This is a genomic window from Streptomyces sp. NPDC048461, from assembly GCF_055587105.1.
In genome coordinates this window covers 561840-676329 of the sequence record NZ_JBVJGW010000001.1, presented here as the reverse complement: position 1 = coordinate 676329, position 114490 = coordinate 561840, and the positions used below count along the sequence as shown (strand labels likewise).

Below are 114490 nucleotides of genomic sequence, written 5' to 3'. Positions count from 1 at the left end.
GGCGGAGGAGCCCCCCGCACGCCCGGGACTTGGGGGGCGCCGGCCGCGACGTCCCGTCCGTTTTCAAGGGATTGATGCCCCGGTGAGCCAGATCGTCGTCAAACGCCCGCCACGGTCCCTGCCGGCCGAAGTGCCGTCGGAGGAGCTGCGGCTGGAGGCTCCGCCCGAGCTTCCGCGCGGGCAGCAGGAGGGCATGATGATGCAGCTCCTGCCGATGCTCGGCATGGGCTCGTCCGCGGTGTTCTTCTTCATGCCGGGCGCGATGCCCATGATGAGGATCATGGGCGCCCTGATGCTGGTGTCGACGCTCGCGATGGTGATCGCGCAGATCCTCCGGTTCCGCAGGGGTACGCAGGGGCAAATGGCGGACGTGCGCCGGGACTACCTCAAGTACCTGTCGCAGACGCGTCGTCAGGTACGGCGGACCGCGCGGGCGCAGCGCGACGCGCAGCTGTACCTGCACCCGGCGCCCGAGCAGCTGTGGTCGGTGGTGGCGGAGGGTTCGCGGCTGTGGGAGCGGCGGGTCGGCGACCGGGACTTCGGGCAGGCCCGGCTGGGGCTGGGCGCGCAGCGGCTGTCCACTCCGCTGGTGGCGCCGGACACGGCGCCGGTCGACGAGCTGGAGCCGCTGACGGCGGGAGCGATGCAGCGGTTCCTGAAGGTGCACTCCTCGCTGGACGGGCTGCCGGTGGCGGTGTCGATCCGGGCGTTCTACCACGTGACGGTGTCCGGGGAGCCGGACTCGGCGCGGGGTACGGCGCGCGCGCTGGTGGCGCAGCTGGCGACGCTGCACTCCCCCGAGGACCTGATGGTGGCGGTGGTGGCGGCGCCTGGGGCGGTGGCGGCGTGGGACTGGACGAAGTGGCTGCCGCACGCGCAGGTGCCGGGGCAGGTCGACGGGGCCGGTACGAAGCGGCTGTTCGGCGACGACCTGGGCGAGCTGGAGGGGCTGCTGGCCTCCCGGCTGGAGGGGCGGCCGCGGTTCAGCCGGGAGGTGTCCCCCGTACTGGACCAGCCGCACCTGGTGCTGGTGCTGGACGGCGGGTCGGTGCCGCCGGACTCGGTGTTCGCGGCGGCCGAGGGGTTGCAGGGCGTCACCATCGTCGAGGTGGTCGCGGGCGAGCTGGACGAGCCCCGGGGCGGACTGTCGGTCGTGGTGCGACCGGGGCGGCTGCGGCTGGAGTCGGGCGCGGGGGTGGCGTACGAGGGCGTGCCGGACACCCTGTCCCTGCCCGCGGCGGAGGCCCTCGGCCGGCAGCTGGCGCCGCTGCGCACGGGCGGCGGGGACGACGACGAGCCGCTGCTGGCGAACCTGGACTTCACGGACCTGCTGAACCTGGGCGACGCGGCCGCGGTGGACGTGGCGCGGACCTGGCGGCCGCGGTCGGCGGGCGAGCGGCTGCGCGTGCCGATCGGGGTCGGCGAGGACGGCGGTCCGGTGATGCTGGACCTGAAGGAGGCCGCCCAGGAGGGCATGGGGCCGCACGGCCTGTGCGTGGGCGCGACCGGTTCGGGCAAGTCGGAGCTGCTGCGCACGCTGGTGCTGGGGCTGGCGGTGACGCACACCTCGGAGACGCTGAACTTCGTGCTCGCCGACTTCAAGGGCGGTGCGACCTTCACCGGCATGGGGCAGATGCCGCACGTGGCGGCGGTCATCACCAACCTGGCGGACGACCTGACGCTCGTGGACCGCATGGGCGACTCGATCCGCGGTGAGCTCCAGCGCCGGCAGGAGCTGCTGCGCTCGGCGGGCAACTACGCCAACATCCACGACTACGAGAAGGCGCGCGCGGCCGGCGCGCCGCTGGAGCCGCTCGCGTCGCTGGTGCTGGTGATCGACGAGTTCAGCGAGCTGCTGACGGCGAAGCCGGACTTCATCGACATGTTCATCCAGATCGGCCGGATCGGCCGCTCGCTGGGCGTGCACCTGCTGCTGGCCTCGCAGCGGCTGGAGGAGGGCAAGCTGCGCGGGCTCGACACGTACCTGTCGTACCGGATCGGTCTGCGGACCTTCTCGGCGGCGGAGTCGCGGACCGCGATCGGCGTGCCGGACGCCTACCACCTGCCGTCGGTGCCCGGTTCGGGCTACCTGAAGTTCGGTACGGACGAGATGACGCGCTTCAAGGCGGCGTACGTGTCGGGCACCTACCGTTCGGGCGGGCCCGACCTGTCGGTGGGGCTGTTCCCGGTGGAGCGGCGGCCCGCGCTGTTCACGGCGGCGCCGGTGCCGGTGGTGTACGCGGCGCCGGACCCGGCGTACCTGGCGGCGCAGTCCTCCCGGGGGGACGACGCGCTGGCCGACACGGTGCTGGACGTGATCGTGGGCCGGCTGGAGGGGCAGGGCGTGCCGGCGCACCAGGTGTGGCTGCCGCCGCTCGACCAGGCGCCGCCGCTCGACCAGCTGCTGCCGGCGCTGGCCCCGAGCACGGAGCGCGGGCTGCACGCGGAGGGGTACACGCGGCCCGGCGGGCTGGTCGTGCCGCTCGGCCTGATCGACAAGCCCTTCGAGCAGCGGCGCGAGGTGCTGTACCGGGACTTCTCCGGTGCGGCCGGCCACATGATGGTGGTCGGCGGTCCGCAGTCGGGCAAGTCGACGCTGATGCGGACGCTCATCTCCTCCTTCGCCCTGACGCACACCCCCCGCGAGGTGCAGTTCTACGGGCTGGACTTCGGCGGCGGCAGCCTGTCGTCGGTGGCGGAGCTCCCGCACGTGGGCGGCATCGCCTCCCGCCTCGACCCCGAGCGGGTGCGGCGCACGGTCGCGGAGGTCGGGGGCATCCTGAACCGCCGCGAGGAGTTCTTCCGCTCGAACAACATCGACTCGATCGGCACCTACCGGCGCCGCCGGGCGGCGGGCGAGCTGCCCGGCGAGCCGTGGGGCGACGTGTTCCTCGTCGTCGACGGCTGGGGCAACTTCCGCGGCGAGTACGACGGCCTGGAGCAGGTCGTCACCGACATCGCGTCCCGCGGCCTGGGCTACGGCATCCACGTGGTGATCACCGCGGCCCGGTACATGGAGGTGCGGGCCGCACTGAAGGACCAGATGCTCAGCCGGCTGGAGCTGCGGCTCGGCGACGTCATGGACTCCGAGTTCGACCGCAAGGTCGCGGCGAACGTCCCGGCGGGGATGCCGGGGCGCGGCCAGGTGGCGGAGAAGCTGCACTTCCTGGGCGCGCTCCCGCGGATCGACGGCTCCCACGAGGCCGGGGACCTCTCGGAGGCCACGGCCGCCTTCGTGGACGTGGTGAAGCGGAGCTGGGCGGGTCAGGCGGCTCCGGGCGTCCGGCTGCTGCCGCGCCTGCTCCACAGCGACCAGCTGCCCAAGGGCGGCGAGCACCCCGGCCGCGGGATCGCGATCGGCATCGACGAGACCGAACTGGAGCCGGTCTTCGTCGACTTCGAGTCCGACCCGTTCCTGCTGGTCTTCGGCGAGAGCGAGTCGGGCAAGACGAACCTGCTGCGGCTCATCGCCCGGCAGATCGCCGAGCGGTACACGCCCGACCAGGCGCGCCTGGTCGTGGGCGACTACCGGCGGAGCCTGCTCGGGGCGCTGCCGGAGGAGCACCTGCTGGAGTACGCGCCGATGGCGAGCTCCCTGCAGATGCACATGGAGGCACTGGGCGGGGTCTTCTCGCGCCGTCAGCCGCCGCCGGACGTCACCCCGCAGCAGTTGCGGGACCGCAGCTGGTGGACCGGTCCGGACGTGTTCATCATCATCGACGACTTCGACCTGGTGGCCACGAGCCAGGGCAACCCGCTGGCCCTGCTGGTGGAGTTCCTGCCCTTCGCCCGGGACACGGGCGTCCGCTTCGTCATCGCCCGCAACTCGGCGGGGGCCTCGCGCTCGATGTACGAGCCGTTCATGCAGCGGATCAAGGAGCTGGGCGCGCAGGGCGTCGTGCTGTCCGGCGACCCGTCCGAGGGCGACCTCGTGGGCAACGTGCGGCCGCGTCCGATGCCGCCGGGCCGCGCGTACTTCTCCACGCGCCGGCGGGGCACGTCGCTGGTGCAGCTGGGGCGGATGCCCGGGATGTGAGGCCCCGATCGGGGGAAAGCCGCGCCGCAGGGCGGCGCGGCACCGATAATCGGCGGTGAAGACCGCTCCACCGAAGGAAGGGCCGCACATGGGCACCCAGCAGGAGAAGGACGAGCTGTACGCGCTCGACATCAGCGGCGTCGCGTGGGAGGGCCCGCCCGGGACCAGCCCCGACGAGGAGCGCGTGGAGATCGCCCGGCTGCCCGAGGGCGCGGTGGCGATGCGTTCCTCCCTGGACCGCGAGACGGTGCTGCGCTACACGGCGGCCGAGTGGGAGGCGTTCGTCCTGGGCGCCAGGGACGGCGAGTTCGACCTGGAGCGGCACCGGCCGTGAGCGGCCGGCGTCCCGTGCGGCGCCGGCCGACGCCGAAGGGGCGCGCCCGGTGCGGGCGCGCCCCTTCGGCACGTGCGGACGACGTCGCCTGGGCCTAGTAGGCCTCGGTGAACAGGCGCGAGGCCTTCTGGTCCGTGGAGCGGTAGTCGTCCTTGCCGCGCTCGATGAGCTGGGCGACCTGCTCCAGCGTGGACTTCATGTGCTCGGCCTTGCCCTTGTACTTGCTCTGGAGCTGGATGTAGGCGGCGTGCGCCTCACCGTCCCAGGTGTCCGTGACGACCTTCAGGGCCTGGTCCATGGCGGTCAGGTCGTCGACGATCTTCTTGGAGACCGTGCGGATGCGGTTGGCCATCTGCTGGACGCTCTCGTACTGGACCTTCGTGTGGCCGTCGGTGGCAGCCATGTTCATCTCCTTCGGGCTGAGCGGGCTGTTCGGTGAACGGGACGGACCGAACGGTCAGATGCCGTTGAGGCCGGAGGTGTTGCCGCTGGACTGGACGGCCTTGAACGCGGTGCGCACGTCGTCGTCCTGCGCGTTGCTCAGGTTCTTGGTCTGGGCGACCGCGTTGTGCAGGATCCCCAGCAGCCGGCGGATCTGGTCGTGGTCCTCGTTGACGACCGTCTGCGCGCTGATGAACCCCGAGGCACCCACACCGGTCCAGCCGGCGCTCACGGTGGCCAGGATGTCGGCCAGCTCGCGCGCCTGGGTGGTGACGGCATCGCCCGTTTCGGAGATCTTGTTCTTCGCCTGGACGACGGGATCGTCCGCAAGTCCGAAAGTGTTGCTCATCCGAAGCTCCTCACTTCTCAATTCGCCGGCAGAACCGGCGGATCGCGTGGCGGAGCGGACAGTTCCCGGCGCGGTGTTCAGCCACGCGCCCCGGACGTCCCCCTCCGCTCCACGCGAATCCCCCGATCACAGTCGTGAAGCCTGTTGTCACTCTAGCCAGTTCATCGGCCCTGCCCAACACCGGTGGGTCGCTTGCGTCGACGACCCGCGGCCGTTCACTGCAAACGGCCCCGGCGGTTCCGGGCATCCCGGACGACCGTCGCGGTGCCCGCGATGACGGCGATCAGGACCGCGCCGATCCCGAGAGCGTACGTTCCGAGGCGTTCCTCGCGCTCCTGCGGGGTCTCCGCGGCCGGGAGCACCGCCGCCTCCGGGGCGACGGCCGGCGGCGGTCCGGGGTCCGGGACCGGGGCCTTCGGCGGCTCGTGGTCCTGGCCGAGGGCGCGCACCGGGTCGATGACGCCCCAACCCACGTAGTCGTCACGGCCGTTGACGGCGCGCTCGGCCGTGTTCTGGATCTGCCAGACGATCTGCTCGACGCTCCAGTCGGGGTGCTCGGCGCGCAGCAGGGCGGCGACTCCGGCGACGTACGGGGCGGAGAAGCTGGTGCCGTTGTCGATGCACTGGCCGAAGCCGGGGACGGTGGAGACCATGTCGACGCCGGGCGCCGCGATGCCGATGAAGTCGCCGGGCTGGGAGAACGCCGCACGTTCGTTGTTGCGGTCCGAGGAGGCCACGGCGAGCACGCCGGGGAAGGCCGCCGGGTAGGTCCTGCGCTTCTCGCCGCTCATGCCGTCGTTGCCGGCCGAGGCGACGACGACGACCTTGGCCTCGATGGCCTTGCGCACCGCCGTGCCGAGGGCGGAGTCGGCCGAGAGCGGCACGTCGGTGTCCTGGGAGATGTTGATGACCTGGGCGCCCTTGGCGACCGCGTGGTCGATCGCGGCGGCGAGGGAGGCGGCGTCGCCCTGGCCGCGCCCGTCGTTCTGCCGGATCGGGATGATCGTGGCCTCCGGCGCCAGGCCGACGAAGCCGGTGCCGGCCTGGGGGCGGGCGGCGATGAGCCCGGCGACCTTCGTCCCGTGGCCGACGGTGTCGTCGGTGCCGTCGCCGGCGGGTTTGCCGCCGCCCTTGCCGTCGCCGGCGGGTGCGCCGCCGGCTCCCCCGGTCCCGACGAAGTCCCGGCCGGCACTGACGTCGATGGCAGCGCTGAGCTGCGGGTTCGTCCGGTCGACTCCGGTGTCGATGACGGCGACGCGGATGCTCCTGCCCTTCGCGTCCTTGCCTTTGGTCTGCGCCCAGAGCTCGTCCAGGAGCAGCCGCTGGAGGGCCCAGGGGCGGTCCTCGATCTGCTTCTTCATGGGGAAGGTGCACTCGCCCGCGCCGTCGGGCCGGAGGGCGTACGGGGCCTGCGGCGCGGGCCCGCCGGGGGCGGGCGCCGCGCCGGCCGCCGCACCGGACAGCACGACGAGGCCGAAGGAGACGGCGAGGAGCGCGCACCGCGTCGCGGGGGCCACGGGGAGCGCACGGGCCGCGGGCGGCCGGAGGGTCTGCGGCGGGGACACCGGAGGTCGGGGCATCGGCGGCTTCCTCACGAACCCTGGGACTGACGGGCGGAGTTGGTGTCCAGGCGGGGCCCCTTGGAGAGGAACTCCGACCACGCGATGGGCACCATGGCCGGGGCGACGGTGCCGTAGCCGAGCCGGATCTGCGCCGCGCTGGCCTCGGGGCGGGCGTCCGCGCCGTCCTTCGCCTGTTGCTCGGGCGCGCCGATCTTCGACTTCTCGCTGTCGCTGTCGCCGTTGGCCTGGACGGCGTACCGCAGGCCCGTGTCGGTGACCAGGAAGAGCGAGCCGCCGGCCGTGGTCTGCTTGCCCTGTACCTGCGTGTAGAGCAGTCCCGAGCCCGGGGTGACGTACGCGCTGGTGCCGCTGGCCGTGATGTCGATGGGGAAGGCGGCGCCGGCCCAGGTGCTCAGGGTCGCGTTGCCCTGGCCGTCCACCGCGCGCAGCACGGTGCACACGGTGTCGCGGTGGGCCGCGCCGTCCGGCTGGGCCGCGGCGTTCGGCCCCGCGCCGGCGGGTGCGGTCTGGTTGACGCGCTCCGGCTTGCGCTGCGGCCACCGGACGTTCCCGGCGAAGGGGGCGGCGTCCGGGGCGAGGGCCTGGAGGTCGATCTCGCGGGCCTTGCCGTTCATGTTCAGGCCGTCGGTCTCGGGCGCGGAGATCAGCAGCCAGGCGGCGAACTCCGAGACGGGGGCGACCTTTCCGGGCAGGACCACGTAGAACTGCGTGCCGGAGCCGGTCTGGGCGGTGAGCACCATGCCGACCTTGTTGTCCGCGGTGGCCAGGCCCGTGACGTTCGCGTCGGCGCCGGCCCTCGCGGGCAGTTGGGGGAAGGAGAGGTCGTCGCCGGGGGCGAGGGTCCCCAGCCACTCCTCGGTGACCTGCTGCGGGGCCGCGCCGGTGCCGACCAGGGCGGTGGTCATCGTGCCGGCGGCCGCGGTGCCCTCGGGGAACTTGTACTTCGTGCCCGCCGCGTCGACCAGGTAGCGCTCCTTGCCCGGCCCGGTGCTCTGCACGTACAGCGACTGGGCCTCGCCGACCCGGCGCTGGTCGTCGAGGACGCGCGCCTCGCGGTCGGCGAGGACGAAGGTGGCCGTCTGGACGCCCCGGCCGTTGCCGCCGGGCTGCTGGCAGACCGCCCAGCGCTTGGCCCGGCCGGCGTCCTCCTTCGCGGGGAGCCGGTCGGGGGCGTACGGGATGCCGATGATGGGACCGCGCGGCGGCTTCCCCTGGTCCAGGACCTTGTCCTCGACCTGGACCACCTTGGACTTCGACCCGTTGAGCAGCAGGCGGGCGGAGGCGAGGTTCAACACCGGGTGCAGCCGGGGCTGGTCCTTGCCGTTGACCTTGGTCGTCAGGACCACGTAGCGGGTCGTCGACTGCTTGCCGACGATGACCTGGGTGCCGGGCTCGGCCCAGCCCTTGGGCGCGGTCGGTTTGAACATGCCCCAGGCGCCGAACCCGGCGACGATGAGCGCGCCGATGACCAGCCCGGGGACGACCGCGCGCAGCGGGCGCGGGGCGCCCTCCTCGGTCCCCGTCGCGGAGGGCTGGAGGAACGCTGCCACCGTGCGCCGCTTCGCAAAGGTGTACGCGTTGAGCTCATCACGTCGTGAGGCCATGCCTGCCTGATTCCCCCCGCACGGCCCGGTCCGTGACGACGGTCCCCGGGCCTCGATGGTCGGACCGGGGTCCTACTATGCCTCCTGACGGGCCGTGCGGAGGGGCCGGGTAGGGTGGGGCTGCCGTCCAGCGCCTTCCGGAGCGGTGCGATCAGGGCTTGCCGGGGCGGATCGGGGAGGTTCCGGAGCGTGCGGCGGGTGTCGCGCAGCGCCGGAATGCACGGGGCGCTGCCCCGGAAAGGGGAGGTGCGCGAGTGATGGCCACCGTGACGCAACCGCAGACCGCCGCGGCCGCACCCGCACGCGGCGGGGTGACGCCGCATCCGGAATCGAGCCCCGGCCGTTTCGGCCCGTTCCGACTGCAACAGCTCGTACTCCTCCAGCTGGCCGCCGCGGGCCTGTTGACGGCGTGGGTGGTCGAACCGCTGCTGCTGGTTCCCGCCGGTGTGCCGGCGCTGGTCCTGGTGGTCCTCGCCCTCGTACGCCGCCACCGGCGCTCCCTGCCCGAATGGATCGGCGGCGCGCTCGCCCTGCGCGCCCGCCGCCGCGCCGCGTCCCTGGCCGTGCCGGCGGGCACCGAGCCGGGGCTGGCGCCGCTCGTCGAGGCCGATCCGGCGCTGCGCACGCTGACGTTCAGCGACCGCGAACGGCGCCCGGTCGGGATGATCGGCGACGGGACCTTCCTGACCGCGGTCGTCCAGGTGGACACGGACGCCACCGCGCTGCGCCCCGACCGGGCGGCCCGGCCGCTTCCGTTGGGCGTCGTACGGGACATCCTCGACGTGGACGGGATCCGGCTGGAGTCCGCGCAACTGGTGCAGCACACCCAGCCGGCGCCGGCGCCGCACCTGCCGGCCCGGTCGATGGCCGCCCGCAACTACGCGCCGCTGCAGGCCCGGACGGGCACTCCGGCGGTCCGGCTGACGTGGATCGCGCTCAAGCTCGACCCGGAACTGTGCCCCGAGGCGGTCACGGCGCGCGGCGGCGGGCTCGCGGGGGCGCAGCGCTGCGTGGTGCGGGCGGCGGACCAGCTGGCGAGCCGGCTGGCCGGGGCCGGGTTCGCGGCCACCGTGCTGACCGAGCAGGAGCTGACGGCCGCGCTGGCCACGTCCTCCTGCGCGAACCCGATGGCGATCACCCAGGCGGGCCGTTCCGCCAGTGCGGGGCGGCGCACGGAGGAGACCTCGCGGACCTGGCGGTGCGACGACCGCCGGCACACCACGTACTGGATCGGCCGCTGGCCGCAGCTGGGCGGGGCCGGGGCGGCGGCGCTGCCGCAGTTCGTGGCGCTGCTGACCTCGCTGCCCGCGCTCGCGACGAACTTCAGCCTGACGATGGCCGCGGCCGGCCGGCAGGGCGTGACCCTCACCGGCCACGTCCGGGTGACGGGCCGCAGTGACGAGGAACTGATCACCGCACGGCGCGAGTTGGAGCGGACGGCGCGGGGCGTGAAGGCGGGTCTGGTCCGGCTGGACCGGGAGCAGGTGCCGGGGCTGCTGGCTTCGCTGCCGCTGGGAGGGGCGCGATGAGGGGCGGTTTCGGACTGGTCGGGCCGCGTCGGGCCCGGCACGTGGTGCCGGCCGCGGACCTGGACGCGCTGGCCCTGCCCGTCGGCGACGACGGGGTGGTGATCGGCGTGGACGCCGAGGGGCGGCCGGCGGTGCTCGGCATCAACCGGCCGACCCCGTACGAGGTGACGCTCATCGGCGGCCTCTGGACGGCGCAGGTGCTGGCGCTGCGCGCGGCGGCCACGGGCGCCCGGGTGGCGGTGGAGACCGGACGCGGCCAGGTGTGGTCCGGGCTGGCCCGGGAGGCGGGCGGCGGGCAGCAGTGCGTGACCCTGCACGAGGTGGGGCGGGTCCCGCCGCAGGGCGCCTCGGCGGGCAGCCCGGTGCTGGTGATCCGCGACTGCGGGATGCGCCCGCCGCGCGGCCGGGTGGTGGCCGGGCCGTGGCAGTCGGTGCTGACGCTGCTGCCCTACCTGAGCCCGACGGCCCCGCGGCTGCTCCAGCAGTCCGCTCTGGCGGGCGTGCAGCGGGTGTCGCCGGACGAGGCGGAGCAGATCGGCCGGCTGATGAACCTGCCGCGGCCCGCGGTGGATTCGCTGCCGACCCTGGGCGACGGGGTGACGCTGTGGTGCACGCCGCGCGACCGGCAGTTCGTGATGACCCAGGGCACGGACGCGGAGACGGGCCTGCTGGGCGGCGCGCGGCGGATCGACTAGGGCGGATCCGGAGGGGACGCCCTGGATCCGCCCGGGTCGGAGCAGCGGGAGAGAGGGATCCCGGCCCGGGGCGGGTACGGGCGGCGGACATGCGTGTCGGGGCGCGATTAGGCTGGGCGCGGCCGCGGCGTCGAGGTGGACGCCGGACCGTGTGCGACAGATCAGGAGGACCAGTGAGCGGCGATCGGAACGAGAGGCGCGGCGGGACGTGGGACGTCCCGACGGACGATCAGTCCGACGCGGAGCCCGAGCTGACGGGCGAGTTCACCATCGACTACACCCCGCCGGCCTGGTACACGCAGGACGCGGCTCCGGCCGTCTCGGTGCCGGGCCTGCCCGAGGGGAGCGGCTTCGAGCCGCACCGTCCCCCGGACGCGTCCCCGACCCCGCCGGCGCGGACCGCTCCGCCGGCCCCCAGGACCCCGTCGGACGGCGCGGGCCTGCCGTCGGACGGCGCGGGTACGCCATCGGCTCCGGCGGCTTCGGCTCCGGCGGCGTCCACTCCGGCGGCTCCGGCGACGGGGCCGGTGCAGGTGCCCGCCGCCGCGCCGGCTCCCGTACCGGCTCCCGAGGCTCCGGCCGCGGTCGAGCCGCAGGACCCGTACCGGGCGCCGGCGCCCGAGGTGCCGGTTCCGGCGCCGCTCGGGGACGAGGCGCCCGCGCCCGCCCCGGCCGGGGAGCCGCACGCGCCCCGGAACACGGCGCCCGAACTGCCCGAGCCGCCCGGCCCGTACGGGGCCGCCGCGCCGTTCGCGACCGCTTCCCCGGAACACGGCCCGTACGGCGCCCCGGCCGCCGGTCCCGCGCCGCAGGCCCCGGCGCCGGCCGCGGCGGCGCCCCGCGAGGACGCGCCGGTCCAAGACGCGCCCCACGGGGACGCCCCGCTGCCGCCCGCGCCGTACCGGGACGCCCCGTCCCAGGGCGGGCCCCACCCGGACGCGGCGCCGCGCCACGCGGCCCCGGTCGACGCCGCGGGAGCCGGTGGCCCCGAGCCCGGCCCGTACCGCGACCCCGCCCCGGCTCCGGTCGAGCCGCCGGTGGTATACCCGGCTCCGGCGCCGGTCGAGCCGCCCGCCCCGTACCCGGCTCCCGGTCCGGCGCACGCCGCCGGGGCCCCCGCGCCCGGTCCCTACGGCGACGCGGCCCCCGCCCCCGCCGACGCCGTCCCCGCGTACGGGGCGCCGGCTCCCGCCGACGCACCCGTGCCCGGCCCGTACCGCGACGCCGGCCCGGCTCCGGTGCCCGCGCCCGCGCCCGGGGAGACCCCGTTCGGGGGACCGGGTGGAGAGCTGCCGTCGCTGCCGCCGACGTTCGCGGCGCAGGACGCGTACCCGTATCCGTATCCCCCGCAGGCCCAGGCGCAGGCGCCGCAGCCGGATCCCCGGGCTTCCGGCGAGTGGTCCCCCGGGCCGCAGCCGCAGTCCGAGCACGACCCGCGCTACTCCGGCGGGCAGGCGGGCGGCGGGGCGCCGCTCGGCTACACGGCCGCCGTCGAGCTGTCCTCCGACCGCCTGCTGCGCAACAAGCAGAAGTCGAGGAACAACAGCGGCGGCGCCGGAAGCCGCTTCCGTTTCGGCGGCAAGGCGGCCGAAGCGGAGCGCCAGCGCAAGCTGGAGCTGATCCGCACCCCGGTCATGTCCTGCTACCGCATCGCCGTCATCAGCCTCAAGGGCGGCGTCGGCAAGACCACGACCACCACGGCGCTCGGCGCCACCCTCGCCACCGAGCGCCAGGACAAGATCCTCGCGATCGACGCGAACCCCGACGCCGGCACCCTCGGCCGGCGCGTGCGCCGCGAGACCGGCGCGACGATCCGGGACCTGGTCCAGGCGATCCCGTACCTGAACTCGTACATGGACATCCGCCGGTTCACCTCGCAGGCGCCCTCCGGGCTGGAGATCATCGCCAACGACGTGGACCCGGCCGTCTCGACGACCTTCAACGACGAGGACTACCGCCGCGTCATAGAGACGCTCGGGCGCCAGTACCCGATCATCCTCACGGACTCGGGCACCGGGCTCCTCTACTCCGCCATGCGCGGCGTCCTGGACCTGGCCGACCAGCTGATCATCATCTCGACGCCGTCCGTGGACGGCGCGAGCAGCGCCAGCACCACCCTCGACTGGCTCTCGGCCCACGGCTACGCCGACCTGGTCTCGCGTTCCCTCACCGTCATCTCGGGTGTCCGCGAGACCAGCAAGATGATCAAGGTCGAGGACATCGTGCAGCACTTCGAGACGCGCTGCCGCGGTGTGGTCGTGGTGCCCTTCGACGAGCACCTCGCGGCCGGCGCCGAGGTCGACCTCGACATGCTGCGGCCCAAGACCCGCGAGGCGTACTTCCACCTCTCCGCCCTGGTGGCCGAGGACTTCTCCCGGGCGCAGCAGCAGGCCGCGCAGAACCACTGGGGCGCCCCCCAGCAGCCCCACCAGCACCAGCCCCAGCCCCACCCGCAGGGTCCAGCCCAGCCGTCTCCGTACGGGCCGCCCCAGGGCCGGCCCCCGTACCAGCAGCCCCCGCAGCCCTACGGACAGCCCTACCCGCAGCCCGGCGGGCCCTGGCAGCAGCCCCCGGCCCCGCAGCAGCACCCCCAGCAGCCGCCCCCGCCCTCCCAGCCCCCGCGCGACCCGCGCCTCGGCTGAGCGGGGACGCGGCACGCGCCCGGCAACGGCGAAGGGCCGGTACCACCCCCGGGGGGTGGTACCGGCCCTTCGCCGTTGCGGCGCCCCGCCGTCCGGCGCGGCGACGGGAGGGCGCGTCAGCGCTCCGTGTCGTACGCCTCGGTCAGCACCCGCGCCCGCTTCACGTCGTCCGCGATCGCCTCCAGCAGCCCGTCGAGCGACTCGAACTTCGCCATCCCGCGCACGTAGGCGAGGAAGTCGACGGCCACGTGCATGCCGTACAGGTCCAGGCCGACGCGGTCGATGGCGTACGCCTCCACGGTCCGCTCGGTGGCGTCGAACTGCACGTTCGTGCCGACCGAGATCGCCGCGGGCATCCGCTCGCCGTCCGCGGTCAGCCAGCCCGCGTACACCCCGTCCGCCGGGATCGCGGTGTGCGGCTGCGTCTCGACGTTGGCCGTCGGGTAGCCGAGCTCGCGTCCGCGCTGCGCACCGCGCACCACCACGCCCTCGACGCGGTGCGGGCGGCCCAGGATCTCGGCCGCGCCGTCCATGTCGCCCTCGGCGACGAGCCGGCGCGCCAGCGTGGAGGAGAAGGGCACTCCGCCGCCCGCCTCGCCGCGCTCGACCAGGTCCACGACCTCGACCTCGTAGTCGTAGGTGGCGCCCAGCTCGCGCAGGAAGTCGACGTTCCCCGCGGCCCGGTGGCCGAAGCGGAAGTTCGGGCCCTCGATGACGGCGCGCGCGTGCAGCTTGTCGACCAGCACCTTCACGATGAAGTCGGCCGGGGACAGCTGCGAGAACTCCGCCGTGAACGGCAGGATCAGCAGCGCGTCCACGCCCAGCCCGGCCATCAGTTCGGCGCGCCGGTCGTAGGGGGCCAGGATCGGCGGATGGCTGCCGGGGCGGACGACCTCGCTGGGGTGCGGGCTGAAGGTGACGACGACGGACGGGACGCCCAGCGCGCGCGCCTTCGCCACCGCCCGTCCGATGATGAGCTGATGACCGCGGTGCACACCGTCGTAGGAGCCGATGGTGACGACGCTGCGTCCCCAGTCCTGGGGGATGTCCTCCAAGCCACGCCAGCGCTGCACTGTGACCGCTCCTCGCCCGAACCCGTGTGGACCCTGTACCGATTGCCGATTGCAGGTCTAAGACTGCCATGCCGGTGGCCGGTGCCCCGCATCGGCATCGGAGTCGGAGACCTCCCGTGTCAGGTCGTCACGTCCCGTCCGCGGCCGCCCTGCCGAGCATCTCCACCGTCCGCCGCGCGCTCGGCCCCAGCAGGGCGGCCGCCTCCGCCTGTGCCTGTGCCAGCCAGCCGGCCACGAGCACCCCGAAGGCCGGGTCGCTGCGGGCCAGCTCGACCGTCCGCCGCTCGAACACGGCCGGCCCGCCGGGGACCCGCAGCAGCTGCCGTCCGGTGCGGCGCAGCAGCTCCCGCGTACGGATCTCCGGGCGGCCGCCGACCCCCGCCGCGACCCCTCCGAGGAAGGCGTCGAGGACCTGCGGATCGGTCTCCTCGCGCAGCAGTACGGCGGCCAGCTCGCCCCGCAGCACCTGCGGGGGCTCCCCGCCCGGCGCGGCCAGCACGGCGGCCAGTTCGGCCCGTACCGCCACCGGGGCGGTGCGCAGCAGGTCCAGCACCAGGGGGCGCAGCACCGGCTCGGCGGCCGGGCCGTGTTCGAGCCGCCGGTCCACGAACGCGGCGGCGTGCGGAGCGTCCTCGGGGCACCGCGCGAGGTGTTCCCGCACGAGGTCGGCCGCGCGCCGGGCCAGACCGGGGGTGGTCAGCGCGGCCAGCGCCCGGAGCACCTCCCCGTCGGCGCGGGCGCGCAGCGCGGCGAACACCGCGTCGGGGTCCGGGAGTACGGGCAGCGCCGCGACCAGGGCTTCGGCGGGCAGCCGGGAGCCGCGGCCGGGGTCGGCGAAGCAGGCGAGGGCGTCGGGGAGGCAGTGGCCGCGCGCGTGGGGGTCGCGCAGCAGCACGGCCAGGGCGCTGCCGTGCAGCGGGGCGTCGGCGGGCCGGGCGAGCAGGGCCCGGGCGGCGCCGCGCAGCAGCTCGCGGTCGGCGGGGGTGCGCACGTGCGGGGCGGTGGCGAGCCCGTAGGCGGCGGCCGCGACCCGGCGGCCGGGCCGTTCGTCGTGGGCCCAGCGGTGCACGGCCCGGGACAGGGCGGAGGGCTCCTCCTCGGCCAGGACGGCGAGCAGCTCGTCGGCGCGGGGGTGCGCGGCGGTCACGAGCGCCTCGGCGAGGTCGTCCACGGCGAGGCGGCGGTGGGCGTACAGCAGGGCCTGGGCGGCGGTGGCGACGGTGGCACCGGGGCGGCCGCGCAGCCGGCGCTCGTCGTCGAACCAGGCGCAGAGCAGGGGCTGCGCGCGCCGCGGGTCGCGGGCGAGCCGGCGGGCGGCGGCGTCGAGGCAGCGGTCGCCGGGGAGCGCGTCGGCGGGGTCGGCCGGCAGCAGGCGGCGCAGCAGGTCGAGCCGGTCGGGCTCCGGCAGGCGCAGCCGGTTCCAGAACCGGCCGTCGAAGCCGCCCGGCCCGGCGCGGGCCACGTGCTCGGCGAGGGCGTGCAGCACGGGCAGGTGGGCGCGGGCGTCGGGGGCCCGCAGCAGGGTCTCGCGGAGCAGCCGGGCGGCCCACCAGACGCGGTCGGGCCCGGCGGTCGCGTCCTCGGCCAGCTGGTGGAGCCGTCGTACGAGGCCCGTGAGCTCCCTGCCGAGGTCGTCGGGGGGCAGCCGGCTCAGGGCTTCCAGGACGGGGCCGATGCGGTGCCGGGGCACGGGCAGCCCGGGCGCGGCGGGACCGTGCACGAGACGGGTGAGGGCGGTGGGGACGTCGAGGTGGGCGGCCTGGAGCCAGTCGGACAGTTCCTCGTGGGCGAAGCGGTAGCCGGTCCCGGCGGGCACGAGCAGCCCCTCGGCGAGTACGGCCTCGGCCCAGCCGGTGCGCCGCGGGAACAGTTCCTCGAAGGAGTCCCGGGGCAGCGAGCCCCGCCCGGGCCCGAGGCAGCGGCGGGCGGCCTCGTGGACCCGGCCGGCCACGCGCGCGGCGAGCCGGCCGACGCCGGGGCCGTGGACCGCTGCTCCGGCGGTGGGGGCGGGGGTTTCGGGGGCCGTGGTGGCGCGGGCGGCCGCGATGCGGAGGGCCGCGCGCAGGCAGAGCAGGTCGAGGTGGGCGGCGAAGACCTCGTCGCGGCCCGGGCACCCCGCGGTGACCCCGGCGGCGCGGATCCCGGCGAGCAGGCGCAGGGTGAGCGGGTGGCGGGCGTCGGCCTCCCGTACGGAGCCGGCCGGGATCCCGAGCCGGGTGCGCAGGCGCGCCGCCTCGGCGGGGGCGAGGTCGCCGACCGGCAGCGCCGGCGGCAGCCGCCGGGCGGGCCGGGCGGGGGTGTGGAGCGCCCCGGGCGGGTAGAGGGCGCCGGCCCGCTCCCAGTACTCGGGGCGGGCCGCGAGCACGAGCCGCACCCCGCTCCCGCGCAGCCACCCGACGGTGGCGTCGGTCCAGGGGCCGAGGCGCCGCGCGAGCTCGGGCGGCATCTCCTCGGGGGCATCGAGCACGACGACCACCTCCCGCCCGGCCCGGGCCACCACCTCCACGACCGCCCGCACCAGGTCCCGGCCCCGGCTCCCCGGACCGCCGCCGTCGACTCCCCCGGCACCAGCGTCCCCCCGCCCCCGACGCTTGCCGGCACCCCCCGCAAGCCCGGCCCCCGGCACCACCCCGCTACAACTCCCGTCCCACGCCCCGGCGCCGGCCACCTCACCGACCCCGGCGCCGGCCACCTCACCGACCCCGGCGGCGCCCTCCGGCCCCGGCCCGGACCGCGCCACCGCCCTGGCTCCCGCGACCACCCCGCCGTGACAGGTGTCCCCGTCGACGGCCCCGGCTCCGGCCCCTGCCCACGCACTGGCCGCCCCCCGAGCCCCGCCCGCCCACGTTCCGGCACCGGCCCACCCCGCGGCCGCGGCAGCGGCCACCTCACCGACCCCCACCCCACCGTCATCGCCGACACCGGTCCTCGGCCCGGCTCCGGCCACGTCACCAGGCCCCGCGCCTACCCCGCCAGCACCGCCACCGGCCCGCACTCCGGCTCCCGCCGTCTCACCGGCCCCGGGAGCCGCACCCGGGCCGGAACTTGACCCGAGCCGCGCCACCGGCCCGGGCGCCGCAACCGACCCGCCACGCCACCCGGCACCGGCTTCGCTCCCTGCCCAAGCCCCAGCCCCGGCCGTCTCACCAGCCCCGGCACCCGCCCACGGTGCGGCACCATCCGCGTCCCGGACCCCGGCCCCGTCGCCACCGCGGGCAACGGCCCACGCCCCGGTGCCCGCCGTCTCTGCGGCACCGGCACGGTCTCCGATACCAGCGCCGTCACCGGCCCCGTCGCCTGCGCCGAGCCGCGCTCCCGTTCCCGCTCCGGCAACCCCGCCCGCCCCGGCACGATCTCCCCCGCCGACCCCGTCACCGGCGCCGACCCACCCTCCCGTACCGGCTTCGGCGTCGTCCCCGTCGACCGCACCGGCCCGTACGCCGGCACCGGCCACCGCACCGGCCGCCGTACGGGCCCCGGCACCCGTTCCCTCAGCGCCCGCCCCCGCGGCGGAGTGCCCGGCCCCGTCCGGCGCCGGAGGCACCCGGTCGCCCGGGCCGTACTCCACCGGTGCGGGGATGGCGGCGGCATCCCAGCGCGCGCCGGGGCTCCGGTCACCCGCACCCCGCACCACGAGCGGCGCGGCATACGCATACGCGGACGCGGCACCGGCCGCGCCGACCCGGTCGCACCCCGCAGAACCCGCAGAACCGGCAGAACCGTACGGTCCCGCCGGTCGGCCGTCCCCCCGCTGCACGGGCGCGCGATCCCCCTCGGGGTCCGCCAACAGCCCCTCGGCGGCGAGGCGTTCGGCCACCGCGCCGAAAGCGGCAAGGGGCACCGGAGCGGCGCAGGCCGGGGACGTCGCACGGGCCGCGGAAACCGGCCGGGCCGCGGAATCCGGCGCCGGCACGGCAGCCGCGACGGCGTCGGCGGCGGCGTCCAGCGCCCGGGCCACCGCGTCCGCGAGCGAGGCGTCCCCGGCCCGGAGGTCCGCGCCCCGCAGCCACAGCGTCGGCGCGGGCGGCTCCCCTGCGGCCCGGCGCACGGTCAGTGCGGCGAGGGCGGTGGTACGGCCGGTGCCCGGCGTTCCGACGACGGCCAGGACGGGGTGGTTCCCCGCCGTGAACGCGGCCAGTTCGGCGGCGACCCCCGGCCGGTCCACCAGTGCGGCGGGGTCCGGGAGGCCGGCTGCGGCGAGGGTGGTGCCGGCGAGTTCCAGCGCTCCGGCGAGGTTCAGGTCCGGGCCGTACGCCGGCACGGTCGTCGCGTTGCGCGCCAGCAGCGCGGCAAGCGGGCCGCCCGGATCGGCCGCGGCCGCAGCCCGGAGCGCCACCGCGAAGCAGCCTGAGCGGTGCTCCGCCCGCAGAGCAGTGCTCACCACCGCAAGCACCGCTCCGGTTGCGGGGTCCAGGACGGGCCCCCCGCAGACGTCGCCGCCCAGCCGGAGCGCGTCCCGTCCGTCCGTGCCGATCGCCAGCTCCACGGCCGGCCCCGCACGCCCCGGATCCCCTGCGCGCCCCGACGCCCTCTCGGGTCCCGCTGCCCCCAGTCCTCCCGACGGCCCCGCCGTCAGCACGTACCGCCGCCCGTCCGCCGCCAGGTACGAGACCTCGACGCCACCGAGCACCCGCGCCTGCCGCCATCCCCGCGCGAGCAGGCGTACGTACGTCCCCGGCGCGAGCACCCCGCGCGCCGCCACCGGCAGTGGCCGCACCCCGAGCCCGTCGGTCCGTACGAGTGCCAGCGCGAGGTCCGGCAGCACGGTGACGTCCTGCGGGCGCGCCACCCAGACGCGCCCCGCCGGTCCCGGCCCGTGCAGCACCACCCGGGTCAGGCCGTCGACGGCCTCGTGGCTGGTGACCACCGTCCCGCGGTCGTCGGCGACGAACCCGCTGCCGCGCGTCAGCCCGGCGGAGTCGCAGATCCTGACGAGCTCCGGGTCCCCGGCCCCCGCCCTCATCCCGGCACCGGCACCGGTATCGGTATCGGTATCGGTATCGGTATCGGCAACCCCGCCCGCCCCGTCCGCAACTTCCGTCATGGCCGCACCACTCCCCGCAACGCCGCGTACGCACGACGGTAGGCAGGTGAAGATCAGCACGAACAGCACGCGAGGCGAACGCGCCCCCTTACGCTCCCTCCATTCACTCCGAGCGCCTGCTCGGACGGGTGAATACAGGGACTCGGATGGATAGAGACCTACCCGAGGGGGGTCGTGGAGCGGTGAGCAGCAAGCGATGTGCGCTCACCGCTCCACGTCAACACCAGCCGACTCCGACGCGGTACGGGCCGCGCGGCCCGGCCCACCCGGCCAGGCCGACCACAGACGAACGGAGCGCCACCGCCCCGGACAGGACGTCGACGCTCCGCAGACCGGATCAGCGTGACCCGGCTCGATCAACTCGGCCCGGCTCGTCAACTCGGCCGGGCTCGACAGCTCGACCCGGCCCGGACAACCGGACCCGGCCGTCAGACGAAGACCGCGAGGGACTTCGCCTTCCCGCCCTTGCTCTCCACGAGCCCGAGCAGCGCGCCCTCCGGTCCGTAGACCGCGACCGTCCGCCCGTCCCCGTAGACCTCCGGCATCTCGATCCGCACGCCGTTGGCGAGCAGCGAGGCCCGCCGGGCGTCCAGGTCCCAGCGCGGGAAGGCCGCCGCGGCCGCCTCGCTGATCGGCATGACGGTCAGCTCCTCCTGGAGCTGGTCCAGCGTCCGCGCCCGGTCGATCTTGTACGGGCCCACCCGGGTGCGCCGCAGCGCCGTCAGGTGGCCGCCCACGCCGAGGTCGGCGCCGAGGTCGCGGGCGAGGGCGCGGATGTACGTACCGCTGGAGCAGACGACGGAGACGACGAGGTCGACGACCTTGGTGCCGTCCTCGGCCTCCGCCTCGCGCATGTCGTACACCTGGAACGACGAGACGGTCACCGGCCGGGCCGGGATCTCGAAGTCCTCGCCGTCGCGGGCGCGCTTGTAGGAGCGCACCCCCTTGATCTTGATGGCGCTGACCTTCGACGGGACCTGCATGATCTCGCCGGACAGCTTGGCGATGCCCGCGTCCACGGCGTCCCGGGTGACCCCGGTGGCGTCCGTGGAGGAGGTCAGCTCGCCTTCGGCGTCGTCCGTCAGGGTGTTCTGGCCCAGCCGGATCGTGCCGAGGTACTCCTTCTCCGTGAGCGCGAGGTGGCCGAGGAGCTTGGTGGCCTTCTCGACGCCCAGGACCAGCACGCCCGTCGCCATCGGGTCGAGCGTGCCGGCGTGGCCGACGCGGCGGGTCCTGGCGATCCCGCGCATCTTGGCGACCACGTCGTGCGACGTGAAACCGGACGGCTTGTCGACGATGACAAGGCCGTCCGGAGTCTTCCCTGCTTCGGTGCTCATTCCGCGGCTGCGTCCTCGTCGGAGTCGTCGTCCTCGTCGGGCTTCTTGTACGGGTCGGCATCGCCGGCGTACTTCGCACCGGAGGAGACCTCGCGCACCTGGGCGTCGGAGGTCCGCGCCTTCTCCAGGAGGTCCTCGATGGTCTTGGCGTTCTCCGGGAGGGCGTCCGCGACGAAGGTCAGGGTGGGCGTGAACTTGGTTCCCGCCGCCCGGCCGACCGCGGAGCGCAGAACGCCCTTGGCGCTCTCCAGGCCCGCTGCCGCGCTGGCCCGGTCCTCGTCGTCCCCGTAGACCGTGTAGAAGACCGTGGCCTCCCGAAGGTCGCCGGTGACCCGGGTGTCCGTGATGGTCACGTGCGTACCGAGGCGGGGGTCCTTGACACCGCGCTGCAGCTTCTCGGCCACCACCTCCCGGATGAGGTCCGCCAGCTTCTTCGCCCGCGCATTGTCGGCCACTGGTCCGTCTCCTTCTTTCTTGCAGACAAGCAATCAGTCTTCATCACCGTGGAGGCGCCGTCGTACGGACAGCAGCTCCACTTCCGGACGTGCCGCGACCAGCCGCTCGCAGCGGTCCAGTACGTCCGACAGGAACCCCGCGTCCCCACTCACCAGAGCGACCCCGAGTCGGGCCCTGCGGTGCAGGTCCTGGTCGCCCACTTCAGCCGCGCTCACGGAGAACTTGCGGTGGAGCTCGGCCACGATGGGCCGGACGACGGAGCGTTTCTCCTTCAGCGAGTGAACGTCGCCGAGGAGCAGATCGAAGGACAGAGTCCCCACGTACATGCAGTTCCGGATGTCCCGCCGGTGCGGGTTCGGTGGCCTGCCGGGCCCTCGCCCGGCAGGATCACCCGGCCGCCGTGCGGCCGGGTCACCAGAACCGTACACGCAACGGCCGGGGCCGATCGACGGATATTCCGCCGACCGGCCCCGGTGTTACGACACGGTGCGAACCGCCTCGCGCTTACGCGCGGGGCTTCTCGCGCATCTCGTACGTCGCGATGACGTCGTCGATCTTGATGTCGTTGAAGTTACCGAGGTTGATACCGCCCTCGAAGCCTTCGCGGATCTCGGTGACGTCGTCCTTGAAGCGGCGCAGACCGGAGATGGTGAGGCTCTCGGCGATGACCTTGCCATCGCGCAGGAGCCGCGCCTTGGTGTTGCGCTTGACCTCGCCGGACCGGATGAGGACACCGGCGATGTTGCCCAGCTTGGACGAGCGGAAGACCTCGCGGACCTCCGCCGTACCGAGCTCGACCTCTTCGTACTCCGGCTTGAGGAGACCCTTCAGGGCCGCCTCGATCTCCTCGATGGCCTGGTAGATCACCGAGTAGTAGCGGACGTCGACACCCTCGCGCTCCGCCATCTGCGCGGCACGGCCGGCCGCACGGACGTTGTAGCCGATGACGATGGCGTCGGAGCCCATCGCCAGGTTGATGTCGGACTCGGTGACCGCACCCACACCACGGTGCAGGATGCGGATGTCGACCTCTTCGCCGACGTCGAGCTGGAGCAGCGAGGACTCGAGGGCCTCCACCGCACCGGACGCGTCGCCCTTGATGATGAGGTTGAGTTCCTGGACCAGACCGGCCTTGAGGACCGAGTCGAGGTCTTCCAGGGACACCCGGCGGACGCGCTTGGCGAAGTTGGCGTTGCGCTCTCGCGCAGCACGCTTCTCGGCGATCTGACGGGCGGTGCGGTCCTCGTCGACGACGAGGAAGTTGTCGCCGGCACCGGGGACGTTGGTGAGACCCAGGACCAGGACGGGGGTCGCGGGACCCGCTTCCTCGACGTTGTTGCCCTTGTCGTCGAGCATGGCGCGCACTCGGCCGTAGGCGTCGCCCACGACCATCGTGTCGCCGACGCGGAGGGTACCGCGCTGGACGAGGACGGTGGCGACGGCACCGCGGCCGCGGTCGAGGTGGGACTCGATCGCAATACCCTGAGCGTCCTGCTCCGGGTTGGCGCGCAGGTCGAGCGAGGCGTCGGCGGTGAGGACGACGGCCTCCAGCAGGGAGTCGATGTGCAGACCCTGCTTGGCGGAGATGTCGACGAACATCGTGTCGCCGCCGTACTCCTCGGCGACCAGACCGAACTCGGTGAGCTGACCGCGCACCTTGACCGGGTCGGCACCCTCGACGTCGATCTTGTTGACCGCGACGACGATCGGGACGCCGGCGGCCTGGGCGTGGTTGAGCGCCTCGATCGTCTGCGGCATGACGCCGTCGTTGGCCGCGACCACGAGGATCGCGATGTCGGTCGACTTGGCACCACGGGCACGCATGGCGGTGAACGCCTCGTGACCCGGGGTGTCGATGAAGGTGATCTTGCGCTCTTCACCGTTGACCTCGGTACCGACCTGGTACGCACCGATGTGCTGCGTGATGCCACCGGCCTCGCCCGCAACGACGTTCGTCTTGCGGATGGCGTCGAGCAGTCGGGTCTTACCGTGGTCGACGTGACCCATGACGGTCACGACCGGCGGACGCGGCATGAGGAATTCCTCGCCGCCCTCGTCCTCGCCGAACTCGATGTCGAAGCCCTCGAGGAGCTCGCGGTCCTCTTCCTCCGGGCTGACGATCTGAACGACGTAGTTCATCTCGCCGGCCAGCATTTCGAGGGTCTCGTCGGAGACGGACTGCGTGGCAGTGACCATCTCGCCGAGGTTCATCATCACGGCGACGAGCGACGCCGGGTTGGCGTTGATCTTCTCCGCGAAGTCGGTGAGGGAGGCACCGCGCGACAGGCGAACGGTCTCGCCGTGACCACGCGGCAGCATGACGCCGCCGACCGACGGGGCCTGCATGGCCTCGTATTCCTGGCGACGCTGGCGCTTGGACTTGCGACCACGACGCGCCGGACCGCCGGGACGGCCGAAGGCACCCTGCGTGCCACCACGGGCATTGGGACCACCGGGACGACCGCCGAAGCCGGGACGACCGCCGCCACCGGCACCGGCCGGACCGCCGCCGAAGCCGCCGCCACCGGGACGGGGACCGCCGAAGCCGCCACCGCCGCCGGGACGCGAGCCCGGACCGGCCGGACGGCCGGCGAAGCCGCCGCCACCGGGACGGGCGCCGCCGCCACCGGGGCGACCTGCGCCGCCCGCACCGGGACCACGGCCACCGGGGCCGCCGCCGGGACGGGGACCGGGACCACCGGCAGCGGGACGCTGCGGCATCATGCCCGGGTTGGGACGGTTACCACCGGGGGCACCACCGGGACGCGGGGCGCCGCCCTGCGGGCGCGGCATGCCGCCCGGGGTCGGACGGCCCGCACCCTGACCCTGCGGACGCGGAGCGCCGCCGGGGCCGCCCTGCGGGCGGGGGGCACCCTGGCCGCCGCCGGCGCCGGGGGCACCGGGACGGGGGGCGCCGGCCGGACGGGGCGCCTGCGGGCGCGCCATGCCGGTGGAGCCACCAGAGGTGAAGGGGTTGTTGCCCGGACGGGGACCGGCCGGACGGGCGCCCTGGGGACGCGGGGCCTGCGAGCCGGGGCCCGCGGGACGCTGCGACGGGGCGCCGGGGGCGGAACCGGCCGGGCGCGGGGCGCCGGGACGGGCGCCGGACTGGCCGCCCTGACCCTGGGCCGGACGCTGCTGCGCCGGACGGGGGCCGGGAGCCGCGGCGGCGGGCCGTTCGGTGCGCGCCGGGGCGGCCGGGGCCGCCGCCGGGGGCGCGGAGAACTCGGTCGCCACGGGAGCCGCCGGAGCGGGCTTCGGGGCGGCCGGAGCCTTCGGGCCGGGACGCGGGCCGGAACCGGCCGGGGTCACCGGTGCGGGCGCTGCGGCGGCCGGGGCCTCCGCGACGACCGGCTTGGGGGCCGGGGCGCCGGGCTTCGGCGCTCCCGGACGTGCCGGGGCGGGAGCCCCGGGCTTGGCGGGCGCGGCCTTGCGGGGCGCACCCGGCTTCGCGGCGGACTTGCCGGCGTTGCCGCCGGGACCCTGCAGCGCGTCGGTCAACTTGCGTACAACCGGCGCCTCGATCGTCGAGGACGCCGAACGGACGAACTCACCGAGTTCCTGGAGCTTGGCCATGACGACCTTGCTCTCAACTCCGAACTCCTTGGCGAGTTCATATACCCGGACCTTAGCCACTTCGCTCCTTTTAGGTCCGGGTTACGCCGGACCGTTGCTACTTCATGGGCGTACTCATCGCGTACTCATCGAGTGGTGCTCATCGCAATCTCGACCTACTTCCAACTCGCGAGGTACCTGACCGCACGGTTCGTCCGTGCCGTTCTGTGTCTTACGGTGTCGCCTCGGCCTGAACGGCCACCGCTGTGCGCAGTTCCGCGGTGTCGAGCGCTCCGGTGGACCGAAGGGCCCGGGGGAACGCGCGGCGGCGGACCGCCTGGTCGAGGCAGACCACGGCGGGGTGCACGTAGGCACCCCGGCCGGGCAGCGTACCGCGAGGATCGGGGACGCATTCGTCACCGACCGCCACGATGCGCAGCAGATCGTTCTTGGCCGCTCGCTCCCGACACCCCACACAGGTGCGTTCGGGGCATGCGCGGGCTTGCGTCCGGCCAGACACGCCTAAGTCTACCTCCCCGTACCGACCTCACCCCTTCAGGTGAAAAATCGAACGGATGTTGTCGTGATCCGATGTCCCACGATCCGCTGTCGAAACCCCCGGAACCTCGCATGAGGTTCCGGCGCGCGGTGTCGTGATCCTGTGTACCGCCCGGGAAGCCCCGACCGGTACCGGTTTATTCCCGGTCGGCGCCCCGGTCCGCGTTCCGGTCCCGGTCTGTGTCCGAGGACACCTCGGTGTCGGGACGGATGTCGATGCGCCAGCCCGTGAGCCGTGCGGCGAGGCGGGCGTTCTGGCCCTCCTTGCCGATGGCCAGCGACAGCTGGTAGTCGGGGACGGTCACCCGTGCGGAGCGGGTGTCCCAGTCGACGACCTCGACCTCGCTCACCCGGGCGGGGGACAGCGCGTTCGCGACCATCTCCGCCGGGTCGTCCGACCAGTCGACGATGTCGATCTTCTCGCCGTGCAGCTCGGCCATCACGTTGCGCACGCGGCTGCCCATCGGGCCGATGCAGGCGCCCTTCGGGTTCAGGCCCGAGCGGGTGGACCGGACGGCGATCTTGGTGCGGTGGCCGGCCTCGCGGGCGATCGCGGAGATCTCGACGCTGCCGTCGGCGATCTCCGGGACCTCCAGGGAGAAGAGCTTCTTCACCAGGTTGGGGTGGGTGCGCGACAGGGTCACGGACGGACCGCGGACACCCTTCGCCACGCGCACGACGTACGCCTTCAGGCGCAGCCCGTGCGTGTAGTCCTCACCGGGGACCTGCTCCTGCACCGGCAGGATGGCCTCCAGCTTGCCGATGTCGACGAGGACGTTCTTCGGGTCCTTGCCCTGCTGGACGACGCCGGTGATGACGTCGCCCTCGCGGCCCGCGAACTCGCCGAAGGTCAGGTCGTCCTCGGCGTCGCGCAGACGCTGCAGGATCACCTGCTTGGCGGTCGTCGCGGCGATCCGGCCGAAGTCCGACGGGGTGTCGTCGAACTCCTTGGGCTCCTGTCCCTCTTCGAGGTCCCTCGGGTCTTCCGTCGCCCACACGACCACGTGACCGTTGGTGCGGTCCAGCTCGACGCGTGCGCGGCGGAAGCTCCCGTCGGTCCGGTGGTACGCGATGAGGAGGGCCGACTCGATCGCCTCGACGAGCAGGTCGAAGGAGATCTCCTTCTCCCGGACCAGACCCCGCAGGGCACTCATGTCGATGTCCACGACTACGCCTCCTCTTCCTTCTTGTCCTTGCGGTTGAACTCGATCTCGACACGCGCCTTGGCGATGTCGGAAAACGCGATGCGGCGGGCGGTCGCCTTGCGGCCCTTCACGCCCGGTACTTCGAGGTCCAGCCCCTCGTCGTCGACGTCGAGGATGCGGGCGACCAGTTCCCCGGCACCCTTCTCACCTTCGGTGGTCAGCTGAAACTTGACGAGGCGGCCGATCGCCCGAACGTAGTGACGGTGCTCGCTCAGCGGGCGGTCCGCGCCCGGGGAGCTGACTTCGAGGACGTACTCGTCCTCGCCCATCACGTCGGACGCGTCGAGCTGGTCGGAGACCTCACGGCTCAGCTCGGCGCACACGTCCAGCTCCACGCCCTCGTCGGAGTCCACGATGATGCGCAGCATCCGGCGCTTGCCCGCCTTGGACAGCTCGATGTCCTCGAGGTCCAGGCCCTTGGCGGCGACGAGCGGCTCCAGCAATGCGCGCAGCCTGTCGCTCTGGGTGGTGCTCATCCGGGTGACTCCTCGGCCGCGTGTGCTGTTGTGGTTTCCGTCGTGCGTCAGGTCAAAGGGTATCCGGTCGCGGGGGGTGTTGCCGTCCGCCCTGTGGACAGGGCCCCGGGTACCGTGATCACACCCTGCCCCGCCGCACCCCCGAGGACGCCGCCGTGCCCTGGACCCCGTCTTTGAGACCCTCGCGAAGAAGCGTGCTGGCCGGCGCGGCCGGTGCGGCCGGCGCCGTACTGCTGTCCGGGTGCGACGGGGGCCCGTCCGGCGGCGACTCCGTGGTTCCACTCGAACGGCGGATGCGGGAGACGGCCGTTCGTGACAGCGGGCACCTGCTGGAACGTTACGACGCCACGACCGCCGCCCATCCGGCCCTGGCGGAGCGGCTCGCGCCGCTGCGCGCCGCCGTCGCGGCGCACACCGCGGCCCTGTCCCCCGCCGCCACCGGTTCCCCGTCCGCCGCCGCGTCCGCTCCCCCGTCCGGCGGTACGGGGGCGGCCGCGCCCGGGACGGGGCGCGGCGGGCCGGTGCCCGCGAAGCCCGCCGACGCGCTGACCGCCCTCGCGGACGCCGAGCGGTCCCTGTCCGAGTCCCGGACCATCGACCTGGCCGCGGCCCCCGGGGAGCTGGCCCGGCTGCTGGCCTCGGTGGCCGCCTGCGGCGCCGTGCACGCGTACCTGCTGACCTCGAACCCCGGAGCCGCGTCGTGAAGCCCGAGCCCTCCCCCGCCGGCCGGGCGCTGACCGCCGCGCAGGCCGCCCTGGCCGCCGAGCACGCGGCCGCGTACGGCTACGGGGTGATCGGCGCCCGGGCCGCCGCGGCCCGCGCGAACGAGGCCCGCGAGGCGTTCGGGGGCCACCTCGCCCGCCGCGACGCGCTCACCCGGACGGTGCGGGAGCTGGGCGGCTCGCCCCGGCCCTCGGAGGCGGCGTACGCGCTGCCGTTCGCGGTGCGCACGCCCGCCGACGCCGAGCGGCTGGCCGCCGAGATCGAGGACCGGGTGGCGGGCGCCTACTCCGATCTGGTGCGGGCCGCGGAGGGTCCGCTGCGCCGCGAGGCGGCCGACGCGCTGAGCGCCGCGGCCGTGCGCGCGGCACGCTGGCGTGGTGGCGGCGTAGCCTTCCCTGGGCTCGCGGAACGCTCGGAACGAGCCCGGACCAGCTGAAAGGGACCACGCACGCATGGCTTTCGAACCGCCGCAGCGGCTTGTACGGGCGCTCGGCGAACTGCCGGAGACGGCGCGGGACGCGGACTGGCTGGGGCGGTTGCCCGGTCTCGCCGAGGCCGCGCTGACCCGGCGCGGGGTGCAGGCCCAGCGGGTGCAGGCCCCGGGCGGGCGCAGCAGTCTGGTGGTCCTCGTCCGGTACGACGACGGAACCCCCGCCGCCCTGAAGCTCGCTCCCCCGCAGGCCAGGCCGGACCGGGAGCTGACGGCGCTCGCCCACTGGGGCGGCTTCGGTGCCGTACGGGTCCTCGACACCCGGTACCGCGAGGAGGACGGGGCGCTGCTGCTGGAGCGGCTGCACCCGGAGGTGTCGCTGCGCTCGCTGCCGGAGACGAAGGCGCTGCTGGAGGCCTGCGGCACGCTGCGCAGGCTCTGGGTGGCGCCGCCGGCGGAACACGGGCTGGAGTCGGTGGCGGAGCGCACGGAGCAGCAGGCGGCGGCCCTGCGCGCGGCCCCGTCGGAGGCCCGGCCGCTGGCCGAGGCGGCCCTGGCGGCGCGCGAGGAGCTGACGGCCGTGCCCGGGGAGGAGCTGGTGCTCCACGGGAACTTCCGGCAGGGCAAGGTGCTCGCGGGCGAGCGGGCCCCGTGGCTGGCGGTGGGTCCGGATCCGCTGGTCGGGGAGCGGGCGTACGACCTGGCGCGGCTGGTCCGGGACCGGCTGGAGGACCAGGTGGCCACCTCGGCGGGGGCGGCCGGCGCGCGGCGCCGGATGAACCGGCTGGCCGACGCCCTGGAGGTGGACCGGGACCGGTTGCGGGGCTGGACGCTGTTCCGGGCGGTGGAGTCGGGGAACCGGGCGCTGGCCGCGGGGAGGCGCCGGGATGCGGAGCTGCTGCTGGAGTTCGCGGCCTGGTTGTAGGGCATACCGTACATAGGTAGGTATGTCTGGCAGGGGGCCGTCATGGTCGAGGAACTGCTGACAGCGGCGATCGCCGCCGGTGCGGGCGTCGCGGTCTACGTGGGCTTCGCCGCCCGGGTGGTGAAGCAGTACGAGCGGGGTCTGGTGTTCCGCTTCGGCCGGCTGCGCGAGGAGGTCCGGGGTCCCGGATTCACCACGGTCGTGCCGGTCGTGGACCGGCTGCGCAAGGTCAACATGCAGATCGTGACGCTGCCGGTGCCGGCCCAGGAGGGCATCACCCGGGACAACGTCACGGTGCGGGTGGACGCCGTCGTGTACTTCAAGGTCGTCGATCCGGCCAGCGCCGTCGTGGCGGTGGAGGACTACCGCTTCGCGGTCTCGCAGATGGCGCAGACCTCCCTGCGGTCGATCATCGGCAAGTCGGACCTGGACGACCTGCTCTCCAACCGGGAGATGCTCAACCAGGGCCTGGAGCTGATGATCGACAGCCCTGCGGTGGGCTGGGGCGTCCAGATCGACCGGGTCGAGATCAAGGACGTGTCCCTGCCGGAGACGATGAAGCGGTCGATGGCCCGGCAGGCGGAGGCCGACCGTGAGCGCCGCGCCCGCGTGATCAACGCGGACGCGGAACTCCAGGCCTCGCACAAGCTGGCCGAGGCGGCGGAGGTCATGTCGGAGCAGCCCGCGGCGCTCCAGCTGCGGCTGCTGCAGACGGTGGTGGCGGTGGCGGCGGAGAAGAACTCCACCCTGGTGCTGCCGTTCCCGGTGGAGCTCCTGCGCTTCCTGGAGCGCGCCGCCCCGGCCCCCGCGCCCCCCGCGCCCGCGGCGGCGTCCGCGCGCGGGGCCCCTGCTCCGGCCGGCCCGGCCTCCGAGGGCCCCGGGCCGGCCGGGTCCGGCGCGGCACCCGGCGACGGCCCGGCGGCGCTGGTTCCGGGCGCGGTCCCGAAGGCGCCGGGTGGGGCCGCCGCATAGGGGACCGGGGCGGTTCCGGCTACGTCAGGCGGGCGAGGGCCTCCGCCAGGGGGAGTTCCTCGCGGGTGCCCGCGGCGCGGTTCTGGAGTTCGACGACCTCCTCCGCCGAGCGGCGGCCCGCGACCAGGATCCACGGCACGCCGATCAGCTCCGCGTCCGTCAGCTTGACGCCGGGCGACAGGCCCGGCCGGTCGTCCAGCAGGACCCGCAGGCCCGCCTCCGACAGGCTGGACGCCGCCGACTCCGCGAGGGCGAGGGGGACGGCCTTGCCCGCCGCGACCACGTGGACGTCGGCCGGGGCCACCGCCGCCGGCCAGCACAGCCCGCGCTCGTCGGCCGTCTGCTCGGCCAGCGCCGCCACGGCGCGCGAGACGCCGATGCCGTACGAGCCCATGGTCACGCGGACCGGCTTGCCCTCGCGGCCGAGCACGTCGAGCCCGAAGGCGTCCGCGTACTTGCGGCCCAGCTGGAAGATGTGCCCGATCTCGATCGCCCGGTCGAGCCGCAGGCCGGTGCCGCAGGACGGGCAGGGGTCGCCGGGCTCCACGACGACGACGTCCAGGTACCGGTCCACCTCGAAGTCGCGGCCGCAGACCACGTTGCGGGCGTGCGTGTCCGCCCGGTTGGCGCCGGTGACCCAGGCGGTGCCGGGCGCGACCCGGGGGTCGGCCAGGTAGCGGACCTTCTCCAGGCCCTGCGGGCCGACGTACCCGCGGACGAGGTCGGGCCGGTCCGCGAAGTCCTCGGCGGTGACGAGCTCGACGACGGCGGGGGCCAGGTGCTCGCCGAGCTTGCCGAGGTCCACCTCGCGGTCACCGGGCACGCCGACGGCCGTGATCTCGCCGTCGACCTTCACCAGCAGGTTCTTCAGGGTCGCGGAGGCGGGGACGCCCAGGTGCGCGGCCAGGGTCTCGATGGTCGGGGTGTCGGGGGTGTCGACCTCCTCCAGCGGCGGGTGCTCCCCCGCCGCGGGCGCCAGGGCGAAGGTGACGGCCTCGGTGTTCGCCGCGTAGTCGCAGGCGGGGCAGTCCGCGAAGGTGTCCTCGCCGGCCTCGGCCGGGGCGAGGAACTCCTCGGACGCGGAGCCGCCCATGGCGCCGGAGACGGCGGAGACGATGCGGTGGTCCAGGCCGAGCCGCTCGAAGATGCGGACGTACGCCTGGCGGTGGAGGCGGTACGACTCCTCCAGGCCCTCGTCGGAGACGTCGAAGGAGTAGGAGTCCTTCATCTGGAACTCGCGGCCCCGCAGCACCCCGGACCGGGGGCGGGCCTCGTCGCGGTACTTGGTCTGGATCTGGTAGAGCATGACCGGCAGGTCCTTGTACGAGGTGCACTGGTCCTTCACCAGCAGGGTGAAGATCTCCTCGTGGGTGGGGCCGAGCAGGTAGTCGGCGCCCTTGCGGTCCTTGAGCCGGAACAGCAGGTCGCCGTACTCCGACCAGCGCCCGCTGACCTCGTACGGCTCCTTGGGCAGGAGCGCCGGGAGCAGCACCTCCTGGGCCCCGATCGCGTCCATCTCCTCGCGGACGACGCGCGAGACGTTGTCCAGGACCCGCTTGCCGAGCGGCAGCCACGTCCACACCCCGGCCGAGCTGCGCCGGACGTAGCCGGCGCGGACCAGGAGCCGGTGGCTGAGGGTCTCGGCGTCGGCCGGGTCCTCGCGGAGGGTCTTGGCCATGAGGCGGGACATGCGCTGCACGTGTTGCGTAGACATGCGGGGAGGCTACCGGGGCCCGCGGGGGCGGCGGAAACCGGATTCAGCGGCGGAGCAGCGGCAGCCGGGCGCCCATGACGGCGTACGGGAGGCTCGCGCTCGGGAAGTGCACCCGGCGGGCGAGGTCGGTGTAGCCGAGGGCCCGGTAGAGCCCCCGGGCGGGGCTGTCGGTGTCGATGGCGGAGAGGATCGAGCGCGGCTCGGCGGCGGCGTCGGTGATGCCGGTGATCAGCGCGCGGCCCACGCCGTGTCCCTGGAAGCCGGGGTGGACGTGCAGTTCGGTGATCACGAAGGAGTCGTCGAGCCAGGTCCCGTGGCCGCCCGCCAGCAGGTGGGGTTCGACGATGGTGGACCACCAGTGCGTGCGGTCGTTGGGCATCCCGTACACGAAGCCGGTGAGCGCGTCGTCCTCGGTGAACGCGCCGAGCGCGCGGGCGCCCCGGCAGACCATGTGGCGCTGGACGATGTAGCGCCGGATGCCGACCTCCTCCTCGCTGAGGCCGAAGGCGACGGCCTGCACGCGCAGGGCCTCGTCCACGCGGTCGGCGAGGTCGAGGGGGCCGATGCGGAGTCCGGTAGGCAGCATGCGGCGACCTTACTTGGCGGTACGGGCCCGCCGGTATGCCGGCGGCGCACCGGTTGCCGCGCGGGGGGCGGGCGGGGCGGCCCGGCCGTCGTTCACCACGGCACGCCGTTCAGAACAGCACGCTCATGAAGGCGCCGATCTCGCGGAAGCCGACGCGGCGGTAGGAGGCGCGCGCGGCGGTGTTGAAGTCGTTGACGTAGAGGCTGACGACGGGGGCCACGTCCCGCAGCGCGTAGGCGACGACGGCGGCCATCCCGGTCTCGGAGTGTCCGCGGCCGCGGAACTCGGGGTCCACCCAGACGCCCTGGATCTGGCAGGCGCGGGCGGTCGCGGCGCCGATCTCCGCCTTGAAGACGACCTTGCCGTCCTCGACGCGGGCGAAGGAGCGGCCGGTGCCGACGAGCTCGGCGACCCGGGCCTGGTAGAGGAGGCCGCCGTCGCCGGCCATCGGCGAGATCCCGACCTCCTCGGTGAACATGGCCACGCAGGCGGGCATGATCACGTCCATCTCGTCCTTGCGGACACGGCGGACCCGGGGATCGGCCGTGACCGTGGCGGACGGCTGCTCGATGGTCATGAGGGGCTGGCGGGAGCGGACGTCGCGGGCCGGGCCCCAGGAGGGCTCCAGGAGCTGCCAGAGCAGCCTGGTGGCCTCGACGGGGCCGACGATGGAGGAGCAGCGGCGGCCGGTGCGGCGGGCCCGTTCGGCGAAGGCGCGCACGGCGTCGGGTCCGGCGCAGACCGGGACCAGGTTGGCGCCGGCGTAGCAGAGGGAGCGGAGCTCGCCGCCGGTGTACCAGCCCCACATCTCGCCGCCCAGACGCCAGGGGTCGAGTCCGGCGACCTGGACCCGCGAGGTGACGAACGCGTTCGCCACCGGCTCGCGTCCGAGGACGTCGAGCGCGGCGTCGAGATCACTGGGCTCAAGGACCCGGGTGGTGGTCTGCGTCAACACTGGGGCCTCACCGTGCAAGTCTGCTGATCTCCGCACTGTACCCGCAGCCGCTGGGGGATGCCGTGTCCCGCAGGTCACGAAAAAGCCCCGGCCCCGCCCCCGAGCTGCGGGAACGGGGCCGGGGCCGGGGCCGGTGGGCGCCCGGCGGCTCACACGCCGATGGCCACCGTGGGCTCGCCCGAGGTGATGCCGTCCCGCTCCATCTGCTCGGCGATCTTCATCGCCTCTTCGATGAGGGTCTCCACGATCTTCGACTCGGGGACGGTCTTGATGACCTCGCCCTTCACGAAGATCTGGCCCTTGCCGTTGCCGGAGGCGACGCCGAGGTCGGCCTCGCGGGCCTCGCCGGGGCCGTTCACGACGCACCCCATGACCGCGACGCGCAGCGGGACCTCCATGCCCTCCAGGCCCGCCGTGACCTCCTCGGCCAGCTTGTAGACGTCGACCTGGGCGCGTCCGCAGGACGGGCAGGAGACGATCTCCAGGCGGCGCGGCTTGAGGTTCAGCGACTCCAGGATCTGGTTGCCGACCTTGACCTCCTCGACCGGCGGCGCGGAGAGGGAGACGCGGATGGTGTCGCCGATGCCCTCGGAGAGCAGCGCGCCGAAGGCGACGGCGGACTTGATGGTGCCCTGGAAGGCGGGGCCGGCCTCGGTGACGCCGAGGTGCAGCGGGTAGTCGCAGGCGGCGGCGAGCTGGCGGTAGGCGTTGACCATGACGACCGGGTCGTTGTGCTTGACCGAGATCTTGATGTCGCCGAAGCCGTGCTCCTCGAAGAGGGAGGCCTCCCACAGCGCGGACTCGACCAGCGCCTCGGGGGTGGCCTTGCCGTACTTCTTCAGCAGCCGGGCGTCGAGGGAGCCCGCGTTGACACCGATCCGGATCGGGGTGCCGGTGTCCTTCGCGGCCCGCGCGATCTCCTTGACCTTGTCGTCGAACTGCTTGATGTTGCCCGGGTTCACGCGGACGGCGGCGCAGCCGGCGTCGATGGCGGCGAACACGTACTTGGGCTGGAAGTGGATGTCGGCGATGACCGGGATCTGCGACTTCTTCGCGATGACCGCGAGGGCGTCGGCGTCGTCCTGGGTCGGGCAGGCCACGCGCACGATGTTGCAGCCGGCGGCCGTGAGCTCGGCGATCTGCTGGAGCGTGGCGCCGATGTCGGACGTGCGGGTGGTGGTCATCGACTGCACCGAGATCTGTGCGTCGCCTCCGACGGCCACGGAACCGACCTGGATCTTGCGGCTGACCCTGCGGTCGGCAAGCTTCGTCGGCACGGCCGGCATTCCGAGAGAGATGGCAGTCATCTGCTGTGCAACCCCAAGGTGTGGATCAAGGTCCCGAGATCGGCGGGCTCCAGCCTTCGAGATTACGCCAATCAGCGCGCCTCCCCCGCATCCGAGGGGGTGTGCCACCCGAACGTAGGGAGCCGGGCACGATGTGTGCCCGGCTCACCGCCGCGTGGTGTAAACCGCTCCGGCGTCAGGTGATCTTGATCGGGTTGACCACGTCGGCCACCATCACCAGCAGCGTGAAGCAGATGAAGACGCTGGCGACGACGTACGCGACGGGCATCAGCTTCGCCACGTCGAACGGGCCCGGGTCGGGGCGCTTGAACAGCCGGGCGAGATTGCGCCGCAGCGACTCCCACAGGGCTCCCGCGATGTGCCCGCCGTCGAGCGGGAGCAGCGGCAGCATGTTGAAGAGGAACAGCGACAGGTTGAAGCCGGCCAGCAGGTTGAGGAAGATCACCAGGATGTGCGTGGCCGGCAGGTCGAGGTTGAAGATCTCCCCGCTGACCCGTGCGGCTCCGACGACGCCCATCGGGCTGTCCTGGGCGCGATCGGCACCGTTGAAGGCCGCGTTCCACAGGTCCGGGACCTTGGAGGGCAGCTGGACCAGCGAGGCGACGCCGGCCTGCATCATCTCGCCCATGCGGTCGGCGGACTGGCCGAAGGTCTGGGGGACGTAGCCGGAGGCGGGGGCGAAGCCGAGGAAGCCCGCGGTGACGTACTGGTCCTTGACGTACTTGCCGCTGCCGTCGGTCTTGGCGACCTTGTTCTCGATCAGGTCGGCCTTCAGGTCGATCCGCTGCCCGGCCCGCACGACGGTGATCGTGGCGGGTCCGACGGTGGAGCGGATGTCCTTCTGGAGGGCGGCCCAGTCGTCGGCCCTGCGGCCGTTGAAGGCGACGATCTTGTCGCCGGCCTGGAGTCCGGCGGCCTTGGCGGGGGCGGCCGGGTCGCCGGCGGCGCACTTGTCGCGCTTCTCGCTCTGCTGGATGACGCAGTCCGAGACCGAGGCGACCGAGGTGGTCTGGGTGTTCACCCCGAAGGTCATGAGCGTGGTGAGGAAGATCGCCACGGCCAGGATCAGGTTCATGAACGGGCCGGCGAACATCACGATGACGCGCTTCCACGGCTTGCGCGTGTAGAAGAGCCGCTTCTCGTCGCCGGGCTGGAGCTCCTCGTACGCCGCCGAGCGCGCGTCCTCGATCATCGACCGGAACGGCGAGGTCGAGCGGGCGGTGACCTTGCCGTCCTCGCCGGGCGGGAACATCCCGATCATGCGGATGTAGCCGCCCATCGGGATGGCCTTGATCCCGTACTCGGTCTCGCCCCGGTGGCGCGACCACACGGTCGGGCCGAAGCCGACCATGTACTGCGGCACCCGGATGCCGAAGATCTTGGCCGTGGACAGGTGCCCCAGCTCGTGCCAGGCGATGGAGACCAGCAGCCCGACCGCGAAGATCACGATCCCGAGTACGGTCATCAGAACGGTCATGCGCTCGCCTCCACGGCGGCCCGCGCCGCCATCTCCCGCGCCCGGGCCCTGGCCCAGGTCTCCGCCTCGAGGACGTCCCGGACCGTCAGGGAGGTTCCCGACTCCGGCGTCCCGTGCTCATCGACCACGGCAGAGACGGTATCCATGATTGCTGTGAACGGCAGCCGACCGGCCAGGAACGCCTCGACGCACTCCTCGTTGGCCGCGTTGAACACCGCCGGGGCCGTCCCGCCGAGCGCGCCCACGTGCCGGGCCAGGCCGACCGCGGGGAAGGCCTCGGTGTCGAGCGGGAAGAACTCCCAGGCGGACGCCTTGGTCCAGTCGAAGGCGGGGGCGGCGTCCGGCACGCGGTGGGGCCAGCCGAGGCCGATCGCGATGGGGCCGCGCATGTCGGGCGGGGTGGCCTGGGCGAGCGTGGAGCCGTCCGTGAACTCCACCATCGAGTGGACGTAGGACTGCGGATGGACCACGACCTCGATCCGCTCGAAGGGGATGTCGTAGAGCAGGTGGGCCTCGATGACCTCCAGCCCCTTGTTCACCAGCGTCGCCGAGTTGATGGTGATCACCGGGCCCATGGCCCAGGTCGGGTGGGCCAGGGCGTCCTGGACGGTGACCCCCGCCAGCTCCTCGCGCGTACGGCCGCGGAAGGGTCCGCCGGAGGCGGTGACCACGAGCTTGCGCACGTCGGCCCGGGTGCCGGCGGCGAGCGCCTGGAAGAGCGCCGCGTGCTCGGAGTCGACCGGGATGATCTGGCCGGGCCGGGCGAGGGCCTTGACCAGCGGGCCGCCGACGATCAGCGACTCCTTGTTGGCGAGGGCCAGGGTCCGGCCCGCCCGCAGCGCGGCGAGCGTGGGCGCCAGCCCGATGGAACCGGTGATGCCGTTGAGGACGGTGTGGCACGCGGAGGCGGCGAGTTCGGTGGCGGCGTCGGGGCCGGCCAGGATCTCGGGCAGCGGCTCGGAGGGGCCGTACCGGGCGCTCAGCGCCTCTTTCAGCGCCGGGACGGCGTCTTCGCGCGCGACGGCCACCGTGCCGACCCGCAGCAGCCGGGCCTGCTCGGCCAGCAGCTCCACCCGTCCGCCGGCGGCGGAGAGGGCGGTGACCCGGAACAGCTCCGGGTTGCGCAGGGCCAGGTCGATGGCCTGGGTGCCGATCGAACCGGTGGAGCCGAGGATGACGATGTCCCGGCGGCCGGCCGCGGGGTCGAAGAGGAGGTGCGGGTCGGCGAGGGGGGCTGGACGGTCGCTCATGCCCCCATTGTTGCCGCAACTCAGGGGCGCGTGGACACGGAGCCCCCGTCCGTGACGCGCAGAAGGAGGTGCGGGAGCGTTCCGGCGAACTCGGGGAGTGCCCGGGCCACCGACCACCAGGCGTCGGGGTCCTCGCCGAGGGCGAGGGCGAACAGCCGGTCCGCCTCGGCCCGCGCGGTCAGCACCGGTCCGGGCCGGTCGTGCCGGTCGGGGGTGTAGGTCTCCCCCAGCCAGTGGTCCTCGTCCAGGGCCCAGCAGGCGGGCAGCTTGTGCCGGACGACGTCCGCGCCGTCGAGGAGCCCGCGCGCCAGGCAGTCCCGTACCCAGCGGATGTCCTCCGCGACGGTCTCCATCGGCACCGCGAGGCTCGCCAGGGCCAGTTCGCGCTCCACGCCGCCCTGCGGATCGGGCTCGGCCCTCGGGGCCAGTGAACGGACCGCCGCTTCGAGCCCGGCGGGCCCCGGGCCGTCCGGCGGTTCGGGCAGCGTCCCGGCGGCCAGGCCGGCGGCGAGCTCCGGCAGGGACAGCGGGACGGTACGGGCGTGCCGCAGCAGTTCGGCCCAGAGCCGGGGGTCGTCGCCGAGGGGGCGCAGGGCCCGGGCGACGGCCGTGCGCATGCCGGTCCGCTCGGGGAGGTTCCAGCGCAGGCCCCGGGGCGCGGGCCCGGCCGGGTCCGCGAGGAGCAGGGTCCGGTGCGCGGGGGCGACGTGGGCGACGAGCTCCTCGAAGGTCAGCAGCCCCATCCGGACGGCCCGCACGGCCGGACGGTGCCAGGAGCGCCCGTACGCCTCCGGCGCCGCGGCGCCGTCCCCGGCGCCGGCGCCGAGCAGGGCCCCGGCGGTCTGCGGCGGCAGTCCGCCGACCAGCAGCAGGGCCTCGACGGCCCCGGGCGGCAGCGGCGTACGGGCGTGCTCGCGCAGGAGGGTTTCGGGGTCGAGCGGGGCGTGCGGCATCCGCAGCAGGGTCAGCGGCACCCGGGGCCGGCGGCCGTGGCGCCGCAGCAGCCCGAGCAGTTCGTCGGCGCCGAACGGGCCCGGACCGACCTCCGCCAGCAGCTCGGGCGACGGCCCGGGGCGGGCCGCGTAGCGCGCGGGGCCGGGCAGGCCCGGCAGCGGGCGGCCGACGACGCGGGGGTTGCGGGCGATGTAGTGCCGGTCCTGCGCGGTGCCGTGGCGCAGCAGCAGCGTCACGGCGGGGGCGGGCAGCCACTCGTCGCGGGTGAGGTACTTGCGGGCCGGCCCGTCGAGCCGGCCCAGGAGGCCGGCGGCGACGTGGTCCGGTGCGTGGCGCAGGACCAGCGCCACGCACCAGGCCAGGCGCCGGCCGGCGCGGTCTTCCATGGCCGTCGACATCGCCGCCGCCTCGTGCTCGTACCCGTACGTCCATCCGACTGGCTTCGATGATCGCAGGTCAGCGCAGGGGGCGGTGCACGTTCTCCTTCTGTGAGGGGCCGGGGGTGGCGTCCGCGATCCAGGGGCCGTCGCCGGACGGGTCCAGGACGCCCTCCTCCAGCCAGGTGTAGGTGCCGGTGAGGACGCCCGCGACGACCTTGCGGTCGAGGTCGTCGGTGTTGGACCAGAGGCGGCCGAAGAGCTCCTCGACGCGCAGCCGGGACTGGTGGCAGAAGGCGTCGGCCAGCTGGTAGGCCTCGCGGCCGTGGTCGCCGGTGGCGCGCAGGTGCTCGGCGCGGACGCAGGCGGCGCTCATTGCGAAGAGTTCGGCGCCGATGTCGACGACGCGGCCGAGGAAGCCCTGTTTGGTCTCCATCCGGCCCTGCCAGCGGGACATGGCGTAGAAGGTGGCGCGGGCGAGTTTGCGGGCGCTGCGCTCGACGTGGCGCAGGTGGGTGGCGAGGTCGGGGTGGCCGCCGGGGTGGAAGGCGCGGTAGGTGCCGGGGACCTGGCCGGCGCCGGTCGCGAGCTTCGGGAGCCAGCGGGCGTAGAACCCGGCGGCGCGGGCGCCCGCCTTCGCCTTCTCGCCGAGGTCCTTCTCGGGGTCGATGAGGTCGCCGGCGACCGACAGGTGGGCGTCGACGGCCTCGCGGGCGATCAGCAGGTGCATGATCTCGGTGGAGCCCTCGAAGATCCGGTTGATGCGCAGGTCGCGGAGCATCTGCTCGGCGGGGACGGCGCGCTCGCCGCGGGCGGCGAGGGACTCGGCGGTCTCGAAGCCGCGGCCGCCGCGGATCTGGACCAGCTCGTCGGCCATCAGGCAGGCCATCTCGGAGCCGTAGAGCTTGGCGAGCGCAGCCTCGATGCGGATGTCGTTGCGGTCCTCGTCGGCCATCTGGGAGGCGAGGTCGACGACCGCTTCGAGGGCGAAGGTGGTGGCGGCGATGAAGGAGATCTTGGCTCCGACGGCCTCGTGCCGCGCGACCGGCCTCCCCCACTGCTCGCGGACGCCGGACCATTCCCGGGCGATCTTCAGGCACCACTTGCCGGCGCCGACGCACATGGCGGGCAGGGAGAGCCGGCCGGTGTTCAGGGTGGTCAGCGCGATCTTCAGGCCGGCGCCCTCGGCGCCGATGCGCTGGTCCGCGGGGACCCGGACCCGGTGGAAGCGGGTGACGCCGTTCTCCAGGCCGCGCAGGCCCATGAAGGCGTTGCGGTGCTCGACGGTGACGCCCGGGGAGTCTGCCTCGACCACGAAGGCGGTGATGCCGCCGCGGTGGCCCTCGGACGCCGGGACGCGGGCCATCACGACGAGGAGGTCCGCGACGACCCCGTTGGTGGTCCACAGCTTCACGCCGTCGAGGACGTACGCGTCGTCGCCGTCCGGCACCGCGGTGGTGGCCAGCCGAGCCGGGTCGGAGCCCACGTCGGGCTCGGTGAGGAGGAAGGCGCTGATGGCGGTGGTGGCGCAGCGCGGCAGGTAGCGGTCCTTCTGCTCCTGCGTGCCGAACATCTTGAGCGGCTGGGGCACGCCGATCGACTGGTGCGCGGAGAGCAGGGCCCCGATGGCCGGGCTGACCGAGCCGACGAGGGCGAGCGCCTTGTTGTAGTAGACCTGGGTGAGGCCGAGGCCGCCGTACTCGGTGCCGATCTTCATCCCGAGGGCGCCGAGCTCCGCCAGGCCGCGCACCGTCTCGTCGGGGATCTTCGCCTCGCGCTCGATCCGGGCCGCGAGTCCGTCGGCGAGCGCCGTCTCGCAGAACTCCCGCAGCCGGGCCAGGAAGGCCTCGCCGCGCCGGACGTCCTCGTCGGCGGGGAGCGGGTGGGGGTGGATCAGGTCGAGCCGGAAGCGTCCGAGGAAGAGTTCCTTGGCGAAGCTGGGCTTGCGCCAGTCCTGTTCCCGGGCCGCCTCCGCGACCTTCCGTGCCTCGCGCTCGGTGACCTTGGGCCCGGTGCCGGACCGTGTGCCGGGGACCGCGCCCGGGTCTGCGCCCGGTTGGGTGTCGCTGGGGGGTGTTGCGGACATGAGGGGACTCACCTCGCCGCCGGAGTCGGGGTGGCCGGGACGTGCCGGCCGGTGCTACCAGTGAGTCGTACCCCGTGGGAGCGGGCGGGAAAAGGAAGACGGCCGGAGCCCCCGCACAGTGGGCTCCGGCCGTCGGCTCTTTGGCCGTACGGGATCAGATGTCGAGGCCGGTCAGGACCAGGACTCGCTCGTACGTGTAGTCGTCCATCGCGTAGCGCACGCCCTCGCGGCCCACGCCGGACTGCTTGACGCCGCCGTACGGCATCTGGTCGGCGCGGTAGGACGGCGCGTCGCCGATGATCACACCGCCCACCTCCAGCTCGCGGTGGGCGCGGAAGGCGACCTGGACGTCACGGGTGAAGACACCGGCCTGCAGGCCGAACTTCGAGTCGTTGACGGCGGCGAAGGCCTCGTCGGTGTTCTCGACCTTCCGGAGCGTCAGCACCGGTCCGAAGACCTCCTCGGTGGCGAGCTTGACGCCTGCCGGGACGTCCGCGAGGACGGTCGGCGCGTACGAGGCGCCGTCGCGCTCGCCGCCGGCGAGCAGCTTCGCCCCGGCGGACACGGCCTCGTCGACCCAGGCCTCGACGCGCTTGGCGGCGTCCTCGGAGACGAGCGGGCCGACGTCGGTGGCGGAGTCGGACGGGTCGCCGGTGACCTGCGCCCGGACGGTGGCGACGACCTTCTCGACGAGCCGGTCGTAGACGGAGGCGTCCGCGATCACGCGCTGCACGGAGATGCAGGACTGGCCGGCCTGGTAGTTCGAGAAGGTCGCGATGCGGGTCGCGGCCCAGTCGAGGTCGGCCTCGGAGGACCAGTCGGCGAGGACCACGGCCGCGGCGTTGCCGCCGAGCTCCAGGGTGCAGTGCTTGTGGGGCACCGACTGCTGGATGGCGTAGCCGACGGTGTCGGAGCCGGTGAAGGAGATGACGGGCAGGCGCTCGTCCTTCACCAGGGCCGGCATCTTGTCGTTGGCGACCGGCAGGACCGACCAGGAGCCGGCCGGGAGGTCGGTCTCGGCGAGCAGCTCGCCCAGGATCAGCCCGGAGAGCGGGGTGGCCGGGGCGGGCTTGAGGATGATCGGCGCGCCGACGGCGATGGCCGGGGCCACCTTGTGCGCGCACAGGTTCAGCGGGAAGTTGAACGGCGCGATGCCGAGGACCGGACCCTTGACGAAGCGGCGGGTCAGGGCGAGACGGCCGACGCCGCCCGCGTCGGTGTCGAGGCGCTGGGCGTCTCCGCCGTTGAAGCGGCGTGCCTCTTCGGCGGCGAAGCGGAACACGGACACCGCACGGCCGACCTCACCGCGGGCCCACTTGATGGGCTTGCCGTTCTCGGCGGAGATCAGCTGGGCGATCTCCTCGGTCCGCTCGGTGAGCCGCTTGGACACGTGGTCCAGGGCGGCGGCCCGTACGTGGGCGGGCGTCGCGGAGAACTCCGCCGTCACGGCGTACGCCGCGGCCACGGCCTCTTCGACCTGCGCGTCGGTCGGCACGCTGACGGAGGCGACGAGGCGGCCGTCCCACGGGGAGTGGACGTCGAAGCTGTCCTCGCCGGTGGCCAGGCGGCCGGCGAGCCAGAAGGCGTGGGTGGAAGTCATGCGAATCCCGGCCCTTCGGAGTGTGCGGTGGGGTCCTGTCCCCACCACCGTAGGACCCCGCCGCGGATTCGGCGTTTATCCGGGGTGGAGCGCCGCGGCGCCCGGGTTCGCCGCTTTGTCACTGTCCGGGACGCGAACGGACCCCTACCGGGGCGGGCCGGGGGCGGCGGCCGGGGCGGACGTGGCCTTCAGGGCCAGCCACAGCTCCATGCGCACGTCCGGATCGTCCAGCGACCGGCCGAGGATCTCCTCCACCCGCTTCATCCGGTAGCGCAGGGTGTGCCGGTGCACGCCGAGGTCGGCGGCGGCCGCGTCCCACTGGCCGTGCCGGGAGAGCCAGGCCTGCAGCGAGGCCACCAGGTCGCCGCGACCGGTCGCGTCGTGCTCCCGCAGGGCGCGCAGGGTGCCGTCCGCGAAGGCCCGTACGGCGTCGTCGGCGAGCAGCGGCAGGACCGAGCCGGCCGCCATCTCCTCGTGCTCCACCAGCGGCCGGCCGCGCCGCCGGGCCACGGCGAGGGCTTGGTCGGCCTGGGTGAGGGCCGCCGCGACGCCGCCGGACCCGGCCGGCGCGGACAGGCCGACCACCAGCTCGTCCGGTTCCGGGCCGGTGGCGTCGCGGCCGCGCCGGGCCTCCAGGTTCTCCGCGTGCCCGAGGCACGCCTGTACGGCCGACCCCCCGTCGGCGGCCAGGACCACCAGCCGGCCCGGCTCCGGCACGACCAGCAGCGCCTCCCCCGTACGGGCGGCCGCCGACTCCACCGCGTCGGCCAGCAGCGCGAGCCCCTCCGGCTGGGCCGTGCCGGGCAGCGCCGGCTCGGCCGCGATCAGCCGGAACGGCGCCTCCAGCAGGGCCCCGTACAGGTCTCCGGCCACGGACCGGGCGTGCTCGGCCTCCCCGGCCAGCAGCATCCGCAGTACGGCGGCGCCGAGCCGGGACTCGGCGTCGTGCAGGGAGCGCGAGCGCTCGGTGGTGAGGGTGAGCAGCGCGACGGCGGAGTGGACGGCGTACCGCTCGGCGGTGCCGAGCGGGGCCCCGGTGCCGACGGCGAGGGCGCCCCGGGCCCGCCGGCCCGTGCCGAGCGACTGGAGCTCGACCCGGTCCTCGGAGCCGCCGACGACGGCGCTGGCCGGTGCGGGGCGCTCGCGCAGCCGTTCCACGTCGGGGGTGAGCCGGGCGGCGCGGCGGGCCGCCCAGTCGGGTGCGGCGGCGACCACCGCGCCCGAGGTGTCGTACAGCGCGGCCCAGCCGTGCACGTGCGCGGCCAGCCGCGCCAGCAGCTCGGCGGGCCCGTCGGCGGAGAGCGCGGCGCGGGTGAGCTCCCGCTGGGCCTCGAAGCCGGCGGTCACCGCCCGGTACTGGTCGGCGGCGAGGGCGGCGGAGACGGCCTTGCTGATGGCGAGGAACGGGGTCCGCCGGGGCACCTCCAGCAGCGGCATGTCCTCGGCCGCCGCGGCCTCGACCAGCGCCTCGGGGACGGCGTCGTAGTTGACGCCGACGGCGAAGCCGATGCCGACGACCCCGGCCGCGGAGAGGCGGCGTACGTAGCGGCCCATCTCCTGCGGGTCCTCCGCGTCCAGCTTCATCGCGGTGATCAGGAGCAGTTCCCCGCCCTCCATGTAGGGGACGGGGTCGGCGAGCTCGCTGACGTGGGCCCAGCGCACCGGGGTGTCGAGGCGCCCCTCCCCCGCCCGGACGCTGAGCTTGAGCGCCGAGTGCTGGACGAGCGAGGCGAGGGTGAGCGGCATCGGTTACCAGGGTCCTTGGCGGAGGGGGCGGCGGACGGCTGTGGCAGGGGGCGACGGACGGCTGCGGCGGAGAACGGCGGAAGCCGGCGGCGGGAGCGGGGGAAGCCGACGCGGGGAGCGGCGGAAGCCGGCGGACGATGCCGTTTTCGCCGGGTCGTACGAACGGCTCCCCTCGATTCTGCCACCCCGTACGGTTTCGCCGCCGCACGGTCCGGACGGGACCGGGGTCGCCGCCCGGCGCCTCAGGTCCCGTCCGCGAGCCGGACCAGCAGCGGGGCCGCCCGCTCGCCGCGCACGGAGGTCAGCGACAGCACCGCGTGCCCCGGCGGTACGGCGTGCGCCAGGTCGGAGGCCGACCAGCGCTCCCGCTCCACCTGGCGCACGGTCACGGCGTCCGTGGTGACGGCCTTGCCGGTGACGAGCTTGCGGAAGGCGTGCAGGGCGCGCGTGAGGGGCTGGTCTGCGAAGACCGTGCGGTGGGTGACGTCGCGCGCCTCCACCCATTCCGTGCCCCAGGCCTCGGCGAAGCGCTTGCCGTCCCAGGTGGTGACCCCGGAGAAGGCCATCCGGCAGCCGACCGCGCCGAGCAGCGGGGTGCGCAGCCCTTCCGGTACGTCGTCCAGCGTCCGCAGCGGCAGCAGCACCCCGGCGTGGGCGGAACGCAGCCGCTGTACGCCGCGCACGGTCTCCGGGGTCAGGGTGTGCGAGGCGTCGTCGAAGGCGAGGAACGCGAAGAGGGAGCGGTCGGTGCGGGCGGCCACGGCCGCGTTGAACTGGGCGAGCAGCAGCCGGGCCAGCATCCGGGAGGCGTCGGCGTGGGCCCGCTCGGGCAGGTCGACGCGGACGCGGATGGGGTGCTCCAGGGCGCGCAGCGAGAACGGCCGTCCGGTGCCGGTGGTGTCGAAGAAGCCGGCGAACGCGGGCCGGTCCAGCAGGGCCACCCGGTCGGCGAGGGCCGGACCGGGGTCGCCGGGCGCCCCGTGCTGGCGGCGGCGGGCGTCGAGTTCGCGGAGCATCGGCGCCCGGCCGGCCTCCTCCAGGCCGCGGCGCAGCGCGTCGACGCTCTCCGGCACCTGGTCGAGCAGCTCGCGAAGCTCCGGGACGGCGGGGAAGCGGCCGTGCACGGTGCGGAACGGCCCGAGGAGCTGGGCCAGGGCGGTGGCGGCGCGGCGCACGTCCATGCCGGGGACGTCGCCGACGAAGGCCTCGGCCAGCAGGGTGGCCGCCTCGTCGGGGTCGGTGGTGCCGCCGTAGAGGTCGAGGTCGTAGACGGAGGCGGGGTCGCCGACGCGGACGACGACGTCGTACGCGGCGTCGGGCCCGAGCTGCGCCCCGGTCGCGCCGACGGCGACGACGGCGGCCTGGCCGGCGAGCGCCTGGAGCGCGAGCGACTCGACGACGGGCCGCACCAGGCGGCCGGTCTTCCCGCTGCCGGAGGGGCCGACGGCGAGGACGGAGGTGCCGAGGACGTCGGGATCGAGGGCGAAGGCGGTGCCGCGGCGCGCGTACGGGTTGCGCACGCCGTCCTCGACGGTCCCGAGCAGCACCTGTCGGGCGAGCAGGTCGTGCCGGGCCGCCCGGACGGGCAGGTCCCGCGCCCCGGAGGGGTGCACGCAGGCGCCGGCGCCCTTGTCGCGCACGGCGTCGGCGAAGGCCCGCAGCCGGGATGGATCGACGCGCACGGAGTCCCAGGCGCGGCGGATCCGCGCGTAGTCCACGTCGTTCATCCGCCCGGCCCCGACCTCCCCCTCCAGCCGGTCGGCCACGTCCCCGAGCCCGGCCTCCCGCACCTGCGGCCAGCGCACGGGGTCGTTCTCGGATCCTGCCTCGACGCGGGCCGGCGGCGCCGGGCGGGCGGCCCGCGCGGCACGGCTCCCGAAGATCCGGCGGCCCAGTTCGGGCCAGCGGCCGAGGCGGCCGAAGCCGAAGAGGAGGGCCCCGGCGACGAGGGCGTACCAGACGTACGAGGCGACGACGGAAGCGTTGCCGCCGGCCCAGGAGTCGGGCGTGAACATGTACAGGGGCCACAGCCAGAACCCGCCGAGGTAGCCGTTCCACAGCAGCGACCACAGCAGCAGTCCCGCGAGGAGGGCGATCAGCGCACCGCTGACCAGCTGCCGGGTCGGAGTCACCTCCGGCTCCTCGGCGGCGCGCGGCACGTGCCCGTACGCCCACACGCCGGGGCCGTCGGAGCTCCGGGGGGTGCGCAGCCAGTCGGGGAGGGTGGGGCCGGGGGTGGGGGGTGGGGGGGCGGGGGCGTGGCGGGGTTTCGGGGGGGTGGCGGGTCTGGGGAGGCGGCCCGTGTGGGTGGTGCCTGCGTCGTGCGTGCCGTCGGTGTCCATGAACCCCTGCCCCCTGCCAGTGCCCTGCGCTGCGGCGCTCAATCTAGTGCCCCGCCCGCCCCCGGGGGTCGTACCGCGCAGTGATCCGAACGGCCCGGCCCCGACCACTCCTATGGCCGTCACGGACAACGACTCGCCCCCACCACTCCCGATCGGCGCATGCCTTCCCCCGCCCCCCGGGCCTAGCCTGCGGACAAAGACACACGTGCGTCCGAAAACACCCCCAGGAGCCCCCTATGACCGCTGTCCCGCAGGAGCGCCGCATCGTCACCGCGATCCCCGGCCCCAAGTCGCAGGAGCTGCAGGCCCGCCGTCTGTCGACGGTCGCCGGCGGCGTGGGCTCCGTGCTCCCCGTCTTCACGGCCCGCGCGGGTGGCGGCATCATCGAGGACGTCGACGGCAACCGCCTGATCGACTTCGGCTCCGGCATCGCCGTGACCTCCGTCGGCGCCTCCGCCGAGGCCGTCGTGCGCCGTGCCTCCGCGCAGCTCGCGGACTTCACGCACACCTGTTTCATGGTCACCCCGTACGAGGGCTACGTGGAGGTCTGCGAGGCCCTCGCCGAGCTCACTCCGGGTGACCACGCCAAGAAGTCGGCCCTGTTCAACTCCGGCGCCGAGGCCGTCGAGAACGCCGTCAAGATCGCCCGTTCGTACACCAAGCGCCAGGCCGTCGTCGTCTTCGACCACGGCTACCACGGCCGCACGAACCTGACGATGGCCCTGACGTCGAAGAACATGCCGTACAAGCAGGGCTTCGGTCCGTTCGCCCCCGAGGTCTACCGCGTCCCGGTCGCCTACGGCTACCGCTGGCCCACCGGCGCCGAGAACTGCGGCCCCGAGGCCGCCGCCCAGGCGATCGACCAGATCTCCAAGCAGATCGGCGCCGACAACGTCGCCGCGATCATCATCGAGCCGGTCCTCGGCGAGGGCGGCTTCATCGAGCCGGCCAAGGGCTTCCTGCCGGCGCTGGTGAAGTTCGCCAACGACAACGGCATCGTCTTCGTCGCCGACGAGATCCAGTCCGGCTTCTGCCGCACCGGCCAGTGGTTCGCGTGCGAGGACGAGGGCATCGTCCCCGACCTGATCACCACCGCCAAGGGCATCGCGGGCGGCCTGCCGCTCGCCGCCGTGACCGGCCGCGCCGAGATGATGGACTCCGTCCACGGCGGCGGCCTGGGCGGCACGTACGGCGGCAACCCGGTGGCGTGCGCCGGTGCGCTCGGTTCCATCGAGACCATGAAGGAGCTCGACCTCAACGCCGCGGCGAAGAAGATCGAGTCCCTCATGAAGACCCGCCTGACGGCCATGCAGGAGAAGTACGACATCATCGGCGACATCCGCGGCCGCGGCGCCATGATCGCGATCGAGCTCGTCAAGGACCCGGTCTCCAAGACCCCGTTCCCGGAGGCGGCCGGCGCGCTGGCCAAGGCGTGCCACGCCGAGGGCGTGCTCGTCCTCACCTGCGGCACGTACGGCAACGTGCTCCGCTTCCTGCCGCCGATCGTCATCGGCGAGGACCTGCTGAACGAGGGCCTGGACATCATCGAGGCCGCGTTCGCGGGCATCTGATCGAACGGTCGAACGCTCCGCTCGAGCACTACCGCCGGTAACGGTCGGACGCTGTGAAGAAGGTGTGGGGGGCCGATGGCGGGAACGCGTTCCTGCTGTCGGCCCCCCTTTCTCTGCCGTACGGTTTCTGCAGATGAGTGAGACACCCCGTTCCCGGGAAACCGGGGGCGACACCAGTACCGGGCTTCCCCAGCGCCGTACTGGGCATGCGTTCGCGCACACTCCTCACCGATCGGACGGCCGTTCGCCCCAAACCCCCCGGGGCGTCCGGCAACCCGGTCCGGGCGGCCGTCCCGGAACCATCCCCCCTGTTCCGGGACGGCCGGCCACCCTCCTCGCCGCGTTCTGCGGCCTGCTCTTCGCCCTCGCCACCTGGCAGGTACTGGTCGCGGGACCGCTGCTGGCGCCGGACCGCGCACTCAGCCGCGTCCTGGTGCGCACGGTCCCGGACTCCGTCACCGAACGCCTCTCGGACCTCGGCAACGTCCCCGTCGCCGTTCCCGTCCTCGCCCTGGCCATGGCGTACGCCGCCTGGCGCGGCCGGCGCCGCGCCGCCCTCGCGGCGGGCCTGGCGATGGCCCTCGTACCGGCCCTGGTCGTCCCGCTCAAGGCGTGGACCGGCCGCCCGGGCCCGCTGGAGCCCTGGGCCGCCGGGTACTACCCCTCGGGCCACACCGCGACCGCGTTCGTCGCCTACGCCGGGGCCGCCCTGCTCGTACGCCCGTACACCCGCCGCCCGTGGCCGGCGGTCGCGGCCCTGGTGCTCACCGGGGCGACCGCCGCCGGGCTGATCCTGCGGGGCTGGCACTGGCCGCTGGACGTCGTGGCGAGCCTCCTGCTGTGCACCCCGCTGCTCCTGGTGGTGCGCCGCGCGGCGGCGTCCGGACCGGGCGGCGGGGACGGGGTCCGCGCCGCCCGGCCCGATCCGGACGCGGCGCTCTAGCCGCCGAAGTACGCGTCGAAGTTGCGGCTGAACTCCCAGCCGCCGAAGCGGTCCCAGTTGATCGACCAGGTCATCAGGCCGCGCAGGGCGGGCCAGGTGCCGTGGGTCTGGTAGCTGCCGCAGTTCACCTTCCGCGTCAGGCAGTCCAGCGCCTTGTTCACCTCGGCGGGCGAGGTGTGGCCGTTGCCCGCGTTGGTCGTCGCGGGGAGACCGATGGCCACCTGCTCCGGGCGCAGCGCGGGGAAGACGCGGGCGGCGTTGCCCGCGACCGGGAAGCCGGTGAGCAGCATGTCGGTCATGGCGATGTGGAAGTCCGCGCCGCCCATGGAGTGGTACTGGTTGTCGAGGCCCATGATCGAGCCGGAGTTGTAGTCCTGGACGTGCAGCAGGGTCAGGTCGTCGCGCAGGGCGTGGATGACCGGGAGGTAGGCGCCGGCGCGCGGGTCCTGTCCGCCCCAGGGACCGGAGCCGTAGTACTGGTAGCCGAGCTGGACGAAGAAGGTCTCGGGGGCCATGGTCAGGACGAAGTCCGGGCCGTACCGGGCCTTGAGGGTCTTGACGGCGGAGATCAGGTTGACGATGACGGGGGTGGTCGGGGCGCGGAAGTCGGTGTCCCCCGTCGCCAGGGAGAGGGAGTGGCCCTCGAAGTCGATGTCGAGGCCGTTCAGCCCGTACTCGTCGATGATCTTGCCGACGGAGGTGACGAAGGCGTCGCGGGCGGCGGTGGTGGCGAGCTGGACCTGGCCGTTCTGGCCGCCGATGGAGATGAGGACCTTCTTGCCGGCGGCCTGCTTCGCCTTGATGGCCGCCTTGAACTCGGCCGGCGACTCGACGTTCGGGCACTCGGCGACCGGGCAGAGCTGGAAGCGGATGTCACCCGAGGTCACGGACGTCGGCTCGCCGAAGGCGAGGTTGATGACGTCCCAGGAGGCGGGGACGTCGGCCATCCGGACGTAGCCGGAGCCGTTGGCGAAGCTGGAGTGCAGGTAGCCGACCAGGGCGTGCGCGGGCAGCCCGGGGTTGCCCGGGTTGCCGCCGCCGGTGGTGGTCGCGGAGACGGGAGCGCTCTTCGCGGACTCGCCGGCCGCGTTCACGGCGCCGACCCGGAAGGTGTAGGTGGTGGACGCGGCGAGGCCGGTCACCACGGCGGAGGCCGCGGTGACGGTCAGGGGGGCGGCGCCGTCCCGGTAGACCTTGTACGAGGTGGCTCCGGCGGCCGCGGCCCAGGAGAGGGACACCGCGTCGGAGGAGGTGGCGGACGCCGTCAGGCCGGTGGGGGCGGCCGGGGGGCGGGGCTCTTCGGGGCCGGGGCCGCCGGGGTCGGGTCCGACCACCGTGACGTCGTCGGTGAGGTGGGCCGGCTGGCCGTACCAGCCGTGGGTCCAGACCGTGACGGAGGTCGTCGAAGGACCGGTGCGGAAGGTGGTCGCCAGCTGCTTCCACGCCCCCGCGCTCTGGGTCCAGGTGGACACGTCGGTGGTACCGGTCCCGGTCGCGCCGAGGTAGACGTACGCGCCCTGCACCCAGGCGCCGAGCGTGTACGTGGAGTCGGGCTTGACGGTGACGGTCTGGGCGCAGCGGGCCTGGTCCTGGCCCGCCGGGGTGGCCTTGAGGGCGGAACTGCCGCCGTGGACGGGGGAGGTGACGGCGGTTCCGCTGCCGGCGGAGCAGCTCCAGCCGTCGAGGCCGGACTCGAAGCCGCCGTTGCGGACGAGGTCGGCGTCGGCCGCCGCGGCCGGCGGGCCCGCGGCGAGGAAGCCGGCCACCGCCAGGGCGGCGGCGGTAAGGAGGGACGTGGCTCTGCGCACAACTGCCTCCGGGGCATGGGGGGATGGAGGGGGTCAGCGGCGCCCAAGATGGTCCAGACCAATGCCCTTGTCAATGCCCCCGTCACCTTTTGCGCCCCGCCTTCTCCTCGGCGGCGGCCCGGGCGGCGGCCGCGAAGGCCTCCCGGGCGGACCCGGGAGACCCGGCGGACCCGGCCGCGGTGGGGCCCGCGGGGCCCACCGCCCCCGTACGGCCCGTCCCCGTACGGCCCGTCCCCGAACCGCCCGTGCCCGCCGGTCCCGTCCCCGCCGGTCCCGCTCCGGCGCCGTGCGCGACGGTCGCGGCGGCCTCGTGCATCGCCAGCTCCAGCACGGCCGGGTCGGTGAGGGTGCCCAGCCCGTCCGGGAGCACCAGCCAGCGCACCCCGCCGGCCGCCCGGCCCGGGTACGGGACCACGATCCAGGTCCCGCGGCCGGCGCCCCGTACGCCGGTGCCGATCCAGCGGGACGCAGTGCCCGGGGGCACGAAGAAGCCCAGCCGCGGCATCGGCGAACCGCCGCGCCGCGCGGCGCCGAAGTCGGCGAGCACCGGGCCGGGCCGCTCCACGAGGAGCCCGAGCACGTCGAGGGTGGACTGCCCCAGCTCCGCGGGCAGGATCAGCACGTCCCAGCGCCGGCCGGCGGGCAGGAGGGCCGCCCCGAGGGGGTTGCGCTCCCACTCCCACCGGCAGAGCCCGGGATCCGGCGCCGCCGATACCAGCCATTCCACTGCCGTTTTGGCCCCCGGGATCGTCATCGCCCGGCCTCCGTTCCGTCTGGTGAAGGGTTCTCACCAGGAGAGAGCGGGGCCGGGCGCGGGTATGACGCGGGTTTCGTTACTCCATGGTAGTGAATCAGGTCACACGGCGAGCGCCGGGCGGGCGGATCAGCTGTCGAACCCGAGGCCGACCCGGTCCAGCGCCTTGAGCCACAGGTTCCGGTGGCCGCCGTTGCCGTCGGCGCGGGCCAGGGACCACTTGGTGAGGCTGATGCCGGTCCACGCGAGGGGCTCGGGCGGGAACGGCATCGGCTTGGAGCGGACCATCTCCAGCTCCGTGCGCTCGGTCCGCTCCCCCGCCAGCAGGTCGAGCATCACGTCGGCGCCGAAGCGGGTGGCCCCGACGCCGAGCCCGGTGAATCCGGCGGCGTACGCGACCTTCCCCGCGTGCGCGGTGCCGAAGAAGGCGGAGAAGCGCGAGCAGGTGTCGATCGCCCCGCCCCACGCATGGCTGAATTTGACCCCTTTCAGCTGCGGGAAGCAGGTGAAGAAGTGCTCCGCGAGCTTGAGGTAGGTCTCCGGGCGGTGGTCGCGCTCCGCGTCGAGCCGGCCGCCGTAGGGGTAGATCGCGTCGTAGCCGCCCCACAGGATGCGGCGCTCGGGGGTGATCCGGAAGTAGTGGAACTGGTTGGCGCTGTCCCCCAGTCCCTGGCGGTTCTTCCAGCCGACCGAGTCGAGCTGGGCCTCGGTCAGCGGTTCGGTCATCAGGGCGTAGTCGTACACCGGGACGGTGAGCGGCCGGATGCGCTTGACCAGCGAGGGGAAGATGTTCGTGCCCAGCGCGACCCGGCGCGCGAAGACCCGCCCGTACGGGGTGCGCACGGCCATCCCGGCCCCGGACGCGGCCAGGTCCAGGCCGCGGGTGTGCTCGTGGATCCGCACCCCGAGGTCGAGGCAGGCCTGCTTGAGGCCCCACGCCAGCTTCGCCGGGTTCAGCATGGCGACGCCGTCTCGGTCCCAGACGCCGCCGAGGAAGGTCGGCGAGTCGACCTCGGCGCGCAGGGCGTCGCGATCCAGCCATACGGAGCTCCCGGCGAGGCCGAGGCGCTCCGCCTCCCCGTGCAGCTCGCGCAGCTCCTCGACCTGGTGCGGTTCGGTGGCCACGTCGATCTCGCCGCTGCGCTCGAAGTCGCAGTCGATGCCGTAGCGGGCGACGGCCTCCTCGATCGCGTCGAGGTTGCGGGCGCCCAGCTCCTCCAGCTTCGCCAGCTCGCCGGGCCAGCGGGCCAGGCCGTTGGCCAGGCCGTGGGTGAGGGAGGCCGCGCAGAAGCCGCCGTTGCGGCCCGAGGCGGCCCAGCCCACCTCGTTGCCCTCGATCAGGACGACGTCCCGGGCGGGGTCGCGCTCCTTGGCGAGCAGCGCGGTCCACAGCCCGCTGTAGCCGCCGCCGACGACGAGCAGGTCGCAGTGCTCGTCGCCGGTGAGGGCGGGCCGGGGGGCGGGCTTGCCGGGGTCGTCCAGCCAGTACGAGACCGGCCGTGCTTCGGAAAGGGATCGTGCAGCGGTGCGCATGGCGTCTGGGGCCATGTCTTCCAACTCCCTACGGGTGACTTACTTGGGCTGTGCCTTCTTGCGGCGGTTGCCGACCATCTGGCCGGCGAGGACCACCAGCACCGCGATGACGAACATCGCCGTGCCGATGACGTTGATCTGCACAGGCGTACCGCGCTGGGCCGATCCCCACACGAACATGGGGAAGGTGACGGTGTTGCCCGAGTTGAAGTTGGTGATGATGAAGTCGTCGAACGAGAGCGCGAAGGAGAGCAGCGCTCCCGCCGCGATGCCGGGGGCGGCGATCGGCAGGGTGACCCGTACGAAGGTCTGCACCGGCCCCGCGTAGAGGTCGCGGGCGGCCTCCTCCAGCCGGGGGTCCATCGACAGGACGCGCGCCTTGACGGCGGCGACGACGAAGCTGAGGCAGAACATGATGTGGGCGATGAGGATCGTCCAGAAGCCCAGCTGGATGCCCATGTTCAGGAAGAGCGCGAGCAGCGAGGCCGCCATCACGATCTCGGGCATGGCCATGGGCAGGAAGATCAGCGAGTTCACCGCGCCGCGCCCCCGGAACCGGTAGCGGACCATCGCGAAGGCTATGGCGGTACCGAGCGCGGTGGCGGCCAGCGTGGACCACAGGGCGATCTGCAGGGACAGCGAGAGCGAACCGCACAGGTCGGCGACCCCGCAGGGGTCCTTCCAGGCGTCGAGGGAGAACTCCTGCCAGGCGTAGTTGAACCGTCCGGTGGGGTTGTTGAAGGAGAAGACGGTGACGACGACGTTCGGCAGGATCATGTAGGCGAGCGTGGCGAGGCCCGCGATGACGACCAGATTGCGCCGGAGCCACGTGAGGGGTGTGCGCATCAGACCAGGTCCTCCGTTCCCGCTCGGCGGATGTAGACGGTGACCACGATGAGCACGATGGCCATGAGGATGAAGGACAGCGCGGCCGCCGTCGGGTAGTCGAGGATCCGCAGGTACTGCGACTGGATGACGTTGCCGATCATCCGGGTGTCCGTGGACCCGAGGAGCTCGGCGTTGACGTAGTCGCCGCTCGCCGGGATGAACGTCAGCAGGGTCCCGGAGACCACGCCCGGCATGGAGAGCGGGAAGGTGACCTTCCGGAAGACCGTGGCGGGGCGGGCGTACAGGTCGCCGGCCGCCTCGTGGAGGCGGGTGTCGATGCGCTCCAGCGAGGAGTACAGCGGCAGGATCATGAACGGCAGGAAGTTGTACGTCAGACCGCAGACCACCGCGAGCGGCGTGGCCAGCACCCGGTCGCCCTGGGTCATGCCGAGCCAGCTGGTGACGTCGAGGAAGCCGATGTCGTTGAGGACGCCGACCACCGGGCCGCCGTCGGCGAGGATCGTCTTCCAGGCCAGGGTGCGGATCAGGAAGCTGGTGAAGAACGGGGCGATGACCAGCACCAGCAGCAGGTTGCGCCAGCGGCCCGCCTTGAAGGCGATCAGGTAGGCCAGCGGGTACCCGAGCATCAGGCACAGCACGGTCGCGGTGCCCGCGTAGAGCAGGGAGCGCAGGAACTGGGGGTAGTACTCGGTGAAGGCGTCCCAGTAGGTCTGGAAGTGCCAGGTGACCCGGAAGCCCTCTTCGAGGGAGCCGGTCTGCACCGAGGTGGAGGCCTGGTAGACCATCGGCAGGACGAAGAACACGAGCAGCCACAGGATGCCGGGGAGCAGCAGCCAGTACGGGATCAGCCGCTTGCGCAGCGACGCCTTGTGGACCGGCGGCTCGGCTTCGGCGGGCGCCTGGGGCGGCGCCGCGGTGGCGGTCACGCGCCCTCCTCCACCGTCTCGATGCCCGCGTCGATGGCCTGGGCGGCGTCGAGGCCGAAGGTGTGCTCCGGGTTCCAGTGCAGGATCACCTCGGCGCCCGGGACCAGGCGGGCGTCCCGCTCGACGTTCTGCGCGTACACCTCCAGCTCGGGGCAGACGCGGCTGTCGATGACGTACTGGGTGGAGACGCCGATGAAGGAGGAGGCGGCTATGCGGCCGGGCACCTTGTTCCGGCCGGCCGCGATGGTGTGCTCCTCGTCCGCGTGGACCAGGGTGATCTTCTCCGGGCGCACCCCGACGAGCAGCTTGCCGCCCGCGGAGGGCGTGGTCGAACATCGGGCCGCGGGCAGCCGGAGCGTGGCGCCCGAGGCGGAGACCACGACCTCGGAGCCGGCGGACTCCACCGAGGCCTCGATGAGGTTGGAGGTGCCGAGGAAGTTCGCGACGAAGGTGGTGCTGGGGTTCTCGTACAGCTCGGCGGGGGCGCCCAGCTGCTCGACGCGGCCGCCGTTCATCACGGCGACCGTGTCGGCCATGGTCATGGCCTCCTCCTGGTCGTGCGTGACGTGCACGAAGGTGATGCCGACCTCGGTCTGGATGCGCTTGAGCTCCAGCTGCATCTGGCGGCGCAGCTTGAGGTCGAGGGCGCCCAGCGGCTCGTCGAGGAGGAGCACCTGGGGGTGGTTGATCAGGGCGCGGGCCACGGCGACGCGCTGCTGCTGGCCGCCGGAGAGCTGGTGCGGCTTGCGCTGGGCGAACTGGCCGAGCTGGACCAGCTCCAGCATGTCGTCGACCTGCTTCTTGACCGACTTGATGCCGCGGCGGCGCAGCCCGAACGCGACGTTCTCGTAGATGTTCAGGTGCGGGAAGAGCGCGTAGCTCTGGAAGACCGTGTTGACCGGGCGCTTGTACGGCGGCAGGTCGGTGACCTCGCGGTCGCCGAGGTGGACCGTGCCGGTGGAGGGCTCCTCCAGGCCGGCGATCATGCGCAGGGTGGTGGTCTTCCCGCAGCCCGAGGCGCCGAGCAGGGCGAAGAAGGAGCCCTGGGGGATGGTCAGGTCCAGCGGGTGCACGGCGGTGAAGGATCCGTAGTGCTTGCTGATCCCGGCGAGGCGGACGTCGCCGCCCGCGGTCTTGTCAGTCATGGATGGGTCCCGGGGTTGGGTGCGGAAGATGTCGGGGGCTCGGCGGAGCCGGCCGGGATGCGCCGTCCGCCGGACTCGTCCGGTGGGCGGCGCCCCGGTCCTCCGGGGCTCGCCGTCGGCGCCGGGCGCGGGAAGCGCCCGGCGCGCGCTCTCGGCGCGGGAGCTGGGGGGTGTCGTCGAAGTCGTTTCGTACGCCACACGGCAGGAACGAATGTGACGACACCCCCTAGGCGCCGATGAGCTTGGCGAACTTCTCTTCGTACGCCGTCTCTTCCTCGCTGGTGAGGGAGCGGAAGGCGTGGGACTTGGCGGTCATGGCCTTGTCCGGGACGATCAGGGTGTTGTCCGCGAGCTCGGGGTCGATCTTGGCCAGCTCGTCCTTGACGCCCTCGACCGGGCAGACGTAGCTGATGTAGGCCGCCAGCTGCGCGGCGACGGGGAGCTCGTAGTAGTAGTCGATGAGCTTCTCCGCGTTGGCCTTGTGGCCGGACTTCGCGGGGACCAGCAGGTTGTCGCTGGAGGTGATGTAGCCGGCGGCCGGGATCGCGTACTTGATGTCCGGGTTGCCGGCCTGGAGCTGGATGACGTCGCCCGCCCAGGCGAGGCAGGCGGCGAGGTCGCCCTTGTCGAGGTCGGCCGTGTAGTCGTTGCCCGTGAAGCGGCGGATCTGGTTCTTGTCCACGCCCTTCTGGAGCCGGCCGACGGCCCCGTCGAAGTCGGCGGTGGTGAAGTTCGCCGGGTCCTTGCCCTGGTCGAGGAGGGTCATGCCGACGCTGTCGCGCATCTCGGTGAGGAAGCCGACCCGGCCCTTGAGGGTGGGGTCGTCGAGGAGCTGGGTGACGGAGTCGACCGTCCTGCCGCCGGTGGCCTTGGAGTTGTAGGCGATGACGGTGGAGATGCCGGTCCAGGGATAGCTGTACGTGCGCCCCGGGTCCCAGTCGGGGCTGCGGAACTGCGGGGAGAGGTTGGCGAAGGCGTGCGGGAGGCGGGAGGCGTCCAGCTTCTGCGCCCAGCCGAGGCGGATGATGCGGGCCGCGAGCCAGTCGGTGACGACGATCAGGTCGCGGCCGGTGTCCTGGCCGGCCGCGAGCTGCGGGCGGACCTTCCCGAAGAACTCGACGTTGTCGTTGATGTCCTCGGTGTACTTGACCTTGATCCCGGTCCGCTTGGTGAACTCCTCCAGGGTGGGACGGGACTTCTCGTCGTCACTGGTGTCCATGTACTCGGTCCAGTTGGAGAAGCTGATCTCCTTCTCCTGGTCCGAGCGGTCGTCGGACGCCGCCGCCGCGGCCCCCTCCCGCTTGGCGGGCGGGATGCCGCAGCCCGCGAGGGCGGACAGCCCCCCGAGGGTGAGCGCTCCGACTCCGGACGCGCGCAGCAGCGAGCGGCGGGTGAGGGCCCCGCGGCCACGGTCAAGGCTGCGCCGCATCGCGGCGAGTTGCGCCGCCGAGAGGCGGTCGGGCTCGAACTGCTCCATGCGCGTTGCCCTTTCGGGATGGGTACGTCGCCGCTGGTCCGGCGGCTGGCTTCTATCGGTCCCCGAAGATCGTGCGGTGCCAGTCCTTCGCGGCGACCGCGGTGTTGTCGTACATCACGTGCTTGACCTGCGTGTACTCCTCGAAGGAGTAGGCGCTCATGTCCTTTCCGAAGCCGCTCGCCTTGTAGCCGCCGTGGGGCATCTCGCTGATGATCGGAATGTGGTCGTTGACCCAGACGCAGCCCGCCTTGATCTCGCGGGTGGCCCGGTTCGCCCGGTAGACGTCGCGGCTCCAGGCGGAGGCGGCGAGTCCGTACGGGGTGTCGTTGGCCAGCGCGATGCCCTCGTCGTCGGTGTCGAAGGGCAGGACGACGAGGACCGGGCCGAAGATCTCGGACTGGACGACCTCGCTGTCCTGGGCCGCGCCGGCAATGAGGGTGGGCCGGTAGTACGCGCCCTCGGCGAGCTCGCCGCCCGGGACCTCGCCGCCGGTGACGACGGTGGCGTAGGACCGGGCGCGCTCGACGAAGCCGGCGACGCGGTCGCGCTGGGCGTGCGAGACGAGCGGACCGATGTCGGTGGTGGCCGCGAAGGGGTCGCCGAGGCGGACGGTCTCCATCAGCTCGGCGACGCGGGCGACGAAGGCGTCGTGGAGGGGGCGCTGGACGTAGGCGCGGGTGGCGGCCGTGCAGTCCTGGCCCGTGTTGATCAGGGAGGCGGCGACCGCGCCGTGCGCGGCGGCCTCCACGTCGGCGTCGTCGAAGACGAGGAAGGGGGCCTTGCCGCCGAGCTCCAGGTGGAGCCGCTTGACGGTGGCGGTGGCGATCTCCGCGACCCGCTTGCCCACGGCGGTGGAGCCGGTGAAGGAGGTCATGACCACGTCCGGGTGGCCGACCAGGTGCTCGCCGGCCTCGCGTCCGGCGCCGGTGACGATGTTGACCACTCCGTCGGGCAGGCCCGCGTCCTTGGCGGCCTGCGCGAACATCAGCGAGGTCAGCGGGGTCAGCTCGGCGGGCTTGAGGACGATGGTGTTGCCCGCGGCGATGGCCGGGAGGATCTTCCAGGCGGCCATCTGGAGCGGATAGTTCCAGGGCGCGATGGAGCCGACCACCCCGATGGCCTCGCGGCGTACGTAGGAGGTGTGGTCGCCGGAGTACTCGGCGGCCGCCTGGCCCTGGAGGTGGCGCGCCGCGCCGGCGAAGAAGGCGGTGTTGTCGATGGTCCCCGGCACGTCGAACTCGGTCGACAGCTTGATCGGCTTGCCGCACTGCAGGGACTCGGCGTACGCGAAGTCCTCCGCCTGCTCGGCCAGTACGGCGGCCAGCCGGTGCAGCGCGTCCGAGCGCTCGCCGGGGGTCGCGCCGGACCAGGCCGGGAAGGCCCTCTTGGCGGCGGCGACGGCCGCGTCGACGTCCGCCGTGCTCGCGAGTTCGTAGGTGAGGACCTCGTGGCCGGTGGCCGGGTCGACCACGGTGTGTGACCGGCCCGAGGTACCGGACCTGAGCTGTCCGTCGATGTACTGCGCGCCGTCTGCGAAGCGGTCCTTGACCTGGAAGCGGTTGCCCATCACGCTCTCACGCTCTCCGTAGCTACAGTTCGAGCTACAGCTCGAATTGAGTGCCGATCCTGACAGAGGTGGTGCCCTCGGCCAAGTGATTCCGTTGTTGCCTTTTGATTACGCGACGGAATCGGTCGACCATGTGTCGAGGCACGCCCGAAATCCCGTACGAAGTGTCAGTGGCGACTGTCACACTCGCGTGCATGGAGACGATCGACGAACTGATCAAGCAGGTCAGCAGCGGTGAACGGGTGAAGTTCCTGCCGTTCTGGGGGCACCGGCCGCGCCCGGACGGGACGCTCGGACCCAGCTGCCTGAGCCAGTGGTGGCCCTCCGAGTTCACTGTGGGTGACGTCCGGTATGCCACGGCGGAGCACTGGATGATGGCCGGGAAGGCCCGGCTGTTCGAGGACGCGGAGGCCGAGCGCAGCGCCCTCGCGGCGAAGACCCCGGCCGAGGCGAAGAAGGCCGGCCGGCTCGTGCGGGGCTTCGACGACGAGATGTGGAAGCGGGAGCGGTTCGCCCTCGTGGTGGAGGGCAGCGTGCACAAGTTCGGCGCCGATCCGGCGCTGCGCTCGTACCTGCTGTCCACCGGGAACCGCGTGCTGGTGGAGGCGAGCCCGATGGACCGGATCTGGGGCATCGGGCTGGCGGCCGACGACGCGCGCGCCGTGGACCCGGCCCGCTGGCGCGGGCTGAACCTGCTGGGATTCGCGCTGATGGAGGCGCGGGAGCGGCTGCGGCGGAGCGCCGCGTGAGCGGACGCCGCCGGGTCGAGGCGCGGTGATCGTCCGGGACGGGTGCGTCGCGATGGTCCGCGAGCGGCGTCCCGAGGCCCGGCCGCGTTAATTGCCTGGCGGACGCCCGGGCCCGGCGCCTACCGTGATGCTCGTCCAGGTGCGCAGGCGAGACCTACTTCCACTGTTAATGGGGCGGCCGCGGGTTCGAGTCCCGTCACCGGCTTCGGGCCGGTGTAGCTCAGTCGGTAGAGCACCACGTGGTTTCGCCGCACTCGATCTCTGGACACCTTTCTCACGCACCTCCCGGTGCGCGGGCTGCGGCTCCTTCCTTCCAAGAAAACAGGCCGCCGCCCCTTTGATCTCGGGAGGCCGCGCGGGGGGATGCCCGGTGCGCAGGCGACGGCTCCTTCGGATCGATCGGTCGCGGGTTCGAGTCCCGCCCGGCCACGGCCGGTAGCTCAGTCGGCAGAGCAATTGACTACGCCGTCTCCGACCCCTGATCTCGGGCATCCCCACGTCGCGCCTCCCCCGGTACTTCTCTGACGAATTCGGGGGGATTCACATGGCTCGTTTCAACCTGCGCCCGTCCAAGGCGGCTTCCGCCGCGGCCGCCGCGCCCACCTCGCCCGTCCGCTCGACCGGCCGCCGCGCCCGCACCCACGAGGGCGCCCGCGGCCACGAACGCGATCCGCGCTCCGAGCTGTTCCTGCTCGCGGTCGCCAACTTCGTGGCCCAGAAGACCTTCTACGAGGGCGGCGAGGAGCGCGACGACCGCTTCGCCGCGCTCGTGCGCCGGCTGGCGGTCGAGGACCCCGAGTGGACCGCGGGCCTGCTGGGCTGGCTCCGCGGGGACGCGAACATGCGGACCGCCTCGCTCGTCGGCGCCGCGGAGTACGTCCGCGCGCGGCTCGACGCGGGCGCCACCGGCGGGCCGTCGAACCGCCGGGTCGTCGACTCCGTCCTGCGGCGTGCGGACGAGCCTGGCGAGCTGCTGGCCTACTGGACGTCGGCGTACGGCAGGAACGTGCCCAAGCCCGTCAAGCGCGGCATCGCCGACGCCGTCCGCCGGCTCTACTCCCCCACCTCGCTCCTGAAGTACGACACCGCCTCCCGGGGCTACCGCTTCGGCGACGTCCTGAACCTGGTGCACGCCTCGCCCGACCCGGACAAGCCGTGGCAGGGCGAGCTGTTCCGGCACGCCCTCGACCGGCGCCACCACCCGGAGAGCGCGCGGGTGCCCGAGGACAGCCGCACGCTCGTCGCCCACCGGGAGCTGATGGAGCTGCCGGTCGACGAGCGGCGCGCCGTGGTCACCGGTCCCGGCGGCGCGGAGCACCTCGCGGCGGCGGGCATGACCTGGGAGGCCCTGGCCGGCTGGCTGCAGGGGCCGATGGACGCGGCCGCCTGGGAGGCGGTCATCCCGTCCATGGGCCCGATGGCCCTGCTGCGGAACCTGCGGAACTTCGACCAGGCCGGGGTCTCGGACGCGGTGGCCGCCGGTGTCGCGGAGCGGATCTGCGCGCCGGAGGCCGTCGCCCGCTCCCGGCAGTTCCCCTTCCGCTACCTGGCCGCCTACCAGCACGCCCCCTCGCTGCGCTGGGCGTATCCGCTGGAGCGGGCGCTCGGCCACTCGCTGGCCAACGTCCCGGCCCTGCCCGGCCGGACGCTGGTGCTCGTCGACCGCTCGGGCTCGATGTGGTCCCCGCTGTCGGAGCGCTCCCGGCTCAACCGGGCCGACGCGGCGGCCGTGTTCGGAGCGGCGCTGGCACTGCGCGCCGCGGACGCGGACCTGGTGCAGTTCGGCACGTCCAGCCGGGTCGTCGCGTACGACCGGGGCGAGTCCGTGCTGAAGGTGCTGGAGCGGTTCGGCGACCTCGGCGGCACCAACACGGCGCAGGCCGTGAAGGAGCACTTCCGGGGACACGACCGGGTCCTGATCGTCACCGACGAGCAGGCCGCCTCCTACCGGTACGGCGGGGACCCGTCGGCCGAGGTGCCGGCCGACGTCCCGGTGTACACCTGGAACCTGGCGGGCTACCGGGTGGGCCACGCGCCCTCCGGTTCGGCCCACCGGTACGCCTTCGGCGGCCTCACCGACGCGGCGTTCCGCATGGTGTCCCTGATCGAGGGCGGCCGGGACGCCGACTGGCCGTGGCTCGTCTGAGGTTCGTCCGGCGCCCGCTCCGGGACGGTCCGACGGCGGGGGCGCCCCCTCGGGGGCGCCCCCGCCCCGCCGGTCAGACCTTCTCGGAGACGGGGAAGTCCCCGTACGGTCCGTCGTGGTCGCCGTCGGGTATCCCGGCGAGGACCCCGAAGAACAGCACCGTGACCAGGACGGCCACCACGATGCCGACCGCGCCGGTGACGATGCCGGCCAGCGCCATCCCGCCGTTGTCCGCCTCGCCCCGGGTGGCCTTGCCGCGGCCCAGGACGCCGAAGACCACGGCGGCGATGCCGAGCGGCAGTCCCACGAAGGCCAGGAAGCACCCGAACAGCCCGAGGGCGACGGCGGCGATGCCGAGGACCAGGGCGGCGATGCCGAAGCCGTTGCTCGGCCGCTGCCCGTACGGCGGGTATCCGGCCGGCCCGGAGTGGAACGCGGGACCGGGGTACCCCGCGTCCCCCGGGTACCCGTAGCCCGGCGCGGCGGGCGGCGCGGCGGGGTGGCCGTACCCGTACGTCCCCTGGCCGGGCTGCGCGGGGTAGCCGTACGCGGGCTGCCCGGAGGCGGGCCGTCCGTACGCGTCGGGCCCGGATATCACGGTGTCGGCCGTGGGCGGTGCGCCGCCCGGCATCCCGGCGAGCGTCGGGTGCTCGTGGACGGACGGCGGCCCCGACCCTCCCGGCGCGCCCCCCGCGCCGGCCGGTCCCGCGGGCGGGCCCTGCGTCTTGCCCAGCTCCACCGCAGGCCGCTCGGGCGGCGCCCACGGGTCCGTCGGCTCCTGGCTGTTCCCGGTCATTCGGCACCCCCCTCTCGTACATCCATGCTAGGCGCTGCCACCGACAGTCACCGGGCTGCCTACGATGAACGCCGAACTTGCCCGCGCCCGCGTCCCACCGGAGGCACCCTCATGACCGACCTGCACCCCTTCATCGCGGGGCTGCCCAAGGCGGAACTCCACGTCCACCACGTCGGCTCGGCATCCCCGCGCATCGTGGCGGAGCTCGCGTCCCGGCACCCCGACTCGAAGGTCCCCACCGACCCCGAGGCCCTCGCCGACTACTTCACGTTCACCGACTTCGGGCACTTCATCGAGGTGTACCTGTCGGTCGTCGACCTGGTCCGCACCCCCGACGACGTACGGACCCTGACCTTCGAGGTCGCCCGTGACATGGCCCGGCAGAACATCCGCTACGCCGAGCTGACCATCACCCCGTACTCTTCCACCCGTCGCGGCATCGACGAGAAGGCCTTCATGGAGGCCATCGAGGACGCGCGCAGGGCGGCCGAGGCCGAGCTCGGCGTCATCCTGCGCTGGTGCTTCGACATCCCCGGCGAGGCCGGCCTGGAGGCCGCCGCCGAGACCGCGCGCCTCGCCGTCGACCTGCGCCCCGAGGGCCTGGTCTCCTTCGGCCTCGGCGGCCCCGAGATCGGCGTCCCGCGCCCGCAGTTCAAGCCGTACTTCGACCGGGCGCGCGCCGCCGGCCTGCACAGCGTCCCGCACGCCGGCGAGACCACCGGCCCGGAGACCGTGTGGGACGCCATCCGTGAGCTGGGCGCGGAGCGCATCGGCCACGGCACCAGCGCCGCCCAGGACCCCGAGCTCCTCGCCTACCTCGCCGAGCACCGGATCGCGCTGGAGGTCTGCCCGACCTCGAACATCGCCACCCGCGCGGTGACCGACCTCGACCTCCACCCGGTCAAGGAAATGGTCGCGGCGGGCGTGCTCGTCACGATCAACAGCGACGACCCGCCCATGTTCGGCTCCGACCTCAACAACGAGTACGCGGTGGCCGCCCGCCTCCTCGACCTCGACGAGCGCGGTCTCGCGCAGCTCGCGAAGAACGCCGTCGAGGCCTCGTTCCTGGACCCGGCGGGCAAGGCGAAGCTCGCCGCGGAGATCGACACGTACACGGACGGCTGGCTCGCGCGCTGAAGTCCCGTTGAGAATGGGGCCATGCGCACCCTGACTGCCGTCGGCCACCGCGGCGATCCCTACCGTGTCCGTGAGAACACCCTTCCGTCGATCCGCTCCGCCTTCGCCCGCGGGGCGGACGCGGTCGAGGTCGACGTACGGCTGACCCGCGACGGGGTGCCGGTCCTGCTCCACGACGAGACGCTCCGGCGACTGTGGGGCCACGACGTGCGGCTCGACGCCGTCACGGCCCCGCAGCTCGCGGAGCTCTCGGAGGGCGGGGTCCCCACCCTGCGCGAGGCGCTGATGGCGGCGGGCGCGGGCCGGGTGATGATCGACCTGCCCGGCGCCTCCCCGGAGGCGGTACGCACCGTCGTGGACCTGGTACGCGCGTGCGGGGCGCGGGACCGGACGTACTACTGCGCGGGGCCCCGCAGCATGCTGGCGGTCCGCGCCGCCGATCCGGGCGCGGAGATCGCGCTGACCTGGACCACCCTGTCGCCGCCGCGGCGCGTGCTGATCGACGCCGTGGCGCCGCGCTGGCTCAACTACCGGTTCGGTCTGGTGAGCCGGGAACTGGTGCACGCCCTCCACCGGGACGGTTTGCTCGTCTCCGCCTGGACCGCGGACACCAGGCGCACGATGAAGGCGCTCGTGGCGGCGGGGGTCGACGCGATCACCACCAACCGGTTGGACGCGCTGGCGAGCGTACGGGCCGAGTCCGGCCGGTGACGGGCGCACGGCGGCGACGGTGCGTCCGGCGCCGTCGCCGGACCGGCTGGAGACGCTGAAGGTGCTGACGGCGCGGGAGCGCGAGACGCTGCTGCACCTCGGGCGGGGGCCGTCGAACGCGGAGATCGCGGCGGGGACCACGGCTGCGGCCGGGGTGTGCTTCAGGGGCCCTTCCGCTGAGGTTTGTCCCTCTGGGGTTTCTCCCTCCCGGGAGTGAGGGACGGCGTGTCGGCTCCCTCTGGCCGGTGAGTAGTCGTACCGGGAAAGACCCCTCTGCGGGGTGATCCGCGCATACCCGTCCGGCCGGGAGCATGGAGATCGTCGGGGCGAGAGCGTCCCGCGGATCTCACAGGGGGAGCCCGTCATGAACGCCCGTACGCGCACACTGATCGCCGCCGCTCTGGTCCTGGGCGTCGCGTCCGGCCCGGCCGCGGCCCACGCCGCTCCGGGCCCGGAGCGGGATCCCGCCGCGACGTCCGCCGCCGGCCCCGGGCGGACGGGTGCGACGCCGCCCGCCGCGGCGGCGCTGGCGCGGGCGATCGCCGGCCTGGGCCCGGAGCACGGGGACGCCACCGCCGCACTGGTCCGCGTGGGCGGTACGGGCGGGAGTTGGCGGGGCAGTTCGGGGGTCGCGGACGTCCACTCCGGACGCACGGCGCTGGAGCAGGGCCGGTTCCGGGCCGGGTCGGTGACCAAGACCTTCACCGCGGCGGTCGTGCTCCAACTGGCCGCCGAGGGACGGGTGGAGCTGGACCGGCCGGTGCAGGAGTACCTTCCGGGACTGCTGCCGCCGGCCTTCAAGCCCGTCACCGTACGGCAGTTGCTGAACTACACGAGCGGCATCCGTCCGGCCGACGGCCCGGGCGACACCTTCGCCGATGCCTACGCGCACCGGTTCGACGTCGACGACCCCCGCGCCCTGATCGCCAACGCGGTGGCCAAGGGGCCCGAGTTCGACCCGGGGACCCGGCAGCACTACCTCAACATCGACTACACGGTCCTGGGGGTGCTGATCGAGAAGGTGACGGGGGCCTCGTACGAGCGGGCCCTGACGAGCCGGATCCTGGGGCCGCTCGGCCTGCGCGACACCTCTCTGCCGACCCGCAGGCAGATCCGCGTACCGGGTCCGCACCACCGCGGCTACCAGGAGGTGCCGAAGGCGGGAGGGGGGACCCGTCTGGTCGACGTGACCGAATGGGGCTCCTCGCGGGAGTGGGCGGCCGGGGACCTCATATCGACCACAGCCGACCTGGAGCGTTTCACCCTGGCGCTGTTCGGCGGCCGCATCGTGCCCGCCGCACAGCTGGAGGAGATGTTCACCGTGCCCGGGGTGGCGGACTTCGTCACCGGGGCCGCGGCCGACCAGACCGCCGGCCTGAAGCGGTTCGTGCTGCCCGGCGGCACGGTGGCCTGGGGCAAGACGGGCGGCCGCTATGGATACAACACCGCGATCGGCGGGACCCGGGACCTGTCCCGGACCCTGGTGTACTCGGTGAACTCCACGGACGCCAAGGGCCAGGAGATGAACCCGGTGGCCCTCGGCATCGTGATGGCGGCCTTCGCCGGATAGCCGCCGGGGCGGGCGGCGCCGGTCAGACGGCCGCCGCCCGCGAAGTGGCCGCCCGCTCGGGCGCCGCCGGATCGGGTGCCGGCGCGGCCTCCAGCCGCTTGATCGCCCGGCGCAGGATCAGCAGGGGGATCACCCCGAAGACGCCGAAGGAGATGTCGATGAGCGACCACCAGAAGGGGATGCCGCGGATCGGGCCGCAGATCAGGGCCAGCGGGACGACGCCGGCGCAGGCGATCATGCCGGCCTCGACGATCCAGATGTTGCGGACGGGGTCGCGGTAGACCCCGTAGAAGAAGACGGCGATGACGAGGTGGGCGAAGGCGAGCCAGTCGGTGCCGTAGAGGAGGAAGGGGTACTCGGCGTCGGCCCGCTCCAGCCCGTCGCCCACCCGTCGCAGCCACACGTTGTCCAGCAGGGAGTTCCCGAGGCGGAGCTCGCTGACGAGGGGGAAGGCGGTGAGTCCGCTGAGGACGAGACACACGAGGAACAGCAGAAGCCAGGCACGGATACGCCGCTGAAGGGCGCTTCTCTCGCTCATGGAAGGAAGCCTACCCGCGTTTCTGAACACGTTCAGCCAAATTTCTGAACATGTTCAGCCCACTTCTGCCGACCTCTCAGAGCCCGACGATCGCGTTCCAGCGCTTGGCGAGGGAGCGGCGCTCGGCGGAGGAGATGTCCCGGGCCACGACCAGGCGTTCCCGCATCTCGTCGTCGGGGAAGATGAGCGGGTTCTCGGCCAGGGCCGCGGTCTCCTCGTCGTCCGAACCCGCCAGGACCTCGCGGGCGGCCGGAACCGGGCAGACGTAGTTGACCGAGGCGGCGAGCTCCGCGGCCACCTCCGGGGAGTAGTAGTAGTCGATCAGCGCCTCGGCGTTGGCCTTGTGCCGGGCCAGGTTGGGGACGAGCAGGCTCTCCGCCCACAGTTCGGCCCCCTCCTCGGGGACCACGAACTCGATGTCGGGGTTGTCCGCCTGGAGCTGGATGGCGTCGCCGGAGTAGGCCTGACAGGCGAGCACGTCGCCCTTGCTGAGGTCGGAGGTGTAGTCGTTGCCGGTGAAGCGGCGGATGTGCCGCTTGCGCACCATGGCCTGGACCTGGTCGCACATCCGGTGGAAGTCGGTCTCGGTCCAGGCCGTGACGTCCACGCCGTTGCCCTGCATGAGCAGGGCGAAGGACTCGTCGAGGCCGGAGAAGAGGGTGACCTTCCCCGCGAGGTCGGGCTGCCACAGGTCCTGGACGGACTTGATCTCCCGGCCCAGCGCCCTGCGGTTGTAGGCGATGCCGGTGATCCCCGACTGCCAGGGGACGGTGTGCAGCCGGCCGTCGTCGAAGGCGGGGGAACGCAGCTGCGGGTCGAGGTGCCGGGCCACGTTGGGCTGGGCCGAGCGGTCCATCTTCTGGGCCCAGCCCAGGTGGACGAAGCGGGCGGCCATCCAGTCGCTGACCACGACGAGGTCGTGGCCGGTCTCCTGGCGGTTCATGAGGGCCGGGCTGATCTTGCCGAAGAACTCGTCGTTGTCGTTGATCTCCTCGGTGTACCGGACCTCGATGCCCGACTGCTCCGAGAACGCCTCCAGGGTCGGACGGCGCGTCTCGTCCTCCTCGTCGGTGTCGATGTAGAGCGGCCAGTTGGAGAACGCCACGCTCTGGTCCCGCTCGGACCGGTCGGGACCCTCCCGCCGCCCCTCGGGGACGTAGGCGGCGGGCACACCGCAGCCGGCGAGGGCGGCCAGCAGACCCGTGGCACCGAGGCCGCGCAGCGCCGCGCGGCGGGAGAAGGCGAGTTCAGGCATGGGCAAAGCCTCGGGGAACGCGAGGGGGCGGACAATAGACATGGTGTCTACTGCCCGCCCCATCAACGCTGTGCTGTGACCGATGCGGCCGATCAGCCGTCGAGCGAGGTCATCACGTGCTTGATGCGCGTGTAGTCCTCGAAGCCGTACGCGGAGAGGTCCTTGCCGTAGCCGGACTTCTTGAAGCCGCCGTGCGGCATCTCGGCGACGAGCGGGATGTGGGTGTTGATCCACACGCAGCCGAAGTCGAGGTTCTTGGACATCCGCATCGCGCGGCCGTGGTCCTTGGTCCACACGGAGGAGGCGAGGGCGAACTCGACGCCGTTCGCGTACTCCACGGCCTGCGCCTCGTCGGTGAAGGACTGGACGGTGATGACGGGGCCGAAGACCTCGTGCTGGATGATCTCGTCGTCCTGCTTGAGGCCGGAGACCACGGTCGGGGCGTAGAAGTAGCCCTTCTCGCCGACCTGGTGGCCGCCCGCCTCGACCTTGGCGTGGGCGGGGAGGCGCTCGATGAAGCCCGCGACCTGCTTCAGCTGGTTCGGGTTGTTCAGCGCGCCGTACAGCACGTCCTCGTCGTCCGGCTGACCGGTCTTGGTGTCGGCGGCGGCCTTGGCCAGCGCGGTCACGAACTCGTCGTGGATCGACTCGTGCACGAGCACGCGACAGGCGGCGGTACAGTCCTGGCCCGCATTGAAGTAGCCGGCGACCGCGATGTCCTCCACGGCCTTGGCGATGTCGGCGTCCGCGAAGACCACGGCGGGGGCCTTGCCGCCCAGCTCCAGGTGGACGCGCTTGACGTCCTTCGAGGCGCTCTCCGCGACCTGCATGCCCGCGCGCACGGAACCGGTGATGGAGGCCATCGCCGGGGTGCGGTGCTCGACCATGGCCCGGCCGGTCTCGCGGTCGCCGCAGACGACGTTGAACACGCCCTTGGGCAGCACCGAGTCGATGATCTCCGCCATCAGGACGGTGGAGGCCGGGGTGGTGTCCGACGGCTTGAGGACCACGGTGTTGCCCGCGGCGATGGCCGGGGCGAACTTCCACACGGCCATCATCATCGGGTAGTTCCACGGCGCGACCTGGGCGCAGACGCCGACCGGCTCGCGGCGGATGATCGAGGTCATCCCCTCCATGTACTCGCCGGCCGAGCGGCCTTCGAGCAGGCGGGCGGCGCCGGCGAAGAAGCGGATCTGGTCCACCATCGGCGGCAGCTCCTCGCTGGCCGTGAGGCCCAGCGGCTTGCCGGTGTTCTCCGACTCGGCGGCGACGAGCTCGTCCGCGCGCGCCTCGAAGGCGTCCGCGATCTTCAGCAGCGCCTTCTGCCGCTCCGAGGGGGTGGTGTCGCGCCAGCCCGGGAAGGCGGCCGCGGCGGCGGCCATGGCCGCATCGACGTCGGCCTGGCCCGAGAGCGGGGCCGTGGCGTACGCCTCGCCGGTGGCGGGGTTGACCACCTCGGTGGTCCGCCCGTCGGCGGCGTCCTGGAACTCCCCGCCGATGTAGTTGCGCAGACGACGCAGTTCGGTGGTCACTACAGCCACACTCCTGATCACATGTCCAACGATTGAGACGAATCCCCAGCCTAGCTCCTCGGCGGAGGCTTTCGACAGGCCCGCAGGCCACGAACTACGAAATCAGTGAGATACGCGCTTCCAAACAACGGATTTCATCGGTTCCGTCTTGCGGAACAGACGACTCCTCGTGCACAGTGAGGTCGTGGTCAGTCGAAGCGCAGATTCCAGGAACAGACAACCGTCCCCTTCGGTCGATGCTGTGTCCCTGGCGATCATCGAGCAACTGCAGGAGGACGGTCGCCGTCCCTACGCAGCGATCGGCAAGGCCGTCGGCCTGTCGGAGGCGGCTGTGCGCCAGCGCGTGCAGAAGCTGCTCGACCAGGGCGTCATGCAGATCGTCGCCGTCACCGACCCGCTCACCGTGGGGCTCCGGCGCCAGGCGATGGTCGGGATCAACGTCGAGGGAGACCTCGACCCCGTGGCCGACGCCCTGGCGGCGATGGCCGAGTGCGAATACGTGGTGATGACCGCGGGATCGTTCGACCTGATGGTGGAGATCGTCTGCGAGGACGACGACCACCTGCTCGAGACGATCAACAAGAAGATCCGCGCGCTCCCCGGCGTGCGATCAACCGAAAGCTTCGTTTACCTGAAGCTGAAGAAGCAGACCTACATGTGGGGAACCCGATAACCGTGAGCCAGGACCTCTCCAAGACCGCGTACGACCACCTGTGGATGCACTTCACCCGCATGTCGTCCTACGAGAACGCACCCGTCCCCACCATCGTCCGCGGTGAGGGCACGTACATCTGGGACGACAAGGGCAAGCGCTACCTCGACGGTCTCGCCGGACTGTTCGTGGTCAACGCCGGTCACGGCCGCAAGGAGCTGGCCGAGGTCGCCTACAAGCAGGCCCAGGAACTCGCGTTCTTCCCCATCTGGTCGTACGCGCACCCCAAGGCCGTGGAGCTCGCCGAGCGCCTCGCGCACTACGCACCGGGCGACCTGAACAAGGTCTTCTTCACCACCGGCGGCGGCGAGGCCGTGGAAACCGCGTGGAAGCTCGCGAAGCAGTACTTCAAGCTTCAGGGCAAGCACACCAAGTACAAGGTCATCTCGCGTGCGGTCGCCTACCACGGCACCCCGCAGGGCGCCCTGTCCATCACGGGTCTGCCGGCCCTGAAGGCTCCCTTCGAGCCGCTGGTCCCCGGCGCGCACAAGGTGGTCAACACCAACATCTACCGCGCCCCGATCTACGGCGACGACCCCGAGGCCTACGGCCGCTGGTGCGCCGACCAGATCGAGCAGGAGATCCTCTTCGAGGGCGCCGACACCGTCGCCGCCGTCTTCCTGGAGCCGGTGCAGAACGCCGGCGGCTGCTTCCCGCCGCCGCCCGGCTACTTCCAGCGGGTCCGTGAGATCTGCGACGAGTACGACGTGCTGCTCGTCTCCGACGAGACGATCTGCGCCTTCGGCCGCCTCGGCACCATGTTCGCCTGCGACAAGTTCGACTACGTCCCGGACATGATCACCTGTGCCAAGGGCATGACCTCGGGCTACTCCCCGATCGGCGCCTGCATCATCTCGGACCGACTCGCGGAGCCGTTCTACAAGGGCGACAACACCTTCCTGCACGGCTACACCTTCGGCGGCCACCCGGTCTCCTCGGCCGTCGCACTGGCCAACCTCGACATCTTCGACAAGGAAGGCCTCAACCAGCACGTGCTGGACAACGAGGACGCCTTCTTCTCGACGCTGAAGAAGCTGCACGACCTGCCGATCGTCGGCGACGTCCGCGGCAACGGCTACTTCTACGGCATCGAGCTCGTCAAGGACAAGAACACCAAGGAGTCCTTCACGGACGAGGAGACGGAGCGCGTGCTCTACGGCTTCCTCTCCAAGGCGCTCTTCGAGAACGGCCTGTACTGCCGGGCCGACGACCGCGGTGACCCGGTCATCCAGCTGGCCCCGCCGCTGATCGCGGACCAGGGCACCTTCGACGAGATCGAAGGCATCCTGCGCTCGGTGCTCACCGAGGCCTGGACCAAGCTCTAAAAACGTCCGGCCACACGGCCCGGACCCCTCCGTTCGAGTGAGAACGGAGGGGTCCGGGCCGTGTGCTGTCGGCCGACAAGACGTTCATCTCTTTACATCTCTCTACGGCGCCAGTGACCGATCGGCCTCCGACTTCGTTCCCCCGTCCGGGGGAGCCGGGCTGGTCCAGTCCCGATCCGCAGTCGAACCGAAGAGGTGTACGCCATGGTGGTGGCCCCACCGGACAACGATGTGCTCTGGGCACGCTCCCTGCACTACTCCCACAGCGGCTCCCCCGGCCTCATCGGCGTCTCCGTCGGAGTCGGCCAGGGCGAGATCCTGGCCGTGACCGGCCCCCGCGGCAGCGGGAAGACCACGCTGCTGCGCTGCCTCTCCGGACAGCTGCCGCCCGAACAGGGCGAGGTCTGGTTCAACAGCGTCCCCGTCCACACCCTGGGCGACGCGGCCCGCGAGCGGCTGCGCCGCGACCGGTTCGGCTGGATCGGGCCGGAGCCCGGACTGCTGCCCGAGCTGAAGGTCTGGGAGAACGCGGCCCTGCCGCTGCTGCTCGCCGGAGCCTCCCACCGCACCGCCAAGCACGCGGCCTGCGCCTGGCTGGAGCGCCTCGACATCGGGGCCTTCGCCCGCAAGCGGCCCTCCGCCCTCACCCGGGCCGAGTGCCAGCGCGTCGCCCTGGCCCGGGCCCTGGTCAACGAGCCCGCCGTGCTGTTCGCCGACGAGCCGACCGCTCCGCTGCACCGGGCCGAGCGGACCCTGCTGCTCCGTACGCTGACCACCGCCGCCCGGTCCCACGAGATCACCGTGCTGCTGGCCACCCACGACGAGGAGACCGCGGCCGCCGCCGACCGCCGCCTGGCCCTCCTCGACGGCCGGCCCGCCGCGGCCGCCGAGGCGGCCGACGCCGCCGCGCGGGCCGCCGCTGCCGCTCCCGACGCCCCCGGCTCCCCCGCCGCCGACACCACGGAGGACCAGGCCGCGTGCTCGCTCTCCGCCTAGCCCGTGGCTCCCGGCCGCTCGTCCAGCTGCGCCGGCTGCTGGTCGCCGCCGCCGCGGCCTGCACCGGGTTCCTGCTGCTCTACGTCCTCGCCGAGGCCCTGGTCCGGCCCGCCGGATCGTTCCCCCGGCTGCTGTGGGCCCTGATCCCGCTGGCCGCCACCGTCCAGTTCGCCGTCGCCGTGGCCCGTACCGACCCGGCGACCCGGCCCCGTCAGGGGCTGGACGCCGCCGGGCTGGGGCCCGTACGGCTCACCCTGGTCGCGACGATCTCCACCGCCGTCTCGTGCACCCTGGGCAGCGCCCTCGCCCTGGCGGTCTTCCTCCACCTGCGCGGGGACCTGGCCGGGCTGCCCTTCGACGGCGCCGGGGCCCGGCTGCTCCACGCCGACCAGCCGCTGCCCGTCGCCGCCGCCCTGACCCTGCTGGCCCTGGTGCCGCTCGCGGCCTCGGCCGCCACCGCCGTCCTGCTGCGCCCGCACACCCCGCTGGCCCCGCAGACCGGGCTGCCCTGGGGCATCACCCTCACCGCGTGCGGGCTCGCCACCCAGGCGTACGCGGGCCGCGGCGGCCCCGGGATGCTGGCCGGCTGGTCGCTGACCGTGGTCGGGCTCGCCCTCGCGGGGCCCGGTCTGGCCTACGCCTGCGGCACGCTGGTGCAGGCCGTGCGCCCGGGCGCGCTGCGGCTGCTGGCCGGACGGGCGCTGCAGCAGGAGGCCCCCCGGCTCGGGCCGCCGCTGGGCGTGCTGTGCGCGGTCGCGGCGGGCGCGCTGACGGCGCTTGCCCTGCGCGACCGCGGCGGGCTGCTGGTCCCGCTCGGCCCGCTGACCGGACCGGCCGCGGCGCTGGTCGCCCTGTGCGCCACCGCGACCCTTCTCACATCGGCGGTGGAGGCCCGCCAGTCCCGCGGCGCCGGCCGCGAGGCCCTGCTCGACCTCGGCGCTCCCGCCAAGGTCCTGCGCACGGCGGCGAGTTTGCGGGCCACGGCCCTGGTGGCCGTCTGCCTTCCGCTCAGCTGGGGTGTGGCGCAGCTGACGTCGATGGCATTGACCCGCTGACGCGGGCAGCCCTTAGTGTGGGCCGAATGGTCAACGCAGACATCGAGATCGAGACGCTCGACGAATTCGACCGGGTCGCCGCCCGGGGCTCGCTGAGCGGCTACCGGATCCAGTCCGTCAACCTGCTGGAGCGGACGTTCGCCCTGCTGGCCGCCGACACCTCGGCGGCCGTGTTCCTGGGCTGCGCGATGGAGCCGGACGCGTCGGCGAAGGTCCGCTCCGACGGGGCCCTGGTCTACCCGCCCGTCCCGGACCTGCCGTTCAACCCCTACCGGGGGCTGCTCTACACGCCGGACGAGCTGTTCGCCGGTCTGCCCTCCGGCTACGAGGCCACCCCGGACGCCCTGGCGTACGAGTGGTTCCAGGAGACCAAGGCGGACGGCGACGTCTTCTCCTCGATGCTGCGTTCGATCCACGACGACGCGGTCTCCGACGCCCTCGACGAGCACCTCGCGGGTGCCCGGGTCGTGGGCGTCATGGGCGGCCACGCGATGTCCCGCGGCGGTACGGACTACCGCGGCGCCGCGGAGCTCGGCCGGACGCTGGCCCGCTCCGGACTCACGGTGGCCACCGGCGGCGGCCCCGGCGCGATGGAGGCCGCGAACCTGGGCGCGTACCTGGCCCCGGCGCCGGACGAGGCGCTCCCGGAGGCCCTGGAGATGCTGGCGAAGGCCCCGTCCTTCCTCCCGTCGGTCTCCGACTGGGCCGGGGCGGCCTTCGCCGTACGGGACCGCTGGCCCGGCGGGGGCGACTCGGTGGGCATCCCCACCTGGTTCTACGGGCACGAGCCGCCGAACCCGTTCGCCGGGCACGTCGCGAAGTACTTCGCGAACGCCACCCGGGAGGACGGTCTGCTGGCCCGTTCCACCGCGGGCGTGGTCTTCCTGCCGGGCGCCGCGGGCACCGTGCAGGAGGTCTTCGACAACGCGACGCCCAACTACTACGCGTCGCGGGGCGAGCCGACCCCGATGGTCCTGGTCGACCGGGAGCACTGGACGGAGCACCTCCCGGTGTGGCCGCTGCTCCGGGCCCTCGCGCGCGGCCGTTCGATGGAGTCCCGGATCGCGCTGGTCGACTCGGTCGACGAGGTCCCGGCGGCGCTCGCGTCGATGCACTGACGTCCGCTCGCGTCAATGCGCTGACGTCCGGAGGCAACTTCCGGGCCCGTTCTCACGTCTGGCAGTGGTACCGCAAAACCTGCCAGACGTGAACGGAGCCTTCGGGTGCTCATAGGCCTGCTGACCGCTGTCGCGGCGTCCATCTGCTACGGCACGGGATCCGTCCTGCAAGCCGTCGGATCGCGCCGCGCCGCCCGGATGTCCCCGGCCTCGGCCGGGGTGACCGCGCACGGCGGACCGAATCTTTCGTCCACCGCGAAGGCCGCGATGACCTGGGAGTTCATCGTCGGCACCATCCTGGACTTCGTGGGCTTCGGGCTGGGCGCGCTGGCGGCGCGCATGCTCCCCCTGTTCCTCTCCCAGACGGTGATCAGCGCCAACCTGGTGGTCACCGCCGTGCTGAGCGTGAAGATGCTCGGCATCCGGCTGACCCGCAAGGAGTGGACCTCGATCGGCGTCGTCTGCGCGGCGCTGGTGCTGCTGGCGACGGCGGCCGGCCACGAGGGCGGCCACCACGCGCCGATGTCCACGCACTGGTGGCTGCTGGGGATCACCCTGGTGCTGATGGTGGGCGGCACCGTCGCCGTACGCCTCCTCGGCGGCGGGGCCGCGATCCTGGCCGGTCTGCTGTCGGGCCTCGGCTTCGGCGCGCTCGGCGTCGGCGTCCGCATCCTGGACGGGATCGACCCCTTCGACCTGGGCACCCTGCTCTCCGACCCAGCCCTCTACGCCATCCTGGCGGCGGGCTTCGGCGGGATGTACCTGCACACGGTCGCCCTGCAGATCGGCTCGGTGAACGGCGCGACCGCCGCCCTGGTCGTCGGCGAGACCGTCCTGCCGGGCGCGATCGGGGTGCTCTGGCTCGGCGACGCCTCCCGGCCGGGCCTGGGCTGGCTGGCCGTCCTCGGCTTCGTCCTGGCGGTGACGGGCGCGGTGGCGGTCGCCTGGTACGGCAAGCACGAGGGTGCCGAGGAGGAGGTCGAGCCGCCGGTCCCGGCGGCGGTCGCGTAGCCGCGGTCCCCGATCGCCCTCTCACCCGTGCGGCCTCCCCTGGTGGCGGCCCCGCGGCCGCTGCCGCTTGCTGGACGGGGGAGAGAGCGAGGGGTCCATGGAGACCACCAGCGCGCGGCTGCGCACGCCCGGCGCCGCCGGGGCGGCCGGCATCGCCTTCGCGGTGCTGCTCGGAGCGGCGATCGTCCTGATGCGGATCGCGATCCCGTCGGCCGACGGCGCCGACGCGGCCGTCGCTCCCGGGGACCGCTGGGCGGTGCGGACCGCCCTGGAGATCGTTCCGTTCGCCGGGATCTTCTTCCTGTGGTTCATGGGCGCCCTGCGCGCGCACGCCGGCGAGGCCGAGGACCGCTTCGTCTCCACGGTCTTCCTCGGCAGCGGCATCGTCTTCGTCGCCACGCTGTTCGTCGCCGCCGCGGCGGCGGGCACCGTGCTCGCGGACGGCACCGACACCGAGTTCGGCCGCCACTACGCGTACACGGTCCTGACGACGTACGCGATGCGCATGGCGGCCGTGTTCGTCTTCGCCACCTCGACGATCGGCCGCCGCCTCGGGATCTTCCCGCGCCCGCTGGCGCTGCTGGGCTACGTCACGGGCCTGGTGCTGCTCGTCGTCGGCTCCGGGGTCCCCTGGTCCGAGCTGATCCTTCCGGCGTGGGCCCTGGTCGTGGGCCTGTACATCGTGCGGGTCGGCATCCGGTAGCGCGCTCCGTCGCCCTCGCGCATGCTGAGGGGGAGAGATCACTCGGGGAATCGGGCCACGGAAGGGCTGATGACTCATGAGGCTCGTCGTCGACCTCAACCGCTGCCAGGGATACGCCCAGTGCGCGTTCCTCGCCCCCGACGTGTTCGCCATGCACGGCGAGGAGTCGCTGTTGTACGACCCGGAGGCGTCGGCCGCGTACCGCGAGGACGTCGCGCGCGCCGTGGCCGCCTGCCCGGTCGGGGCGATCCTCGTCGAGGCGGACGCCGATGACGCCGAGGACGCCGCGGACGCCCGCGTGCCGGTCTCCGGAGGCGCACGGTGAGCGGTGACGGAACCCTCGAACACCTCAGGCGCGACGGCCGTATCGTGGTCGTCGGCGCCTCCCTCGCCGGCCTGCGGGCCGCCGAGACCATGCGGGAGAGGGGCTTCACCGGCTCCCTGACGATGATCGGCGATGAGCCGTACGAGCCGTACGACCGGCCCCCGTTGTCCAAGCAGGTCCTCCTCGGCAAGGCGACCGCGGAGCACACCGCGCTCCCCCGCCGCCGGGAGATCGACGCCGAGTGGCGGCTCGGGGTCCCGGCCACCGGCCTGGACATGGCGGCGCGCCGGGTCAGGCTCGGCAACGGCGACGAGGTGGAGTACGACCGGCTGCTGATCGCCACCGGTGTGCGCGCGCGGCCCTGGCCGAACGAGGAGGAGGGCGCGCTCGACGGCGTCTTCGTGCTGCGCACCCGTGACGACGGAACCGGCCTGGAACGTGCCCTGTCGGCCGGTCCCCGCCGGGTCCTGGTCATCGGGGCCGGCTTCACCGGCTCCGAGATCGCGTCCGCCTGCCGGGAGCGCGGTCTGCCCGTCACCGTCGCCGAGCGGGGCGCCGCACCCCTGGTCGGCGCGCTCGGCGGCGTCATCGGCGAGGTCGCGGCCGGGATGCACCGCGACAACGGCGTCGACCTGCGCACCGGGGTCATGGTGACCGGTCTGGAGGGCGACCCCTCCGGGCGGGTCCGCGCCGCCCACCTCTCGGACGGCGAGACGATCGAGGCCGACGTGGTGGTGGTCTCGCTCGGCGCCCAGCGCAACACCGAATGGCTGTCCGGCTCGGGCCTCGGCGCCGGCCCCCGGGGCATCGCCTGCGACGCGGGCTGCCGCGCCTTCGACGTGCGGGGCATCGTCACCGACGACATCTTCGTGGCGGGTGACGTGGCACGCTCCCCGCACGCGCTCTTCGGGTACCAGTTCCTGTCCCTGGAGCACTGGGGCAACGCCGTCGCCCAGGCCGAGACGGCCGCGCACAACATGCTCAGCGCGAGCGCCGACCGCCTCCCGCACCTGTGGGTGCCGGGGTTCTGGTCGTCGCAGTTCGGCGTGAACATCAAGTCCGTCGGGGTGCCGCCGATGGGCACCGAGATCATGATCACGCAGGGTTCCCGCGAGGAGCGCCGGTTCGCCGCCGTGTACGGCTACCAGGGGCGCGTGATCGCCGCGGTGACCTTCGACAACTGCCGCTGGCTGCCGTTCTACCAGCAGCAGATCGAGTCGGGGGCCCCGTTCCCGGTCCCGTTCGAGACCATGGACCGCAGGCCCGAGGGGCACAAGCCGATGTCCGCGGACTTCCCGGACCCCTCCGTGCCCACCCACGGGCCGACCATCACCCTCAGCGGCTACTCGCCGGCCGACCGGAAGATGACGTTCATCCCCGCGCACCACTGACCCCGGCGCGCCCTTCCTCCGAGGACACACGAGGACCTGTCATGAGCCAAGCCATCCTGCGGGAGATCATCGACTACGCGCACCGCGCCGATCCGTACCCGCTGTACGAGGAGCTCCGCAAGACGCCGGTGTCCCACGAGGGGGACGGCCCGTACGTGATCAGCACGTACTACGAGATCCAGAGCCTCCTGCACGACCCCCGCATCAGCTCCGACTCCCGCAACCTGAAGCAGACGGGCGGCGACGACCCGCTGGGGCAGGGGTCGGAGGAGGAGACGGCGCTGCCCCCGTCCTTCCTCAAGCTCGACCCGCCGGACCACGACCGGCTGCGGCGCATGACGAACCGGCCGTTCGGCCCGCCGCACTCCCCGCACAAGGTCCACGACATGCGCGGGGAGCTCGACGGGCTCGTCAACGGCCTGATCGACCGCATCGCCGCCACCGGCTCGTTCGACCACGTGGACCTGGTCGACCAGTTCGCCTACCCGTTCCCGGTGTCCGTCATCTGCCGGCTGCTGGGGGTGCCGCACGAGGACGAGCCTCGGTTCCACGTCTGGGCGGAGGCGATCGCCGCGAGCCTGGACCCCGACCCGGACGCGGACCCCTCCGAGCGCGGCAAGAGCTCGACGGACGCCCGGATGGAGCTCGGCATGTACCTGGCCGGGCTGATCGAGGAACGCCGCAAGAACCCGGGCGACGACATGCTGTCCCAGCTGGCGACCGCGGACGGCCCGGACGGGTCCATGACCACGATGGAGGCGCTCAGCACCTCGGCTCTCCTGCTGATCGCGGGCCACGAGACCACGGTCAACCTCATCACCAACGGCATGCTGACCCTGCTGCGGCACCCGGACGTGCTGGCCCGGCTGCGCGAGGACCCGGCCCTGTCCGTCCCCATCGTGGAGGAGCTGCTGCGCTTCGAGCCCCCGGTGCAGCTGATCCCGCACCGCACCACCCTCGCGGACATCGAGGTGGCCGGCGTCTCCATCCCCAAGGGCGCGTCCCTGTGGCTGATCCTGGCCTCCGGCAACCGCGACCCGAAGCGGTTCCCGGACCCGGACCGCTTCGACCCGGACCGCAAGGACATCCAGCACCTCGGCCTCGGCAGCGGCATCCACAGCTGCTTCGGAGCCCCGCTGGCCCGGCAGGAGGCCCAGCTGGCCCTGAGCGAGCTGGCCCGCAGGCTGGAGAACCCGCGGCTGCTCCAGGACCCGCCCCCGTACCGGCAGAACGCGGTCCTGCGCGGACCCCGGCACCTGCCGATCGCCTGCGACGGCATCCGCCCCTGAGGCCCGCCCCGGGGAGGGCGCCGGCCGGCGGCGCCCGGTCAGGCCGCCGGCAGGACGACCACCTCGTCCGGGGCGAAGGCCACCGTGACGCGGTCGCCCACCGCGGGGGCCCCGGCGAGGCCGCACTCCGCCTCCAGGGCCGGCCCCGCCTCCGGGCGCAGCAGCAGCGCGACGTGGGTGCCCCGGAAGGTGCGGGACTCGACCGCGCACCGCAGGCCGTCGTCCGTCAGCAGGACCCCGGCCGGGCGGATCAGGACCTGCCGCTCCCCCTCCGGCGTGCCGTCCGGGACCGGCACCTTGCCCCAGGGGGTGGCGGCGACGCCCGCGGACACCGTCGCCGGCACCACGTTGTCGAACCCGAGGAAGCGCGCCACGAACTCCGAGGCGGGCCGCTGCCACACCTCCAGCGGAGTGCCCGCCTGCGCGATCCGCCCGTCCCGCATCACCACGACGCGGTCGGCCAGCGCGAACGCCTCCCCCTGGTCGTGCGTGACGGCGAGCACCGTCGTCCCGAGCCGGGAGAACAGCCCCTGCAGCTCCACCACGAGACGCTCCCGCAACCCTCGGTCCAGCTGCCCCAGCGGCTCGTCCAGCATCAGCAGCCTCGGCGACGGCGCCAGTGCCCGGGCCAGCGCGACGCGCTGCTGCTCGCCGCCGGACAGGGAGGCGACCGCGCGGCCCTGCGCCCCGGGCAGCCCGACGAGCTGCAGCAGTTCCGCGACCCGGCCCGTGCACGCGTCGCGCCCGGAGCCCCGCATCCGCAGACCGAAGGCGACGTTCCCGCCGACGTCCCGGTGCGGGAAGAGCTGGTGGTCCTGGAACATCAGGCCCACGCCCCGACGGTGTACGGGTACGCCCGCCTGGTCGGCGCCGTCCAGCAGCACCCGGCCGGCCGAGACCCGCTGGAGCCCCGCGACGACCCGCAGCAGGGTGGACTTCCCGCTCCCGCTCGGTCCCAGTACGCACACGGTCTCGTGCTCGGCGACCGCGAGGTCCACGGAGTCCACGACCGCGCGCTCGCCGAAGCGGACCGACACCCCGTCCAGCTGAAGCAGTGTCATCAGAACTCTCCGGAGGTCTTGTCGGGTCGCAGTCGCTCCAGCGCCAGCAGGGACACCGCGCACACCAGCATCAGGATCGTGCTCAGGGCCATCGCCTGCCCGTAGTTCATCTCGCCGGCCCGCCCCAGCAGCCGCGCCACGGCCACCGGAAGCGTCGGCTGGTCCGGCCGTGCGATGAACACGGTCGCCCCGAACTCCCCCAGCGAGACCGCGAAGGCGAAGCCCGCCGCGATCAGCAGTGCCCGCCGCACCAGCGGCAGGTCCACCTCCCGCCAGGCCCGCAGCGGGGACGCACCGAGGACCGCGGCGGCCTCCCGCAACCGCGCGTCCACGGCCCGCAGCACCGGCAGCATGGTCCGTACGACGAACGGCACGCCGACCAGCGCCTGCGCCAGCGGCACCAGGATCCACGAGGTCCGCAGGTCCAGCGGCGGCTCGTCCAGGGTGATCAGGAAGCCGAAGCCCACCGTCACGGCGGACACCCCGAGCGGCAGCATCAGCAGCGCGTCGAAGCCCCGCACCAAGCGGCCCGCGCGGCGGGTCAGCGCCGCGGCCGCGAGCCCTCCGACGACCAGGGCGATGGCGGTGGCGGCCAGCGCGTACTCCAGGGAGTTCCCGATCGCCTCCAGCGGCGGCACCAGGAAGGTGCCGCCCCCGGCCCCCTCGTCCTGGAGCGCCCGGTAGAAGGCGAGGCCGTACCCGCCGGGGGCGTCGAAGGACCGCTCGACCAGCACCCCGAGCGGCAGGACGATCAGCAGGGCCACCGTCAGCAGCACCCCGCCCAGCAGGGAGCGCTGCGCCCAGCCGCGCGGCGGGTGCGCGGTCCGCCCGGGATCGACGAGCCGCAGGGCGGTCTCCCGCTTGCGCACGGTCCGGGCGTGGACGCCGAGGATCAGGCCCACCGCCGCGAACTGCACCATCGTCAGCACGGCGGCGGTGGGCAGGTCCAGCAGCTGCGCGGTCTGCCGGTAGACCTCCACCTCCAGGGTGGAGTACGCGGGCCCGCCCAGGATCTGCACGACGCCGAAGGAGGTGAAGGTGAACAGGAACACCATCAGCGACGCGGCGGCCACCGACGGGGCCAGCGCGGGCAGTGTCACCCTCCGCCAGGCGGCGAACCGTCCGGCGCCCAGCACCCGGGCGGCCTCCTCCTGGCGGGGGTCGAGCTGCGCCCAGAGCCCGCCCACGGTCCGTACGACCACGGCGTAGTTGAAGAAGACGTGGGCCAGCAGGATGGCCCACACGGTGGTGTCGAGCCGGACGCCCCACAGCTCGTCGAGCAGCCCGCCCCGCCCGACCAGCGCCAGGAACGCGGTCCCGACGACCACCGTCGGCAGGACGAACGGCACGGTGACCACGGCCCGCAGCAGCTGCTTGCCGGGGAAGTCGAAGCGCGCGAAGGCGTAGGCGCCGGGGAGCGCGATCAGCAGCGTGAGCGCCGTGGAGGCGAGCGCCTGCCAGGTGGTGAACCACAGCACGTCGGCGATGTCGGAGCGGCCCAGCACCTCGCCGATCCGGCCGAACCGCCATCCCGCATCCGTCGTGAGCCCGCGCCCGACGATCGCGCCGACGGGGTAGGCGAAGAACAGCCCGAAGAAGGCGAGGGGCACGGCCATCAGGCCGAGCCGCACGGCCGTGGCCCGCCCGCCCTCGCGGGGGCCGGGGCCGGAACCCGGCGCGGCGCCCCCCGACGCCGCCCCCGGGTCCGCCGGCGTTCCTACTTCACGACGAGCGAGGACCATGCCTTGACCCACTGCTCACGGTTCTTGGCGATGGTCTCGGGAGCCACGACCTCGGGCTTCTCGACCACCACACCGTGCTTCGTGAACAGCTCCGGCAGGGCCGCGTCCTTCGTCACCGGGTTCACGAACATCTGGAGCGGCATGTCCTCCTGGAACTTCTTGCTGATCAGGAAGTCCAGGAGGGCCTTGCCACCCGCCTCGTTCTTCGCGCCCTTCAGCAGGCCCGCGAACTCGATCTGGCGGAAGCACGTGCCGGTGGAGACGCCCGTGGGGGCCTCGGCCGGCTGCGGCTCGCCGTACAGCACCTCGACCGGCGGGCTGGAGGCGTAGGAGACGACCAGCGGGCGGTCGCCCTTGGCCTTCTTGCCGCCCGCCGAGCCGGAGAACCGCTCGTTGTAGGCCTGCTCCCAGCCGTCGACGACCTCGACGCCGTTGGCCTTGAGCTTGCTCCAGTAGTCCTTCCAGCCCTCTTCGCCGTACTTGCCGACCGAGGCGAGGAGGAAACCGAGGCCGGGCGAGGAGGTCGCGGCGTTCTCGGTGACCAGCAGGTCCTTGTACTCCGGCTTGATCAGGTCGTCCAGCGTCTGCGGCGGGGCGATCTTCTTCTCGGCGAAGTACTGCTTGTCGTAGTTGACGCAGATGTCACCGGAGTCGACCGGCGTGACCCGGTGCTCCTTGTCGAGCTGGTACTCCGCCTTCACCTCGCCCAGGCCCTTGGCCTCGTACGGGGTGAAGATGCCGTTGTCGAGGGCGCGCGAGAGCAGGGTGTTGTCGACGCCGAAGAAGACGTCGCCGCGCGGGGAGCCCTTGGTGAGGATCTCCTGGTTCAGCGCCGCGCCCGCGTCTCCGGACTTCAGCTTCTTGACGGTGTAGCCGCTCTCCTGCTCGAACTCCTTGAGGACCGCGTCGGTCACGTTGAAGGAGTCGTGCGAGACGAGGGTGACGGTCTTGGACACGGGGGCGTCGCCGGCGCCCGGGGACGAGTCCTTGGCGTCGCCGCCGCAGGCGCTGAGCGTGGTGACGCCCAGCGCGGCCGCGAGCGCGGCGCCCGCGATCTTCTTGGTGGTGCTCACTGGTCAATTCCTCCTGGGATGTCCAGGAGAAGACGCGGCCCTGCCCGGCGCTCTGCGGAGCGGTCGCCGGGCAGGGCGCAACAGCTTGAGTGGTGACCGAACTTCCTACCCCGAATGACCGGGGCGAGGTTCAGAGGGTCTGCGGTGACGGTTACCGCACTCTCAGCGCTGTGGCGCTCCCCTGTCGGAATATTAAGTTGGTTCGGCCACAGGGTACCCCGTGGCCGAATACGATCGAACAGAGCCGGAGGCTAGGCCGTCTCTTTCGTATCTTGTCGGCCGAGCCCGCGGCGTCTGGTGCCGTGTCTGGGCGTGCTGTCGGGGCGTTCGCGTACTGGGCCGTACGTGGTCGCCTCGGCAGTGCGGCCAGGCGCGGTGCCAGGCGTCGCGGGCCCGGCAAGATCCGAAAGAGACGGCCTAGCGCTCCGAAGCGGCCAGCTGGCCGCACGCGCCGTCGATCTCCTGGCCGCGGGTGTCCCGTACGGTCACGGGGACGCCGTGCCGGGCGATGGCCTCCACGAAGGCCTTCTCGTCCTCGGGCCGCGAGGCGGTCCACTTCGAGCCCGGCGTCGGGTTCAGCGGGATCAGGTTGACGTGGACGCGCTTGCCCTTGAGCAGCTTGCCCAGCAGGTCACCGCGCCAGGCCTGGTCGTTGATGTCGCGGATCAGGGCGTACTCGATGGAGATCCGGCGGCCGGACTTCTCCGCGTACTCCCAGGCCGCGCCGAGCACCTCGCGGACGTTCCAGCGGGTGTTCACGGGGACCAGGGTGTCGCGCAGCTCGTCGTCGGGGGCGTGCAGCGATACCGCGAGGCGGCACTTGAAGCCCTCGTCGGCGAAGCGCAGCATGGCCGGAACCAGGCCCACGGTGGACACGGTGATGCCGCGCTGCGACAGGCCCAGGCCGTCGGGCTCCGGGTCGGTGAGCCGGCGGATGGCGCCGACGACGCGGTTGTAGTTGGCCAGCGGCTCGCCCATCCCCATGAAGACGATGTTCGAGAGCCGGGCCGGTCCGCCCGGGACCTCGCCGTCGCGCAGGGCGCGCATGCCGTCGACGATCTGGTGCACGATCTCGGCGGTGGACAGGTTGCGGTCGAGCCCGGCCTGGCCGGTGGCGCAGAACGGGCAGTTCATGCCGCAGCCGGCCTGCGAGGAGATGCACATGGTGACCCGGTCGGGGTAGCGCATCAGCACGGACTCGACGAGCGTCCCGTCGTGCAGCTTCCACAGGGTCTTGCGGGTGGTGTCGTCGTCGCACGAGATGTGCCGCAGGACGTTCATCAGGTCCGGCAGCAGCTCGCTCCGGAGCTTCTCCCGGGAGCCGGCGGGGATGTCCGTCCACTCGGCCGGGTCGTGCGCGTAGCGCGCGAAGTAGTGCTGGGAGAGCTGCTTGGCCCGGAATGGCTTCTCACCGATCGCGGCGACCGCCTCGCGGCGCTCGGCCGGGGTCATGTCGGCAAGGTGCCGGGGCGGCTTCTTGGCTCCCCGAGGGGTGACGAAGGTGAGCTCTCCCGGAACAGGGCGGGCCATGGCAGGTACTCCTCGTAAGACGAAAGGCGCGCCGCAGAAGCAGCGCGCCCTTCAAGAGTAACCGCCCGGACGGTATCAGCCCGTGCCGACGAAGGCCGCCAGCAGCAGCCAGACCACCGGGGCGGTCGGCAGCAGGGAGTCCAGCCGGTCCATGATGCCGCCGTGACCCGGCAGCAGCGTGCCCATGTCCTTGATGCCGAGGTCCCGCTTGATCATCGATTCGCCCAGGTCGCCGAGGGTGGCGCTGACGGCCACGGCGAGACCCAGCAGCAGGCCCTGCCACCAGGCGCCGCCGTCGATGAGGTACTCCATGCACAGCGCACCGGCGGCCATCGCGAAGGCCACCGCGCCGAGCAGTCCCTCACGGGTCTTGCCGGGGCTGATGCGCGGGGCGAGCTTGGTCTTGCCGAAGCGCCAGCCGACCGCGTACGCCCCGGTGTCGCTGACCACGGTCAGCAGCAGGAAGGTGATCACCCGCTGCGGGCCGTCGTCGGCGGTGAGCAGCATCGTCACGAACGTCGCCAGGAACGGCACGTAGAACGCGGCGAAGACGCCCGCGGTGACGTCCTTGAGGTAGTCCTCGGGCGGTTCGGTCATGCGCCAGACCAGGATCGCCAGCGCGGTCAGGGCCATGGCGACCCACGCGCCCTCGGCCCCCCGGACGTACCCGGCGATGATCATGGCGGCGCCGCCGACCGCGAGCGGGACGAGGGGCGCCTTGATGCCCTTCTTCTCCTGGAGCCGGGAGGTGAGCTCCCACAGGCCCACGACGACCGCGACGACGACGACGCCGACGAACACGGCCTTGACGATCAGCAGCGAGGCGAAGATGACCGCGCCGAGGCCGACACCGACCCCTATGGCGGCACGCAGATCCCGCCCCGCGCGCTTCTTCGGCGGCGGGGACGAGGCGGCCTGCGGGGCCTGCGGAGGCGGGGGGCTGGGCATGGGCTCCTGCGGCGGCGTCTCGGCGCGGAACGGGGGGCCGCCGAAAGCGGCGGCCCCCCGATCGCGTGCTTCCCGGTCGTCGAAGTCACGGCCGGCGGCATCGGGCACGATGGGCATGGGCCGAGTGTGCGGGCCCACCAGCGCATCGTATGCGGGACCCGCCGGAACCGGCTCCGTGGCCCAGGGAGAGTCGTTCATCAGACCTCGAGGAGCTCGGCTTCCTTGTGCTTGAGCAGCTCGTCCACCTGCGCGACGTACTTCGCGGTGGTGTCGTCGAGCTCCTTCTCGGCGCGGCGCACCTCGTCCTCGCCGGCCTCCTTGTCCTTGACGAGCTTGTCAAGGGCGTCCTTCGCCTTGCGGCGAACGGCGCGCAGGGAGATCTTGGAGTCCTCGGCCTTGGTCCGCGCGACCTTGATGTACTCCTTGCGGCGGTCCTGCGTCAGCTCCGGGAAGGTAACCCGGATGATGCTGCCGTCGTTGCTCGGGTTGACACCGAGGTCGGAGTCGCGGATGGCCGTCTCGATGTTGCGCAGGGCGCTCTTGTCGAACGGCGTCACGATCGCCATGCGCGGCTCGGGCACCGAGAACGACGCGAGCTGGTTGATGGGCGTGATGGCGCCGTAGTAGTCGGCCACGATCTTGTTGAACATCGCCGGGTGCGCACGACCGGTGCGAATCGCGGCGAAGTCCTCCTTGGCGACGACGACGGCCTTTTCCATCTTCTCCTCGGCCTCGAGGAGGATCTCTTCGGTCACCACGTGCTCCTGCATGTCAGATATGGATGGTTCAGGCGGGCGGGGCGGACGGGGCAGGACGGCGGGCGGCAGCGGACCGCTCAGGTCCGGGTTCCCTGGTCGCTGACCAGCGTGCCGATCTTCTCACCCTTGACGGCGCGGGCGATGTTGCCTTCGGCGAGCAGTTCGAAGACCAGGATCGGCAGCTTGTTGTCGCGGCACAGCGTGATGGCCGTGGCGTCGGCGACCTTGAGGTCGCGCGAGAGCACCTCGCTGTACTCGAGCGCGTCGAACTTCACCGCGTCCGGGTTCTTCTTCGGGTCCGAGTCGTACACGCCGTCGACACCGTTCTTGCCCATGAGCAGGGCTTCGGCGTCGATCTCCAGCGCACGCTGGGCGGCCGTGGTGTCGGTGGAGAAGTAGGGCATGCCCATGCCGGCGCCGAAGATGACGACGCGGCCCTTCTCCAGGTGGCGCACGGCGCGCAGCGGGATGTACGGCTCGGCGACCTGGCCCATGGTGATGGCGGTCTGCACGCGGGAGTCGATGCCCTCCTTCTCCAGGAAGTCCTGGAGGGCGAGGCAGTTCATGACCGTGCCCAGCATGCCCATGTAGTCGGACCGCGCGCGGTCCATGCCGCGCTGCTGGAGCTCGGCACCGCGGAAGAAGTTGCCACCGCCGATCACGATGGCGATCTCCGCGCCGTCGCGGACGACCGCGGCGATCTCGCGCGCGATGGCGTGGACCACGTCGGGATCGACGCCCAGTCCTCCGCCACCGGAGAAGGCCTCGCCCGACAGCTTCAGCATGAAGCGGCGGCCCTTCTTGTGCTGGTCGCTCTTGTCGTCGGATGCGGTGTGGGGGTCCACGCCCTGATTCATGGAGATCTCCTCGTGCACATACGAAGAAGGCCATTGCCGGTGGGTCCTCGCGGTTCCCTCTACGGCAATGGCCTCCTCGTCAGATCTGCGGTCGCCCTGCGCGAGCGCGGACGACTGCTTCAGACCCTACCGGGGTCCGGTGTCCGTCGCGTACGGACGGACTCAGATGCCGACCTTGATGCGGCTGAAGCGCTTCAGGGTGACACCGGCCTCGTCCAGGACCTTCTGGACGGACTTCTTGTTGTCCAGCGCGTACGGCTGGCCGAGCAGCGTGGCGTCCTTGAAGAAGCCGTTGATGCGACCCTCGACGATCTTCGGGAGGGCGGCCTCGGGCTTGCCCTCCGCGCGGGTGACCTCTTCGGCGATGCGACGCTCGGACTCGACCTTCTCGGCCGGAACGTCTTCCTTGGAGAGCCACTGCGGGGCGAACGCGGCGATGTGCTGCGCGATGCCGCGGGCGACCTCGGCGTTCTCCTTGTCGAGCTCGACCAGGACGCCGATCTGGAACGGCAGGTCGGGCATCGTGCGGTGCATGTACGACGCGACGTAACCGCCCGTGAACTGCGCGAAGCGGTCCAGGACGATCTTCTCGCCGAGGTTGGCGTTGGCCTCGTCCACGAACGCCTGGACGGTCTTGCCGGCCTCGATCTCGGACGCGAGGAGCGCCTCGATGTCGGCGGGGGAGGTCGCGGCGACGTGCGCGGCCAGCTGGTTGGCGACGGCCAGGAACTTCTCGCCCTTGGCGACGAAGTCCGTCTCGCACTTCAGCTCGACGAGGACACCGGAGGTGTTGTCGTCGGCGATGAGGGAGACGACGGCACCGTTCTCGGCAGAGCGGCCCTCGCGCTTGGCGACGCCCTTCTGACCCTTGATACGGAGCGCTTCCATGGCCTTGTCGACGTCACCGTCGGAGTCCACGAGCGCGTTCTTGCAGTCCATCATGCCGGCGCCGGTGAGCTCGCGGAGCTTCTTGACGTCAGCGGCGGTGTAGTTCGCCATGAGTCTGTGATTCTCTCTCGAAGTCGTAGATCTACGGGTGAACGGCGGAGGCGCCGCGCTCGTGGCGCGGCTCCCCCGCCGTCATCGTCCGTACCGGGAGTGCCCGGCGGGTGAACGCCGGGCCCCCTCAGTGGGTCAGGCCTGCTCGGCGTCGGCGGCCGGGGCCTCGACGGCCTCGGCGTCGGCGGCCGGAGCCTCGACGACCTCGGCCTCGGCGTCGGCGGCGGGGGCCTCGGCAGCGGCCTCGGCCGGAGCGGCCTCGGCGTCGTCAGCCTTCTTGTCGCCCTCGAGCAGGTCGCGCTCCCACTCGGCGAGCGGCTCGGCGGCGGCCTTCTCGCCCGGCTTCGAGTCGCCGGTCGCAGCGCCGGAGCGGGCGATGAGGCCCTCGGCGACGGCGTCGGCGATCACGCGGGTGAGCAGGGTGACGGAGCGGATCGCGTCGTCGTTGCCCGGGATCTTGTAGTCGACCTCGTCGGGGTCGCAGTTGGTGTCGAGGATCGCGACGACCGGGATGTGGAGCTTGCGCGCCTCACCGACGGCGATGTGCTCCTTCTTGGTGTCGACGATCCAGACGGCGCTGGGGACCTTCGACATCTCGCGGATACCACCGAGGGTCTTCTCCAGCTTGATCTTCTCGCGAGAGAGGACCAGGAGCTCCTTCTTGGTGAGACCCGAGGCGGCGACGTCCTCGAAGTCGATCGCCTCAAGCTCCTTCAGACGCTGGAGGCGCTTGTAGACGGTGGAGAAGTTGGTGAGCATGCCACCCAGCCACCGCTGGTTGACGTACGGCATGCCGACGCGCGTCGCCTGCTCGGCGATGGCTTCCTGAGCCTGCTTCTTGGTACCGATGAACATGATGGAGCCGCCGTGCGCGACGGTCTCCTTCACGAACTCGTAGGCGCGGTCGATGTACGACAGCGACTGGAGCAGGTCGATGATGTAGATGCCGTTGCGCTCGGTGAAGATGAAGCGCTTCATCTTCGGGTTCCAGCGACGGGTCTGGTGACCGAAGTGGACGCCGCTTTCCAGCAGCTCCCGCATCGTTACGACGGCCATGGCCATCTCCTTGTTTTCTCGGTTTGGTTCCTGACGCCCCGCCGCGTCCTGCCCCGATGAGGGACCGAGAGACGCTGTCACCAGGCCGTTTCGGGCTGGTGCTGGGGCGTGCGAAGTCGACCCGGTGACCCGGATCGCCACAAGAAGTGTACGGGACCCGGCGGTATGCCGGGTGACGCCGTTGTCCACAGCCCGGGCCCTGTCCACAGGCCCCGGCGCGGCCGCCGGGCGCACGCGACGCTGGGTCCCATGACGTTCCTGACGACCCTGCTGTTCGCCCTGTTCCTGGCCCTGACCGGGGCCGCCGCCCCCGGGGTGCGGCCACTGCCCCCGCCCCTGACGGTGGCCCGCTGGTGGGACCCGCCCCCGACCCCTTACGCGGCCGGCCACCGGGGGGTGGACCTGTCCGCGCCGGTGGGCTCCGAGCTCCGCGCGGTGGCCGACGGCCGGGTGCACTATGCGGGGCAGGTGGCCGGCCGGGGAGTCCTCTCCCTCGCGCTGGCGAACGGACTGCGAACGACCTACGAACCGGTGCGGCCCCTCGTCGCGGAGGGCGGGCCGGTCCGGGCCGGCCAGGTGGTGGCGGTCCTCACGGAGGGGTCCCACTGCCCGGCGCCGTGCCTGCACTGGGGCCTGCTGGCGGGCGAGACGTACCTGAACCCGCTGTCGCTGCTCCCCCGCCCGACCGCGCGCCTGCTGCCCTCCGCGCCCGGCGGCCCCTGACCGGCGGCCTCTGAGGGGAGGCGCCTGAGGGGAGGCGCCGGGCTCAGCCCCGGACGCCGCGCAGGGCCATGGCGACGGCCGCTTCCGCCACGACACCGGGGTCCTCGGCCGCGCCGAGCTCGATCCGGCGCACCGCCGCGTCCACGACGCCCTGGAGCAGCATCGCGGCCAGCCGGGGCTCGGCCTGCCCCAGGGCGGCCAGGGCCTCGACGATCATCGCCACCAGCCCGCCGTGCGCAGCACGGATCTTCTCCCGGGCCCCGGCGTCCAGTTCGCTGGCCGAGATCGCCACCACGGCCCGGTGCCGGCGGTCGCCCACCAGCGCCAACTGACTGCGCACGTAAGCCTCGATCTTCGCCTCGGGCGACTCGGCCCGCTCCATGGCGGCCTCGATCTCGGCGGCCCACACGGGGAAGTCCACCGCGCACAGCTCTTCGACCACGGCGGCTCGGGAGCGGAAGTACTCGTACACGGAGGACCGGGCGAGGCCGGTCCGCTCCGCGAGGGCGGGGAAGGTCAGCGCTTCCGTCCCGCCTTCGGACAGCAGGGAACGCGCGGCGTCCAACAGGGCGCCGCGCTGCATCGACCGGTGCTCGGCCACGGAGGCCGCTCGAATCCTGGGCACGCGTCCACTCTACGGAGGTCCCGCAAGCTCACCGCCCCACATCGGCCAGCTTCGCGCGCAGTTGCAGCACCGACTTGGTGTGGATCTGACTGACGCGGCTCTCGGTGACGCCCAGCACGTTGCCGATCTCGGCCAGCGTGAGGCCCTCGTAGTAGTAGAGGGTGACCACCGTCTTCTCCCGGTCGGGCAGCGTGTTGATGGCCCGGGCCAGCAGGCGCCGCAGCTCGCGGTCCTCCGCGACCTCCACCGGGTCGTCGGCGGCCCGGTCCTCCAGGGTGTCCATCAGCGAGAGGCGGTCGCCGCCCTCCCCGCCGACGTGCAGGAGCTCTTCCAGGGCAACGACGTTCGCCAGGGACAGCTGACTGAAAACGGTGTGGAGGTCCTCCACACCGATCCCCATCTCGCCCGCGACCTCGCTCTCGGTCGGGGTGCGCCGCAGCTGGGCCTCCAGCGTGGCGTACGCGCGTTCCACGGCCCGGGCCTTCTGGCGGACGGAGCGGGGGATCCAGTCCAGCGCCCGCAGCTCGTCGATCATCGCGCCGCGGATCCGGGTGATCGCGTACGTCTCGAACTTGATCGACCGCTCGATGTCGAACTTCTCGATGGCGTCGATCAGGCCGAAGACCCCGGAGGAGACGAAGTCGGCCTGCTCCACGTTGGGCGGGAGGCCCACGCTGACGCGGCCCGCGACGTACTTCACCAGGGGTGAGTAGTGCAGGATCAGCTGCTCCCGCAGCCGCTCGTCACCCGAGTCCTTGTACGAACGCCACAGCACCTCCAGGGACGAGGGTGCGGTGGACCGCACGCCGCCGCGGGCTGCGGGGGGCACCGCAGCGCGGTCGGACCCTGAGGTGTGCTGGGGCATGCTTCGCCTTTGCCGGAGCCGGATTCCTTGGGAGCGTAGCGTGACGGAAGTGTCGCGGTGCGCGAAGAGTACGGGATCGCGCAGGGCCTCGACGGCGTCCGGACTCGCGCGGCCGACCCGGGACCGGCGCTGGGCGCACGGTCCCGGCTGCTGCCGCCGGGAGCACCGCGTCTCTCATCGGTTTCACTCTTTCACCGGAACGCCCCAGGTCAACGACCGCCTCGCCGGGCGGCGCCGGTTTGCGTGCGCGTTCCAGGTGTTTGTCTGCTCAACTGCCAGACGTCGCCCTGCCGTTCGACGAACCCCAGAGAGTGAAGTTCGTACAGTCTGCCGATGACTTCATCGGTGCCGGTGCCGGAGGCACGTGCCAACTCCGCGACGTCCGCGGGCCGGCCCGCCGGGAGCGCTTCGAGCACCCGGACGGTGTCGCGGTCCAACAGGTCCCGGGCGAGCACCGGTCCGCGCCGCTCGGGGGCCAGTTCCCCGATCGAGCCGACCAGTTCGACGACCTCCGCCGCGTCGGAGACGAGCACGGCCTCGCCCCGCAGCAACTCGTGCACCCCCGCGGAGAGTCCGCTCGTCGCGGGCCCCGGGACACCCATCGTGAACCGCCCGAGCTGCTGGGCGCGCCGGGCGGTGACCAGGGAGCCGCTGCGGTGCGCGGCCTCCACCACCACGGTGCCCCGCGTGAGGGCGGCGATGACCCGGTTGCGCAGGACGAACCGGCTGGGGGTGGGGTGGCTGCCGGGCGGCAGTTCCCCGAGGACCAGCCCCTGGCCGGCGATCCGGCCGAGGAGCCCGGCGTGGCCGCGCGGGTAGGAGACGTCCACGCCACAGGCCAGCACCGCCGCGGTGGCGCCGCCCGAGGCGAGGGCCCCGCGGTGGGCGGCGCCGTCGATCCCGTACGCCGCGCCGGAGACGACGACCCAGCCCCGCTCGGCCAGGCCGGCCGCCAGGGTCTGTGCCATGTGGGCGCCGTACGGGGTGCAGGCCCGGGCCCCCACGACGGCCACCGAACGCAGCGCCCAGGTCCGCAGGTCGGGCCGGCCCCGCAGCCACAGCCCGACGGGGCGGGCGTCGCCGAGGTCGTCGAGCTGGGTCGGCCACTCCGCCGCTCCGGGACACACGAACCGGCCCCCCGCCGCGGCGGCCAGCTCCAGGTCCCGCCGCGGCTCGGCCAGCGCGGCCCGTCTGCGGTATCCGGCGAGCCGGTCCGGCCGCACCCCGGTGAGCACGCCCGCCGCGTGCTCGGGGCCGGTCAGGAGCCGCATCAGCCCCACGGCGCCGTGCTCGCGCAACCAGCGGCCGCCGCGCTCCTCCCCGGGCTCCAGCACCCGGGTCAGCGCGGCCCGCGCCAGCAACTCCCCCTCCCTCCGCGGTTCCACCCCCGTCCACCGCTCCGGCGGACCACCCGGGCTCGCATCGGGCCGCGGCTCCGGGACCCGGCCCCCCTCCGGCTGCGCCGCGGGCTCCGGAGCCGGCTCCGGCCGCCGCGCCGGCGGAGGGCCCGGGCACCACTCCGGCTCCGGCGGCGGCCCCGGCAGGTACTCCTGACCCGGCGGACGCTCCGAGCCCTCCGGCCCGGTCATGCCGCGGCCCCCGGCTCCAGCGTCGCCCCGCGGGCGATCCCGGTCCGCAGTTCCAGCGCGACGGCCACGTCCAGCGCCTCCGGCCGGTCCCGCCCCCGCAGGTCGGCCACGGTCCACGCGACCCGCAGCACCCGGTCGAGCCCGCGGGCGCTGAGCAGCCCGCGCTCCAGGTCCCGCTCGGCCTGCGCCAGTGCGCCGGGGTCCACCGGCCACCGGGTGCGCAGCTCCTGCCCGGGCACCTCGGAGTTGAGCCGCCAAGGGGTTTCGGCGAGCCGGAGGGCCGCGCGTTCCCGGGCCTCGCGGACCCGGTCGGCGACGACCGCCGTGGGCTCCCCCCGGCCGCCCTGCCGGAGCAGGTCGGAACGGGTGACCGGCTCCACCACCACCCGCAGGTCCACCCGGTCGAGCAGGGGCCCCGACAGCCGGGCCTGGTAGCGCCGGATCACGGAGGCCGGGCATTCGCACCCCTGCCCCTGGAGGGTGTGCCGCCCGCACGGGCAGGGGTTGGCGGCGAGCACCATCAGGAACCGTGCGGGCAGCCGCACCACTCCGGCGGCGCGCGCGATGACCACGTGGCCCGATTCGAGGGGCTGGCGCAGCGCGTCCAGCGCCCGGCCGTGGAACTCCGCGGCCTCGTCCAGAAACAACACGCCCCGGTGGGCCAGGGACACGGCGCCCGGCCGGGGGATCCCGTTCCCACCGCCCACCAGGGACTGCATGGTGGCGGAGTGGTGGGGCGCGCAGTAGGGCGGCCGGGCGACCAGCGGCTCGCCGGGCGGGAGGATCCCCGCGACCGAGTAGACGGCCGTGACCTCCACCGACTCCCGGCGTCCGAGCGGCGGGAGGATCCAGGGCAGCCGCTCCGCCAGCATCGTCTTGCCCGCCCCGGGCGGCCCGCTGAGGAAGAGGTGGTGGCCCCCCGCGGCCGCCACCTCCAGGGCGCGGCGCGCACCGAGCTGCCCGGCCACGTCGGCGAGATCGGGGGCTTCGGCGCAGTCGCCCCGGCCCGGGGTGATGCCCGTACCGAGCCCCGCCCCGGGGAGCACCAGCCCGGCCAGCATCGGGTCGGGCCGCCCCGGCGGGCCGAGGTGCTCCTCCTCGGGGACCGCGCCGCCCGTCAGCACCGCGATCAGCTGCCGCAGGCTGCGCACGCCGAGCACGGACACGTCGGGCACGAGCGCGGCCTCGGCGGCGCACTGCTGCGGGACGACCACCTGCCGGTAGCCGGCCTCCGACGCCGCGAGGACGGCGGGCAGGATCCCCCGGACCGGCCGGACCCGGCCGTCCAGTCCGAGCTCGCCGATCAGCACGAGATCGGCGATCGCCGCCGGGTCGACCACCTCGGCGGCCCCCAGCACGGCCGCCGCGACGGCGAGGTCGAAGCCGGCGCCGGACTTCGGTACGGAGGCGGGGCTCAGCCCGACCGTGAGCTTCTTCTGCGGCCAGGCCGCCCCGGAGTTCACGACGGCGGCCCGCACCCGGTCCCGGCTCTCGACCAGGGTCTTGTCGGGCAGCCCCACGAGGGTGAAGGCGGCCACTCCCGGTTCCAGGTCGGCCTGGACCTCCACCACCACGCCGTCGACGCCCACCAGGGCGACGGAACAGGCTCGGGCGAATCCCATCACGCCACCCCCCGGACGTGTTCCACCACGGGGGCCCCGCGTCGCGGCAGCACGACCCCGACGAGGTCGATCCGCACGCCGCCCGGGGGCGGTCCGCCGTGGTCCACGAGCCAGCGCCCGGCGAGGCCGCGCAACCGCTCCGCCTTGCCGGGCCGCACCGCGGCCATGGGGTGTTCGAAGACGCCCGCCCGGCGGGTCTTGACCTCGCAGACGACGAGGGCGTCCCCGTCCCGCGCCACGATGTCGATCTCCCCGCCGCGACACCGCCAGTTCCGCGCGATCACGGTCATCCCGGCCTCGGTCAGCCGGCGCGCCGCCAGCTCCTCGCCGTACCGCCCCAGCGCCTGCCGCGCCACGTCCTTCGTGTCCATTCGGCACCACCTCCGGCACCGACGATCCCGCGCCCCCGCCCACCCCGTGGATCTTGGTGGACAACCGCGGCGTTGTGGATATCCCCGTCACCCCCAGGGGGGACGACCGCGGCCGGCCTGCCCGTGGTCGACGGGGCGGAGGCCGGCCGCTCGGAAGTCAGCCGCGCGAAGGCCGGCCGCTCGGAGATCAGCCGCTCGGAAGTTCGAGGTCGCTCTTGTTGAGCTCCTCGATGTTGACGTCCTTGAAGGTCAGCACCCGCACCTGCTTCACGAAACGGGCCGGCCGGTACATGTCCCAGACCCACGCGTCGGCCATCGAGACCTCGAAGAAGACCTCCCCCTGGACCGAGTGCACCTGCATCTCGTAGTCGTTGGTGAGATAGAAACGGCGTTCGGTCTCGATCACGTACTTGAACAGCCCGACGACGTCGCGGTACTCCCGATAGAGCTTCAGCTCCATCTCGGTCTCGTACTTTTCGAGGTCCTCGGCACTCATGGCATGTTCCCCTTCAGCCGTGCGTCCCCCTATTGTGCGCCAGGCCCCCGCGCCCCTAAACGATTTCCGGGGCCAGGACCACCGGCGCACCCGGAGGACCGTCGTCGAGCAGCGTACGGAGCAGCTCGGCGAGTCTGGTCGGGTACACCGTCTCACGGGCCGACAGCAGTTCCCCGGAGGTCCACCACCTCGCTCCGGTGACGCTGCGCCGCTCGAGTGCGGTGAGGCCGCCCATCTCGGTCGCGGTCTGGGCGGTACGGGCCAGGAAGTACCACTCGTCCTGCTCCCAGCGGCGCCCGTCGAAGGGGAAGGAGCAGTACCGGTGCCACAGCACCGGGCCCAGCTCCACCTGTGTGATCCCCGTCTCCTCCGCCAGCTCGCGCAGCGCGGCCTCCTCGCGGCTCTCCGTCCCCTCCAGGCCGCCGCCCGGGGTGAACCACCAGGTCTCGGCCGGGTCGGCCGGTTCGAAGCCGTGCAGCAGGAGGATCCGGTCCGCGGGATCCAGCAGGACCACCCGCGCGACCTTGCGCACCTCGGGGCCGGGCGCCGGGTCAGCCGGCATCGGCCCGCTCCCTGCGCCGCCCGCGCCCCAGGACCCGTACGAGAGGCCCGTACGCCGCCCCCAGCGCCACCAGCACGGCTCCGACGGCCACCGCCGCCACCTGGAGCTGCAGGGGGCCGGGCCGGGACACGCCGCCGGGCAGCGCCTCGTACGTCCGCGGCCGCTCCAGCATCCCCGCGGAGGGCCAGGCGAGCGCGTCCACCCGGGCGTCGACCGCCGACCGCGGCACGGTGCCCTGTCCGGCCTCCTGGAGGTGGGACCGGGAGTCCAGCGAGGCGCCCCGCCGGTCGCCCAGCAGGAAGAGGTTCCCCTCGGGCACCGTGACCTCGAAGGGGGTGCCGGGGGGCGCGGCCTGCCCGGGCGGCAGGGCGAGAGCGGGGTCCGGACGGGTGTCGTCGATGTAGGGCTCGTCCAGCGGCGTTCCGTTCACGGTCAGCTCGCCGGCCGCGCCGCAGCACTTCACGGTGTCGCCGCCGACGCCGACGACCCGCTTGACCATGGGCAGGTCGCTCCACTCGGTGTCGGTGAAGACGACCACGTCCCCGCGGCGCACCTCGGCGCCCCCGATGCGCTGCGCCAGCACCCGGTCGCCGGGACGCACCGTGGGCATCATCGAATCCGTCGGCACGGTGTAGGGGCGGTAGACGACCGCCCCCCACACGAAACCGCCGAGGAAGAGCGCGAAGCCGACGGCCACGGCGATCCCCGACAGCACGTTGCCGAGACCACCGTGGCCGTTCCTGCCACCGCGTATTGCTTGTGTTCCGCTTGCTTGTGTTCCGCCCATTGCAGCGCCCCCACACTCGGAGATCGTCGACCTGGGCGGCACCCTACCGGTCGGTACGACCGCTGGTCAGCCTCCGGCGACGCCACATCACGAGCGGCACCGCGCCGGTGAGGCCCAGCGCGGCCGGGCCCAGCCCGACCGGCGCCAGCCCGGACGCCCCGAGGCCGAGCGCGACGGCCGCGGCCTGGTTGCCGATGCCGGGCTGGTCGAAGGTGTCCGGGATCGGCAGGGTGGACCAGCGGGTGATCGGCCACGCGACCACCACGGCCCGCCCGACGACCTTGTCGACCGGCACGAAGCCCTTCGTGGAGTCCTGCATGTGGTAGCGGGAGTCCTGGGAGTTCTGCCGGTGGTCGCCCATCACCCAGATCTTGCCCTTGGGCACGGTGATCGGGCCGAACGGCATGTCGTCACAAGGGGTGTTGCCGGGGAAGATGTACGGCTCGTCCAGCTCCTTGCCGTTGACGACGACCGGCCCCCCCTTCTTGCACTCGACCGTGTCCCCGCCGATGGCGATGGTCCGCTTGATCAGGTCCTTCTCCTCCGCGGAGGGCATGAGACCGATCCAGCTCAGCGCCTTCTGCGCGATGTTGGGCTCCGGGGTGGGCTCTCCGGACAGCCAGGCGGCCGGGTCGTGGAAGACCACGACCTCACCGCGCTCGGGCTCGGAGCCGAACCACGGGGTCAGCTTGTCCACCAGCACCCGGTCGCCCCGCTGCAGGGTGTCCTGCATGGAGTCGGACGGGATGGAGAACGCCTGCACCAGGAACGTCTTGATCAGGAGGGCCAGCAGCAGGGCGATGCCGATGAGGAGCGGCAGCTCCTTCCAGAACGAGCGGTGCGGATGCGCCGCGGTACCGCCGTCCTCGGTCTCGCGCTCGACGGCGTCGTCCGGCCGCTCCTCGCCCTCGTCGCGTCCGGATCGTGCGCCTACCGCCACATCCCCCACATCCACTCCTCACTCGGAAAATCACCGCCCGCCGGAATCAGACGCGGGCCCTCCCCTCCCTTAACGAGCGGGAGTTCCCTAAGGCGCGGGAGACCGAGGACACACTATGCGAACGGCGCGCCCCGTCCGCGCCCACGGCGGCCGCGTCCCCCGCGGCGCGCCTGATCGGGCACCGTGCGGAAGGTCGCGGGCTGTTCCAGCCGGCGCCAGTGGCCGAAGGGCCAGGCGATCACGACGGCCTCGCCGACGACGCCGTTCTCGTCGATGGTGCCTTCGAAGGCCTCGTCGAGGTGGAAGCGCGAGTCGGCCGATCTGGCCCGGTGGTCGCCCATCACGAACAGCCGCCCCGCGGGCACCCGCACCTCGAAGCGGATCTCGGAGGGCGCGTTGCCGGCGTTCACGTACGGCTCATCGAGCGGCGCGCCGTTGACGGTGACCCGGCCCCGGCCGTCGCAGCACGCGACGGTGTCGCCGCCGACGCCGATGACGCGCTTGATCAGGTCCTGCTCGTCGGCCGAGGGCAGGAGGCCGATGAAGGTCAGGGTCTGCTTGACCTGCTTGACCCCGATCGGGTCCCGGGCGGGCCGGGCCGCCTCGCCCTGGAGCCATCCGCCCGGGTCCTTGAACACGACGACGTCCCCGCGCTGGACGGCGGATCCGAACCACGGGGTGAGCTTGTCCACCAGCACCCGGTCGCCGATCCGGATGGTCTGCTCCATCGAGCCGGACGGGATGAAGAAGGCCTGCACCAGGAAGGTCTTGAGCACCAGGGCTATGCACAGCGCCACGACCACGAGCAGCGGCAGCTCGCCGGCCCGGCGGGTGCGGCGCCGCCGTCGTACGCGGCGGGCCAGCCTGCGCCGCTGGGCGCGGCCGCCCTCCGCCGCGACGGGCTCCGGCTCCGGCTCGGGGGGCGGCTCGGGCTCCCGGTCGCGTCTCGACCGCCCCCGGCTACCCACGGCCACCGCCCGCGGAACCCCAGCGGGTCACCGGCCAGCCGATCCAGTCGGCCCGCCCGATCACGTTCTCCACCGGCACCATCCCCCCGCCCGGTTGCCCCAGGTGGTCCCGGGAGTCCCGGGACTGGGAACGATGATCCCCCATCACCCACAGGGTCCCCAGGGGGACCACGATCCGGAAGGGCACCTGTGACGGCGCGTCACCCGGGTACAGGTACGGCTCGTCGAGCGCGACCCCGTTGACCTGCACCCGCCCGCCCGCGTCGCAGCACACCACGTCGTCGCCGCCGACCCCCACGACCCGCTTCACGAAGTCGGAGTCCGAGGGCTCGGCCAGTCCGAGCGCGGACGCCGCGCCGTGCAGGGCCACGCCGATCGGATGGTCCTCGGGACGCTCCGGCACGAAGGAGCCCGTGCCGTCGAAGACCACGAGGTCCCCGCGGCGCGGTCCGTCGCCGAAACGGTACGCCAGCTTGTTCACCAGCACCCGGTCCCCGACCTCGAACGTCGGCTCCATCGAGCGGCTCGGGATCAGGAAGGGCTGCACGACGAAATTGCTGAACAGCAGCAGCAGGACGGTGCAGCCCACACCGAGCGCGGCGGCCCGCCGCCAGGTGAACGAACGCCGGCCCCCGGACAACGCACAACGCGACCGCTCCTCCCCCTCGACGGGGGAAGAGTGGCCGCGTTGCGTGTGAGGTGCTTCGGTGTCCATCGGGAACGAGCCTATCCGGCCGCCCCCGGACCCCGGAGGGGACCTCAGAAGTCGCGCTTCTCCTTGATCTTCGCGGCCTTGCCGCGGAGCTCACGGAGGAAGTACAGCTTGGCGCGGCGGACGTCACCGCGGGTGACGAGCTCGATCTTCTCGAAGATCGGGGAGTGCACCGGGAAGGTACGCTCCACGCCGACGCTGAAGGAGACCTTGCGGACCGTGAAGGTCTCGGAGACACCGGCGCCCTGGCGGCGGATGACTACGCCCTTGAACTGCTGGATACGGGAGCGGTTGCCCTCGATCACGCGGACGTGGACGTTGACGGTGTCACCCGGGCGGAAGGCCGGGACGTCCGAGCGGAGCGCGGCGGCGTTGACGCCATCGAGCAGGTGAGACATGTTCTTCGTCTGCTTTCTTCGCACGACGCCACAGGTCGCCGGTGCGGGTTTCCGGAGAGAATTCGGGAGCCGTGCCACCCAGCGGACGACGGTCCCCCTGTGGCAGGGGCGTCCACGAGCACACAGCAGCCGCCTATTCTTCCACGGCCTGCGGCCTGAGCCAAAATCGCCCGTCGGCGGACGGCTTCCAGCCCAGGATCGAGAGGATCTCGCGGTCCTTCTTGTCGAACGCGGTGGCCTCGCAGCGCTCGATCAGGTCCGGACGGTTGCGGGTGGTCCGCCGGAACGCCTCGTCCCGCCGCCAGCGGGCGATCTTCCCGTGGTGTCCGCTGACGAGCACGTCCGGGATCTCCCGGCCGCGCCACTGCGGGGGCTTGGTGTAGACGGGCCCCTCCAGGAGGTTCGCCATCTCGCCGGGCGCGAAGGAGTCGTCCCGGTGCGACTCGGCGTTGCCGAGCACGCCGGGCAGCAGTCGCGCCACCGCCTCGGTGATCACGAGGACGGCGGCCTCGCCGCCCGCCAGCACGTAGTCGCCGATGGAGACCTCGTACACCGGCATCCGCGTCGCGTACTCGTCCATCACCCGGCGGTCGATGCCCTCGTAGCGGGCCGGCGTGAAGACCAGCCAGGGCCGCTCGGAGAGCTCGACGGCCAGCTCCTGGGTGAAGGGACGGCCGCTGGGCGTGGGGACGACCAGGACGGGCCCGCGCGCCCCCGACTCGTAGCCGTCGGCGAGCGCCGCGTCCAGGGCCTCGCCCCACGGGCCGGTCTTCATGACCATGCCGGGGCCGCCGCCGTACGGGGTGTCGTCGACCGTGTTGTGCCGGTCGTACGTCCAGTCGCGCAGGTCGTGCACGTGCACGTCGAGCTGGCCGCGGGCGCGGGCCTTGCCGACGAGGGAGACGTTCAGCGGCTCCAGGTACTCGGGGAAGATCGTGACGACGTCGAGACGCATCAGGCTTCGTCCCCGGCGTCGCGCGCCGAGGCGACCTCCGCCCGGTCGTCGATCAGCCCGGGGGGCGGCGTGATGACGCAGCGCTGCTCCTCCAGGTCGATCTCGGCGACGATCTCCTCGACGAAGGGGATCATCACCTCGGTGCCGTCGGGCCGTTCGACGATGAAGAGGTCCTGCGAGGGCAGGTGGGAGATCTCGGTGATCCGGCCGACCTCGGTGCCGTCGGCGAGGACCACGTCGAGGTCCATCAGCTGGTGGTCGTAGTACTCGTCGGGCTCCTCCGGCAGCTCCGCCGGGTCCACCTCGGCGATCAGCAGGATGTTGCGCAGCGCCTCGGCGCCGGTGCGGTCCTTGACGCCGGCGAAGCGCAGCAGCAGCCGTCCGCTGTGCACCCGGCCCGTCTCGATGGTCAGCGGTCCCGCCGACGCCGGATCGGTGCGCAGGACGGCGCCCGGGCCGAGCCGCAGCTCGGGCTCGTCGGTGCGCACCTCCACGGTGACCTCACCCTTGATGCCGTGGGCGCGGCCGATCCGCGCGACTACCAGCTCCACTGTGCTCTCCTGTTCAGACGACGACGGGCCGGGGCGGGCACGTATGCCCTCCCCGGCCCGTGCCGGTGATTCATTCTTGCGATGGACGCGGTCTCAGCGGACCTGGTCCACGTCGACGAGGTCGACGCGGATGCCACGGCCGCCGATGGCGCCCACGACAGTACGCAGAGCACGTGCGGTGCGGCCGTTGCGGCCGATCACCTTCCCGAGGTCGTCCGGGTGGACCCGGACCTCGAGAACCTGTCCGCGGCGCAGGGTGCGCGAGGCGACCTGCACTTCGTCGGGGTTGTCCACAATGCCCTTCACGAGGTGCTCAAGAGCCTCCTCGAGCATGCTCAGGCCTCGGTCGACTCGGCGGTGGCCTCAGCCTCGTCCGCCTTCTTGTCGGCCTTCTTCGCCTTCTGCGTGATGGCGTCGCCCTTGCCCTCGCCGATGCCCTCGAGGGCCTTGGCGAACTCGTCGAAGGTACGGCGCTTGCTCTCCTTGGTCTCCGGCTGCAGCAGCGGCGCGGGGGCCGGGAGGCCCTTGTGCGCCTGCCAGTCACCGGTCAGCTTCAGGATGGCGAGCACAGCCTCGGTGGGCTGGGCGCCGACGGACAGCCAGTACTGCGCACGCTCGGCGTTGACCTCGATGCGCGACGGGTTGTACGTCGGGTGGTAGATACCGATCTCTTCGATCGCGCGACCGTCACGGCGGGTGCGGGCGTCGGCGACGACGATGCGGTAGTGCGGCTGGCGAATCTTGCCGAGGCGCTTGAGCTTGATCTTGACTGCCACTGGAGTGGTGTCTCCTGAACTTGACGTGGTTGGGCACATGAGATGCCACGTGGGGTTGCGGTACTCGGGTGCCCGATGGACGCGTCAGCCGGAGGAGAGAGGGGTCCTATGCGACTGTCGAGTACAGCTGTCCATTGTGCCATACGCCCGCGGGGGTGCCGCGCGGGGTCAGGAGGCGACCGCGATCGCGACCTCGGGGATGCGGAAGGGCTTCATGCAGCCCCCGCAGACGATCGGCGCCTGGGCGAGTACGGAGGGGACGACCCGTACGTTGCGGCCGCAGTCGCAGACGGCCTTGACGCGCACGCCGCCGCCGGAGGAGCCGTGCCGGGCGGCCGGTCCGCGGAAGCTGCGCTTGGTGTCGGCGGCAGTGGCCGCCGTATGGGCCTTCAGGGCCCGCTGGAGCCGCTCCATCGTGGGCCGGTAGCGCTTCTTGGCCTCGGGGTTGAGCGTGACCAGGGAGAAGCCGCTGCTGGCATGCGGCTCGTCGGAGTGGTCCAGCCCCATCTCCTCGGCGATCGCGAGGAATCTGCGGTTGTGGTACCGACCGGCGCGCGAGGTGTCACGGACTCCGCGGGCGGCGGCGATGCCGTGGACTGCCTCGTGCAGCAGTCGCTCGAAGGAGAGGGCGGCGCCACAGGCGGACGACGACTCTCCGATCAGGGACTCGGGCGCGGCAAGGTCAGGCAGCTCGGGGTGGTACCGCTGAATATCGGCCCACGCCTGCGCCAGCTCTGCGGCGAGTACAGGTGGTGTCGTGCTCACGTCGTAACAACGAGCCGGGGTGCCCCGGTGTTCCGATTCCGGGCCATTCCAAATTTTTTGCACGTACCAGTCAGTTCAGTCTCATGCGTCATGACGAGGACGGGTGCGCAGATCCCCGGAGGAGTCGGTACGTAACGACGACTACGCCCCGGCGCACGGCCCGAGCCGTGCGCCGGGGCGCGGTCTGCCGGTCAGTACGAGCGCGCGACGATCGCGAGGGTGCCGGGGGCGTCGTCCGTCTCCGGGACCGAGCCGTCGGCGGCGATCAGGCAGCGGACGGAGACGGCCTGCTCGGCCAGCTTCGCCTCGCCCTCGGGACCGAGGTCCGCCCACGGGATGCGCGCCCAGCCACCGGCGATGGCGGCCTCGGCGGCCTCCTCGATGGTCGCCACGTCCGTCGTGCGGGACTCGCGGCGCTCGCGGGACTCGCGCAGCAGCTGCGCCTGGTCCTCCTCCAGCACCGTGGGCAGCAGGCCGGCGAGCGCGTCGATCTGCACCGGGGTCTTGCCGCCCGGGATGCGGCGGGCCAGCATCGCGGTGCCGGCCTCCAGGTCGCGGGGGCCGATCTCGACGCGGACCGGTACGCCCTTGAGCTCCCAGTCCACGGCGCGGCGGCCGAAGGGGGTGTCGACGCGGTCGTCGACGTGCACCCGCAGGCCCGCGGCCTTCAGCAGGGCGCCCACCTCGCGGACCTTCGCCACGGCCTCGTCGCCCTTGATCGCCATGACGACGACCTGGACGTGCGCGAGGCGCGGCGGGACGCGCAGGCCGTTGTCGTCGCCGTGCGACATGATCAGGCCGCCGACCATGCGGGTCGAGACGCCCCACGAGGTCTGCCAGACGAGCTCCTGCTTGCCTTCCTTCGACAGGTACTGCGTGTTGAAGGCCTTGGCGAAGTTGGTGCCGAGCTCGTGGCTCGTGCCCAGCTGCAGGGCCTTGCCGTCGCCCATCATGCCTTCGAGGGTGAGGGTGTTGATGGCGCCGGCGAAGCGCTCCTTGGCGGTCTTGCGGCCGAGCACGACGTCGATGCCGAGCACGTTCGTCATGAAGTCGCCGTAGACGTCGCGGTGGATCCGGGCCGCGTAGTCGCGGGCCTCCTCGTACGTGACGTGCGCGGTGTGGCCCTCCTGCCAGAGGAACTCGCTCGTACGGAGGAACACGCGCGGACGCATCTCCCAGCGGACCACGTTGGCCCACTGGTTGATGAGCAGCGGCAGGTCGCGGTAGCTCTGGACCCACTTCGAGAAGTAGTCGTTGATGATCGTCTCGGAGGTGGGCCGGACCACGACCGGCTCTTCCAGCTCCTTGCCGCCGCCGTGCGTGACGACCGCGAGCTCGGGGGCGAAGCCCTCGACGTGCTCCGCTTCGCGCGTCAGGTACGACTGCGGGATGAACAGCGGGAAGTACGCGTTCTGGGCGCCCGCGTCCTTGATCCGCGCGTCCATCTCCTGCTGCATCCGCTCCCACAGGCCGTAGCCGTACGGCCGGATGACCATGGTGCCGCGGACCGGACCGTTGTCGGCCAGCTCGGCCTTGTTGATCAGATCCTGGTACCAGCGGGGGAAATCCTCCGCCTGCGGGGTGAGAACGGGTGCCTTTGCCATGGCGCGAATGGTACGGCGCCCGGCGCACCGAGCGTGAATCGGGTGGCTCCCTCCTCTGGACGCGGGGGCAAATGGGGAGTTCCCTGTCAACGGGGGCACGGGGGCGACACGGAATCAGGAGCGCTCTTTCGATGACATCGACGCCGACGGCGACGCTCGTCGCCCGGGACTGGGCGGAGATCCAGGAACGGATGCTGGTACCGCTGTACGAAGCGGTCTACGACCGGCTGGAGGTCGGGCCGGGAGACCGGCTGCTGGACCTCGACTGCGGGGCGGGGCTGCCCCTGCTGCTGGCGGCCGGGCGGGGAGCCGCGGCCACGGGCGTGGAGGCGGATCCGGCCCGGCGGGCGCTGGCCCGGGAACGGCTGCTGGAGGTGCTGGAGGACCCGCCGGCGCCGGCCCGCCCGTACGACGCCCTGCTGGCCTTCTCGCCCGAACCGGAGGCCCTGGCCGCGGCCCTGCCGGCCGTCCGTCGGGGCGGGGCGGTGGTGCTGGCCGACTGGGGCCCGGCGGAACGCTGCACGGTCCCGTCGGTGCTGGGCGGCGGCCCGGCGCCCCGGGACCTGGACGCGCTGGTGGAGCGGGCCGGGCTGCGGCCGGACGGCTCGGGGCGGGTGTTCTGCCCGTTCGGGTACGCGGACGTGGACAGCGCGGTGCGCGGGCTGCTGTCGACGGGGCTGTACTCCGTCGGGGACGAGGAGGCTCCCGGGGCGGCCGGCGCCGCGCCCTGCGGGAGGGCCGACTCCTCGCTGGCGGAGAAGGAGCTGACGGAGGCCCTTCACCCGTACGAGCGGACCGACGGCGCCGTCTGGCTGCCGAACATCTTCCGGTACGTGATCGCCCGGGTGGCGTAACCGGCCGCCGCGGAAACGGGAGGGCCCCGTCCGGGTGCCTTCCCGGACGGGGCCCTCCTGCGCTGCGGTCGGGCGACCGCGGCGGCCGTGCCTCGCGGCCTACTTCATGAACTTCTTGAACTCGTCGGGAAGGTCGAAGTCCCCGCCGTCCTGGGCGCCCGCGGGAAGCCCGAAGGGGTTGCCGCCGGGCGCGGGCTCGATCGCCTGCGGTCCCTGCTCGCGGCGGGCCGCGGCTGCGGCCTCCTCTTCCCTGCGCTTCATCGGGTTGCCGCTCTTGCGCTTGCCCTTGGCCTGCTTGATCTGCTTCTTCTGCCGGCCGGGACCGCCGCCCATCCCGGGGATGCCGGGCATCCCCGGCATGCCGCCGCCCTGCGCCATGCGGGACATCATCTTGCGGGCCTCGAAGAAGCGCTCCACGAGCGACTTGACGGCGCTGACCTCGGTGCCGGAGCCCTTGGCGATGCGGGCGCGGCGCGAGCCGTTGATGATCGTCGGGTCCTGGCGCTCGGCCGGGGTCATCGACTTGATGATCGCGGCGGTGCGGTCCACGTCGCGCTCGTCGATGTTGTTGATCTGGTCCTTGATCTGACCCATGCCCGGGAGCATGCCGAGCAGCTTGGAGATGGAGCCCATCTTCCGGACCTGCTCCATCTGGGCCAGGAAGTCGTCGAGCGTGAACTCCTTGGGGCCCTTGGCGAGCTTGGCCGCCATCTTCTCGGCCTCGGCCTGCGAGAAGGTCTTCTCGGCCTGCTCGATGAGGGTGAGCATGTCACCCATGTCGAGGATGCGGCCCGCCATGCGGTCCGGGTGGAACGCGTCGAACTCGTCGAGCTTCTCGCCGTTCGAGGCGAACATGATCTGCTTGCCGGTGACGTGCGCGATGGACAGCGCGGCGCCGCCGCGGGCGTCGCCGTCGAGCTTGGAGAGCACGACGCCGTCGAAGCCGACGCCGTCGCGGAAGGCCTCCGCGGTGTTGACCGCGTCCTGGCCGATCATCGCGTCGACGACGAAGAGGATCTCGTCGGGGCTGACCGCGTCGCGGATGTCGGCGGCCTGGCGCATCAGCTCGGCGTCGATGCCGAGGCGGCCGGCGGTGTCGACGATGACGATGTCGAACTGCTTGGTGCGCGCGTACTCGATGGAGTCCTTGGCGACGGCGACCGGGTCTCCGACGCCGTTGCCCGGCTCGGGCGCGTAGACCGCGACGCCCGCGCGCTCGGCGACGACGGAGAGCTGGTTGACGGCGTTGGGGCGCTGGAGGTCGCACGCCACGAGGAGCGGGGAATGGCCCTGCCCCTTCAGCCACAGGCCGAGCTTTCCGGCGAGGGTGGTCTTTCCGGCGCCCTGGAGGCCGGCCAGCATGATCACGGTGGGGGCGGTCTTGGCGAACCGCAGCCGGCGGGTCTCGCCGCCGAGGATCGTGACGAGCTCGTCATTGACGATCTTGAGGACCTGCTGGCCCGGGTTCAGGGCCTTGCTGACCTCTTCACCGCGCGCGCGTTCCTTGACGTTCGCGATGAAGGAGCGGACGACGGGGAGCGCGACGTCGGCCTCGAGGAGCGCGATACGGATTTCCCGGGCCGCTGCGTCGATGTCAGCCTCGGACAGCCGGCCTTTGCCGCGCAGGCCCTTGAAGGTATTCGCCAAGCGGTCGGAGAGCGTATCGAACACGGTGGTCGCGATTCCTCGGGTCGGGGGCGGTGTGGTCGTCCACCAGGGTATCGGGCCGCGCCGCCGGCCCGGCCCTTCGGTCCGCATTCCCCTCTCCGCCGGCCCGTTCCCCGGGGCGGACCCCCGGGGAACGGGCCGGAGCGGCGTGCGGCGCTCAGGCCAGCGCGGCCTGCACCGAACGGGCCAGGGCCGCCGCTCCCGCGGCCGGCAGGGGCTTGCCGTCGCCGTCGACCACGTACACGGTGTCCACCGCGTCGGCGCCCGGCGTGGAGACGTGGGCGCTGCGCACCCGCACGCCCGCCGCCTCCAGGGCGCGGCCGATGCGGTGCAGCAGCCCGACCGCGTCGGGGGCGCGCACCTCCAGGACCGTGGCCAGGGAGGACACGTCCGGGACCACGGTGACGCGGGGCGGCGGGGGCACGACCCCGCGCCGTCGCGGGTACGCCGCCTCGCGGTCCGCCAGCTTCGCCGGGACGTCCAGCGAGCCGTCCAGGGCCCGGATCAGGTCGGTGCGCAGCCGGGCCGACTCCGGCAGCGAGCCGTACTCCGCCGCGACCCGCCAGCGGAACACCAGCACCTCCCCCGGCAGGTCGGGCAGTTCCAGCGAGCGCAGTTCGGCCGCGCGCACGGTGAGCCGGTGCAGGGCCAGCACCCCGGCCACGGCGGGGAGGATCCCGGGCTGGTCCGGGACGGCGACGACCAGCTCCACGCCGACAGCGTCGTCCTCCTCGCGGCGGGCGTGCAGGGCGAGGACGGGCTCCCGGGTGCGCAGGGCCTCGATCGCGAGGCGTTCCTGCTCGGTGGTGGGGATCTCCAGCTCCCGCACCGCCGGGGTCGCGCCCCGCAGTACGGCGGCGACCCGGGCCACGAGGTCGGCGACCAGCGATCCGCGCCAGGTGCTCCACGCGGCGGGCCCGGTGGCCAGGGCGTCCGCCTCGGTGAGGGCGTGCAGTATCTCCAGCGTGGACGGGGACCCCACGGCCTCGGCGACCGCGCGGACCGTCGCGGGGTCGTCCAGATCGCGCCGGGTCGCGGTGTCGATCAGCAGCAGGTGGTGGCGTACGAGCGTGCCCAGCACGGCCACGTCCTCGGCGCCGAAGCCGACGCGGGCGGCGACGTCGCGCGCGATGGTCTCGCCGGCCACCGAGTGGTCGCCGGGCCAGCCCTTGCCGATGTCGTGGAGCAGTGCGGCCGTCAGCAGCAGGTCGGGGCGGCCGACCCGGCGGGTGAGCGCCGAGGCCCGGACGGCCGTCTCGATCAGGTGGCGGTCGACGGTCCAGGTGTGGACGGGGTTGCGCTGCGGGCGGCAGCGGACCCGCTCCCAGTCGGGCAGCAGGCGGCTGATCAGCCCCTCCGCCTCCATGGCCTCCCAGACGCCGACCATCGGCTCCCCCGAGCCCAGCAGCGTCAGCAGCTGCTCCCGGGCCTCGGCGGGCCACGGCACGGGCAGTGCCTTGGCCTGCGCGGCGAGCCGGCGTACGGAGTGCAGCGAGACGGGCAGGCCCGCCTGCGCGGCGGCCGCGGCGAACCGCAGCGGCAGCACCGGGTCCCGGTCGGGCCGGGCGGCCAGGGCCAGTACTGCCTCGCCGTCGGCCTCCACGACGCCCTCCGCGAGCGGCGCCCGTTCGGTGGCGGCCTGGCCCCGGCCGCCGAGCAGACCGCGCAGCCGGGGTTTGGCCGCGCGGGCGCGCAGGACCCGTCCGACCTCGCGCCAGGTGACGTCGCCGGCGTACGAGACCACGCGCGCGGCCTCGTAGACCTGGCGGAGCAGGGCGTCCGCGTCGAGCAGTCCGAGCTGACCCGCGACCTGGTCCTGTTCCTGGAGGGAGAGCCGGTCGGTGGCCCGGCCGGTCACCAGGTGCAGGGCGTCGCGGGCGTCCAGCAGACGGCGCCGGGCTTCGCCGAGGCCCTCGCGGGGGGCGTCGGCCAGCCAGGAGGCGGCGACCGCCCGCAGCGCGGTGACGTCCCGGAGGCCGCCGCGGGCCTCCTTGAGGTCGGGTTCGAGCAGGAAGCGGAGCTCACCGGCCCGCTCGGCCCGCTCGCGGCACAGCGCGTGCAGCTCCGGGAGCCGTTTGGCGGCCTGGTTGCGCCAGTCGGCGAGGACCGAGGTCCGCAGGCCGGCCAGCAGCCCGGCGTCACCGGCGACGGGCCGGGCGTCGAGCAGTCCGAGGTGCACCTTCAGGTCCTCGGCGGCGGTCTTGCGGGCCTCCGCCGGGGTCCGTACCGAGTGGTCGAGGGCGAGGCCGAGGTCCCACACCGGGTACCAGATCCGGTCCGCGAGGGCGCTCAGCGCCTGCGCGCCGGCCTTGCCGTCGTGCAGCAGCACCAGGTCGAGGTCGCTGCGCGGGGAGAGCTCCCCGCGTCCGTAGCCGCCGACGGCGACCAGGGCGGCGCCCCGGACGCCCGTCTCCCGTGCGGCGGTCTTGAACAGGCCGTTCAGCCAGTCGTCGGTCAGGCCGGCCAGGGCGGAACGCCGTGACGGCCCGGACCGCGACTCCTCCTGGAGGAGTCGCAGCCGGGCCGCGGCGTATCCGCTGGGTCCCGAGTCGGCCGTGTGGTCCGTGGTCTCTTCGACGCTCGTCACCCGGGAGCTCCCGTCACCTAGAGCGCGTCAGCGCCGCGCTCGCCGGTGCGGACCCGTACGACCGAGTCCACGGGGACGCTCCACACCTTGCCGTCGCCGATCTTGCCGGTCTGGGCGGCGCTCACGATGACCCGGATCAGCTCCTCGGCCTCCGCGTCGTCGACCAGCACCTCGATGCGGATCTTGGGGACGAGGTCGACCTGGTACTCGGCGCCGCGGTAGACCTCGGTGTGGCCGCGCTGGCGGCCGTAGCCGCTGGCCTCGGTGACCGTGAGCCCCTGGACTCCGAAGGCCTGGAGGGCCTCCTTGATCTCGTCCAGCTTGTGCGGCTTGACGATCGCGGTGATCAGCTTCATGCGTCAACCTTCTTGCTCGCGGCGGGGGCGGGGGCGGCGGTGTTGCGCGAGGCGGCGCCGCCGCCGGCTCCGCTGAAGTCGTAGGCGGTCTCGGCGTGCTCGACCTGGTCGATGCCGGCGACCTCGACGTCCTCGGTGACCCGCATCCCGATCGTCTTGTCGAGGAGGAAGGCGAGGACCGCGGACACCACGAGAGAGTAGGCGAGGACGGCGAAGACGCCGATGGCCTGCTTGCCGAGCTGTTCCAGGCCGCCGCCGTAGAAGAGGCCGGCCACGTCGGACTGGACGCCGCCGGTGGCGAAGAGGCCCACCAGCAGGGAGCCGGCGACGCCGCCGACGAGGTGGACGCCGACCACGTCGAGGGAGTCGTCGTAGCCGAACTTGTACTTGAGGCCGACCGCCATGGCGCACAGCACACCGGCGATGGCGCCGACGGCGATCGCGCCGAGCGGGCTGACCGCACCGCCGGAGGGGGTGATGGCGACGAGTCCGGCGACCGCGCCGGAGGCGGCGCCCAGGGTGGTGAAGGAGCCGTGGCGCAGCTTCTCGTAGGCGAGCCAGGCGAGCATGGCGGCGGCGGTGGCGACCTGGGTGTTGACGAACATGACCGCGCCGACGCCGTCGTCGTTGCCGAGCCAGGAGCCCGCGTTGAAGCCGAACCAGCCGAACCACAGGAGGCCCGCGCCGAGCATCACGAGCGGGAGGCTGTGCGGGCGCATCGGGTCCTTCTTGAATCCGACGCGCTTGCCGATGACCAGGATCACGCCGAGGGCGGCGGCGCCCGCGTTGATGTGGACGGCGGTGCCGCCGGCGAAGTCGATGACGCCGAGCTCGAAGAGCCAGCCGCCGGCGCCCCACACCCAGTGGGCGACGGGGAAGTAGACGACCGTGACCCACAGGGCGGTGAACAGGGCCCACGCGCTGAACTTGACGCGGTCGGCGAGGGCGCCGCTGATCAGGGCGGGGGTGATGACGGCGAACATCAGCTGGAAGACGGCGAAGACGTAGACCGGGATGGTGTAGCCGTCCCAGAGCTCGGTGATCCCGATGCCGCTGAGGCCCACGTAGTCGGAGTTCCAGCCGATCAGGGAGCCCGAGTCGGTGCCGAAGGCGAGGCTGAAGCCGTAGAGGACCCAGAGGATCGTGACGATCCCGAGGCTGATGAAGCTCATCATCAGCATGTTGAGGCTGCTCTTGACGCGGACCATGCCTCCGTAGAAGAAGGCGAGTCCCGGGGTCATCAGCATGACCAGGGCGGAGCAGATGAGCATGAACCCGGTGTTCGCGGCAGACAGCGTCGGGGCGTCTGCCGCGAGGGTCGTGATGGCTGATGCCATCGGCGTCTCCTCGTCGTCGGTACGTTCGCGTGCGGGCGATCGTGAAAACCTGAGCGGCGTTAAGGGCTCCGGCCTGATGGGGGCTGGCCGGTTATTGCCCTGAGATTCACGCAGGCCGGTTTCCGGCGGCGCCGCTCAGTGTTTCGCCGCGATGACGAAGAGGTCGGGGCTGTTACGGGACGATGAACGGCGTATCCGCCGATCGGGTGGGTGCGGCGGCGGCCCGCCGCCCGCGCGGGAGCGGGCGCGGTGCGGCGGCGAAGAGCAGCCGGCCGCGGCAGTACCCGGACGTCCTGGCTGGGGGAGCCTGATCGGGCTTCACGGGGTGAACTGCCGCGGCCGGGGCCTCGGGGACGGCCGCAGGGCCGTCAGACGGCCTCCGCGGCTTCGGGGAGCCGGGAGGCGAGGTGGTCGGTGAGCCGGACGATGTCGGCGACGTCGCCGTATTCACGGGCGGCGGCGTCGACGGTCTTGCGCAGGCGGGTGTTCACCCGTTCGGACCGCACCTTTCCCGCCACGTCCAGGGCCCGCCCGACCAGGACGGCGGCCTGTTCGGGCTCGCGCTGGAGCAGGTGGACGGTGGCCATGCCGACGAGGTTGAGGGCGTAGGAGCGCTGGTGGACGTCGTCCTTCTCGAAGAGCTCGACGGCCCGCGCCATGACGGGCTCGGCGAGGGAGGCGTACGTGGGGCTGCGCCCGGCGACGTAGGCCAGGTCCCGGTAGGAGTGGGAGTTCTCGCCGTTCAGCTCGGCCTCGGAGAAGAAGCGGATCCAGTCGGGCTCGGGTTCTTCGCCGAAGCCGACGTCGGAGAAGGTGTCCTCGGCCATCCGCACGGCCCGCTTGCAGCGGCTGGGCTGCCCCATGTTGGCGTAGGCGCGGGCCTCCATCGCATACAGCATGGCCTGGGTGCGCGGGCCGGCGCAGTCGCGGCTGCCGTACTGGGCGAGGTGGATGAGTTCCAGGGCGTCGTCGGGGCGGCCGAGATGGATCATCTGGCGGCTCATGCCGGAGAGGATGTACGAGCCCAGCGGCTTGTCCCCGCCCTCCTTGGCGGCGTGCAGCGCGAGGACGAAGTACTTCTGCGCGGTGGGGTGCAGGCCGATGTCGTAGCTCATCCAGCCGGCGAGCTCGGCGAGCTCGGCGGCGACCTTGAAGAGCCGCTTCATGACCGGGGCCGGGTGGTTCTCCTGGAGCAGGTCGGTGACCTCGTGGAGCTGGCCGACGACGGCCTTGCGGCGCAGGCCGCCGCCGCACTGGGCGTCCCACTGGCGGAACATCACGGTGGTCGCGTCGAGCAGGTCGAGTTCGGGCTCGGACAGGCGGGGCGCCCGGGGGCCGCCGGCGGTACCGGACGGGCCCGCCTCCGGCCGGCCGGGCTCGGCGGGCGGCACGGGGACGAGCCAGCGCTGCATGGGCTCGATGAGTGCGGGGCCGGCGGAGAGGGCGAGGGAGGGCCCGAGGAAGCCGCGGCGGGCCAGCATCAGGTCGCTGCGGGAGAACTCCCCGAGCAGTTCGACGGTCTGCGGGCCGGCCCACGGGAGGTCGACGCCGGAGACGGAGGGGGTCTGGTGGGCCGTGCGCAGCCCGAGCTGCTCGATGGCGACGACGGAGCCGAAGCGCTCGGAGAACAGCTCGGAGAGGATCCGCGGGACGGGCTCGCGGGGCTGCTCGCCGTCGAGCCAGCGGCGCACGCGGGAGGTGTCCGTGCTGATGTGGTGGGCGCCCATCTGGCGGGCCCGGCGGTTGACCTGGCGGGCGAGCTCGCCCTTGGACCAACCGCTGCGGACGAACCAGGAGCCGAGCTGTTCGTTGCGCGCAGCAGACTCCTCGTTCGTTCCGCTTGCGCCGTTGCCGCTCACTGGAACGCCCCCATCCACTCACGCCTCTTCCACACGAAACCCTGGCCGGGGCGGCACCTGCCGCCAGGGGCCTTCACAAGTCCTTCACACATTGCCTGCGGCATACCCACGTACGGGTCCACCTTCGGGCTTCGTGCACCGAAAGTAATCCTACGATCACCCCTTACGCGAGGTCGACCGTGGAAACGCCACCATTCGCCACCCCTTCGAATGAACTCGCCATCCGCCAGGCGCGATTCACTTGACACCGAGGTGAAACGGATCGGTTGGACTGGAGTGCGCCAGGGGCGCGCGCGGCGAGGAGTGCGCCGGGCAGCCCTCCGAGGGCACCTGCCGGCGGAGCTCCGCCGGCAGGTCCGGCCGACGTCGTAACCACCGGCGCGTCCGACCCGTTGGAGGGGGCATGGGCATGGGCTTCACGATCGGCGGCAGCCGAAGCACCAGGGAATTCCGTTCCGGCGCCCGGCGCCGCGGCCGGACCGCGGAGTGCACCGCGGTGGCGGAGTACACCGGGCTGTGGGGCTGGGACGCCGTCCCCGGGGCCCGCGCCGCCGGGCCCGGACGGGACTGCTCCTGCGGCGACGCGCGGTGTACGGCCCCCGGGGCGCACCCCCTGGCGTTAGCCCCCGCGGTCCCGGCCGGCGCCACCCTCGACGAGGTGGCCGAGGCCTGGGGCGACTATCCGGGGGCGGCGGTGCTCCTCCCGGTGGGCCGCTCCTTCGACGTCATCGAGGTCTCCGAGGAGGCTGGGCGGCGGGCGCTGGTCCGGCTGGAGCGGATGGGCCTGCCGCTCGGCCCGGTCACCGCGACCCCGGACGGCCGGGCGCAGTTCTTCGTGGCCCCGGGCGCGGCGGCGGGGCTGCCGCAGCTGCTGTACCGGATGGGCTGGGACGACGCCGACCTCGACCTGCGGGCGCTGGGCCAGGGTGCCTTCGTGACGGCCCCGCCCTCCGACCGGGGCGGGCTCGGGCCGGTCGGCTGGCTGCGTCCGCCGGCGCTCGACTCCGCCGGGGACCCGCCGCAGGCCCGGCTGCTGCTCGGCACCCTCGCCTACATCTGCCACCGGCTGCGCGGCTGAGCCGACTCCTGCGGACGTGGGGGGGGGGGGGGGGGGGGGGGGGGGGGGGGGGGGGGGGGGGGCGGGGCCCCGGGGGCCGGCCCGTCAGCCGATGACGCGGGTCGCGCCGTCGAGGCGTCCCGGAC

General features: G+C 73.1%; 97 protein-coding genes. 29 read left to right on the top strand and 68 right to left on the bottom strand.

The window, feature by feature from the left end; genetic code table 11:
- Nucleotides 1-82: 82 nt before the first annotated feature.
- Together eccCa and ACZ6S8_RS02960 are read left to right on the top strand one after the other, a co-directional pair.
- Nucleotides 83-4036, top strand: coding sequence for a type VII secretion protein EccCa (gene eccCa / locus ACZ6S8_RS02965; RefSeq protein WP_469451817.1), 3954 nt, complete (start codon nt 83-85; stop codon nt 4034-4036).
- 88 nt (nt 4037-4124) lie between these two features.
- Nucleotides 4125-4370, top strand: coding sequence for a DUF397 domain-containing protein (locus ACZ6S8_RS02960; protein WP_351270224.1), 246 nt, complete (start codon nt 4125-4127; stop codon nt 4368-4370).
- 94 nt (nt 4371-4464) lie between these two features.
- Here ACZ6S8_RS02960 and ACZ6S8_RS02955 read toward each other — a convergent pair whose 3' ends face one another.
- The 4 genes from ACZ6S8_RS02955 to eccB all read right to left on the bottom strand — a co-directional run bounded on the left by ACZ6S8_RS02955 (nt 4465) and on the right by eccB (nt 8347).
- The gene (locus ACZ6S8_RS02955; protein ID WP_469451814.1) at nt 4465-4773 is read right to left on the bottom strand and encodes a WXG100 family type VII secretion target; all 309 of its coding nucleotides are present in this window, start codon (nt 4771-4773) and stop codon (nt 4465-4467) included.
- Nucleotides 4774-4827: 54 nt separating this feature from the next.
- Complete coding sequence (locus ACZ6S8_RS02950) at nt 4828-5160, bottom strand: hypothetical protein (RefSeq protein ID WP_469451812.1); 333 nt, start codon at nt 5158-5160, stop codon at nt 4828-4830.
- A 215-nt stretch (nt 5161-5375) separates the two neighbouring features.
- Complete coding sequence (mycP, locus tag ACZ6S8_RS02945; protein ID WP_469451810.1) at nt 5376-6740, bottom strand: type VII secretion-associated serine protease mycosin; 1365 nt, start codon at nt 6738-6740, stop codon at nt 5376-5378.
- An 11-nt stretch (nt 6741-6751) separates the two neighbouring features.
- A complete protein-coding gene (gene eccB, locus ACZ6S8_RS02940) occupies nt 6752-8347 on the bottom strand; it encodes a type VII secretion protein EccB (RefSeq protein ID WP_469451808.1) in 1596 nt (531 codons plus the stop codon).
- A 257-nt stretch (nt 8348-8604) separates the two neighbouring features.
- On the opposite strand from eccB, the gene eccE reads away from it, so the two are divergent.
- From eccE to ACZ6S8_RS02925, 3 genes are all read left to right on the top strand, one after another.
- Nucleotides 8605-9876: a type VII secretion protein EccE gene (gene eccE / locus ACZ6S8_RS02935; RefSeq protein WP_469451806.1), complete on the top strand. Its 1272-nt coding sequence runs from the start codon at nt 8605-8607 to the stop codon at nt 9874-9876.
- Nucleotides 9873-10571, top strand: a complete 699-nt coding sequence (locus ACZ6S8_RS02930; protein WP_469451805.1) for a hypothetical protein — start codon at nt 9873-9875, stop codon at nt 10569-10571. The genes eccE and ACZ6S8_RS02930 overlap by 4 nt, the downstream gene beginning before the upstream one ends.
- A 173-nt stretch (nt 10572-10744) precedes the next feature.
- A complete protein-coding gene (locus ACZ6S8_RS02925; RefSeq protein ID WP_469451803.1) occupies nt 10745-13213 on the top strand; it encodes an SCO5717 family growth-regulating ATPase in 2469 nt (822 codons plus the stop codon).
- A 116-nt stretch (nt 13214-13329) separates the two neighbouring features.
- On the opposite strand, the gene ACZ6S8_RS02920 is transcribed toward ACZ6S8_RS02925, so the two are convergent.
- The 9 genes from ACZ6S8_RS02920 to rimP form a co-directional block, all read right to left on the bottom strand.
- Nucleotides 13330-14286, bottom strand: a complete 957-nt coding sequence (locus ACZ6S8_RS02920; RefSeq protein WP_469451800.1) for a bifunctional riboflavin kinase/FAD synthetase — start codon at nt 14284-14286, stop codon at nt 13330-13332.
- 127 nt (nt 14287-14413) lie between these two features.
- A complete protein-coding gene (locus tag ACZ6S8_RS02915; RefSeq protein WP_469451798.1) occupies nt 14414-19249 on the bottom strand; it encodes a serine protease in 4836 nt (1611 codons plus the stop codon).
- Between the two features lie 509 nt (nt 19250-19758).
- Complete coding sequence (gene truB / locus ACZ6S8_RS02910; RefSeq protein WP_469451796.1) at nt 19759-20667, bottom strand: tRNA pseudouridine(55) synthase TruB; 909 nt, start codon at nt 20665-20667, stop codon at nt 19759-19761.
- Nucleotides 20664-21122 carry a 30S ribosome-binding factor RbfA gene (rbfA, locus tag ACZ6S8_RS02905; protein WP_469451794.1) on the bottom strand — a complete coding sequence of 153 codons (459 nt, stop codon included), beginning with the start codon at nt 21120-21122 and terminating at the stop codon, nt 20664-20666. The genes truB and rbfA overlap by 4 nt, the downstream gene beginning before the upstream one ends.
- A gap of 33 nt (nt 21123-21155) precedes the next feature.
- A complete protein-coding gene (locus tag ACZ6S8_RS02900) occupies nt 21156-21449 on the bottom strand; it encodes a DUF503 domain-containing protein (protein ID WP_469451792.1) in 294 nt (97 codons plus the stop codon).
- Nucleotides 21450-21627: 178 nt separating this feature from the next.
- Entirely contained in the window at nt 21628-24759 is a 3132-nt protein-coding gene (gene infB / locus ACZ6S8_RS02895; protein ID WP_469451789.1) for a translation initiation factor IF-2, read from the bottom strand.
- Nucleotides 24760-24910: 151 nt separating this feature from the next.
- Nucleotides 24911-25198, bottom strand: coding sequence for a YlxR family protein (locus tag ACZ6S8_RS02890; RefSeq protein WP_383913157.1), 288 nt, complete (start codon nt 25196-25198; stop codon nt 24911-24913).
- Nucleotides 25199-25373: 175 nt separating this feature from the next.
- The gene (nusA, locus tag ACZ6S8_RS02885) at nt 25374-26402 is read right to left on the bottom strand and encodes a transcription termination factor NusA (RefSeq protein WP_469451787.1); all 1029 of its coding nucleotides are present in this window, start codon (nt 26400-26402) and stop codon (nt 25374-25376) included.
- A gap of 2 nt (nt 26403-26404) precedes the next feature.
- The gene (gene rimP, locus ACZ6S8_RS02880) at nt 26405-26917 is read right to left on the bottom strand and encodes a ribosome maturation factor RimP (RefSeq protein ID WP_469451785.1); all 513 of its coding nucleotides are present in this window, start codon (nt 26915-26917) and stop codon (nt 26405-26407) included.
- Nucleotides 26918-27111: 194 nt separating this feature from the next.
- Here rimP and ACZ6S8_RS02875 point away from each other — a divergent pair, with 194 nt between their 5' ends.
- Genes ACZ6S8_RS02875 through ACZ6S8_RS02860 form a run of 4 tightly spaced genes read left to right on the top strand, consistent with a single transcriptional unit; the run spans nt 27112 to nt 29967 of the window.
- On the top strand, nt 27112-27621 hold the full coding sequence (locus ACZ6S8_RS02875; RefSeq protein WP_469451783.1) for a hypothetical protein: 510 nt from the start codon (nt 27112-27114) through the stop codon (nt 27619-27621).
- The gene (locus ACZ6S8_RS02870; RefSeq protein WP_469451781.1) at nt 27618-28076 is read left to right on the top strand and encodes a ferritin-like domain-containing protein; all 459 of its coding nucleotides are present in this window, start codon (nt 27618-27620) and stop codon (nt 28074-28076) included. The genes ACZ6S8_RS02875 and ACZ6S8_RS02870 overlap by 4 nt, the downstream gene beginning before the upstream one ends.
- Nucleotides 28077-28092: 16 nt before the next feature.
- A complete protein-coding gene (locus ACZ6S8_RS02865; RefSeq protein ID WP_469451779.1) occupies nt 28093-28995 on the top strand; it encodes an aminoglycoside phosphotransferase family protein in 903 nt (300 codons plus the stop codon).
- A gap of 42 nt (nt 28996-29037) precedes the next feature.
- Nucleotides 29038-29967 carry a slipin family protein gene (locus ACZ6S8_RS02860; RefSeq protein ID WP_469451778.1) on the top strand — a complete coding sequence of 310 codons (930 nt, stop codon included), beginning with the start codon at nt 29038-29040 and terminating at the stop codon, nt 29965-29967.
- A gap of 19 nt (nt 29968-29986) precedes the next feature.
- On the opposite strand, the gene ACZ6S8_RS02855 is transcribed toward ACZ6S8_RS02860, so the two are convergent.
- The 11 genes from ACZ6S8_RS02855 to ACZ6S8_RS02805 form a co-directional block, all read right to left on the bottom strand.
- Nucleotides 29987-31681, bottom strand: coding sequence for a proline--tRNA ligase (locus ACZ6S8_RS02855; protein WP_469451776.1), 1695 nt, complete (start codon nt 31679-31681; stop codon nt 29987-29989).
- Nucleotides 31682-31724: 43 nt separating this feature from the next.
- Complete coding sequence (locus tag ACZ6S8_RS02850; RefSeq protein ID WP_469451774.1) at nt 31725-32267, bottom strand: GNAT family N-acetyltransferase; 543 nt, start codon at nt 32265-32267, stop codon at nt 31725-31727.
- A gap of 109 nt (nt 32268-32376) precedes the next feature.
- Nucleotides 32377-33222, bottom strand: a complete 846-nt coding sequence (locus ACZ6S8_RS02845; RefSeq protein ID WP_469451772.1) for a GNAT family N-acetyltransferase — start codon at nt 33220-33222, stop codon at nt 32377-32379.
- 149 nt (nt 33223-33371) lie between these two features.
- On the bottom strand, nt 33372-34529 hold the full coding sequence (ispG, locus tag ACZ6S8_RS02840) for a flavodoxin-dependent (E)-4-hydroxy-3-methylbut-2-enyl-diphosphate synthase (protein ID WP_469451771.1): 1158 nt from the start codon (nt 34527-34529) through the stop codon (nt 33372-33374).
- Nucleotides 34530-34704: 175 nt separating this feature from the next.
- On the bottom strand, nt 34705-36006 hold the full coding sequence (locus ACZ6S8_RS02835) for a M50 family metallopeptidase (protein ID WP_469451769.1): 1302 nt from the start codon (nt 36004-36006) through the stop codon (nt 34705-34707).
- Entirely contained in the window at nt 36003-37256 is a 1254-nt protein-coding gene (gene dxr, locus ACZ6S8_RS02830; RefSeq protein WP_469451768.1) for a 1-deoxy-D-xylulose-5-phosphate reductoisomerase, read from the bottom strand. Before dxr ends, ACZ6S8_RS02835 begins: the two co-directional genes overlap by 4 nt.
- A 20-nt stretch (nt 37257-37276) precedes the next feature.
- Nucleotides 37277-38608 carry a hypothetical protein gene (locus tag ACZ6S8_RS02825; RefSeq protein ID WP_469451766.1) on the bottom strand — a complete coding sequence of 444 codons (1332 nt, stop codon included), beginning with the start codon at nt 38606-38608 and terminating at the stop codon, nt 37277-37279.
- 58 nt (nt 38609-38666) lie between these two features.
- Entirely contained in the window at nt 38667-40673 is a 2007-nt protein-coding gene (locus tag ACZ6S8_RS02820; RefSeq protein WP_469451763.1) for an acyl-CoA dehydrogenase family protein, read from the bottom strand.
- Nucleotides 40674-40827: 154 nt separating this feature from the next.
- The gene (locus ACZ6S8_RS02815) at nt 40828-42273 is read right to left on the bottom strand and encodes an aldehyde dehydrogenase family protein (protein WP_469451761.1); all 1446 of its coding nucleotides are present in this window, start codon (nt 42271-42273) and stop codon (nt 40828-40830) included.
- 144 nt (nt 42274-42417) lie between these two features.
- Nucleotides 42418-44019, bottom strand: a complete 1602-nt coding sequence (locus tag ACZ6S8_RS02810) for a PucR family transcriptional regulator (protein ID WP_469451759.1) — start codon at nt 44017-44019, stop codon at nt 42418-42420.
- Between the two features lie 242 nt (nt 44020-44261).
- Nucleotides 44262-46361: an ATP-binding protein gene (locus ACZ6S8_RS02805; protein WP_469451757.1), complete on the bottom strand. Its 2100-nt coding sequence runs from the start codon at nt 46359-46361 to the stop codon at nt 44262-44264.
- Nucleotides 46362-46597: 236 nt separating this feature from the next.
- Between ACZ6S8_RS02805 and gabT the strand changes: the two genes are divergently transcribed.
- Together gabT and ACZ6S8_RS02795 are read left to right on the top strand one after the other, a co-directional pair.
- Nucleotides 46598-47932: a 4-aminobutyrate--2-oxoglutarate transaminase gene (gabT, locus tag ACZ6S8_RS02800; protein WP_267717535.1), complete on the top strand. Its 1335-nt coding sequence runs from the start codon at nt 46598-46600 to the stop codon at nt 47930-47932.
- Between the two features lie 133 nt (nt 47933-48065).
- Entirely contained in the window at nt 48066-48875 is an 810-nt protein-coding gene (locus tag ACZ6S8_RS02795; RefSeq protein ID WP_469451755.1) for a phosphatase PAP2 family protein, read from the top strand.
- On the opposite strand, the gene ACZ6S8_RS02790 is transcribed toward ACZ6S8_RS02795, so the two are convergent.
- From ACZ6S8_RS02790 to ACZ6S8_RS02755, 8 genes are all read right to left on the bottom strand, one after another.
- Entirely contained in the window at nt 48872-50641 is a 1770-nt protein-coding gene (locus ACZ6S8_RS02790; protein WP_469451905.1) for a chitinase, read from the bottom strand. The two genes, ACZ6S8_RS02795 and ACZ6S8_RS02790, sit on opposite strands and share 4 nt — an antisense overlap.
- A gap of 124 nt (nt 50642-50765) precedes the next feature.
- Complete coding sequence (locus ACZ6S8_RS02785; RefSeq protein WP_469451753.1) at nt 50766-51437, bottom strand: hypothetical protein; 672 nt, start codon at nt 51435-51437, stop codon at nt 50766-50768.
- 129 nt (nt 51438-51566) lie between these two features.
- Nucleotides 51567-52985, bottom strand: a complete 1419-nt coding sequence (locus ACZ6S8_RS02780; protein ID WP_469451751.1) for an NAD(P)/FAD-dependent oxidoreductase — start codon at nt 52983-52985, stop codon at nt 51567-51569.
- 24 nt (nt 52986-53009) lie between these two features.
- Nucleotides 53010-53816, bottom strand: coding sequence for an ABC transporter permease (locus tag ACZ6S8_RS02775; protein ID WP_351270129.1), 807 nt, complete (start codon nt 53814-53816; stop codon nt 53010-53012).
- A complete protein-coding gene (locus tag ACZ6S8_RS02770; protein ID WP_469451748.1) occupies nt 53816-54745 on the bottom strand; it encodes an ABC transporter permease in 930 nt (309 codons plus the stop codon). Before ACZ6S8_RS02770 ends, ACZ6S8_RS02775 begins: the two co-directional genes overlap by 1 nt.
- Nucleotides 54742-55890, bottom strand: coding sequence for an ABC transporter ATP-binding protein (locus tag ACZ6S8_RS02765; protein ID WP_469451746.1), 1149 nt, complete (start codon nt 55888-55890; stop codon nt 54742-54744). The genes ACZ6S8_RS02770 and ACZ6S8_RS02765 overlap by 4 nt, the downstream gene beginning before the upstream one ends.
- A 226-nt stretch (nt 55891-56116) precedes the next feature.
- Nucleotides 56117-57367: a polyamine ABC transporter substrate-binding protein gene (locus ACZ6S8_RS02760; protein WP_469451744.1), complete on the bottom strand. Its 1251-nt coding sequence runs from the start codon at nt 57365-57367 to the stop codon at nt 56117-56119.
- Nucleotides 57368-57419: 52 nt separating this feature from the next.
- A complete protein-coding gene (locus tag ACZ6S8_RS02755; RefSeq protein WP_469451903.1) occupies nt 57420-58934 on the bottom strand; it encodes a gamma-aminobutyraldehyde dehydrogenase in 1515 nt (504 codons plus the stop codon).
- Between the two features lie 194 nt (nt 58935-59128).
- Here ACZ6S8_RS02755 and ACZ6S8_RS02750 point away from each other — a divergent pair, with 194 nt between their 5' ends.
- Both ACZ6S8_RS02750 and ACZ6S8_RS02745 read left to right on the top strand, forming a co-directional pair.
- Nucleotides 59129-59683, top strand: a complete 555-nt coding sequence (locus ACZ6S8_RS02750; protein ID WP_469451742.1) for an NADAR family protein — start codon at nt 59129-59131, stop codon at nt 59681-59683.
- Between the two features lie 544 nt (nt 59684-60227).
- Entirely contained in the window at nt 60228-61829 is a 1602-nt protein-coding gene (locus tag ACZ6S8_RS02745; protein ID WP_469451740.1) for a TROVE domain-containing protein, read from the top strand.
- A 73-nt stretch (nt 61830-61902) separates the two neighbouring features.
- On the opposite strand, the gene ACZ6S8_RS02740 is transcribed toward ACZ6S8_RS02745, so the two are convergent.
- Nucleotides 61903-62625 (bottom strand): DUF4190 domain-containing protein, encoded by a 723-nt coding sequence (locus tag ACZ6S8_RS02740; protein WP_469451738.1) that lies wholly within the window; start codon nt 62623-62625, stop codon nt 61903-61905.
- Between the two features lie 111 nt (nt 62626-62736).
- Here ACZ6S8_RS02740 and ACZ6S8_RS02735 point away from each other — a divergent pair, with 111 nt between their 5' ends.
- The 3 genes from ACZ6S8_RS02735 (at nt 62737) to ACZ6S8_RS02725 (ending at nt 66043) form a co-directional block, all read left to right on the top strand.
- The gene (locus ACZ6S8_RS02735) at nt 62737-63762 is read left to right on the top strand and encodes an adenosine deaminase (protein WP_469451736.1); all 1026 of its coding nucleotides are present in this window, start codon (nt 62737-62739) and stop codon (nt 63760-63762) included.
- Between the two features lie 21 nt (nt 63763-63783).
- Nucleotides 63784-64473, top strand: coding sequence for a glycerophosphodiester phosphodiesterase (locus ACZ6S8_RS02730; RefSeq protein ID WP_469451734.1), 690 nt, complete (start codon nt 63784-63786; stop codon nt 64471-64473).
- 364 nt (nt 64474-64837) lie between these two features.
- Nucleotides 64838-66043 (top strand): serine hydrolase domain-containing protein, encoded by a 1206-nt coding sequence (locus tag ACZ6S8_RS02725; RefSeq protein WP_469451731.1) that lies wholly within the window; start codon nt 64838-64840, stop codon nt 66041-66043.
- Between the two features lie 22 nt (nt 66044-66065).
- Here the strand turns inward: ACZ6S8_RS02725 and ACZ6S8_RS02720 are convergent, their stop codons facing one another.
- From ACZ6S8_RS02720 to ACZ6S8_RS02710, 3 genes are all read right to left on the bottom strand, one after another.
- On the bottom strand, nt 66066-66581 hold the full coding sequence (locus ACZ6S8_RS02720) for a hypothetical protein (protein WP_469451729.1): 516 nt from the start codon (nt 66579-66581) through the stop codon (nt 66066-66068).
- Between the two features lie 76 nt (nt 66582-66657).
- Nucleotides 66658-67836 carry an ABC transporter substrate-binding protein gene (locus tag ACZ6S8_RS02715; protein ID WP_469451727.1) on the bottom strand — a complete coding sequence of 393 codons (1179 nt, stop codon included), beginning with the start codon at nt 67834-67836 and terminating at the stop codon, nt 66658-66660.
- A gap of 92 nt (nt 67837-67928) precedes the next feature.
- The gene (locus ACZ6S8_RS02710) at nt 67929-69368 is read right to left on the bottom strand and encodes a gamma-aminobutyraldehyde dehydrogenase (protein ID WP_469451726.1); all 1440 of its coding nucleotides are present in this window, start codon (nt 69366-69368) and stop codon (nt 67929-67931) included.
- 169 nt (nt 69369-69537) lie between these two features.
- Between ACZ6S8_RS02710 and ACZ6S8_RS02705 the strand changes: the two genes are divergently transcribed.
- From ACZ6S8_RS02705 to ACZ6S8_RS02660, 10 genes are all read left to right on the top strand, one after another.
- Nucleotides 69538-70041 (top strand): Lrp/AsnC family transcriptional regulator, encoded by a 504-nt coding sequence (locus ACZ6S8_RS02705; RefSeq protein ID WP_267717555.1) that lies wholly within the window; start codon nt 69538-69540, stop codon nt 70039-70041.
- Entirely contained in the window at nt 70026-71405 is a 1380-nt protein-coding gene (locus ACZ6S8_RS02700) for an aspartate aminotransferase family protein (protein ID WP_469451724.1), read from the top strand. The genes ACZ6S8_RS02705 and ACZ6S8_RS02700 overlap by 16 nt, the downstream gene beginning before the upstream one ends.
- 204 nt (nt 71406-71609) lie before the next feature.
- The gene (locus tag ACZ6S8_RS02695; protein WP_469451723.1) at nt 71610-72401 is read left to right on the top strand and encodes an ABC transporter ATP-binding protein; all 792 of its coding nucleotides are present in this window, start codon (nt 71610-71612) and stop codon (nt 72399-72401) included.
- Nucleotides 72383-73456 (top strand): hypothetical protein, encoded by a 1074-nt coding sequence (locus ACZ6S8_RS02690; RefSeq protein WP_469451721.1) that lies wholly within the window; start codon nt 72383-72385, stop codon nt 73454-73456. The genes ACZ6S8_RS02695 and ACZ6S8_RS02690 overlap by 19 nt, the downstream gene beginning before the upstream one ends.
- A gap of 26 nt (nt 73457-73482) precedes the next feature.
- The gene (locus ACZ6S8_RS02685) at nt 73483-74574 is read left to right on the top strand and encodes an LOG family protein (protein WP_469451719.1); all 1092 of its coding nucleotides are present in this window, start codon (nt 73483-73485) and stop codon (nt 74572-74574) included.
- A gap of 105 nt (nt 74575-74679) precedes the next feature.
- Complete coding sequence (locus ACZ6S8_RS02680; RefSeq protein WP_469451717.1) at nt 74680-75585, top strand: DMT family protein; 906 nt, start codon at nt 74680-74682, stop codon at nt 75583-75585.
- A gap of 97 nt (nt 75586-75682) precedes the next feature.
- Nucleotides 75683-76288 carry a hypothetical protein gene (locus ACZ6S8_RS02675; RefSeq protein ID WP_469451716.1) on the top strand — a complete coding sequence of 202 codons (606 nt, stop codon included), beginning with the start codon at nt 75683-75685 and terminating at the stop codon, nt 76286-76288.
- 76 nt (nt 76289-76364) lie between these two features.
- Nucleotides 76365-76613, top strand: a complete 249-nt coding sequence (locus ACZ6S8_RS02670) for a ferredoxin (protein ID WP_469451713.1) — start codon at nt 76365-76367, stop codon at nt 76611-76613.
- Complete coding sequence (locus ACZ6S8_RS02665) at nt 76610-78004, top strand: NAD(P)/FAD-dependent oxidoreductase (protein WP_469451711.1); 1395 nt, start codon at nt 76610-76612, stop codon at nt 78002-78004. The genes ACZ6S8_RS02670 and ACZ6S8_RS02665 overlap by 4 nt, the downstream gene beginning before the upstream one ends.
- Nucleotides 78005-78045: 41 nt before the next feature.
- On the top strand, nt 78046-79293 hold the full coding sequence (locus ACZ6S8_RS02660) for a cytochrome P450 (RefSeq protein ID WP_469451709.1): 1248 nt from the start codon (nt 78046-78048) through the stop codon (nt 79291-79293).
- A 38-nt stretch (nt 79294-79331) separates the two neighbouring features.
- On the opposite strand, the gene ACZ6S8_RS02655 is transcribed toward ACZ6S8_RS02660, so the two are convergent.
- The 9 genes from ACZ6S8_RS02655 to rpsB form a co-directional block, all read right to left on the bottom strand.
- The gene (locus ACZ6S8_RS02655; RefSeq protein ID WP_469451707.1) at nt 79332-80354 is read right to left on the bottom strand and encodes an ABC transporter ATP-binding protein; all 1023 of its coding nucleotides are present in this window, start codon (nt 80352-80354) and stop codon (nt 79332-79334) included.
- Nucleotides 80354-81970 (bottom strand): ABC transporter permease, encoded by a 1617-nt coding sequence (locus ACZ6S8_RS02650; RefSeq protein WP_469451901.1) that lies wholly within the window; start codon nt 81968-81970, stop codon nt 80354-80356. The genes ACZ6S8_RS02655 and ACZ6S8_RS02650 overlap by 1 nt, the downstream gene beginning before the upstream one ends.
- A 101-nt stretch (nt 81971-82071) precedes the next feature.
- Nucleotides 82072-83169, bottom strand: a complete 1098-nt coding sequence (locus ACZ6S8_RS02645; RefSeq protein ID WP_469451705.1) for a thiamine ABC transporter substrate-binding protein — start codon at nt 83167-83169, stop codon at nt 82072-82074.
- Between the two features lie 417 nt (nt 83170-83586).
- On the bottom strand, nt 83587-84699 hold the full coding sequence (gene rlmN / locus ACZ6S8_RS02640) for a dual-specificity RNA methyltransferase RlmN (RefSeq protein ID WP_469451703.1): 1113 nt from the start codon (nt 84697-84699) through the stop codon (nt 83587-83589).
- A 75-nt stretch (nt 84700-84774) separates the two neighbouring features.
- A complete protein-coding gene (locus ACZ6S8_RS02635; RefSeq protein ID WP_469451701.1) occupies nt 84775-85845 on the bottom strand; it encodes a phosphatidate cytidylyltransferase in 1071 nt (356 codons plus the stop codon).
- Nucleotides 85845-86402, bottom strand: a complete 558-nt coding sequence (gene frr, locus ACZ6S8_RS02630; protein ID WP_469451699.1) for a ribosome recycling factor — start codon at nt 86400-86402, stop codon at nt 85845-85847. The genes ACZ6S8_RS02635 and frr overlap by 1 nt, the downstream gene beginning before the upstream one ends.
- 80 nt (nt 86403-86482) lie before the next feature.
- Entirely contained in the window at nt 86483-87262 is a 780-nt protein-coding gene (gene pyrH / locus ACZ6S8_RS02625) for a UMP kinase (RefSeq protein ID WP_469451697.1), read from the bottom strand.
- Nucleotides 87263-87424: 162 nt separating this feature from the next.
- Nucleotides 87425-88261 (bottom strand): translation elongation factor Ts, encoded by an 837-nt coding sequence (gene tsf, locus ACZ6S8_RS02620; RefSeq protein WP_383931594.1) that lies wholly within the window; start codon nt 88259-88261, stop codon nt 87425-87427.
- Nucleotides 88262-88396: 135 nt separating this feature from the next.
- Entirely contained in the window at nt 88397-89317 is a 921-nt protein-coding gene (gene rpsB / locus ACZ6S8_RS02615) for a 30S ribosomal protein S2 (protein WP_469451695.1), read from the bottom strand.
- 249 nt (nt 89318-89566) lie between these two features.
- Between rpsB and ACZ6S8_RS02610 the strand changes: the two genes are divergently transcribed.
- On the top strand, nt 89567-90040 hold the full coding sequence (locus ACZ6S8_RS02610; RefSeq protein ID WP_469451693.1) for a M23 family metallopeptidase: 474 nt from the start codon (nt 89567-89569) through the stop codon (nt 90038-90040).
- 43 nt (nt 90041-90083) lie between these two features.
- Here ACZ6S8_RS02610 and ACZ6S8_RS02605 read toward each other — a convergent pair whose 3' ends face one another.
- The 18 genes from ACZ6S8_RS02605 to proS all read right to left on the bottom strand — a co-directional run bounded on the left by ACZ6S8_RS02605 (nt 90084) and on the right by proS (nt 104626).
- Nucleotides 90084-90641, bottom strand: a complete 558-nt coding sequence (locus ACZ6S8_RS02605) for a TetR/AcrR family transcriptional regulator (protein WP_386527564.1) — start codon at nt 90639-90641, stop codon at nt 90084-90086.
- A 52-nt stretch (nt 90642-90693) separates the two neighbouring features.
- Nucleotides 90694-91530: an RNA polymerase sigma factor WhiG gene (gene whiG, locus ACZ6S8_RS02600; protein WP_469451691.1), complete on the bottom strand. Its 837-nt coding sequence runs from the start codon at nt 91528-91530 to the stop codon at nt 90694-90696.
- Nucleotides 91531-91739: 209 nt separating this feature from the next.
- Nucleotides 91740-92915: a DNA-processing protein DprA gene (gene dprA / locus ACZ6S8_RS02595; RefSeq protein WP_469451689.1), complete on the bottom strand. Its 1176-nt coding sequence runs from the start codon at nt 92913-92915 to the stop codon at nt 91740-91742.
- Between the two features lie 200 nt (nt 92916-93115).
- Nucleotides 93116-94741: a YifB family Mg chelatase-like AAA ATPase gene (locus tag ACZ6S8_RS02590; protein WP_469451688.1), complete on the bottom strand. Its 1626-nt coding sequence runs from the start codon at nt 94739-94741 to the stop codon at nt 93116-93118.
- Nucleotides 94741-95112 (bottom strand): YraN family protein, encoded by a 372-nt coding sequence (locus tag ACZ6S8_RS02585; protein WP_386527204.1) that lies wholly within the window; start codon nt 95110-95112, stop codon nt 94741-94743. The genes ACZ6S8_RS02590 and ACZ6S8_RS02585 overlap by 1 nt, the downstream gene beginning before the upstream one ends.
- Nucleotides 95113-95299: 187 nt before the next feature.
- Entirely contained in the window at nt 95300-95608 is a 309-nt protein-coding gene (locus ACZ6S8_RS02580; RefSeq protein ID WP_003993268.1) for a DUF2469 domain-containing protein, read from the bottom strand.
- 55 nt (nt 95609-95663) lie between these two features.
- Nucleotides 95664-96170 (bottom strand): NUDIX hydrolase, encoded by a 507-nt coding sequence (locus ACZ6S8_RS02575; protein ID WP_469451685.1) that lies wholly within the window; start codon nt 96168-96170, stop codon nt 95664-95666.
- Complete coding sequence (gene lepB, locus ACZ6S8_RS02570; protein WP_469451683.1) at nt 96160-96957, bottom strand: signal peptidase I; 798 nt, start codon at nt 96955-96957, stop codon at nt 96160-96162. The genes ACZ6S8_RS02575 and lepB (ACZ6S8_RS02570) overlap by 11 nt, the downstream gene beginning before the upstream one ends.
- Nucleotides 96958-97000: 43 nt before the next feature.
- Entirely contained in the window at nt 97001-97897 is an 897-nt protein-coding gene (gene lepB / locus ACZ6S8_RS02565; protein WP_469451900.1) for a signal peptidase I, read from the bottom strand.
- A 113-nt stretch (nt 97898-98010) separates the two neighbouring features.
- A complete protein-coding gene (lepB, locus tag ACZ6S8_RS02560) occupies nt 98011-98871 on the bottom strand; it encodes a signal peptidase I (RefSeq protein ID WP_469451682.1) in 861 nt (286 codons plus the stop codon).
- The gene (gene lepB / locus ACZ6S8_RS02555) at nt 98858-99580 is read right to left on the bottom strand and encodes a signal peptidase I (RefSeq protein ID WP_469451680.1); all 723 of its coding nucleotides are present in this window, start codon (nt 99578-99580) and stop codon (nt 98858-98860) included. Before lepB (ACZ6S8_RS02555) ends, lepB (ACZ6S8_RS02560) begins: the two co-directional genes overlap by 14 nt.
- A gap of 44 nt (nt 99581-99624) precedes the next feature.
- The gene (gene rplS / locus ACZ6S8_RS02550) at nt 99625-99975 is read right to left on the bottom strand and encodes a 50S ribosomal protein L19 (protein WP_383932300.1); all 351 of its coding nucleotides are present in this window, start codon (nt 99973-99975) and stop codon (nt 99625-99627) included.
- A 133-nt stretch (nt 99976-100108) separates the two neighbouring features.
- Complete coding sequence (trmD, locus tag ACZ6S8_RS02545; protein ID WP_469451678.1) at nt 100109-100930, bottom strand: tRNA (guanosine(37)-N1)-methyltransferase TrmD; 822 nt, start codon at nt 100928-100930, stop codon at nt 100109-100111.
- Nucleotides 100930-101481, bottom strand: coding sequence for a ribosome maturation factor RimM (gene rimM / locus ACZ6S8_RS02540; protein ID WP_383932296.1), 552 nt, complete (start codon nt 101479-101481; stop codon nt 100930-100932). Before rimM ends, trmD begins: the two co-directional genes overlap by 1 nt.
- 93 nt (nt 101482-101574) lie before the next feature.
- Nucleotides 101575-101814 (bottom strand): RNA-binding protein, encoded by a 240-nt coding sequence (locus tag ACZ6S8_RS02535; protein WP_330332869.1) that lies wholly within the window; start codon nt 101812-101814, stop codon nt 101575-101577.
- Nucleotides 101815-101816: 2 nt separating this feature from the next.
- A complete protein-coding gene (gene rpsP / locus ACZ6S8_RS02530) occupies nt 101817-102257 on the bottom strand; it encodes a 30S ribosomal protein S16 (protein WP_267717590.1) in 441 nt (146 codons plus the stop codon).
- Nucleotides 102258-102425: 168 nt separating this feature from the next.
- Nucleotides 102426-103022 carry a hypothetical protein gene (locus tag ACZ6S8_RS02525; protein ID WP_351270027.1) on the bottom strand — a complete coding sequence of 199 codons (597 nt, stop codon included), beginning with the start codon at nt 103020-103022 and terminating at the stop codon, nt 102426-102428.
- A 191-nt stretch (nt 103023-103213) separates the two neighbouring features.
- Nucleotides 103214-104626 carry a proline--tRNA ligase gene (gene proS, locus ACZ6S8_RS02520; protein WP_469451675.1) on the bottom strand — a complete coding sequence of 471 codons (1413 nt, stop codon included), beginning with the start codon at nt 104624-104626 and terminating at the stop codon, nt 103214-103216.
- A 131-nt stretch (nt 104627-104757) separates the two neighbouring features.
- Here proS and ACZ6S8_RS02515 point away from each other — a divergent pair, with 131 nt between their 5' ends.
- Entirely contained in the window at nt 104758-105480 is a 723-nt protein-coding gene (locus ACZ6S8_RS02515; RefSeq protein WP_469451673.1) for a class I SAM-dependent methyltransferase, read from the top strand.
- Between the two features lie 99 nt (nt 105481-105579).
- On the opposite strand, the gene ffh is transcribed toward ACZ6S8_RS02515, so the two are convergent.
- The 5 genes from ffh to nsdA form a co-directional block, all read right to left on the bottom strand.
- Nucleotides 105580-107151, bottom strand: a complete 1572-nt coding sequence (gene ffh / locus ACZ6S8_RS02510; protein WP_469451671.1) for a signal recognition particle protein — start codon at nt 107149-107151, stop codon at nt 105580-105582.
- A 154-nt stretch (nt 107152-107305) separates the two neighbouring features.
- Nucleotides 107306-109735, bottom strand: coding sequence for a [protein-PII] uridylyltransferase (locus tag ACZ6S8_RS02505; RefSeq protein WP_469451670.1), 2430 nt, complete (start codon nt 109733-109735; stop codon nt 107306-107308).
- Nucleotides 109736-109752: 17 nt separating this feature from the next.
- On the bottom strand, nt 109753-110091 hold the full coding sequence (locus ACZ6S8_RS02500) for a P-II family nitrogen regulator (protein WP_267717597.1): 339 nt from the start codon (nt 110089-110091) through the stop codon (nt 109753-109755).
- Nucleotides 110088-111428, bottom strand: coding sequence for an ammonium transporter (locus ACZ6S8_RS02495; protein ID WP_383932282.1), 1341 nt, complete (start codon nt 111426-111428; stop codon nt 110088-110090). The genes ACZ6S8_RS02500 and ACZ6S8_RS02495 overlap by 4 nt, the downstream gene beginning before the upstream one ends.
- Nucleotides 111429-111796: 368 nt before the next feature.
- Entirely contained in the window at nt 111797-113287 is a 1491-nt protein-coding gene (gene nsdA, locus ACZ6S8_RS02490) for a transcriptional repressor NsdA (RefSeq protein ID WP_469451668.1), read from the bottom strand.
- A gap of 409 nt (nt 113288-113696) precedes the next feature.
- Here nsdA and ACZ6S8_RS02485 point away from each other — a divergent pair, with 409 nt between their 5' ends.
- Complete coding sequence (locus ACZ6S8_RS02485; RefSeq protein ID WP_469451898.1) at nt 113697-114365, top strand: bifunctional DNA primase/polymerase; 669 nt, start codon at nt 113697-113699, stop codon at nt 114363-114365.
- Nucleotides 114366-114490: the final 125 nt, after the last annotated feature.

What these genes read in the sequence shown, in the direction of transcription:
- ACZ6S8_RS02580 (WP_003993268.1), bottom strand. Translation starts at nt 95,608, where the DNA reads ATGAGTGCCGAGGACCTCGAAAAGTACGAGACCGAGATGGAGCTGAAG.
- trmD (WP_469451678.1), bottom strand. Translation starts at nt 100,930, where the DNA reads ATGCGTCTCGACGTCGTCACGATCTTCCCCGAGTACCTGGAGCCGCTG.
- ACZ6S8_RS02930 (WP_469451805.1), top strand. Translation starts at nt 9,873, where the DNA reads ATGAGGGGCGGTTTCGGACTGGTCGGGCCGCGTCGGGCCCGGCACGTG.
- ispG (WP_469451771.1), bottom strand. Translation starts at nt 34,529, where the DNA reads ATGACTGCCATCTCTCTCGGAATGCCGGCCGTGCCGACGAAGCTTGCC.
- ACZ6S8_RS02735 (WP_469451736.1), top strand. Translation starts at nt 62,737, where the DNA reads ATGACCGACCTGCACCCCTTCATCGCGGGGCTGCCCAAGGCGGAACTC.
- ACZ6S8_RS02785 (WP_469451753.1), bottom strand. Translation starts at nt 51,437, where the DNA reads ATGACGATCCCGGGGGCCAAAACGGCAGTGGAATGGCTGGTATCGGCG.
- ACZ6S8_RS02850 (WP_469451774.1), bottom strand. Translation starts at nt 32,267, where the DNA reads ATGCTGCCTACCGGACTCCGCATCGGCCCCCTCGACCTCGCCGACCGC.
- tsf (WP_383931594.1), bottom strand. Translation starts at nt 88,261, where the DNA reads ATGGCGAACTACACCGCCGCTGACGTCAAGAAGCTCCGCGAGCTCACC.
- rimP (WP_469451785.1), bottom strand. Translation starts at nt 26,917, where the DNA reads ATGAGCACCACCCAGAGCGACAGGCTGCGCGCATTGCTGGAGCCGCTC.
- ACZ6S8_RS02750 (WP_469451742.1), top strand. Translation starts at nt 59,129, where the DNA reads ATGGAGACGATCGACGAACTGATCAAGCAGGTCAGCAGCGGTGAACGG.
- eccB (WP_469451808.1), bottom strand. Translation starts at nt 8,347, where the DNA reads ATGGCCTCACGACGTGATGAGCTCAACGCGTACACCTTTGCGAAGCGG.
- ACZ6S8_RS02515 (WP_469451673.1), top strand. Translation starts at nt 104,758, where the DNA reads ATGACATCGACGCCGACGGCGACGCTCGTCGCCCGGGACTGGGCGGAG.
- rplS (WP_383932300.1), bottom strand. Translation starts at nt 99,975, where the DNA reads ATGTCTCACCTGCTCGATGGCGTCAACGCCGCCGCGCTCCGCTCGGAC.
- dxr (WP_469451768.1), bottom strand. Translation starts at nt 37,256, where the DNA reads ATGAGCGACCGTCCAGCCCCCCTCGCCGACCCGCACCTCCTCTTCGAC.
- ACZ6S8_RS02715 (WP_469451727.1), bottom strand. Translation starts at nt 67,836, where the DNA reads ATGCCTGAACTCGCCTTCTCCCGCCGCGCGGCGCTGCGCGGCCTCGGT.
- ACZ6S8_RS02655 (WP_469451707.1), bottom strand. Translation starts at nt 80,354, where the DNA reads ATGACACTGCTTCAGCTGGACGGGGTGTCGGTCCGCTTCGGCGAGCGC.
- ACZ6S8_RS02820 (WP_469451763.1), bottom strand. Translation starts at nt 40,673, where the DNA reads ATGTCCGCAACACCCCCCAGCGACACCCAACCGGGCGCAGACCCGGGC.
- ACZ6S8_RS02725 (WP_469451731.1), top strand. Translation starts at nt 64,838, where the DNA reads ATGAACGCCCGTACGCGCACACTGATCGCCGCCGCTCTGGTCCTGGGC.
- mycP (WP_469451810.1), bottom strand. Translation starts at nt 6,740, where the DNA reads ATGCCCCGACCTCCGGTGTCCCCGCCGCAGACCCTCCGGCCGCCCGCG.
- ACZ6S8_RS02685 (WP_469451719.1), top strand. Translation starts at nt 73,483, where the DNA reads ATGGTCAACGCAGACATCGAGATCGAGACGCTCGACGAATTCGACCGG.
- gabT (WP_267717535.1), top strand. Translation starts at nt 46,598, where the DNA reads ATGACCGCTGTCCCGCAGGAGCGCCGCATCGTCACCGCGATCCCCGGC.
- rpsB (WP_469451695.1), bottom strand. Translation starts at nt 89,317, where the DNA reads ATGGCCGTCGTAACGATGCGGGAGCTGCTGGAAAGCGGCGTCCACTTC.
- ACZ6S8_RS02740 (WP_469451738.1), bottom strand. Translation starts at nt 62,625, where the DNA reads ATGACCGGGAACAGCCAGGAGCCGACGGACCCGTGGGCGCCGCCCGAG.
- ACZ6S8_RS02500 (WP_267717597.1), bottom strand. Translation starts at nt 110,091, where the DNA reads ATGAAGCTGATCACCGCGATCGTCAAGCCGCACAAGCTGGACGAGATC.
- ACZ6S8_RS02860 (WP_469451778.1), top strand. Translation starts at nt 29,038, where the DNA reads ATGGTCGAGGAACTGCTGACAGCGGCGATCGCCGCCGGTGCGGGCGTC.
- ACZ6S8_RS02575 (WP_469451685.1), bottom strand. Translation starts at nt 96,170, where the DNA reads ATGCCGGCTGACCCGGCGCCCGGCCCCGAGGTGCGCAAGGTCGCGCGG.
- ACZ6S8_RS02805 (WP_469451757.1), bottom strand. Translation starts at nt 46,361, where the DNA reads ATGGACACCGACGGCACGCACGACGCAGGCACCACCCACACGGGCCGC.
- ACZ6S8_RS02780 (WP_469451751.1), bottom strand. Translation starts at nt 52,985, where the DNA reads ATGGCCCCAGACGCCATGCGCACCGCTGCACGATCCCTTTCCGAAGCA.
- ACZ6S8_RS02650 (WP_469451901.1), bottom strand. Translation starts at nt 81,970, where the DNA reads ATGGCCGTGCCCCTCGCCTTCTTCGGGCTGTTCTTCGCCTACCCCGTC.
- ACZ6S8_RS02900 (WP_469451792.1), bottom strand. Translation starts at nt 21,449, where the DNA reads ATGTACGTGGGGACTCTGTCCTTCGATCTGCTCCTCGGCGACGTTCAC.
- ACZ6S8_RS02495 (WP_383932282.1), bottom strand. Translation starts at nt 111,428, where the DNA reads ATGGCATCAGCCATCACGACCCTCGCGGCAGACGCCCCGACGCTGTCT.
- ACZ6S8_RS02675 (WP_469451716.1), top strand. Translation starts at nt 75,683, where the DNA reads ATGGAGACCACCAGCGCGCGGCTGCGCACGCCCGGCGCCGCCGGGGCG.
- ACZ6S8_RS02765 (WP_469451746.1), bottom strand. Translation starts at nt 55,890, where the DNA reads ATGACTGACAAGACCGCGGGCGGCGACGTCCGCCTCGCCGGGATCAGC.
- pyrH (WP_469451697.1), bottom strand. Translation starts at nt 87,262, where the DNA reads ATGAATCAGGGCGTGGACCCCCACACCGCATCCGACGACAAGAGCGAC.
- ACZ6S8_RS02720 (WP_469451729.1), bottom strand. Translation starts at nt 66,581, where the DNA reads ATGAGCGAGAGAAGCGCCCTTCAGCGGCGTATCCGTGCCTGGCTTCTG.
- ACZ6S8_RS02915 (WP_469451798.1), bottom strand. Translation starts at nt 19,249, where the DNA reads ATGAGGGCGGGGGCCGGGGACCCGGAGCTCGTCAGGATCTGCGACTCC.
- ACZ6S8_RS02950 (WP_469451812.1), bottom strand. Translation starts at nt 5,160, where the DNA reads ATGAGCAACACTTTCGGACTTGCGGACGATCCCGTCGTCCAGGCGAAG.
- ACZ6S8_RS02660 (WP_469451709.1), top strand. Translation starts at nt 78,046, where the DNA reads ATGAGCCAAGCCATCCTGCGGGAGATCATCGACTACGCGCACCGCGCC.
- ACZ6S8_RS02760 (WP_469451744.1), bottom strand. Translation starts at nt 57,367, where the DNA reads ATGGAGCAGTTCGAGCCCGACCGCCTCTCGGCGGCGCAACTCGCCGCG.
- truB (WP_469451796.1), bottom strand. Translation starts at nt 20,667, where the DNA reads ATGAGCACCGAAGCAGGGAAGACTCCGGACGGCCTTGTCATCGTCGAC.
- ACZ6S8_RS02835 (WP_469451769.1), bottom strand. Translation starts at nt 36,006, where the DNA reads ATGACCGTTCTGATGACCGTACTCGGGATCGTGATCTTCGCGGTCGGG.
- ACZ6S8_RS02810 (WP_469451759.1), bottom strand. Translation starts at nt 44,019, where the DNA reads ATGCCGCTCACCCTCGCCTCGCTCGTCCAGCACTCGGCGCTCAAGCTC.
- ACZ6S8_RS02775 (WP_351270129.1), bottom strand. Translation starts at nt 53,816, where the DNA reads ATGCGCACACCCCTCACGTGGCTCCGGCGCAATCTGGTCGTCATCGCG.
- ACZ6S8_RS02755 (WP_469451903.1), bottom strand. Translation starts at nt 58,934, where the DNA reads ATGGGCAACCGCTTCCAGGTCAAGGACCGCTTCGCAGACGGCGCGCAG.
- ACZ6S8_RS02695 (WP_469451723.1), top strand. Translation starts at nt 71,610, where the DNA reads ATGGTGGTGGCCCCACCGGACAACGATGTGCTCTGGGCACGCTCCCTG.
- ACZ6S8_RS02745 (WP_469451740.1), top strand. Translation starts at nt 60,228, where the DNA reads ATGGCTCGTTTCAACCTGCGCCCGTCCAAGGCGGCTTCCGCCGCGGCC.
- ACZ6S8_RS02585 (WP_386527204.1), bottom strand. Translation starts at nt 95,112, where the DNA reads ATGGACACGAAGGACGTGGCGCGGCAGGCGCTGGGGCGGTACGGCGAG.
- ACZ6S8_RS02865 (WP_469451779.1), top strand. Translation starts at nt 28,093, where the DNA reads ATGGCTTTCGAACCGCCGCAGCGGCTTGTACGGGCGCTCGGCGAACTG.
- ACZ6S8_RS02590 (WP_469451688.1), bottom strand. Translation starts at nt 94,741, where the DNA reads ATGGGATTCGCCCGAGCCTGTTCCGTCGCCCTGGTGGGCGTCGACGGC.
- ACZ6S8_RS02960 (WP_351270224.1), top strand. Translation starts at nt 4,125, where the DNA reads ATGGGCACCCAGCAGGAGAAGGACGAGCTGTACGCGCTCGACATCAGC.
- ACZ6S8_RS02955 (WP_469451814.1), bottom strand. Translation starts at nt 4,773, where the DNA reads ATGGCTGCCACCGACGGCCACACGAAGGTCCAGTACGAGAGCGTCCAG.
- ACZ6S8_RS02855 (WP_469451776.1), bottom strand. Translation starts at nt 31,681, where the DNA reads ATGTCTACGCAACACGTGCAGCGCATGTCCCGCCTCATGGCCAAGACC.
- ACZ6S8_RS02825 (WP_469451766.1), bottom strand. Translation starts at nt 38,608, where the DNA reads ATGTCGACGGCCATGGAAGACCGCGCCGGCCGGCGCCTGGCCTGGTGC.
- rlmN (WP_469451703.1), bottom strand. Translation starts at nt 84,699, where the DNA reads ATGGCCCGCCCTGTTCCGGGAGAGCTCACCTTCGTCACCCCTCGGGGA.
- lepB (WP_469451683.1), bottom strand. Translation starts at nt 96,957, where the DNA reads ATGGGCGGAACACAAGCAAGCGGAACACAAGCAATACGCGGTGGCAGG.
- ACZ6S8_RS02485 (WP_469451898.1), top strand. Translation starts at nt 113,697, where the DNA reads ATGGGCTTCACGATCGGCGGCAGCCGAAGCACCAGGGAATTCCGTTCC.
- proS (WP_469451675.1), bottom strand. Translation starts at nt 104,626, where the DNA reads ATGGCAAAGGCACCCGTTCTCACCCCGCAGGCGGAGGATTTCCCCCGC.
- ACZ6S8_RS02670 (WP_469451713.1), top strand. Translation starts at nt 76,365, where the DNA reads ATGAGGCTCGTCGTCGACCTCAACCGCTGCCAGGGATACGCCCAGTGC.
- ACZ6S8_RS02815 (WP_469451761.1), bottom strand. Translation starts at nt 42,273, where the DNA reads ATGACTTCCACCCACGCCTTCTGGCTCGCCGGCCGCCTGGCCACCGGC.
- ACZ6S8_RS02635 (WP_469451701.1), bottom strand. Translation starts at nt 85,845, where the DNA reads ATGAACGACTCTCCCTGGGCCACGGAGCCGGTTCCGGCGGGTCCCGCA.
- ACZ6S8_RS02795 (WP_469451755.1), top strand. Translation starts at nt 48,066, where the DNA reads ATGAGTGAGACACCCCGTTCCCGGGAAACCGGGGGCGACACCAGTACC.
- lepB (WP_469451680.1), bottom strand. Translation starts at nt 99,580, where the DNA reads ATGGACACCGAAGCACCTCACACGCAACGCGGCCACTCTTCCCCCGTC.
- ACZ6S8_RS02730 (WP_469451734.1), top strand. Translation starts at nt 63,784, where the DNA reads ATGCGCACCCTGACTGCCGTCGGCCACCGCGGCGATCCCTACCGTGTC.
- whiG (WP_469451691.1), bottom strand. Translation starts at nt 91,530, where the DNA reads ATGCCCCAGCACACCTCAGGGTCCGACCGCGCTGCGGTGCCCCCCGCA.
- ACZ6S8_RS02535 (WP_330332869.1), bottom strand. Translation starts at nt 101,814, where the DNA reads ATGCTCGAGGAGGCTCTTGAGCACCTCGTGAAGGGCATTGTGGACAAC.
- eccE (WP_469451806.1), top strand. Translation starts at nt 8,605, where the DNA reads ATGGCCACCGTGACGCAACCGCAGACCGCCGCGGCCGCACCCGCACGC.
- ACZ6S8_RS02610 (WP_469451693.1), top strand. Translation starts at nt 89,567, where the DNA reads ATGACGTTCCTGACGACCCTGCTGTTCGCCCTGTTCCTGGCCCTGACC.